Here is a 113,176-nt window from a genome sequence, read left to right on the forward strand (position 1 = left end):
AAAATCCTCGCCACCGGCTACCGCGGACGACTCGCCGAACTACCCAACCTCATCCGCATCATCACCACCCTCGAGTACTACCGCCTCGGCTGGTGACCCCACTTCTGAATAACGCTCGGAGACTCGCGGGTTCCGAACGGGAGACTCGCGGGTCCGGAGAGGGGGACTCGCGGGTTCTGGGAGGGAGACTCGCGGGGTCACGGGCCTGCTGGGCCCAGGGGGTCTGGTTCTGATGGGGGGCGTGGGTCCGGGCCCGGGGGGACCGGGGGCTGGGGTGGGTCGGTGGGGGTGGGGGTTGGGGTGGGGTCGCTGGGGTGTGGGAGGGGGCTCGGGTCGGGTGGGATGGGCTCGGTCATGGCGCTTCCTTTCCCTCGGTCGGGATGTTGCGCAGGGGGCGGACGGCGGGGCCCTGGACGACCTGGCCGTCCACGTCGAAACGGGAGCCGTGGCACGGGCAGTCCCACGTGCGTTCCGCGTTGTTGAACGCCACCAGGCAGCCCAGGTGCGTGCAGTGCGCGCCCACGGTGTGCAGCTCGCCGCCGTCGTCGCGGTACGCGGCGACCATCGACGTGCCGTGGCGGGTCACGACCGCCTCGCCCGGCGCCAGGTTCGACAGGCCCGGTTTCGTCAGCGCGCGCACGTGGTCGCCCGCCAGGAACTTCGCCACCGTCGCGTTGGCCGACACCAGCGAGCCCGCGGCACGCAGTGAGAACCGGTTCGGGTCGTACAGCTGCTCGTACTCGTTGCGGGTGCCCGCGACCAGGTCGCGCAACAGCAGGCCGGCCGCGGTGCCGCCGGTCATGCCCCACTGGCCGAACCCGGTCGCCACCCACAGGTGGGCCGCCCTCGGGTGGTACCTGCCCACGTACGGCACGCTGTCCAGAGTGGACATGTCATGCGCCGACCAGCGGTAGCGCACCTCCGCCAGGCCGACGTGCTCCCGCGCCCACGCCTCGAGCCGCGCGAACCGGGCCTCGACGTCGACGTGGTCACCGACCCGGTAGTGCTCGCCGCCCACGATCACCTGCGGACCGGACGGCGTCGGCACCGAACGCACGGAGTGGTGGGTCTGCTCGTCGAGGTACGTGCCGGTGACCTCGCGGTCCGCGGGACCGGCGACGACCAGGTCGCGTGTCGGCTCCAGCCGGGCGAAGAACAGGCCCCGGTCGAACACCGGGTAGTGGGTGGCCACCACGACGTCCTTCGCGCGCACGGCGCCGGCCGTGGTCCGCACGATCGACGGGTCGCCCTCGCGCAGGCCGGTGGCACGCACGCCCTCGATGATCCGGCCGCCCGCCGCCTCGGTCAGCTCGGCGAGCCCCAGCAGCCACTTGCGCGGGTGGAACTGCGCCTGCTCGCGGAACCGCACGGCGCCGACGGCGTCCAGCGGCGGGTCGATCTTCTCCACGAAGTCGGCGGGCAGCCTGGCGTCGACGGCGGCCGCGACCTCCTCGTGCAGGACGGGCAGGCGCGCCGGGTCGGTCGTGTGGACGTGGCTGTCGACCCGTTCGAGGTCGCACTCGATGCCGGTGCGCGCGGCCGTCGCGACCACCCAGTCGAGTGCCGCCAGCTGGCTGCGGCCGTACGCCGCGGCGGCGGACCCGATGCGGTGGTAGATCAGCTCGTGCTGCGCGGTGAGCTTGGCGGTCGTGTTGCCGGTGACCCCGCTCCCGATCTCCCGCGCCTCCAGCACCAGCACCGACCGGCCGGTCTCGGCGAGCAGGTACGCGGTCGTCATGCCGGCGATCCCGGCACCGAGCACCACGACGTCGGCGGTCGACGGCAGCGGGGCCTCCCTGCGAGCCGTGCCTTGCGTGGTGTCGAGCCACAGCGAGCGCGTCATGTCAGCGGAATAACCGGGCCGTCGGATGGCTAAACGGACACCCGGTGGGGTAGCCCGTCCGGGTACAGGGACACTGGGGCACCGACCGATCTCACCACGCGGGAGAACCTTGTCACCGGGAAAAGGTCCGGACGCGACGCCGCCGACGGACGAGAACCGAGCCGTGGCGCCGACCCGGGTGGTGCTCGTCGAGGACCACGACATGGTCGCCGAGGCGATGGCCCTCGCGATGGCACGCGCGGACGACATCGAGATCGTCGACCGTGCGCACTCGATCGCGACCGCCGTCGACGCCGTCCGCAGGCACGAGCCGGACGTCGTCCTGCTGGACCGCAGGCTGCCCGACGGCGACGCGATCGACTCGATCGGCACGCTGAGCAGGTTCGGCGCCCGCGTGCTGGTGCTGACCGGCGAGGCGACCGCCACGGTGGCGGCCAGGGTCGCCGAGGCGGGCGGGTCCGGCCTGGTGCTGAAGTCGGCCGGGCTCGACGAGCTGGAGGACGCCGTCCGGCGGGTGGCCGACGGCGAGGCGGTGTTCGGCGCCGAGTTCCTCGCCGGCGTGCTGAACCGGCTGACCGGCCGCACCCCGAGCGCGACGCTCACCACCCGGGAGCGGCAGGCCCTGCACCTGCTCGCGGACGGCGCCAGCACGGCGGAGGTCGCCGCCAGCATGGGCGTCGCCCTCAACACGGCACGCAACCACGTCCAGCGCGTGCTGGAGAAGCTGGGCGCCCGCTCCAAGCTGGAGGCGGTCGCCATCGCGCGCCGGGAAGGCATGCTCGACTGACCGGGCGGCCCGGTGCGCACGCCGACGGCTGGTGCATCTGCACCAGATCGTCCTCGGCATCCGCATCTCGTCCCGGACGGGGTGGCTGACGGAGGGTGGTTGGGTGGAGACACGTGCACCGGCGGTGGCAGAGCTCAGGCTCGCGGAGCGGGATACCAGCGCGGCGCTCGCGCGCCAGTTCACCCGGTCGACGCTGGCCGCGTGGCGCAGCCGCTGCTCGCACGACGACTTCGTGCTGGTGGTCTCCGAGCTGGTGACCAACGCGCTCCTGCACGGGCACGGCACGCCCGTGGTCCGGCTCGTCGACGGCGGTGACCGGGTCCGGGCCGAGGTGTGCGACGACAGTCCCCTCCTCCCCGTGTCGCACCGGGTCACGCCGACCACCGGGCTCGGGTTGCGGGTGGTCGAGCAGATCTCCTCCGCCTGGGGGGCGTCCCGTCGCGGCCGCGGGAAGGTGGTGTGGTGTGAGCTGGCCACACCCCCGGACGGCGACCTGGCCTGACGAGCGGGACCGCGAGCGCGTAGGGCACAGTTGGACCATGCATCCCGATGACGGGTATCGGCTGCTCGTGCACAACATCCGGGACTACGCGATCTTCATGCTCGACCCGGACGGTCACATCGTCACCTGGAACCTGGGCGCTGAGCGGATCAAGGGCTACCGGGAAGCGGAGATCCTCGGCAAGCACTTCTCCGTCCTCTACCCGCATGCGGACGTCGCCGCGGACAAACCCGGCCAGGAGCTCCGCGACGCCGTGCGAGCGGGCCGTCTCGAGGACGAGGGGTGGCGGCGCCGCAAGGACGGCACCCTCTTCTGGGCCAACGTCATCATCACGCCGCTGTTCGACGACACCGGGGAGCTGCGCGGCTTCGGCAAGGTCACCCGCGACATGACCGAGCGCCGCAACACCGAGCAGGCGTTGCGGGAGAGCGAGGAACGGTTCCGCCTGCTGGTGCAGGGCGTCCGCGACTACGGCATCTTCATGCTCGACCCGGCGGGCCACATCATCAGCTGGAACGTGGGCGCGGAGCGGATCAACGGGTACGCCGAACAGGAGATCCTCGGCAAGCACTTCTCCGTGTTCTACCCGCCGGAGGACATCGCGGACGGCAAGCCCGAGCGCGAGCTCCGCGACGCCATCGCCGACGGCAGGCTGGAGGACGAGGGCTGGCGGCTCCGCAAGGACGGCAGCCGCTTCTGGGCGAACGTCATCATCACGCCGCTGTTCGACGAGACCGGGAAACTGCGCGGCTTCGGCAAGGTCACCCGCGACATGACCGAGCGCCGCACCAGCGAGCAGGCGCTCGCGGAACGCAGGCGGCTGCTCGGCCACCTCGTCGAGGCGCAGGAGCTGGAACGGCGCCGCATCGCGTGGGACGTGCACGACGACTCGATCCAGGCGATGGTGGCCGTCGGCATGCGGTTGCAGCTGCTCGCGGGCCGCCTGCCCGACGAGGAGCGTGCCACGGTCGCGCAGCTGGAGGAGTCGGTGCGGGCGTCGATCAGCAGGCTGCGCAACCTGGTGGTGCACCTGCGGCCGACGGCCATCGACGAGCACGGCCTGCTGCCCGCGCTGTCGGGTTACCTGCGCGACGTGGTCGCCACCTGGGGGATCACCGCCGAGCTGACGGGTGACCTGGACGAGGAGCCGCCGACGCCGACCGCGGTCACGATCTTCCGCATCTGCCAGGAGGCGCTCGCGAACGTGCGCAAGCACGCGGGCGCCACCCGGGTCGACATCCGGCTGACCAGCACGGACGGCGGCACGCTGGCGGAGGTCCACGACAACGGCAACGGCTTCCCCGAGCAGGTCAACGCCAACCGGAAGCGGAACTTCGGGCTGATCGAGATGCGGGAGCGCGCCGAGACCGCCGGTGGCTGGTGGTCGGTGACGAGTTCACCCGAAGAGGGGACGACGGTCCGGTTCTGGCTGCCCGGCCCACCCAGGGGAGGCGGCTCGTGACGCACCGCGACCAGGAACCGGTGCGGGTCCTCGTCGCGGACGACGACCCGATGATCCGCCTCGCGTTGTCCGAGGTGCTGGCGGCGGAGGCAGGCCTGCAGGTGGTGGCGGTCGCCGAGGACGCGGTCCAGGCCATCGCACTCGCCGAGGTGCACGACCCGGACGTCGCGGTGCTGGACGTGCGGATGCCCGGTGGCGGTGGCGCCCACGCCGCGCGGGAGATCCGCGCCCGCTCACCGCGCACGCAGCTGCTCGCGTTCTCCGCCTACGACGATTCCGGCACGGTCGACGAGTTGCTGCGGCTCGGCGTGCGGGAATACCTCATCAAGGGCGTCACGAACGCCGAGATCGTGGCGGCCGTGCGCCGCGCGGGGGCCGCTGTCCAGGCATGACGGGGGCCCGGTGGACACGTCGGCGGCCTCGTGCGATGCTGGGCTGAGGTTGAGCAAACAGCCAGGTATTCGAGAGACGCTGTACAGCGGGACCTCTGCCATGGCGGCAGGCGGCACGCCAGCCGCACCACCAGCGGATACGCGGTGGTGGTGGGCTCTACTTCAGGCGCTCACGGTCAACCGATCCGGGGAGATCCGATGAGCAACAACGCAACTCCGCCGGCCACGAGCCGGGAAACCGTCCACCAGCACCTCACGGTGCGGCAGATCCGCGAGCGGGACGACCTCGAGCGGGTCCGCCCGATCGGCGAGGTCGACCTGTGCACGGCCGCCGTCCTGCGGGAGGCGCTCGCCGACACCGAACGACGCCAGGTGCAGAACGTGCTGGTGGACCTCTCGGACGTGCGGTTCCTCGCCCTGGTGGGCGTGCAGGTCCTGCGGGCCGCGGGCGACCGCAGCGCCGCCCAGCACCGCAGGCTGGTGCTGGCCGCGCCGACGCAGCCCGTCCAGCGGGTGCTCAGCCTCACCGACGTCACCGGTGAACTGGAGATCTACGTGTCACTGCCGAGCGCGCGGTCCGCGCTCTCCTGAGCCACGAACGTCGAAGCCGGGGCCCCGCGCGCGGGGCCCCGGTTCCGTGCGCGGTCAGCGCCGGCCGTCCTCGAGGTCGATCTGTTCCTTGCGGACGGTCCCGGACACCGTCTCGGTGCCGGTGACCTCGTCCTTGGCGAGCCGGACCCGTTCCACCGGCACGGTTTCCTTGTCCACCACCGGTTTCTCGGCGTGCAGCGTCACCTCGTGCTCCGCTTCGGTGATGTCCTCGCCACGCATCGCGTCGCCGCGGTTCGCCGCCGTGATCGGCTCGCGTTCCAGCCGGACCTCCTCGTGCGTCACCGGGACCCGCACCTGCTGCTCCTCGGTGACGACGTGCTTGACCAGCCGGACCTTCCCGGTCTCCACCCGTTCGGTGCCGACCTTCATGCGTTCCTCCGAACGCGTCATCGCGTCGTCGCGGGTGGAACGCGGCGCGCCGCGGTTGTCGCGGCCCCGGCCGGGGTACTCGCCCGGTTGCATGCTCGACCCCGGGCGCCGCTGCGACGACTGCCCGGGCTTGCCGCCCTGCGGTCCGAACCCGTAGTGGCGGTACAGCGCGGCCTGCTCCTCGTCGGTCATGTGGTCGTGCGTCGCCTCGATCCTCGGCGAGTCCTTCACCTGCTCCTTGTCCACGGGGACCCGCAGCTGGTCGTCGCGCAGTTCCGCGCGCTGCAGCGGAACGAACGACTCCTTCAGCCCGAAGAGCCCGGTGTGCACGGACGCCCACACCGGGTCACCCGTGCTCCCGTCCAGCCAGACCCGTTTGACGGCGCCGATCTTCTCCCCCCTCGGGTCGACGACCTGGCAGTCGTACAGCCGGTTGACCATGTCCTGACCGATCACTGTGCTCACCCTCCATTCTCGACGGTCGAAACCTGTGGGTCGGGCTTTGCCCGGCGCGGTAACGGGTATGCGTGGGTGATCGCCTTGTCACCCGGACGAGCGACAGGGTTTGACCGGGTCAGGGGGAGGCATCCTGACGCATGTCACTGACTCGCCTACCCGGGGTGTACCGACCCCAGCACGACACGTGGCTGCTCGCCGACGCGCTGGCCGAGGCCGGGATCCCCCCGGGCGCCTCGGTGCTGGACGTCGGCTGCGGCACCGGCGCGCTGTCGATCGCGGCGGCACGCACACGACCACGCTCGATCACAGCCGTGGACGTGTCACGAAGAGCCGTGTTGGCCGCCCGCGTCAACACCGCGCTGCACGGCGTCCGCGCCCACGTGACGCGTGGTGACGCGTTCGAGCGGGTCGCAGGCCGCACGTTCGACCTGGTCCTCGCCAACCCGCCGTACGTGCCGGGCAAGTGCGAGCCGCCCCGCGGCAGGCACCGCGCGTGGGACGCCGGAGTGGACGGTCGCGAGGTGCTGGACCGCCTGTGCGCCAACGCTCCCCTGCTCCTCGCCCCCGGCGGCACCCTGCTGGTGGTCCACTCCGGACTGTGCGACGAGGAGCGGACGCTGCACCAGCTGCGCGGCGGCGGGCTGAAGGCACAGGTGGTCGTCCGCGCGGACGTCCCGTTCGGCCCCGTCATGCGCGGGCGGCAACGGGAACTGCTGGCGCTCGGGCTCATCGAACCCGGCCAGCGCAGCGAGGAACTGGTGGTGATCCGCGGTGACCAGCCCGCGAACGCCTAGGGTCCGGGTCGTGCCGGACGGCCCGCTGCTGGTCGACGGCCCGGTCGAACTGGTCACCGACGACGGCGAGACCGTCACCTCGGACCGGTTCGTGGTGGCGGTGTGCACGTGCCGCCGCAGCAAGCGCTACCCGCTGTGCGACACGAGCCACCGCAAACGCGTGCGCGTTGACCAGGGTCAGGGCCTGGTCGCGGGCGGCTGACCTGACCGACGCGCAGCGGGCGGTGCTGGCGCCGCTGTTGCTTGTGGGGCGTATGCCGGGTCGTCCGCCGAAGTGGACCGACATCCGGCTACGCCACACACGGCCTAGTGTCCTGAGTCGTTAATTCGTTGGCAGTAGGCGGCGAGTGACTCGAGGATCTGATCGGCGGTGCGGGTCCAGACGTAGGGCTTGGGGTTGGTGTTCCACTGCTCGATCCAGCCGCGGATGTCTTTCTCGAGTGCGGTGACCGAGCGGTGGACTCCTCTGCGCAGCAGTTCGCGGGCGGACCCAGGTAGAGACCGACCACGTCGCGGACCTTGTCCACGAACATCGGGTCTTTGCTGATCTTGAACGTGTCCACCCGATGCGGTTTGAGCCCGAACGCTCGCCAGATCCGCGATACCGCCGACTGCGACATGCCGATCTGGGACGCCAGCGACCTGGTCGACCAGTGCGTCGCGTTCGCGGGCTTGGTCTCCAAGGGGGTCACCACGACCTGCTCGACCTGAGCATCGCTGATCGTGCGCGGCCGCCCCGGCCGGGGCTCGTCAGACAACCCATCCAGCCGATCACGCAGAAACCGCGCCCGCCACGTACCCACCGTATGACGAGACAGGTTCAACCGCTGCGCCACAACGGTGTTCGACTCATCGGACTCGGCACACGCCAGCACGATCCGCGCTCGAAGCGCCAGCCGCCTGCGCGGTCGTCCGGCGACGCGTCCACCCTTCCAGGACCCGGCGCTCTTCCTCGGACAACACCAGCGGCACCAGCTTCGGATTCGGCACCAGCACAATCTAGTGCTGGTGCCGAATTAACGACTCAGGACACTACAGGGGCTTCGCCAGTGAGGTGCGGCCCGCGCGCCACGCGCCGAGCACGTGGTCGCCGAAGCGGGACTCGAGGAACTCCGTGGCCTGGACGCCGAACACCACGTCGGCGGCCAGGCCCGGTTCGCGGTCCAGGAGGTCGCCGACGACGTCGTGGCGCAGCACCTGCTCGTGCACCGCGTCGGCTTCCACGTGCTCGGCGAAGAAGTGGGTGACGTCCGTGCCGCCGCCGAGGCGTTCGATGGCCTTCACCATGCGTGCCGCGCTGGGGGCGGTGGTGATCTCGGCGGCCGCGAAGTGGCCGACCATCGCGGCGCGCAGCCGCCGGTGCAGGCCGAACAGCGACATCATGTTGACCACGGCGATGACCGGCGCGGGCACGTCGTCGAAGTAGTGCAGGTAGCCCGCGTCCAGGTCGGTCGCGGTCATCAGGTCCCGGTACAGCTGGGCGTGCACGCGCTCGGCCCGGCCGCCGCCGAACTCGTCGAACTCGACCGCCACCAGCGCGGCCTTCGCCCGGCCGGACAGGCGCGGGATCACCAGCGCGTGCGGGTCGGCCTCCTTGTGGTGGTAGATCGACCGGTGCACGACGTACTCGCGGAACTGCCACCACTCGCCATCGTCGCGCAGGAAGTGCGACACGCCCGCGCCCGGGACCGGTTCGACCAGCAGCTCGTCCAGCACGGCCCCGACGTCGTCGCCACCGGGAACCGCCGCGCGCAGGGCCGACTCGAACACCCGCTCCAGCTCACGGCGGAACGCGAGCAGCGACGGCGACCACTCCCAGTCCGGGTCCACGTCGCGGAACCCCTGGTAGTGCAGCTCGTAGCAGGTGTGCAGCGCGACCGCGAGGTCCGCGCCGAACGGGTCGGCCCCGGACACGTCCACGGACGGCAGGTCGCGCGGCGCCGACGCCAGCGCCGACACCACCGCCGCGGACAGCGGTCCGCGCGGTTCGGGCAGCACCGGGGAAAGCACCGGGCGCACCTCAGTCCTCATAGGACACTCCAATCGCCAGCAGCCGCACCACGTCGAATGGCTCCCCGACCGCGCGCTGGCGCTCCGCGCCGGTGCCCCGCCGCAGCACGCCCGCGAACAGCTCCCGCGCCGCGGCCAGGTCGCCGACCTCGGCGAGCGCTGGTGCGACCCGGACGATCAGCTCGTCGAGCAGCTCGGTGGCGGGTACCCGGCAGGCCCGCACGGGATGCACGCCCGGGCCACCCAATCCGTACCGTGCGGCGGACCACACACCCGCGGCCAGCACCTGGTCGTCGAGCGGCGGCGCCTCCCGGCCGAGCGAGAGGTCGTTGAGCGCGGTCTCCACCAGCGCGCGTGACAGCGTCGCCTGCAGCAACGCACCCGACACGTCCACGGCGGTGTCGGCGACCCGCAGCTCGACCGTCGGCCACGTCGGGGACGGGCGGACCAGCCAGAACGACTGGGACTCGTCCACGAGCACCCCGCTGTCGACCAGCCGGGCCACCCGCTCGTCGTACTCGTGCGCGTCGCGGAACCACGGCGGCACGCCCGCGCCGGGGAACCGGGACTGCTGGACGATCCGCCAGCTCGCGTACCCGGTGTCCCGGCCGTCGTGGTACGGCGAGTTCACCGCCAGCGCCAGCAGCGTGGGCAGCCACGGCCGCAGGTGATTGCCCACCGCGACCGCGGTCTCCCGGTCGAGCACACCGACGTGCACGTGGCAGCCGCATGCCTGGTAATCCCGCACGACCTCGGCGTACCGGCCCGCGATCTCGGCGAACCGGGGCGCGTCCACCGGCTCGGCGGACCCGCCGAGCGGGGACGTGCCGCTCGGCAGGAGCCACACCCCGCAGCTGCTGGCCGCCGCGGCGAGCCGTGCCCGGCCCGCCATCAGCTCGTGCTCCAGCTCGTCGAGCGTGGCGCACGGCACCGTCGCGGCCTCCACCTGCGTCTGCGACAGCTCCGGGTGCACGGCCCCGGGCGCGGGTTCCTCCCACGCGGCCTTCAGCACTTCCGTGGCAGCAGGAACCGGCCGGCCCGTCTCCGGGTCGGCCAGCAGGAACTCCTCCTCGACACCGAACGTGCTCACAGCCGCGGGGCTACCTCCTCGCGCCAGAACCGGAAGAACTCGTCCTGCCCCGGCCCTATCTGGGCCACGTACACCTCGTCGAAACCGGCGTCCGCGAACGACCTGACCTGCTCCAGGTACAGCTCGGGATCCGGTCCCGTCGGCAGCGACAGCATGTCACGCGTGACAAGCGTGCTGGCCTGTTCGAAGTGCTTCGGTTGCGGAAGCACCTGCGCCAGCTCGCCAGGCAGCCCCTCGTTGGGCCAGATGCGGTACGCCGTGTCGAGCCCTTCCTCGACGGTCGGGGCGTGGCAGACCTTGAACCCGCCCTGCGCGGGGCCCTTGCCACCGGCCTCGCGGTAGGCCTTCACCAGGTCGGCGTCCGGCATGACGCACACGAAGCCGTCCCCGATCCGGCCTGCGAGCTCGACCGCCTTCGGTCCGAAGGCGGAGACGTAGATCGGCACCGGTTCGTCCGGCAGCGTGTAGATCCGGGCGTTCTCGACCGTGTAGTACTCGCCGCGGTGGCTGCGGCTGCCGCCCTCGTGCAGTAGCCGGATCACCTCGACGGCCTCCTCCAGCATCGCCAGCCGCACGTCCGCGCTCGGCCACGGGTCGCCGAGGATGTGCTCGTTGAGCGCCTCGCCGGACCCCACGCCGAGCACGAACCGGCCGTCCAGCTGCACCGCCGCCGTCGCCGCGGCCTGCGCGAGCACCGCGGGGTGGATGCGGCCGGACGGGCAGGTCACGGCGGTGGTCACGGGCAGGTCGACGGCCTCGGACAGCGCCCCGATGACCGACCAGACGAACGCGCTCTGGCCCTGCTCGTCGTTCCACGGGTGGTAGTGGTCGGAGATCCACAACCGCTCGAACCCGGAGTCGGCCGCCAGCTTCGCCTGCCGCACGAGTTCCTTGGGCCCGAACTCCTCGCAGGACAGGAAGTACCCCATGCTCACCATGCGGCGCGGGTACCCGCCGACGTGCCTGGTCAACCCGAGTGCGTCGACCGGCCGGCGTCGAGCTGCTCCTCGTAGTGCCTGCGCGCGGCCGCGAGCAGCTCGTCGGACAGCCAGGCGATGGGGTGGACGTCGGTGAGCAGCGGCTCGTTGTCCGGGCCGAAGTCGATCACCCGGCCGGTCAGCACCCAGGGCCGCGCGCCCTCGTCGAGCTCGCGCAGGTACTGGCAGACGCGGCGGGCCACCCAGTCCACCGCAGGCCGGGTCCACCACTTCGGCGGCAGCAGCGGGTTCGCCGAGACACCCGACATGAGCAGCCCGCTCTCGTGGTCCTTGCTGGGGTGGGCGGCGTCGGACTCCGGCCCCGGCGAGTACCGCAGGTAGACGGCCTCGCCGTGGTCGATCAGCAAGGTCAGCTCGTCGAGCCGGTCGAGGGTGGGCATGTCGGTCATGCCCGGGAGTGCCCGGTTCCGGACGGGGTTATGCGGGCCCGCCCCGGCCGGGCACCAGACGCACGGGCAGGGTCCGCAGCCCCCACGTGAAGTTCGACGAGTTGTACCTCGGCTCGCCGGTCAGCTCGATGCGGTCGACCTGGGCGACCAGCTCGGTGAGGAACGTCGCCAGCTCGAGGCGCGCCACGCGGGCGCCGACGCAGAAGTGCCTGCCCGCGCCGAACGTCACGTGCTTGTTGGCGCCGCGGTCGGGCCGGAAGCGGTCCGGGTCGAAGAACACCGTCTCGTCCCGGTTGGCCGAGCAGTTCCAGATCGTCACCCGGTCACCGGCCCCGATCGGGACGCCGCCGATCTCGGTCGGCCGGGTGACGGTGCGCAGCGCGTGCACGCCGGGGCACGTCCACCGCAGCACCTCCTCGACCGCCGACGCGATGCCCGACGGGCCCGCGGTGCGCAGCCAGTGCCAGTGCACGGGGTCGCGGACCAGCTCCAGCACCGCCCCCGCCATGGCGTACCGGGTCGTCTCGTTCGCACCGGCGAGGACGCCGTTGCAGTTGACGATGACCTCCTCGTCGGTCAGCTCCCGGCCCTCCGCGCCACCGCGTTCCTTCTGCCGCGCCTGCGCGATCATGCTGATGAAGTCGTCGCCGGGGTTCTCGCGCCGTTCCATCAGCAGCTCGGTGAACAGCAGGAACAGTTCGCCGTACGCGGCGACGCGGTCGAAGTCGGCCGGTGCGTCGAAGGCCTCGGTGGTGGTGTCGCCGACCCATTCCCAGTGCTCGCGCGGCAACCCCATCAGCTCGCACACCACGTGGTTGGGGATCTTCTTGGCCACCGCGAGGAAGTCCACCTCGCCCTGCGCGACGGCGTCGGCCACGACGGTCCGCACCACCCGCGCCACGACCGCCTCGATGCGCGGCATGGCCGACCGGCCGAACGCGCGCCCGACCACCTGCCGCAGCCGGGTGTGGTCGGGCGGGTCGGTGACGATCAGCATCCGCCCGGCGACCGCGTCGACCGCCTCCGGGTCGCTGTCGAGCCGCATCCCCCGCTGCGAGCTGAACAGGTCGTCGTCGCCGTACACGTGCACGACGTCGACGTGCCGCGTCAGCACCCAGAAGCCGGGGCCGTCCGGTTCTTCGTGCCAGTACACGGGTTCGTTGGCGCGCAGCCACGCGAACACCTCGCCGAACTCGTTCCGCTCGAACAGCCCCGGATCCGTCAGGTCGATCCGCACCCTCACACCCCTTGCCGCGCCGTGGCCAGCACCGCGCGGGCCGCGGCGGCGACCTCCGGTGCCGTCAGGCAGAAGTCGTGCCCGCCGGTGAACTGTCGCGTGTGGAACGTCCGGCCCGCGTACGCCGCCCACCCGCCGACGTGCTCGGCGGTGACGACCTCGTCGGCCGTGCCACCCCACGCGTGCAGCGGGCACGGCACCGGCGCGCCCGCCGGGTCGGTGTAGGTCGCGGACAGCTCGGCGTCCTGCCGCAGGATCTCCAGTACCAGCTCACGCAGGTCGTCGTCGAGTTCCTTGTCCGCCACCAGGTCCGCGGCGGTCGCGAACCCGTCGGCCGCGCCGAGGCTGCCCGCCGCGCGCCCGCTCAGGTGGGGTGGCTTGCACGCCGCGACCACGAGCGCGTCCGGCGGGCGTGGCAGCGCCCTGGCCACCTCGTAGCCGAGCAGCCCGCCGAGGCTGTGCCCGAACAGGACCACCGGCAGCGCCGGCGGCACGGTGGCGCTGAGCGCGGCGACGATCTCCGCGACCGCCTCGGCGAAGGTCGCCGGGAACTCGTCGGCGAACCGGTTCTCCCGGCCGGGCAGCTGCACGCCGACCACGGACACGTCGTCGCGGCCCTCCTGCCACGACCGGAACGCCCCGCACCCGGAACCGGCCTGCGGCAGGCACACGAGCACCGGCCGCTCCCCCACCGGCGCGAACGGCACCAGCCAACTCACGACCGCTCCTCGCAGGCTCCGAGCGGCCGCTCGCGGTCGCCCTGCGTTGTCTGGTTCGCTCCGCAAGCTCCGCTCACGACTCGGCCATCTGGTCGAGCTTCTTCGCCAGCTCGGCGGGCGTCGGATGCGCGAGGAGGTCCTTGATGGACAGCCGCAGCCCGGTCGCCTTGCGCAGCGCCACGACCGCCCTTGACGCCAGCAGCGAGTGCCCGCCGGAGGTGAAGAAGTTCGCGTCCACGTCGTACACCGGGCGGGGCAGCACGCTGCTCCACACCTCGCAGACCTGGCGTTCCCGTTCGGTGGCCGGCGGCCTGCCGCCCGACACCGCCTGTTCCTCGGCGGCCCGTTCGGCGAGCGCGGCCCGGTCGGCCTTGCCGTGCGCGGTGACCGGCAGTTCGGCCGCGGCCGTCACCACGGACGGCACCATGTAGTCCGGCAGCAGGTGCCTGCAGCGCCCGCTCGCCGCCGCCACCGCGGCCGCCGCGTCGACGTCCTGTTCCGGCACCACGGCGAGCCCGAGCGCGTCGCCGGTGGTCAGCACGAACGCGGCGGCGGCACGGACCTCGTCGGCGGCGACGGCGGTGCGCTCCACCTCGCCCAGCTCCACGCGGAACCCGCGGACCTTGACCTGGTCGTCGAACCGGCCGAGGAACTCCAGCTGCCCGTCGGCACGCAGCCGCACCCGGTCACCCGTGCGGTACATCCGCCCGTCGCCGGACGGGTCGGGCACGAACCGCTCCCGGGTGAGGTCCGGCAGGTTGCGGTAGCCGTTGGCGACCGCGGGGCCGCCGACGCACAGTTCGCCGTCCCCGCCGGGCGGCACGGGCGCGCCGTCGGCGTCGAGCACGTGGACCCGGTAGCCGGGCATGGCGCGGCCGATCGTGAGCACGTCGTCGCCGTCGGCGCTGTCGGCCCACGTCGCCGCGATCGTGGTCTCGGTGGGGCCGTACACGTTCAGCACGCGCCTGCCCCGGAGCCTGCGCACCAGCGACGGGGTCGCGGCCTCGCCCGACACGACGAACACGTCCACGGACGGCATGTCACCGGGGCACGCGGCGTAGAGCGACGGGCTCATGCAGACGGTCCTCGGCGCGACCGCGTCGAGAGCGCTCGCGAGGTCGGTGTGCTCGGTGTCCACGACGGCCACGCCCTGACCGTGCAGCAGGTAGAGCAGCGTGCACCAGAACCAGCCGTCGAACGCGGGCGACAGCGGGTTGAACCCGACCCCGCCGGGGGTGAGGCCGAGCGTGGCGATCGCGGCGAGGAACACCCCGAGCGCCTCGTAGCCGACCTCGACGCCCTTCGGCCTGCCGGTGGTGCCGGACGTGTAGACGAGGTAGGCGAGGTCGCCGGGCGCCGGGGTGTGCGCGGGCGGCGGCGCCGTCGTGGCGGTCGTGTCGACGACGGGAACCGTGGTGGCGAAGGGAAGTCCGCCCAGCAGCAGCTCGACCCCGGCGTCCGCCAGGATGAACGCGAGCCGGTCGGCGGGGTGGCGGTCGTCGAGGGGCACCGCGGTGGCGCCGGTGTGCCACACGGCGAGCAACGCGGGCACGGTCATCTTCGACCGTCCGAAGCCGAGTCCGACCGGGACACCGGGTCCGGCGCCCGCCGCGTGCAGGGCGGCGGCGAGGTCGCCGACCGCCGCCCGGAGTTCCGCGAAGGTCAGCACCCCGTCCGGTGCGGTGACCGCGGTCGCCGTCGGCAGCTGCGCCGCCCACCGGTCCACGGCGTCGAGAACGAGTCCGGCGCCGGTTCTTGCGGCCACGCCAGGTCGCGCGGTGATCGTCATCGGCTCTCCATCCCAGATCGGATCCGGCGGGATTGTAGGCGGAGATCCACGGCAAAAAGTCAACCAGAGCGTGACGAAACCTCGGTGCGAGCCCGGCGCGATGCCGGGACCAGCGACGACGAGGGACGCGGGAAATTTTTATCACAGTACGGAAACGCCGGTAAATGATCACCCGGATCCCGCGACGGTCCGCGACCGGCGAGCTACGACGTGTGCGACAAATGGCCTATTTACAGGGGAGTTATCATCACAGGGTCGCATCTCGACTACCCGCGGCGAGAAGCCGGAGTGACGGCCGTGCGGGTGCCCCGGGATACCGCGAGCGGCGCCACGCCCCCGCCGGCACGCTTTCCGGCCGCCCCGCGCCGGACTCCCCGCCTGTGACGTTTGCGCGGCTCAGGAGAACTTCTCGATGAGCCACGCGCACATCTGCGGCTCGTCCATCTCCGGGAACTCCGCCATGAAGTTGACGAGCGCCCGCTCGGCCTCCTCCCGGTCCAGCCCCCGCGCGGCCGCCGCCCGCAGGTAGTCCTGCTTGGCGGCGGTCGGGCGGCCGCCACCCGCACCACGGCCGGGCAGCCCGTCCCGCCACCGCGCGATGGCCGCCACCTGGTCGGTCCGCCAGCCAGGCGCGCCGTCGACCTCCACGTCCGGCGCCGGGAAGGGGTGCTGCGATCCGTCGGGGTAGCGGGCACGCCACTTGTGCACCGCGTGCCTGCTCACGCCGAGGGCGTCGGCCACACCGACCACCCCGAGGTAGTGCCTCGTCATGCCGGGGACCGTACAACATCGTCCACGCAAGAGACAACGTTGGGCCACGGAGCGGTGCGCAGCTCGTGGGTCCCGTCCCCGATGCGGCCCTCCCAGTAGGCGCGGTGGCTGCCGTCGGCGAGCGCGAGGACCTCGAGGTAGCGGAGGTCGAGCGGCTCGCCGTCCAGGGGGGTGAACGTGGTCGCGTCGGCGAAGCCCGTGCGCTCGAACCAGTTCTCGGCGGCCGTTGCGCGGCCGTCGTAGGACACCATGCCGTTCGGGAGGAACCCGGTGAGCCGGGCGCCGCGGGCGTCCCAGCGGCCCGCTCGTCCACTCAGGACGGTACGCGGCGGCGACCACGTCACGCCGTCCACACTCGTCGTGTACGCCGTGGACATGCGGTCCTCCGCGCCCGGCACGTCCAGCGGGTGGCAGCAGATCCAGACGTGCCAACGGTTTCCGTCGAACCGGACCACCGGGTCCTTCACGCCGGTGCGCTCGTCGCCGCCGAGCACCGGACGGTGCCGCGCACTCGCCAATCCCTCCACTGTGGACGCTTCGAGCAGGCCGATCCACCAGTGCTTCGTGCCCGGCGTCGAGCAGCTCGTGTACATGCGCCAGCCGGCCGGGGTGCGCACCAGCGCCGGGCGTTCCACCATGCCGTCGGTCTCGAAGGTCGCCACGGTCTCGAAGTGCTCGCCGTCGGCGGAGCGGGCCAGCACGTTGCGGTCGCGGTCGCCGCGGACCCGGTAGGCCAGCACGATCGAGCCGTCGTCGTCCAGGGCCGCGCTCGGCGCGCCCGCCCACCGCTGCGGTCCTCGCCCCGGGGCCGCCACCGCCACCGCCGCGTTCGGGATGTCCATGCTCCCAGCGTCGCGGGGGCGGGACGGCACCGACAGTGGCAGGACTGACCGGGTGTCGGAAGTTTCTGCCATCATGGCCGTGTGGACGTCGTGGCCGTGGTCGGCGAGCAGGTCGCCGCGTTCGAGCTGGGCATCGTGTGCCAGGTGTTCGGGCTCGACCGGTCCGACGACGGCCTCCCCCGGCACGACTTCGCGGTCGTGGCCGCGCGACCGGGCCACGTGCCCACGACGTCGGGGTTCGCGGTCGAGGTCACGCACGGCCTGGGCCGCGTCGCGTCCGCCGACCTGGTGACCGTGCCCGCGTGGCCGACGCTGGACGCCCCCGCCGACCCGGCGGTCCTGGCCGCGCTCGCGGCGGCCGCGGACCGGGGCGCGACCGTGCTCTCGGTGTGCTCCGGCGCGTTCGCGCTGGCCGCGGCGGGCCTGCTCGACGGGCGCCGGGCCACCACGCACTGGCAGTTCGCGGACCTGCTCGCGCGCCGCCACCCGGCCGTCACGGTGGACCGGGACGTGCTCTACGTGGCCGACGGGCCGGTGCTGACCAGCGCGGGCGCGGCCGCCGGCATCGACGCGTGCCTGCACGTGGTGCGCGAGCGGTACGGCGCCGCGGTCGCCAACGCACTCGCGCGGCGGATGGTGGTGCCCGCGTACCGGGACGGCGGGCAGGCGCAGTACGTCGAGACGCCCGTGCCCGCGACCGGCGACCACTCGCTCGCGGAACTGCTCGACTGGATGCGCGCGCACCTCGCGGAGCCGCTCACCGTCGACGCGCTCGCCGCCCGCGCGCACCTGTCACCGAGGACGTTCGCCCGCCGCTTCAAGGAGACCACCGGCGCCACGCCGCACCGGTGGCTGCTCGACCAGCGGCTGCAGCACGCCGAGCACCTGCTCGAGACCACCGCGCTGCCCGTCGACGTGGTGGCCGCCCGCGCGGGTTTCGGCAGCGGCGACACGTTGCGGCACCACTTCGCGGCGCGCCGGGGCGTGAGCCCAAATCGGTACCGGCGCGTGTTCGCGGCCGGTACAACACCACCATGACCCACGTGCGCCCGATGCGTGCCGACGAACGGGACGAGGTGCGGGCACTGCTCGCGGACGCCTACCGCCCGTACGCGAACGACCTGGCCCCCGCCATGTACGAGTACTACCTGGCGGGTGTGCTGGACCTCGACGACGGCGGCGACGCGCTCGTCGCCGTCGCGGGCGACAAGGTGGCCGGCACGGCACGGCTGTTCCCGGCCGACCGCGTGCCGATCCCGCTGGCGCCGGGCTGGGCGTGGGTGCGGGCGGTCGGCGTGCACCCGTCCGCGCGCGGCACCGGGGTGGGCCGGGCGCTGATGGCGCACTGCGCCACCCTCGCGGCGGACGCGCGGGCACTCGCACTGCACACGATGGACTTCATGCCGTCGGCGATCCGGCTGTACGAGCGGCTGGGGTACGTCCGCGTGCCGGAGTGGGACATCCAGGTCGGCGGCGAGCGCGGGTTCGCACCGGAGGAACAGTTCCTGGCGATCGCGTACGCGCTGGTCAGGTAGCCCGATCGGCGTTGGCGACGATCGCGTCGTGGATGTACCGGGACAGGCCGGGCGCCATGTCGTCGTAGTTGCGGCCGGAGCGCAGGTTCGCCCGGTAGGCGCGGGCGAGTTCGCGGTGCGTGGCGTGGTCGCAGTCGTGCAGCCAGCGGTCCAGGTGCAGCCGGTGTTCCTCGGCCAGGTCCATCACCTCGGGTGAGTCCGCCGGGACGCCGGCGTTCATGGCCGCGGCGAGGCGCTGGTGGATGCCGGCCTGCTCGGCCCGCAACGCGAGCCAGTCCTCCCGCCGGTACGCGGCGACCCGCTCCCGCCGCTGCCGGAACAGTTCCGTGCCACCCCACCGCTCGAGGATCCGCGGCGCGTCGTCCTCCAGCCGCGTGCTGCCGAACACCTCGAGCCGTTCCTCCGGGGTGATCGTCATGCCCAGCTCGCGGGCCGTGAGCTCCTTGTCGATCACCGCGACCATCGCCTCGTGCCGTGCGATGCGCTCGGTCAGCAGCCTGCGCTGGTCGGTCAGGTGGTCGGTCGCCGGGTCGTCGAGGATCTCCGCGACCAGACCGAGGTCGAAGTCCAGTTCGCGGTAGAAGAGGATGCGCTGCAACCTGCGCAGGTCGGCGGGCGAGTAGAGGCGGTAGCCCGCGGCGCTGCGCTCGCTGGGTTCGAGGAGCCCGATCTCGTCGTAGTGGTGCAACGTGCGCACCGAGACACCGGCCATCTCGGCGACGGCGCCCACCGTGTATTCGTCCATGGCGACCACTGTGCGCCCCCACGCGACGTGAGGGTCAAGCCTGCGCTCTCCTTCTGACAGGTTCGCGACTTCCACCACGCCCGCCCCACACCCCAGCCCGCGCCGCCCTGCTCCTGGTCACCCGCCCGTGGCCATGCGGCCCCAGCTCCCGCGGCCGACCCTCTGGTCCCCGGCTTCGCCTCGCCGCCGCGGGCCGCATCCCGGGCCCCGCCTCCCAGCTGTGCCGCCCTGCCCACCACTCGCCCTTGGCCCCGGGACGCCAGCTCCAGGCTTGGCTGCTTGCAGTTTTGGCCCCGCATTCAGGCATCGCGCCGCCCGACCTCGCCCTCGGTCCCGCCCCGGGCCCGGGCCGACCCAGCCCAGCCAGCCGACCCGGCCTAACCCAACCCGGCTCAGCCCAACAACCCAGCCCGGCCCAGCCCAAACCGGCCCAGCCGAACCCGGCCCGGCCCAACCCAACCCAGCCCGGTCCAACCCGGGCTCGGTCCGGCCCAACCCGACCCAACCCAGCCCAGCCCGGTCCAACCCGACCCAGCCCGGTCCAACCCAACCCAACCCGACCCGACCCGACCCGGCCCGACCCGGCCCGGCCCGAGAGCCTCAACCACCGGCATCCCGGGCCTCCCTCGAACTTCCTATTGGAATGAAGCATTCCGTTCTGCTACTGTTGCACGGAACCAAGCATTCCGTTCCAAAGGAGTCCACGTGACCGCCACCCTCGACGCGCCCCTCCGGGTCGCACCCGCCGCGCACCCGCGGCGCTGGCTGGGCCTGTTCGCGATCCTCGGCGCCGACCTGCTCAACCTGCTCGACTCCACGGTCGGCACCATCGCGGCGCCCGCCATCCAGGCGGACCTCGGCGGCTCGACCGCGACCCTGCAGTGGATCGCCGCGGGGTACACGCTCGCCATGGCCGTCGGGCTGCTCGTGGGCGGGCGGCTGGGCGACATGTACGGCCGGAAGCGGATGATGATCGTCGGCGTGGTCGGGTTCCTCGCCGCCTCGTTGTTGTGCGCGGTGGCGTTCTCGCCGGAGACGTTGCTGGTCGCCCGCGTGCTGCAGGGCGGGTTCGGCGCGGTGATGGTGCCGCAGTCGTTCGGGCTCATCCGCGAGTTGTTCGGCGCCGAGGTCGGCAAGGCGTTCGCGCTGCTGGGGCCGGTGATCGGGCTCGCGACCGTGCTCGGGCCGGTGATCGCGGGGCTGCTGGTGGACGCGGACCTGTTCGGCACCGGCTGGCGGATGGTCTTCGCGATCAACCTCCCGCTCGGGGCGTTCGCGCTGGTCGTCGGGGCCCGGGTGCTGCCGGACAGCGCGCCGGCCGCGCGGGGGCAGCGGCTCGACGTGCGTGGTGCGCTGCTGGCGGCGGCCGGGATGTTCCTGCTGGTCTACCCGCTGACGCAGGGCCACGAGCTGGGCTGGCCGGTCTGGTCGTTCGGCATGCTGGCCGCCTCGGTGCTGGTGCTCGCGGTGTTCGCGGCGACGCAGCGCGGTGACGGCCCGGTGCTCGTGCGGCTGTCCGTGTTCGCCAAGCGGTCCTACAGCTCGGGGGTGGCGTTCGTCGTCTCGTTCTTCGGTGTGATCACCGGCTTCTCGCTCGCCGTCGGTCTCTTTCTGCAACTGGGTCTTGGCTACTCGCCGCTGAAGGCCAGCCTGACCATGGCGCCGTGGGCGGTCGGCGCGTTCGTCGGCTCCGCGGTCGGCGCGAGCGTGCTGGCCGGGCTCGGCAGGCGCGTGCTGCACCTCGGGCTCGGGCTCATGACCGCGGGCCTGACGTGGCTGTACTTCGCGCTGTCGGTCGACGGCCCGCCGATCGCGCCGCTCGCGGTGTTCGGCGCCGGCATGGGCATGATCTTCGTGCCGCTGTTCGACATCATCGTCGGCGACCTGGCCGACGACGAGGTCGGCTCGGCCTCGGGGATCCTGACCTCGGTGCAGCAGCTCGGCGCGTCGCTGGGGATCGCGGTGCTGGGCACCGTGTTCTTCTCGAACGTCGACGTGCCCGCGGCCCCGGCGTTCGTGGACGCCGCCAAGGTCGTCACGCTCGTCGCGATCGGGCTGACCGTCGTCACCTTCGGCCTCGGGTTCCTGCTGCCGCGCAAGGCCAAGGCCGCCGCGCACTAACCTGACCGCACGTCACGAGGAGGATTCCGATGCCGGCTCCGCTCAGCGGCCGCAAGGCGCAGGCCGCCCGCAACGACGGGCTGATCGTCGAGGCCGCGCGCGAGGTGTTCGTCGCCGACCCGACGGCGCCGATCGCCGCGGTCGCCGAGCGGGCCGGCGTCGGGATCAGCGCCCTGTACCGGCGCTACCCCAGCAAGGAGGACCTGCTCCGCAAGCTGTGCGCGGACGGCCTCGCGCTCTACACCTCGATCGTGGCGAAGGCGGTCGCCGACGACGGTGACCCGTGGGAGGCGTTCGCGACCTTCATGCGGGAGATCGTCGCCGCCGACACCCACTCGATCACCAACGCGCTCGCCGGCACGTTCACCCCGTCGCCGGAGCTGTACGAGATGGCCCGCCGGTCCGGGGAGCTGAACGAGCAGCTCGTCGACCGGACGCGGAAGGCCGGCGTGCTCCGCGCCGACCTGGACGTCGGCGACCTCGGCGCGTTGTTCGGCCAGCTGGCCGCGGTCAGCGTCGGCGACCCCGCCCGCGACCGCGAACTCCGCCAGCGCTACCTGACGATCATCCTCGACGGCCTGCGCGTCCCCCCGGTCACCACCGCCCTGCCGGGCCACGCACCCACCCTCGACGAGCGGGCCCGGCAATGGGACCCGGCATGACCACCGGGGTGCCGGGTCAGCCGATCAGGTCGGTGAGCGCGCCGACGACGGCGTCCGGGGCCTCCTCCGGGACGAAGTGGCCGGACGTCGGGACGTCCACCACCCGCACGTCGCTGCCCCGCGCGGTCAGCGCCTGCGCCAGGTACGGGCTCGCCAGCGACGCGATCCCCAGCATCGGCGCGGTGATCGTGCCGTAGGCCTTCTGGTCCTCGATGTCCTGGTGGAAGCCCTGGTACCAGGCGTTCCCGGCACGGATCGCGGACGGGGTGTCGTACGCCGCCGCGTAGATCGCGCGGTCCCGGTCGCCGATGGCGGTCCGGTCGACGAGCAGCAGCGAACACAGGTGGTCGACGAGGTACCGGGCCCGGCCCGCCAGCAACTGCTCCGGCAGCTCCCGCACCTGGTTGAACGCGAACCACCACGGGTAGACGGTGCCGGGCGGCATGAGCAGCGGGATCTGGTACAGGCTCTCGTCCGGGTGCGGCACGTCGATGATCGTGACCGTCTTCGTGGCGGCGCGGTGGTTCGCGGCGTACGCGAACGCGACCATCGCGCCGATGTCGTGGCCCGCCACGTGCACCGACGACAGGCCGAGCGCCGTGACGAGCCCGTGCACGGCCGCCGCCATCGACTTCTTGTCCCCGGCGGTGTCGCGGGGCAGGTCGACGGCGATCACCCGGTACCGCCGGGCCAGCGCCGGGAGGATCTTGTGGAACTCCCACCAGGTCTGCGGCCAGCCGGGCAGCAGCACCAGCGGCTCGCCGCGGCCGCCCGTGACGTAGTGCAGCCCGGCCGCGTGCCCGCTGCGCAACCCCAGCGACGCGGCGAGCCGGGCGTCGGACGGACGGGGCGCCGCCGCGGCGGTCCCGGTGGTGCCGATCGCCGCCAGTGCCGCGGTCGACGCGCCGATGCCGAACAGAGCCCTGCGGGACGGACGGAAATCGCTCATGCCCGGAGCCTGGCGCGGCACGCGCGCCGGGGGTGAGCGGCGATCGCGCCAACCTACGTCGGATTTCGGCCGAACGTCTCCCGGTACGCGGCGGGCGCGACGCCGACGACGCGCCGGAAGTGCGGGCGCAGCGCCGCGGCCGACGAGAACCCGCACTGCCTGGCCACGACGTCCACCGGCAGGCCGGTCGACTCGAGCAGCCGCTGCGCGTGGATCACCCGCTGGTGGGTGAGCCAGGTGGCCGGGGCCGCGCCGGTGATCTCGCGGAAGCGGCGGTCGAAGTTGCGCCTGCTCATGTTCGCCCGCCGCGCCAGCTCGTCGACCGGCAGCACCTGGTCGAGCCTGCCCAGCGCCCAGTCCATGGCCGACCCGACCGGGTCCGACACGTCCGGGTCCGGCACCGGCGACTCGATGTACTGCGCCTGCCCGCCGGACCGGTGCGGCGGCACCACCATGGCGCGGGCCAGCCGGTTCGCCACCTCGGCGCCGCGCAGCACGCGGATCAGGTGCAGGCCGAGGTCCATGCCCGCCGCGCCGCCGCCCGCGGTGAGGATGTCGCCGTCGTCGACGAACAGCACGGACTCCCGCACCTTGACCTTCGGGAACCGTTCGGCGAGCAGCGGGGCCATCGCCCAGTGCGTGGTGGCGGGCCGGTCGTCGAGCAGCCCGGCCTCGGCGAGCACGAACGCGCCGCTGCACAGGCCGGCGATCCGGCCGCCCCGTGCGTGGGCGTGCCGCAGCGCCTCCAGCACCGGTTCCGGCGGCCGCCGGTCCGGCGACCGCCAGTTCGGCACGATGACCAGGTCCGCGGCCGCGACCGCGGCGAGGTCGTACGGCAGCGGGGTGGCGAGCCCGCCGCCGCCCATCACCGCGCCCGGCTCGCCCGCCACCACCCGCACGTCCAGCTCCGGCATGGCGCCGTAGTGCACGGCCAGGTCGAACACGCCGAACGCGAAGGACATGATGCCGAGCGACGCCCCGTCGAACAGGATGACGACGAGGCGGGTCCGGTCAGCCGCCGAGTGCCGCATCGAGATCCGCCCACAGGTCCTCGACGTGCTCGCAGCCGACGGACAGCCGCAGCAGCGACGGCGGCACGTGCTCCTGGCCTGCGAGCTTCGCGCGCCGCTCGACGGTCGACTCCACGCCGCCGAGACTGGTCGCCGCGTTGACCACCCGCAGGGCCGCGCACACCGCGTCGGCCCCGGCCGCACCGCCCGCGACCTCGAACGACAGCATGGCGCCGAACCCGGACATCTGCGCGGCCGCCCGCTTGTGCCCGGGGTCGGACGGCAGGCCCGGGTACCGGACGCGGGTCACGGCCGGGTGCTGCGCCAGCCGTTCCGCCAGCACCCCGGCCGACTCCTGCGCGTGCCGCACCCGCAGGGCCATGGTCCGCACGCCGCGCACGGCGAGGAACGCCTCCATCCCGCCCGGCGTGGCGCCCGCCAGCACGCGGTTGGCGCGCAGCCGTGCGGCCAGGTCGGGGTCGGCGGCGACGGTCAGGCCGATCAGCAGGTCGGCGTGGCCGCCGATGTACTTGGAGCCGCTGTGCATCACGATGTCCGCGCCCAGCGCGAGGGGGTTCTGCAGCAGCGGGGTGGCGAAGGTGTTGTCGACCGCGACCGGGACGCCCGCCGCCCGCGCGCCCGCGCACAGCGCGGGCAGGTCGGCCACGTCCATCAGCGGGTTGGTCGGCGACTCCAGCCACAGCAGCGCCGCGCCCTCGACGGCGGCGAGCGTGGCGTCGGTGTCGGTGATGTCCCGCAGGTCGACGGTGTGGCCGCGGGCCGCGACGAGGTGGCGGACCGCGGTGTAGGAGTCGGCGGGCACGACCACGCGGGACCGGGGCGGCAGCAGGTCCACGATGGCCGCCGCGGCGCCCATGCCCGACGCGTACGCGGTCGCCGCGCCGCCCTCCAGCTGCCCGACGACCTGCTCGAGGGCCTCCCAGGTCGGGGTGCCCTCGTTGCGCGCGTACTCGTGCTCGCCGCCGCTGCGGAAGCTCGACGCGAACACCGGCGGCACGTTCAGCGGCGTGCCCGGCCGGTCGGGCCCGCGCCCGGCGCCGACGCAGACGGTCTCCATTCGTGGTGTGCTCACGGGTGCCAATCTAGAACCGGAAACTCGGTCGCGGCCGCTGATTTCCGCGAGGACACTTCCCTGCCGTGGGGAAATCCGTCACAGCCGTGGTCACGTCCGGCGGCGCGCCCGTCGGCGTGACCGGACCGTTCACTGTGGACGCGCCGTGGTGGGCCGAGGTGGCGGCGGTGACCGCGCACCTGACCGAGGCGCTGGGGGCGCCCGCGTACGTGGTGCGGCTCATGCGGGTCGAGGGCGGCGAGGTGCCGCGCGGCGGGCACGTGACCTACCACGTGGAGGCGGCGGGCACGACCCGGTCACTCCCCCCGGCGGACCTGGACGGGGACGACCCGCTGCGTGCGCACTTCGCGACCGTCGACGGGCTGCGGGACCTGCTCGCGTGGGCCCACGACGCGCTCGCCGGGCTCGGGATCGCGGTGACCGGCCCCGTGACCCAGCGCAAGACGTGGAACCTCGCGGCGCTGTTCCGGCTGCCGACCGACCACGGCCCGGTCTGGCTGAAGGCGCTGCCTGCGTTCGCCGCCGACGAGGCGCGGGTGATGGGCGCGTTCGCGACCGTCGACCCGGCGCTGGTGCCTGCGGTGCTGGCGGCGGGCGAGGGGAAGCTGCTGCTCACGCACCTGCCTGGCGAGGACTGCTGGCACGCGCCGGAGGACGTGCTCGCGGCGGGCATCCACCGGTACGTCGCAGCGCAGGCCGCGCTGGCACCGCCTGCCTGGCTGCCGCGCCGCGACTACCCCGGCGACGTCGACGCCCTGCTCGACCGCGACCTCGGCCTGACCGCCGGCGAGGTCGCCGCCGCCCGCGCGCTGCTGCCGGGCTGGGCGGAGCTGGCCGAGTGCGGCCTGCCGACGACCGTCGTGCACGGCGACTTCCACTCCGGGAACTGGCGCACCGACGGCGGCCCGCCCACGGTGCTCGACTTCGCCGACGCGCACGTGGGCACGCCGGTGCTGGACGGGCTCCGGGTCACCGAGTTCAGCGACCGGTCACGGACCCCGGCCGCGCACGCGGCCTGGGTGTCGGCGTGGCGTGCCGCGTGCCCGGGCAGCGACCCGGCACGTGCGCTGGTGGTCGGGGCGCCGCTCGCCCGGCTGTACTTCGCGGTCCGGTACCAGGAGTTCCTCGACGGGATCGAGGCGTCGGAGCGGATCTACCACGAAGGTGACCCGGCGGCGTGCGTCAGGGCCGCGCTGCGGTGTCACGCAGCCGCACGGACAGGCACGTGACGCAGCCCTCGAGCTTCTCGAACTCGCTGATGTCGACGATCACCGGCGCCAGGCCCATGCCGCGGAACAGCTCGGCCGACTCCGGTGCGCTCGCCGCCATCAGCACCCGGTTGCCGCCGAGCAGCACGACGTGCGAACCGCCCTCCTCCGGCACGGGCAGGAACCGGGGGAACACGGACGGGTCGTCGACCAGCGGCGGGTAGCCGATCACGGTGCCGTCGGGCAGCGCGGTCACGGCGGACTTCAGGTGCAGGACCTTGGTGACGGGCACCGGCACGACGGTCGCGCCGGGCAGGTGCGCGGCGAGCTGCCGGATGCCCTCGGCGTTGGTCCGGTCGCTGTGCCCCACGTAGACGGTCGACCCGATCTTGAGCACGTCCCCGCCGTCGAGCGTGCCGGGCGCCTCGATCCGCCGGATGTCGTACCCGTCGAGCGCCGCGGCGAGCCCCTCGGTCTCCGGCTGCCGCTCGGGCGCCCCGGACCGCGCGAGGACGGCCGTCTTCCCGTACACCACAACGGGGTCCTCGACGAACACCGCGTCCGGGCAGTCGTCGGCCGGCGCGACCTCGACCACCCGCCAGCCCGCCGCGACCAGCGCCTCCACATAGGACTCCCACTGCCGCAGCGCGAGCGCGGTGTCGACGGGCTGCCGCTCGATGTGGGAGATCAGCCCGTCCGCGAGGCGGGGGCCGGGGCGTCGTACCAGGACCGTGATGGACATGCGCCTCAGGCTACGCGTGCGACCTTCCGCGCCACCGCCGCGAGTGTCTGCTCGATCGAGTAGGCGTTGAAACCGGGCCGGTCGGCCTTGCCGGTCACGATCGGGCCGAGGTAGCGCTGGACGAACTTGTTGCCGACGCGGTACCAGTGCTCGGTCAGCACGCAGCCGTCCGCGGTCGGCGTGATCTCGTACGCCCACCGGGACACCCGGATCCCGATGGGCGAGCGGACGTCGAAGAGGAACCAGCGCGGCGGCTCGCATGCCACGATCCGCACGTTGGTCCGCCACTCCCTGCCCGGGCCGCGGTTCACGCCGCGGAACCGGGCGCCGACCGACGGCCCGGTCGCGCCGCCGACCCACTGCCCGCCCACGTTCTCCGGGCTCAGTTCACCCATGTTGGGCAGGTCCGTGACGATCGCCCACACGACCTCGGGGTCGGCGGCCAGAACGGTGCTCCGCGAGATGGTGGGCTCCACGACCTCACGGTCGCACGCGGTTCGCGGCCCCGGCAAGCCACTGCGCACGCCGTGAGAAGTCCGGTTTGTCCCGCTGTATTGGTCCAGACCTTGCCGTGGCATGGTGGTCTAGACCAAACTGGGGTCCGGGAGATCCACGGGGTGCTCTTCGTTCCTGCGCGAAGGAGTCCACGATGCGAAGATGGCTCACGGGTGTGGCCGCGGCCACCCTGCTGCTCGGCCTGGTCACGGCGGCGCCCGCGGCCGCGGCGCCCGGGCTGACGGCCACGTTCACCAAGGTGTCCGACTGGGGCACCGGTTTCGAAGGGAAGGTCACCGTCAAGAACTCGTCCAGCGCCGCGATCAACGGCTGGACCATCGAGTTCGACGTCCCGAGCGGCTACTCGATCCCGAGCGTCTGGGACGCGGTGCACACCGCGAGCGGGCAGCACCACGTGTTCCGCAACCCGTCCTGGGCACCGACCCTCGCCGCGGGCGCGACCACCAGCTTCGGCTTCAACGGCAGCCCCGGCAACTTCCCGGGCATCTCGAACTGCCGGTTCAACGGCGACCCGTGCGACGGCGGCGGTGGCAACCCCGGCACCCCGTCGACCCCGGGCACGCCGTCGGTCACCGGGACCACCAACTCCTCGATCTCGCTGTCGTGGGGTGGCTCGACCGGCACCGTGACCGGCTACCGCGTCTACGAGGGCACGACCGTGCGCGCCACGGTGACCGGCACGTCGGCCACCATCAGCGGCCTCGGCACCTGCACCTCGCACACCTACACGGTCGCCGCCTACAACAGCGTGGGCGAGTCGGCGAAGAGCGGTCCCGTCTCCGCGACGACCACCGGCTGCACGCAGCCGACGGGTGGCCGCGGCGCGCCCTACCTGTACATGGGCTGGGGCGACCCGCCCGCACCCGCCACGGTCATGTCGGCGACCGGCGTCAAGTGGTTCACGATGGCGTTCGTGCTCTCCGGCGGCGGTTGTACGCCGGCGTGGGACGGCAACCGGCCGCTGACCGGCGGCGTCGACCAGCAGGCGATCAACGCGATCCGCGCCGCGGGCGGGGACATCGTGCCGTCGTTCGGCGGGTGGAGCGGCAACAAGCTCGGCCCGAACTGCTCGTCCGCGTCGGCGCTCGCCGGCGCCTACCAGCAGGTGATCAACGCCTACGGGCTCAAGGCGATCGACATCGACATCGAGAACACCGACGAGTTCGAGAACGACACCGTCCGCAACCGCATCCTCGACGCGCTGAAGATCGTCAAGCAGAACAACCCCGGCATCCAGACGATCGTCACCTTCGGCACGACGACCACCGGTCCGAACTACTACGGCAACCAGCTGATCGAGCGCGCGGCGGCCATCAACGCCGGCATCGACATCTTCACGATCATGCCGTTCGACTTCGGCTCGGCGAACATCGGCACCGACACCATCAACGCGGCGGAGGGCTTGAAGAACAAGCTCAAGTCCGCGTTCGGCTGGACGGACGCCCAGGCGTACAGCCACATGGGCATCTCCGGCATGAACGGCCTGTCCGACCAGCAGGAGATGACGTCGGTCGCCACCTGGACCTCGATCCGTGACTGGGCGAAGGCGCGGGGCTTGGGGAGGCTCGCGTTCTGGTCCGTCAACCGCGACCGGCCATGTCCCGGTGGCGGCGTGGTGAGCAACTGCAGTGGGATCTCCCAGAACAACTGGGACTTCACGCGGATCACCGCGGGGTTCTGAGGAACTCGGCCCCCTCCTCCGGCGTCACAACCTGGCGTCCGGAGGAGGGGTCCGATGGTGTCGTTCGTCGCGGAAGTGCCTGGTCACGCCCCGGTGGTGGTGCGCACCAAGCGCGGCACGACCGCCCTGTACGCCCTGGTGCTGACGTCGGCGGTGCTGCTGGTCGCGCTGGTCGGCGCCCTGATCGCGGTGTCCGTGTTCCTCGGGACGCCGCTGTTCCTCGTGGTCGTGCCGCTGCTCGCGCTCCAGCTGTACTTCACCGTGCTCATCGTGCGCGAGTACCGGGGCCTGCTCGGTCCGCAGCTCGCCGCCGACCACACCGGCGTGTGGATCCGCACCGGTCTCGGCCGCCGTCCGGAGAGCGTGTTCCTGCCGTGGCACGCGGTCGACGGCGTCGACACGGCCACGGGCCCGGTCGTGCGGATCATGAGCAGGCAGGGCGAGGCGCTCTTCCCCGCCCGCCCGCACTGGCGCGTCCGGTCGCTGCGCCGCCGATACGGCACGGCGTTCGTCGTCGACGGCAAGCGGTCCGCCGAGCCGGTGGACGTGCTCGCGCACCGGCTGATGTCGACGGCTGGGGCGCGCCCACCGGCGCAACGCGCCGACGGTGGTCTCCGGTGAGGTGGTCACCCGCTGACGAGGCCCGACCTGTGTACAAGTCGGCCGTCGGTCGCCGGAACTGCCGGTGGTCGCCGGTAGGCTGGATCTCGGGGGGCCGGAGGCCACTGTCGATCTTGCTGGACGCTCGCGCGAGCGTGCCCGTGCCGCACAGACGCTGGGCACGTTCAGCCCAGAACGCGCAGCGCCCGGACAGTGCCGTGCACGGCGCGTTCAGGACAACCGGCCACGTCGTCCGGGCCCAAGGCACCAGGGTCAGACCGACGCCAGCTCACCTCGCAGCGCGGCGATCGCCTTCGGGACGTTGTTGACGCACAGCGCGTCCACCCCGGCGTACAGGAGCTGCTGCGCGAACCGCACCGTCGGACACCACGCGAGGAACTCCCGGCCGCTGGTGTGCACCACGTCGACCACGTACTCGAGCGGCCGCTGCAGCTCCATCGGCTCCCGGTCGTTCGGGCGCAGCGAGCCCCAGTGCGGCGCCAGGACCTGCACGTCCAGGTGCCCGGCCATGGCCACGGCCTGGCCGATCGGGAACTCGACCCACGTCAGCAGCGCGCGCGGCACCCCGGGCGCCACCTCCTTGGCGATGTCGAGCGCACCCGCGTCGAACGAGCTGATCAGCGTCGGCCGCCGCCGGGCCTCGCGCCGGGCCACGCGCGCGAGCTGCGCCATGGTCGTCCCGGCGCGGTCGCGGGTGGCGTCCTCCATCGACGTCTTCACGTCGAAGTCGATGCCGACCCCGCCCGGCAGTGCCGCCAGCAGTTCGTGCAGGTCCAGGGCGCCGTCGTCGGTGGCTTCGCTGCCCGTGATGTCGGCGTAGAACACCCCGTCGGCGTTCGCCGGGTTGTGTGCCACGACCAGGCGGTCGTCCGACGTGCGCCGGACGTCCACCTCCACCCAGTCGATGCCGAGTGCCGCGGCCGCGAGGAACGACTCGAGCGTGTTCTCGCGTATGCCGTCGACCGTGCCCCGGCCCAAACCGCGATGTCCCAGGAGCACCGGCCCGGGACCGAAGAGTCTGCCGTCCATAGCGCGCCGTCATCGGCGCGCCTGACTCCCGCCTCAGGCCGCCGAGGTGACGGTCTTGCCCACCTCCACGTTGGCACGTTCGAGGTCCCCGGCGAAGTCCACCTCCACCACGAAGAACTCGGAGATGTCCAACGCCAGCACCGGCATGCCGGCCGTCTCGATCGCGGACTCGATGCCGCGTTCGAAGTAGTCGGTGTCGGTGCAGCCCTCCAGGTGCTCGACCAGCGTCGCCCGGTCGGCCGACGCGATGTAGTTGATGCCGACGGCCTCACCGAAGCCGCCGACTACCGATTTTGACAGCTCCTGGATGAGTCCGTCGACCGAAGCGGTGTACTTCACCTCTTCTTCACCGCATGCTTCCGTGTTGACACACACGAAGCTGCGGTCCGCCTCGATCGCCGCCGCGACCGGCGCGAGCAGCTTCGGGTCGAACACGACGTCGCCGTTGAGCCACAGCACGCCGCCCGGTGGGCACAGCCGCAGCGCCCTGAGCAGGCTCTTCGACGTGTTGGTGTGCTCGTAGCGGTCGTTGTAGACGAACCGGGCGTCCGGCGCGGCCCGCATGATCTCCTCGGCGTGGAACCCGACGACGATCGTCACCTGCGGGTCGGTGAGCCCGGCGGACAGGTTGTCCAACTGCTGGCGCAGGATGCTGCGGCCGTCCGCGAGCGGTGTCAGCGGCTTCGGGTGGGGCATGCCGAGCCGGGTGCCCATGCCAGCGGCCAGGATCACGACGTTCATGCGGGCACCTCCATGCTGGTCATCGCGGAAAGGTTGGCGTCGCGGGTGCGGACCGCGTCGTCGATGGCGGCGAGGAACCGGGTCGTGCTCTCCCCCGGCGCGAGGTCGCCGAAGTACAGCTCGCGCACGGCGGCGCGGGCCTCGCGGTACTCGTCGTGCTCCAGGCGCCGCGCCACGGTCTCGGTGAGGTTGCCGATGGTGGCCGAGTCGACCACGTCGGCGCAGCGGCTGATGGGCGCGTCGGTGTGCAGCTTCTCCCGGTCGTCGTACCGGTCGGCGATGAACATCGGCTGGTGCTGGCGCAGGTAGAGGAAGTCCAGCCCGACCGACGACACGTCGGTGATCATCAGGTCGCAGCCGGGGAACACGGCGAGGATGTCGCCCTGCTCCTGCACGAGGTGCTCGCCGCCGGCCCGCGAGACGCGGCGGACGATCTCCCGGTGCGCGGCCGCGACGTCCGGGATGGGGCTGACCGCGACCCTCGGGTGCGGCTTGTAGACCAGCCGGACCCCCGGCACGGCGAGCACCTTCTCGACGATCGCCGGGCCGAACACGTCGACGGACGTGTAGTTGTTGGAGGCGTTCTCGCCCTCCCAGGTCGGCGCGTAGAGCACCGTCCTCTGTGTACTGGGCGGCAGCACGGGCGCAGGGCGCAGGTCGAGCTGGGGGCGGCCGACGGGCACGAGCTTCGACTCGTCGAACTCCATGAGCGCCGCGCGGTGCCGCCGCCGGGCCGCCTCACCGGCGATGAAGACGCGGTCGTAGGCCTTGACCTGGTTGGAGACCATGCAGACCTTGTCGCTCTCGCCGTGGTTCACGTGCACGTGCAGCATGTGCCGCTGCATGAGCGAGTGGAAGTTGTGCACGGAGTTGTTCACGTAGACGGCGACCTTGAAGTCGCTGGTCTCGTAGAGCTGCACGAGGTCGGGGAACGCGGGCGCGAGGACCGTGCGCAGCGGGGTGTCCAGCTCCTCGTAAGTCTTCCGGTTGCGCGTGATGATCGTGACCGGGTGCTCGCGGTCGAGCCGTTCGAACACCGGCAGCCACTGTTTCAGCTGGTAGACCTTCCGCGGATCGTCAGCGAAGTAGACGGCGACGGTCCCCGGGACGGCCGTGCCCGGCGTGTAGCCCGCGGGCAGGGGGCCGGAGGGGTCGTCGAGGATGCGGCGGACGTCACCGGCCTTTTTGCGGTTGCCGAACAAGCCCACGGACAGGACTCCAAGAGGGTGCGAAGCGATGGGGGTGGCCGGGACTCGTCCGGCCGCCTACATCATGGGGGCTACGACACCCGATATCCAAGTCCTGTACCTGGGGACGAAACCCAACGTTCACGAATCGTTGCGTGCCGGTACCGCCGGATGATCAACTCGGCGACCGCCGGGTGCGCGCCGAGCGGCGCCGCGGTCACCGCCGCGCCCGCGGCGACGGCCCGCCGGTGGAACAGCCCGGGCGCGAGGAACCAGCTGGCGACGGCCGCGCCGGGCTCGAGGACGTCGGCGAGCGAGGGTGTCGAGGTCGCGACGAACCCGGCCCGCGCCCCGAGTCGCCACGCGGCGTCGTACACCTCGGCCCGGGACCGCGGGTCGGACGACCCGGACGCGGCGAGCACCACCGGCTGCCCGGGTACCCACCCGGCCGCGCGGAGCCGCTGCCGCGCGACGGACACGAGGTCGAGCCCGAGGTGCGGGGTGATCACGGCGGGGGCGCCCGCGGCGGCGACCTGCTCCGGGATGTCGACCCGCACGTGGTACCCGGCGGAGAGGAACGCGGGCACGACGACCGCCGGACCGGGACACCCGCGGAGGACGGTGGTGACGTCGGGCTGCCGAACGTCGGCGAACGCGACCCGCACGTCGGGCACGTGCCGGCGGACCAGGTCGGCCAGCTCGTGGACGACGGTGGCCCCGGCGGGGTCACGCGTCCCGTGCGCGACGAGCACGCAGGTGACGCCGCCGGCCCCCGATTGCCGGCCTAGCCCGGAGGACCGACAATCCCGGTGCCCCGTCATGGGGTTGTCCACAGGGGAGCCACCTGTCCACAGGCGCGGCGCCGAGGGCCGGGAACTGTCGGCCCCCTGCCGTACGCTGGCAACCGGGGGCCGGAGGCCAACCCCGTCGCGTCCGCGCGCAGACCGGACCCCGGCCCGTCCGCGCCCACCCGCTGTCCCGGGACCGCCGGGGAGCCCACCACCGGGCCACGTGAAGAGCCGCGCGTGCTGACCACGCCACCGGTGAGGAAGGGGCCCTTCACCACCGCCACCGCGAGCAATGGACCGACCACCACAGCGAAGGACCCCTTCCTCACGTCCATCCGCTCGCCGGCCGTCACGCCGGGTCCACCGCCAGCCGGTACCCGCGCTTCACGACCGTCGTCACCAGGTTCGGCGCGCCCAGGGCGGCGCGCAGCCTGCCGACCGCGGTCTCCACCGCGTGAACGTCCACAGTGTCCTCCCGCCCCGAGTGTTTCCGCAGCACCCCGGCCAGCACCCGCCGCGACAACACCCTCCCCGGGTCCTCCGCCAGCGCCCGCAGCACCGCCATCGGCGCGGGCGGCACCGGCCGCAGCTCGTCGTCCACCAGCACCGCCTGCCCCCGCACCTCCAGCTGGCAGCGCCCCACCTTCACGCGCGTCGCGCGCGCGGGCAGCGCCACCTCCAGCTCCCGCACCAGCGCCCCGATCCGCGCCCGCGACGGCTGGATCACCGGCACCCCGACCCTGGCGAGCGGGCTCGCCGTGATCGGCCCCACGCACACCACCAGCACCCGGTACCGCAGCGCGTCCAGCACCCGCTCCAGCCGGTCCTCCTCCGCCGCCGTCCGCAGCACGCTCGCCGCCGCCGGGGCGCTCGTGAACGTCAGCGCGTCCACCTGCCCCGCGACCAGCGCGTCCAGCAGCCGCGACAGCGGCGCCGGGTCGGCGGGGCCGGTCCACCGGTACACCGGCACCTCGAGCACCGACGCACCCGCGGCCGTCAACGCGTCGATGAAGTCCCGCAGCGGTTCGCCGTGCAGCTGCACCGCGATCCGCTTCCCCGACACCCCCTGGGCCAGCAGGTAGTCCAGCAACTCGGCACTGCCCTCCGACGCGGGCGCCCACGCCTCGACCAGACCCGCCGCCCGCACGGCGCCCTTGGCCTTGGGACCCCGCGTCAGCACCGTCGCCTTGCCCAGCGCGGCGAGCAGCGCGTCGCCGAGTCCCCAGCCCTCGGCGGCCTCCACCCACCCGCGGAACCCGATCCCGGTGGTCGCGACCACGACGTCCGGGGCCGCGTCGATCACGGCCTGTGTCTGCCGCAGCAGGTCCTCGTCGTCGGCCAGCGGGATGATCCGGATCGCCGGTCCGAACTGGACGGTGGCACCGCGCCGTGCCAGCAGCGCACCGAGCTCGTCGGCGCGGCGGGCGGCGGTGACGCCCACCGTGTAGCCGGCCAGCGGGGCGGTCACGGCAGGCCGACCAGGATGTCGTCGTCCTCGACCCGCACCGGGTACACCGCGACCGACACGGCCGGGTCGTCCACGCACGCGCCGGTGCGCAGGTCGAAGTGCTGCTTGTGCATCGGCGACGCCACCACCGGCACGCCGCCGAGGTCGCCGACGAGCCCGCGCGACAGCACCGCCGCCCCGCTGAACGGGTCCACGTTGGACAGCGCGTGCACCGCGCCCTCCGACGTCAGGAAGATCGCCACCTGCTCGCCACCGTCCAGCAGGGCCGCCACCCCGCGGTCGGGGATGAGGTCGGCCAGCCCGCAGACCTTCGTCCACGCCTGTGTCGTCGTCATCGCGCCACCACCGGCAGGCCGAGCGGCACCGGCTGGCCGCGTTCCTCCCGGAACGAGATCGTCGGGTCCGGGGTGCCCGGCGCGTTCACGAACGACGTGAACCGCGCGAGCTTCGCCGGGTCGTCCAGCACCCCCGCCCATTCGTCCGCGTAGGACTCGACGTGCTTGGCCATCGCCGCGTCCAGGTCCTCGCAGATGCCGAGTTTGTCGTCCACGATCACCTCCCGCAGGTGCTCGATCCCGCCGTCCATGGCCTCGATCCACGCGGCCGTGCGCTGCAGCCGGTCGGCCGTGCGCACGTAGAACATCAGGAACCGGTCGACGTAGCGGTACAGCTCCTCGGTGGACACGTCGGAGACGAACAGCTCCGCGTGCCGGGGCGTGAAACCGCCGTTGCCGCCGACGTAGAGGTTCCAGCCGTGCTCGGTGGCGATCACGCCGAAGTCCTTCGACCGCGCCTCCGCGCACTCGCGGGCGCAACCGGACACCGCCGCCTTGATCTTGTGCGGTGCCCGCAGGCCGCGGTACCGCAGCTCCAGGTCGATCGCGAGCCGCACCGAGTCCTGGACGCCGTAGCGGCACCAGGTGTCGCCGACGCACGACTTCACCGTGCGCAGCGCCTTGCCGTACGCGTGCCCGGACTCGAACCCGGCGTCGACGAGCCGCCGCCAGATCGCGGGCAGCTGGTCGACGGTCGCGCCGAACAGATCGATCCGCTGCCCGCCGGTGATCTTGGTGTAGAGCCCGAAGTCCTGCGCCACCTGCGCGATCACCATCAGCTTCTCCGGGGTGATCTCGCCGCCGGGGATGCGCGGCACGACCGAGTAGGTGCCGTTGCGCTGCATGTTCGCGAGGAAGTGGTCGTTGGTGTCCTGCAGCGCGGCCTGCTCGCCGTCGAGCACGTGCCCGTTGCCCAGCGAGGCGAGCATGGACGCGACCGCCGGCTTGCAGACGTCGCAGCCGCGCCCGGTGCCGTAGCGGGAGATCAGCTCGGTGAACGAGTGGATGCCGGTGGACCGCAGGATCTCGAACAGGTCGGCGCGCTTCTGCGGGAAGTGCTCGCACAGCGCGTTGGACTGCTCGACACCGGCCGCGGCCAGCAGCTGCTTGAGCATCGGCACGCACGACCCGCACGTCGTGCCCGCCTTGGTGCACGACTTGAGCCCCGGCACGTCGGCGCAGCCGCCGGCGATCGCGCCGTTGATCGCGCCCTTCGTCACCGCGTTGCACGAACAGACCTGCGCCTCGTCCGGCAGCGCGCCGATCCCGACGGCCGCCCCGCCCGCGGGCGCGATCATGGCGGCGGGGTCGCCCGGCAGGTCGCGGCCGACGAGCGGGCGCAGCAGCGGGTACTGCGCCGCGTCGCCGACGAGCACGCCGCCGAGCAGCGTCTTCGCGTCGTCGGAGACCACGAGCTTCTTGTAGGTGCCCGCGACCGCGTCGTTGAACACGACCTCCAGGGCGCCCTCGGTGCGGGCGTGCGCGTCGCCGAAGCTCGCGACGTCCACGCCCATCAGCTTCAGCTTGGTCGACGTGTCGCCGCTCTCGAACACGGCGTCGCCGCCGAGGAGCCGGTCGGCCACCACGTCCGCCATCGCGTTGCCCGGCGCGACGAGCCCGTACACGGTGCCGTCGACGCACGCGCACTCGCCGACGGCGTAGATGTCCGGGTCGCTGGTGACGCAGTCGCGGCCGACGGCGACACCACCCCGCTCACCGACGGCGAGCCCGGCCGTGCGCGCCAGCTCGTCGCGGGGCCGGACCCCGGCGGAGAACACGACGAGGTCCACGTCCAGTTCGGTGCCGTTGCCGAGCTTCGCGAGCAGGCGGCCCCGGTCCTCCTCGATGGACTGGGTGCCGGTGCCGGGGTGCACGGTCACGTCGAGCCGCTCGATCAGCATGCGCAGCAGCCCGCCGCCGCCGTCGTCGACCTGGAGTGGCATCAGCCGCGGCGCCAGCTCCACGACGTGCGGGGAGAGTCCCATGTCCCGCAACGCCTTCGCGGCCTCCAGGCCGAGCAGCCCGCCGCCGACCACGAGCGCGGCACGACGCCCACGCGCGGGCTTCTCGGCGGCGGCACGGACGGAGGAGCGGATCGCGTCCAGGTCCTCGATCGTCCGGTACACGTGGCAGCCGGGCAGGTCGTGCCCGGGCACCGGCGGCACGAACGGGTAGGACCCGGTGGCGAGCACGAGCGCGTCGTAGCCCACCACCGCACCGCCGCGGGTCGTGACCTTCTTCCCGGCCCGGTCGATCGCCGTCACCGGATCGCCGAGGTGCAGGTCCACCAGGTCGTCGCCGTCGAACGTGGCGCCGTCGAGCTGCAGGTCGAGCGGGTTCCAGGTGTCCACGTAGGACGTCAGGGCCACGCGGTCGTACGCGGGCCGGGCCTCCTCGGCGAACACCACCACCCGCCACTGCCCGGTCACGTCCTTCTCGCGCAGCGCCTGCACGAGCCGGTGCCCGACGGGCCCGTTGCCCGCCACCACCAGTGTTCTCATGTGCTACACCCCCGCGTGCGCGAGGCTCGGGACGCGGGCGACCGCGAAGCTCCTGCGCAGGTAGTAGAACCAGGTCATGAACGCGAAGACGACGTACGCGGCGAGGAAGACGTACAGCGCCGAGGTCGACCAGTCGTCGTTGGCCGCCGCCACCGCCTGCTTCGCGGCGAGCGTGTCCGCGGCGGCCACCTTCGCGGTGACGCCGAGGCTCGCCTGCCGGAAGATCAGCTGGATGAGGAAGCCGCCGAACGCGCCGATCGCACCGGCGATGCCGATCACCGCGGCGGCCTCCCGCTTGAACTTCAGCGCGGTCCGGCCCGCGTCGAGGCCCTTCTCCGCGGCCTCCTTGCGGCCCAGCTCACCGAAGATCACCGGGATCATCCGGTACGTGGACCCGTTGCCCGCACCGGAGAGCATGAAGATCACCATGTAGGAGGAGAAGAACAACGCGAAGCTGTGCGCGTTCACCCCGACGATCGCGAGCATGGTGAACAGGCCCATGCCGACGAAGCAGAACAGCGTCACCCGCGCGCCGCCGATCCGGTCGGACAGCCACCCGCCGAACGGTCGGGCCACCGACCCGATCAGCGCGCCCACGAACCCGAGGCCCGCCAGGTAGGTGGCGATGAACGGGTGCTGCGCGAGGAACTCCGGGAAGGTGTTCTTGATGACGAGCGGCAGCGCGAACGAGTACCCGATGAACGAGCCGAACGTGCCGATGTAGAGGATCGACATGATCCAGGTCTGCCCGTGCCGCAACGAGGACACGTAGGACTTCGCGTCGGAGCGCGCGTGGGTGATGCTGTCCATGAAGAACCACGCGCACAGCGCCGCGATCACCACGAACGGCATCCAGATCAGCCCGGCGTAGGCGAGGTGCACCTCGTGCTGCGGCAGCCGCGCCGCGGCCGTCGGCACCCCGATGATCACCACGAGCGGCACGACCAGCTGCACGACGGCCACGCCCAGGTTGCCGCCCGCGGCGTTGAGACCGAGCGCGAGGCCCTTCTTGCGCTCCGGGTAGAAGAACGAGATGTTGGCCATCGACGAGGAGAAGTTGCCGCCGCCGACACCCGCGGTCGCCGCGCAGGCCAGCAGCACCCAGAACTGCGTGTCGTGCGACTGGCTCGCGAGCCACCCGCTGGGCACCACGACCGCCAGCGCGGTCGCCGGGATCAGCAGCAGGCTCGCGCTGATCACCGTCCACAGGCGACCGCCGAAGCGCGGCACCGCGAACGTGTACGGGATGCGCAGCGCCGACCCGATGAGGTTCGGCATCGCGGTCAGCCAGAACGTCTCCGACAGCGTCATGGGCAGCCCGGCGTTCGCCAGGTTGATCACGACCACCGACCACAGCACCCAGATGGCGAAGCCGAGGTGCTCGGCGAAGATCGAGAACACGAGGTTCTTGCGGGCGATCCGCTTGCCGGTGGTCTCCCAGAACGTCTCGTCGTCGGGGTTCCAGTCGTCGATCCAGCGGCCGTTGCGGCGGGTGGGTGCGGGCGTCGATTCGATCGTGGCGGTCACGTCGCGGTCTCCTCGGGAGGGTTCAGGCCGTGCCTTCATCGGCGGTGGCGAGCCAGCCGGCGATGGCGGTGACGGTGTCGCGGCAGCCGCCGCACCCCGTGGTCGCGCGGGTCGCCTGGGCGAGGCCCGCGACGCCGCGGGCACCGCCGCGCCACGCCTTCACCAGCTGGCTCTTGCTGACGGTGTTGCAGCGGCACACCGTTGTCGCCGCCGGTAGGTCTGCCGGGCTGTGCGCGGCCGAGGCACCCGGTGGGAGTGCGCGGCCGAGCAGCAGCGCCAGCCGGTCGGACGGAGCGGGGATCCCCCGGTCGTACAGCTGTGTGATCGCGGCGGCCGCGTCGGGCGCGCCGAGCACGATGGCGCCGGACACCCGGTCGTCGCGCAGGACGAGCTTGGCGTACCGGCCACCCGCCGGGTCGGACAGGCAGAGGACCTCGGCGTCCGTGCTGTCCACGGCCGCGTGGACGTCGCCGAGCGCGGCGAGGTCCACGTCCTTGGCCTTCAACCGGGTCACGACCGGGGTGCCGCGGTAGCGGGCGGCCGGCCGGGCGCCGGTGAGCAGGTCCGCGAGCACGGCGGCCTGCTCCCACGCGGGTTGCACGAGCCCCGAGACCGTGCCGGGGTGCTGGGCGCAGTCGCCGATGGCGTGCACGCGGGGGTCGTCGGTGCGCAACAGGTCGTCGACGACGATGCCGCGTTCGACGGTCAGGCCCGCGTCCTGCGCGAGGCCGGTTTCGGGGATGACCCCCGCGGACACGACGACGAGGTCGGCGGGCACGTGGGTGCCGTCGTCGAGCTTCAGCCCGTCGCCGGGCACGAACCGGGCGGCCTTCACGTTCAGCCGCACCTCGATGCCGAGCGTGGCGAGCCGGGCCGCGAGCACCGCGCCCGCGCCGGGGTCGAGCTGGCGTTCCATCAGGTGGCCCACCGGGTGCACGACCGTGACGAGGTTGCCGCGGCTCGCCAGTCCCCTGGCGGCTTCGAGGCCGAGCAGCCCGCCGCCGACCACCGCGACCGGCGCACCGGGCCGCGACGCGGCGACGATCTTCTCGCAGTCGTCGAGGGTGCGGAACGCGACCGCACCCGGCGCGACGGCGCCGTCCACGACGAGGCCCTCGGTCGGCGGCAGCCACGGGCGGCTGCCGGTGGCGAGCACGAGCGCGTCGTAGTCCACGCTCGTGCCGTCGTCGAGGGCCACCTTCCGCGCCCCGCGGTCGATGCCGGTGACGGTCGTACCGAGCCGCAGGTCGACGTCGTGCCGGTGCGCCCAGTCCTCGTCGTGCAGCCGGACCATCGCCGGGGTCATCCCGCCACCGACCACACTGGACAGCAGGATCCGGTTGTAGGCGGGGTGCTGTTCCGCGCCCACGACGGTGACGGCGACGTTCTCCGTGTCGCGCCTGCGGATCTCCTCCGCGAGCCGGGACCCGGCCATGCCGTACCCGGCGATGACGATCCTTCTCACGGCGTTGCCTCCAGTCGCACGGCGCACACCTTGAACTCGGGCATGCGGCTGGCCGGGTCCAGCGCGGGGTTGGTGAGCAGGTTCGCCCGCGCGTCGCCGGGGAAGTGGAACGGCAGGAACACCAGGTCGACGCGGATCGTCGGCACGCACCGCACCCGCGCGCGGACCGTGCCGCGCCGGGACACGACGTCGGCCACGTCCCCGTCGGCGAGCCCGGCCCTGGCCGCGGTGTCCGGGTGGACCTCCACGTACATCTCGGGCACGGCCGCGTTCAGCTCGGGCACGAGCCGGGTCTGGGCGCCGGACTGGTAGTGCTGCAGCACGCGGCCCGTGGTGGCCTGCAAGGGGAACTCGTCGTCGGGTGGCTCCGCGGGTCCACTGTGGTCGACCGCGACGAACCGGGCGCGGCCGTCGGGGTGGGCGAACCGGTCGAGGAACGCGCGGGGCGTGCCGGGGTGGTCGGTGGACGGCACCGGCCAGTGCAGCGCCTCCCCGGCGCGCAACCGGTCGTACGACACGCCCGCGTAGTCGGCGATCCCGCCCGCCGACGCCCGCCGCAGCTCGTCGAACACGGTCTCCGCGTCGGCGGGGAACCGGTCCGCCGGCTGCCCGAGCCGGGTGGCGAGCCCGCGCAGGACCTCCAGGTCGCTGCGCACGCCGACCGGTGCGCTGACCGCCTTGCGGCGCAACAGGACGCGGCCCTCGAGGTTGGTCATGGTGCCGTCCTCCTCGGCCCACTGCGTGACCGGGAGGACGACGTCGGCCATGGCGGCGGTCTCGGACATCACCACGTCGGCGACGACGAGGAGGTCGGCGCCCCGGAGCCGCTCGGTGATGCGTCCGGCGTGCGGCGCGGACACGACCACGTTGCTGCCGAAGACGAGCAGCCCTTTCGGCGCGGCGTCGAGCAGTTCGTAAGCGGACCGGCCGGGCCCGGGCAGATCGTCCGGGTCGACGCCCCAGACGGCGGCGACGTGCGCGCGGGCGGCCGGGTCGTCGAGCTTGCGGTAGCCGGGGAGCTGGTCGGCCTTCTGGCCGTGCTCGCGGCCGCCCTGCCCGTTGCCCTGACCGGTGAGGCAGCCGAACCCGGAGCCCGACCTGCCGGGCAGGCCGAGTGCCAGCGCGAGGTTGATCCAGGCGCTGACCGTGTCGGCGCCGCGGGCGTGCTGCTCGGTCCCCCGCGCGGTCAGCACGTAGGCGTTGCCGGCGGCGGCGAGCATGGCGGCGGCGGCCCGCTGGTCGGCGGCGGCGACACCGGTGACCCGCTCGACCCGCTCGGGCCACCAGGCGGCGGCGATCCGCCATACGTCGTCGAAGCCGGTGGTGCGCGCGGCGAGGTAGTCGTGGCGCAGGTGACCGTCGGCGACCACCGCGTGCAGGATGCCGAGCGCGAGCGCCAGGTCGGTGCCGGGCGCGGGCTGCAGGTGCAGGGTGGCCAGCTCCGCGGTGGCCGACCGCCGCGGGTCGACCACGATCAGCTCCGCACCCCGCAGGTGCTGCACGAACGGCGGCATGGTTTCGGCGGGGTTACCCCCGACCAGGAGGATCGTGCCGGCGCCCTGGAGGTCCTCGACGGGAAACGGCAGCCCACGATCCATGCCGAACGCCCTGGTCCCGGCCGCGGCGGCCGAGGACATGCAGAACCGTCCGTTGTAGTCGATCTGCGAGGTGCCGAGCGCGACCCGGGCGAACTTGCCGAGGAGGTACGCCTTCTCGTTGGTCAGCCCACCCCCACCGAACACGGCGACCGCGTCCCGCCCGTGGCCGGCCTGCAACTCGATGATCCGGTCGGCGACCAGGTCGAGGGCCCGGTCCCAGCTCGTCGGCCGCAGCTCGCCGTCCACTCTGACCAGTGGCGTCGTCAGCCGGCCTGGCGACCCGAGCAACGTCGCGGCGGTCCACCCCTTCTGACAGAGACCACCCCGGTTGGCAGGAAAGTCACGCGGTTCGATCTCGGTACCCGTGAGCCGCATTCCACATTGAAGGGCGCAGTATGGGCAGTGTGTGTCGACGGTGCCGGTGCTCAGTGGTAACGGGCTGGCCGCAATCGTCACGCGCTGTCCTCCTCGATTCGGCTGATGAGGACGCTAAGGAGCGCGTGTTACTGCCACGTTCGCGAATGTTTCAGGCATGCGACATTGCCCGCGCCTGAACACGCGGCGGCTGGTGAGGACGGCGGCCGCGGACCAGCCATTCCGCCAGGTCGCGGGACACAACGCGACTCAACGGGCACGCCAGGCAAGCGGCGAAAGGGTGACCGCCGCCGCAGCGATCCGCCTGCCGGTCCGCGTCGTCAGTCCACTGCGAGCCGACTCGATCCATTCGCCGACGCGGCGGACACCGACCTCGCGGTACTCGACCGCCTGCAGGAGCATCTCCAACTTGTCGGCGTCCTTGGCACACAACGCCTCGGCCGTCATCCGTGACTCGTACTCGTCGACGGCGCCGCGGACCAGCTCGCGGGACCGCCCGGGCAGTTCGGCGGTCCTCGGCCGCGATGATCGCGGCCGGCTGGGCGACCCGCACGGTGTGCTCGGCGACCGACTCCGGGTCCCGCACGCCCGCATGCCACCAGCCGGAACGCCGCACCCGCTTCAGCACCCCGAGTTCGTAACCGAATGCGGCCAGCGCCGCGGCCTCGTCTGGCATGTCGTGTCCTCTCCGACGAATGGGCGATGCGTGCCGGTGCCCGAAAGCTCCAACCAGGCCAACCCATCACAGCCGGTTCCGTTTCGCACACTCCGCGCATACGATCTCAGTCGGTGGTGACGGTCCTGTTCCGCGTGCTCGGGCCTCTCGAAGCCGAAGTCGAGGGGCGTCTCGTCGCGCTCGGCGGACCCAAGCCGCGTCTCCTGCTGGCCACGCTCCTCATGCGACCGAACAGCGCGGTCAGCACGGACGTGCTGGTGGACGTGCTGTGGCCGGAGTCCCCGCCGCGCTCCGCCGCCGCCAACGTGCGGACCTATGTGCACGGTCTGCGCCGCCTCCTCGACAACCGCATCGAGCACCGGCCCGGTGGGTACCTGCTGCGCGCCGAGCCCGGGGAGATCGACCTCTGCCGGTTCGAGGAGACCCGCGACCCCGACCTGTGGCGCGGCCCGTTCCTCGCGGACCTGCCGGGGAGCCACGTGTTCGACGCGACCGCCGCCCGCGCCACCGAGATGTGGCTGTCGGCGCGCGAGGACCGGCTGCGGGCGCGGATCGAACGCGGTGACCACGACGCGGCGGCCGCCGAGCTGCGTGGCATGCTCCGCGACCACCCGCTCCGCGAGGAGCTGTGGCAGCTGCTCATCCACGCGCTGACCGCGGCCGGCCGCCGCGCCGACGCCATCCAGGCCTACACCGAGGCCGAGCGCATCCTCCGCGACGAGCTGGGCGCCGCACCCGGCGCCGCGCTGCTCGCCGCGCTCTCCCCCGTCTGCCAGCTGCCGCTCGACCTGCCCGACTTCACCGGCCGCGACGACGTGGTCCACGACCTCGTACAGCAGGTCCGCAACCGTGCCCGGCCCACGGTGGTGGTGCTGTCCGGGCCGCCCGGGGTGGGCAAGTCGGCGGTGGCCGTGCGCGTCGCCCACCTGGTGCGCGCGTCGTTCCCCGACGGTCAGCTGCACGTCGACCTGGCCGGCACCTCGGCGTCCCCGCGCCGGCCCGCCGACGTGCTCCCCGAGCTGCTGCGCGCGCTCGGCCACACCGAGTTGCCGCACGGCCTCGCCGAGCGCACCGCGCTGCTGCGGTCCGCGCTCGCCGCCCGCCGCGTGCTGCTCGTGCTCGACGACGCCGCGAACGCCGCCCAGGTCGCCCCGCTGCTGCCCGGCGCGGGCGGGTCGGCGGTGCTGGTGACGAGCCGGGTCATGCTGCCCGACCTGGTCGGCGCGCGGCCGGTCGAGCTGGACGTCCTCCCGGACGCCGAGGCCGCCCGGCTGCTCGACGGCATCGTCGGCGCCGCCCGCACCCGCGCCGAGCCGGACAGCGCGGCCGCGATCCTGCAGTTCTGCGGGCACCTGCCGCTCGCGATCCGGGTGGCGGGCACCCGTCTCGCGCACCGCCGCGGCTGGGCGTTGCGCACGCTCGCCGACCGGCTGCGCGACGAGCGCCGCCGCCTCGACGAGCTGGCCGTCGGCGACCTCGCCGTCCGCGCGAGCGTCGGCCTGACCTACGCGTCCCTGCCACCCGAGGCGGCGCGGGCGTTCCGGCTGCTCGGCCTGCTCGGGCCGGTGCGGTGGCCGGGGTGGGTGGTCGGCGCGCTGCTGGGGCGGGAGTCCGCCGATCACGTGCTGGACCTGCTGGTCGACAACCACCTCGTCGAGCTGGTCGGCTCCGACGACACCGGCGCGCCCCGCTACCGGCTGCACGACCTGCTGCGCTGCTACGCCGCCGAGCTGTCCGAGAAGGACCGCGCCGCGGTGCTGCGGGTGCTGGACGGCTACCTCGCGCGGGCGTCGGCGGCGGCGGCCGGGATGCCGTACTTCGGTGTGCTGCCGGTGGCCGCCGCACCGATGGCGGCGCCGGCGGCGTGGTTCGAGGCCGAGCACCGCGCGTGCGTCGCGATGGTGTCGCTGGCCGAGGCGTGGGGCGCCGACGACCACGCGTGGCGGCTCGCGACCACGCTCGCGCCGTACTTCGACCTGCGCGGCAACCAGGACGACTGGCAGCGCACGCACGCGGTGGCGCTCGCCGCGGCCCGCCGGGCGGGGGACCAGCGCGGCGAGGCGATCGTGCTGCGCAACCTCGGCCAGGTCGCGCTGTACCGCGACGCGTACGCCGACGCCGAGTCCGCGTTCACCGACGCCTGCGTCCTGTTCACCGGCATCGGCGACGCGCAGGGCGCCGCGGTCGCGCGTGCCGGGCTCGGCACGGTGCTGCGGCTGCTCGGCGAGCACGAACGGGCGCTGGACCACTGCCACGCCGCGCTCGAGCTGTTCGCGCGGGTCGGCGACCGGCACGGCGAGGCGGTGGCCCGGCTCGCGGCCGGTTCGGTGTGGCTCGCGCTCGGCTGCCTCGCGCCGGCGGGCCGCTGGTTCACCGACGCGTACGAACTGTGCGCCGCCATCGGCGACCGGCACCGCGAGGCGCACGCGCTGAAGCGGATCGCCGCGCTCCACCAGCAGCGCGGCGACCTGGTGGCGGCACGCGAGCACGTCGCGCGGGCGCTCGTGATCTTCCGCGAACTCGACGACGAGCACTGCGTCGGCTACACCAACCAGAGCCTCGGCGAGCTGTGCCTGGCGGACGGCGACCTTGCCGACGCGGACCGGCTCCTCGCCACCGCACTCGACCTGCACCACCGCAACGGCGACCGCCGCTCGGAAGCGGACGTGGCCGAACTCCTGGCCCGCCTGTACGAGACGAGAGGCGACCCGGCAACAGCCCGCCGCCACGCAGACCGAGCCCAGGCAATCCGAGCATCCCTACTGATCGCAACCCCGTAACCCCGCGAGTCCCCCGCCCAGACCCCGCGAGTCTCCCGTCCAGAACCCGCGAGTCTCCCGTTCGCGACCGGTGAGTCTCCCGTTCGCGACCTCCGAGCCGGAAGCCATGTCGCGAACCGCCAACTCGGACGTCCCGAACGGGGGACTCGCGGGTTCCGAGAGGGCGACTCGCGGGTTCTGGGAGGGCGACTCGCGGGTTCTGGGAGGGCGACTCGCGGGTTCTGGGAGGGCGACTCGCGGGTTCTGGGAGGGCGACTCGCGGGTTCTGGGAGGGCGACTCGCGGGTTTGTGCGCATATCGCCACACGTTTGCGGGATATGGCGTGGTCGCGACCCGCCGTACCATTTTGTGCGCAGAGAGTTCCCAGGCAGGAGGTCGGCATGCTGGTGGACGGGTGTAGCTGCGGGTGCGGTGGTTGCGGTAGCAGCGACTGCTGCGGAGGCAAGTGCGGTTGCTGATTCGACCGTGACCGTCGGGCTCCGGGGACCGGCCCGGAGTCCGGCGCTCTGGTTCCACAGCCGATCTTCACAGCGTCCTCAGCGATCTCACAGCTCGCGCCCGGATCCTCGGTCGTAGAGGGAGTGAGGAGGCCGCGATGCAACCACAACCGGTATGGCGCACGGCCGGCCGGCGGGGACCCCGGTCGGTGAACGCGGACGCCGTGGCCGCGGCGGATGGCGTGGTGGCGCTGGCCGACGGCGTCGGGGACAGCGTGGCCGCCGCCCGGGCGGCCATGGCCGCGGTGCACGCGGCGGTCCGCGTGCCTGCCACGGCGGGGCCGAGCGCCGCTCTGTCCGCCGCCCGCAGGGCCGTCGTCGACGGCGACTGCGTGCTCGTGGTGGCCCAGCCGTACGCGGGTGGCTACCACATCGGGTGGGTGGGCGACGTGCGCGCGTACGCGTGGGACGGCGTGGACCTGTGGCAGCTGACCAGCGACCACACGCTCGCGCAGTACGTCCGCGACCGCGGCGGCCGTGTCGAGCCCCGCATGGAGCACCTCGTGACCACGAGCGTCCGCACGGCGGCGCCCGACGAGTACGGCCTGAGCTCGACCGGCACCGCGAACCTGCTGCTCACCACCGACGGCGTGCACAAGACCCTCACCCACGACGCCATGACCGCCGTCCTGCGCACCGCGGCCGACCCGGCGGAGGCACTGGTCGCGGCCGCCATGGCGGCGGGGGCGCGGGACAACACGACCGCGGTCATGCTCTCCCGCGCCCCCGCCCCGGCCCTGCCGACTACACCCCTGCCCGCAGCGGCCTGAGCGCGTCCCCCAGCACCCGCCACTGCGGCAGCGCCGACTGCCCTTTCTCCACCCCGATCACCTGGACGGCCACGTGGTCGGCGCCCGCGTCGAGGTGCGCCCGCAACCGCTCCGCGATCGAGTCCGGTTCACCCCAGAACACGAGGTCGTCGACGATGCGGTCGCTGCCGCCGCCCCCGATCTCGTCGTCGCCGTACCCGAGCCTGCGGAACTTCGCCACGTTGAACGGGGTGGTCAGGTAGGGGTGCAGGTGCTCACGCGCGATCGCCCGCGCCCGCGCCGGCTCGGTCTCGAAGAGCACCGCGTGCTCGACGGCGAGGAAGCTGTCCGGCCCGAGGATCTCGCGTGCCTGCACGGTGTGCGCGACGGTGACGTGGTAGGTGTGCGCCCCCAGCGCCCGATCCCTGGCCAGCGCGAGCATCTTGGGCCCGTAGGCGGCGAGCACCCGCGGCACCGGGGTCTCGAACGCGTCCAGCTCGTCGAGGTAGCCGTTCATCAGGGTGAGCGGCGTGACGCCCGGTCGCCCGGCACTGACGCCGAGCCCGAGCAGGTACCGGTCCGGGTAGGCGTCGGCCAGGAGTGCCGCGCCGCCGTGCGCCGCCCACGCCTCCCGAGCGGTGACCTTCGCGATGCCGTTGACGACGCGGACCCGTTCCGACGCGGCGAGCAGCAACCCGGCCAGCGAGAACGCCTCCCTGCCGCCGACCTCGGGGAACCAGAGCCCCCGCCACCCCAGCTCGTCGAGCTCCTGGACCTCGTCCCGCACCAGCGAGGCGGGCTGGTGCTCGAAGTCGAACGTGTAGATCCCGAACGTCCCCATGTCATGTCTCACATATCGAAGTATCGCAGATTCTCGATATGAAGGACAAGTCGCGTCCCGCACACCGGTTCCCGTCAGATGCTCTGCCCGAGCACCTCGACGAGGTCGGCGATCCGCTGCTCGTCGCGCTTGTAGTGGGTCCACTTCCCGACCCGGGTCGACCGCACGAGGCCGGCCCGCTCCAGCTCGGCCAGGTACGCGGACACCGTCGACTGCGCCAGCCCCGCCTTGGCCTGGATGTGGCTCACGCACACCCCGACGTCGACCACGTTCTCCGGTGCGAAGTGCCGCTCCGGCTCACGCAACCACCGCAGCAGCTGCAGCCGCACCGGGTTCGACAGTGCCCGCAGCGCGCGGACCAGGTCGGGGTCCGCCACGTCCATGCGGCCAGCCTACTTCGCCGCGCGGTCGAGGATCCTGCGCGCCCGCAGCAGCACCGGCCGGTCCACCATCTGCCCGCCGACCGCGGCGACGCCGTCGCCCGCCGTGAGCACCGACCGCGCCCACGCGATCTCCGCCGCCGACGGCCGGAACGCCTCGTGCACCACGGGCACCTGCCTCGGGTGCACGCACAGCTTGCCGGTGAACCCCAGCTCCACCGCGTGCCGGGTGTCGGCGCGCACGGCGTCCACATCGGACAGCGCCGTGGTGACGCCGTCGACCGGCGGCGCGCACCCGGCCACCGCCGCGGCGAGCACCAGTGTGGACCGCGCGTGCAGCAACGCCGTGCGGGACAAGGGGTCCACGCCGATGTCCGCCGCGAAGTCGATGCTGCCGAACACCGGCCGCACCACGCCCGCCACCGCGCACAGCTCGGCGGCGGCCGCGATCCCGCGGGCGGTCTCGACCAACGGCAGCACGGACGGCAGCCCGTCGAGGTCCTCCGGCTGTTCGGCCTTCGGCACCATCACCGCCGCCGCGTTCCGCACCGCGGCCAGGTCGCCTGCGTGCCACGGCGTCCCCGCCGCGTTGATCCGCACCACCGCCGTGTGCCCGCCCCCGAGCCACGCCGCCACGTGCTCGCGGGCCGCGTCCTTCGCGGCGGGGGCCACGGCGTCCTCCAGGTCCAGCACCACGACGTCGGCGCCCGCGGCGTCCGCCTTCGCGAACCGGTCCGGCCGGTCGCCCGGCACGAACAGGAACGACCGCGCGTCCGCGATCACGCCAGCACCGCCGTGAACCGCCAGTCCAGCACGCCGTCCACCACGGACCGCAGCGTCACGAGGTGACCGGCCACCGCGAGCACCTCGATCTCGCTGGTCAGCGTGTCACCCTCGTGCACGGGCCCGAGGTGGTCGCAGCTCTCCCACGCCACGACCGTCACGATGTTCGGGATCGCCCGGCACACCTGCGCCAGCGCGACACCGATCGTGTGCCCGCCGTAGACGAGGCGCGGGTCGCCCGCGTGGTGCGTGGTCGCGATGTTGACGGTCAGCCGAGCCAGCTCGGGCGCGTTCGAGACGACGTCGCCGCCCGGCACCCGCCACCGCCGCCCGACGGCCATCGCACCGGCGTGCTCGCCCGGCACGCGGGCGCGGAACGCGCCGAGGTCCCAGTCGGGCACCTCCGGCGTGCCGGACCGGCCGACCGTCGACAGGTCGTCGGCGTGCCCGGTCGGCTCGGCCGACCGCAGCGGCAGCATCGCGCACCGCCAGAAGTCCAGCACCGGCCGGTCGTGCTGGTCGACGGTCGTGATCCGCAGTGCCGCGAGCCCGGTCGGCGGCCGGTCCGGCTTGCGCGCGTTCTCCTTCAGCCCGACCACCTCGGTGACGGTCCGCAACGTGTCGCCGATCAGCGGGAACCGGTGGAACGCGAGCCCGCGGTAGAAGAGGTTCGCCCGCACCTGCCTGGTGACCACCGTCGACTGCCCGATCGCGACGTCCCACACCAGCGCGGGGTGCGCGAGCGGCGCCGCCCCGGTGACCGCGCGCGCCAGGTCGTCGTCGAGCGGCAGCCGCAGCCGGTCGCCCAGCACGGCCTGGTGCACCGCGGCGTGCCCGCTGGTGAGCGTCACCGACGGCGCCCCGTCGAACCGGTCGCCGACCGACAGCTCGTCGAACCACGGGCCGTCCACGATCTCCACGTGTCCTCCAAACATCCGGCCAAACTCACGGTAGGCCCAGTTGACACCCTGCACAACGCGATGTGAAATTGGCCGTACATTTGGCCGGAAGGAGTGCCATGGCCACCACGGCCGAGCTGCTGGCGCGCTGGGCGCACGAGTACGAGCCCACGGACGCGGACCTGGACCTGGCCCACCGCGCGCTGACCGACACGGTCGCGGTCACCGTCGCCGCCCGCGACAGCCACATGCGCGCGCTCACGAAGGACCTCCCGCACGCGGCACGCTGGGCGGCGGTCGGGCACGTCCTCGACTTCGACGACCTGCACCTGCCGTCGACCGCGCACATCAGCGTCGTGTGCGTCCCCGCGACGCTGGCCGCGGGCGGCGACGCGTCGGCGTACCTCGCGGGCGCGGGCGTCATGGCGCGGCTCGGCACGGCCCTGGGCTGGGCGCACTACACGCGCGGCTGGCACGTCACGTGCACCGCCGGCGCCCCGGCCGCCGCCGTCGCGGCGTCGGTGGCACTGGGCCTGTCCCCCGCACAGACAGCGAACGCACTCGCCCTCGCCGTGCCGCAAGCGGGTGGCGTGCAACGCGCCTTCGGCAGGGACGGGAAGGCGCTGCAGGTCGGGCTGGCGGCCGACGCCGGTGTCCGGGCGGCCCGGCTGGCCGCGGCGGGCGCGACCGCGGACGTCACCGCGCTCGACCAGTGGCTGACGCTGCTGGGCGGCGACCCGGCCGCGGTCGACCTCGACGGCCCGGCCGTCCCGGGTGGACTCGCGATCAAGCTCCACCCCTGCTGCTACGCACTGCAGCGCCCGATCAGCGCCCTGCGCGGCGTCACCGGCGACGTGCGGAGCATCCACGTCCGCACCCCGGCCGCAAGCACGCAGCCGCTGATCCACCACCGCCCGACGACGGGCCTGCAGGGCAAGTTCAGCATGGAGTACGCGATCGCCGCCGCCCTGCTGGACGGCAGGCCAGGGTTCGCGAGCTTCACCGACGCGGCCGTCCGGCGGCCGGCGGCGCAGCGGCTGATCTCGTTGGTGGAGCTGGAAACCACCGAGGGCGGCGAGGGCCTGCTGACCGGCGAGGTGACGATCACGCTCGACGGCACGCGCACGTTCGTCGAGGAACTGCCGCCCGGCGCACCGGACCGCCCGCCGACGGACGCGGAACTGGCGGAGAAGCTCGCGGACTGCGGCCTGGACGGCGAATGGGACTGGACGACCGCCCGTGCCCTGCTGACCGAGGAGGTCCAGTGACCCTGCCCCTGTCCGGCATCACCGTCGTCAGCGTCGAGCAGGCGGTCGCCGCCCCGTACGCGACGCGCCAGCTCGCGGACCTCGGCGCCCGCGTGATCAAAGTGGAACGGCCGGGCGGCGGGGACTTCGCGCGCCGCTACGACGAGTCGGTCCTCGGCCAGTCGAGCTACTTCGTGTGGCTCAACCGGTCGAAGGAGTCCGTGACGCTCGACGTGAAGCACCCGGCGTCCCGCGAGATCCTCGACGAGCTGATCGCGGACGCGGACGTGTTCGTGCACAACCTCGCCCCCGGCGCCGCGGGACGGCTCGGCCTGCACGCGGAACCGTTGCGGGCGCTGAACCCCCGGCTCGTGCACTGCACGATCTCCGGCTACGGCACCGACGGCCCGTGGGCGCACCGCAAGGCGTACGACCTGCTCGTCCAGTGCGAGACCGGCGTCGTGTCGCTCACCGGCACCGAGGGGCACATGGCGAAGGTCGGCATCTCGATCGCCGACATCGCGGCGGGCATGTACGCGTACTCGGGCATCCTGACGGCGTTGCTGCGGCGGGCGAACACGGGCGAGGGCACGACCGTCGAGGTGTCGCTGTTCGAGGCGCTGGCCGAGTGGATGGGCTCCCCCGCTTACTACACGCGCTACGGGCCGCACCAGCCGAGGCGCGTCGGCGCGGAACACGCGACGATCGCCCCGTACGGCCCGTTCACCAGCAAGGACGGCGATCCCGTCGTGCTCGCCGTGCAGAACGAACGCGAATGGGAGGCCCTGTGCGACCGGCTGCTGGGCGACCCGGCGGTCGCCCGTGACGAACGGTTCGCCACCAACTCGGCCCGCGTCACCCACCGGGAGGCGCTGAACGCGTTGCTGCAGCGGCGTTTCGACGCGCTGAGCACCGCGGACGCCGTGGCGCTGCTGGACGAGGCCGGCGTGGCGAACGGGCGCGTCAACTCGGTCGCCGAGTTCCTGGACCACCCCGTCCTGGCCGGACGCGGGCGCTGGCGCGAGGTGGGCAGCCCGGGCGGGGTGATCGAGGCGCTGCGCCCGCCCGCGGACCTGGGTGGTGTGGAACCGGTGATGAACCCGGTCCCGGCGCCCGGTGAGCACACCGAGCGGGTCCTGCGCGCGCTGGGCCGCACCGACGACGACATCGCGGCACTGCGCGCCGCACGAGCGATCTGAGGACACCATGCTGACCGAGGAAGAGCAGGCGATCGTCGACACCGTGCGGGAGTTCGTGGACCGCGAGGTGCGCCCGGTCGTGCGCGAGCTGGAGCACGCGAACACCTACCCCGAGCGGCTGATCGAGCAGATGAAGGAGCTCGGCGTCTTCGGCCTCGCGATCCCCGAGCCGTACGGGGAGGTCGCGGTGTCGATGCCGTGCTACGTGCAGGTGACCGAGCAGCTGGCGCGCGGGTGGATGAGCCTGGCGGGCGCGATGGGCGGCCACACGGTGGTCGCGAAGCTGATCGCCAGGTTCGGCACGGCGGAACAGAAACAGCGGTACCTGCCCCGCATGGCGACGGGCGAGGTGCGCGCGACGATGGCCCTCACCGAGCCGGGCGGCGGTTCGGACCTGCAGGCGATGACGACCGTGGCCCGCCGCACCGGCGACGGGTACGTCGTGCACGGCACCAAGACGTGGATCACGAACTCCCGCCGGTCGGGCCTGATCGCGTTGCTGTGCAAGACGGATCCCCACGCGACGCCCAGGCACGCCGGCATCAGCATCCTGCTCGTCGAGCACGGGGAGGGCCTGACGGTGTCCCGTGACCTGCCGAAGCTGGGTTACAAGGGCGTGGAGAGCTGCGAGCTGTCGTTCGCCGGCTACCGCGCGCCGGCGTCGGCGCTGCTGGGCGGCACGGAGGGCGAGGGCTTCCCGCAGATGATGACCGGGCTGGAGACGGGCCGGATCCAGGTGGCGTCGCGCGCACTGGGGGTGGCGCGGGCGGCGCTCGACGACGCCCTGCGGTACGCGCAGGAACGGGAGGCGTTCGGCAAGCCCATCTGGAAGCACCAGTCGATCGGCAACTACCTTGCCGACATGGCGACGAAGTACACGGCGGCCCGCCAGCTGGTGCTGCTGGCGGCGGCCCGCGTCGACGCGGGCGAACGCGCCGACATGGAGGCGGGCATGGCCAAGCTGTTCGCCTCGGAGGCGGCGATGGAGATCGCGCTGAACGCGGTCCGCATCCACGGCGGCTACGGTTACTCGACGGAGTTCGACGTGGAACGCTACTTCCGCGACGCCCCGCTGATGATCGTCGGCGAGGGCACGAACGAGATCCAGCGCAACGTCATCGCCGCCCAGCTGGTCGCCCGGGGCCTTCCGGCCTGATGAACCGCGAACCCGCCTACCAGGCCCTGGCGCGGGCCCTGCGCGACGCACTGGTGCGGGGCAGGTACCCGGACGGCGTGCGCCTGCCGACGGAAGCCGAACTGGCGGCGGAGCACCACGTGAGCCGCCAGACCGTGCGGCGGGCCTTCCACGACCTGGTGGCGGACGGCCTGGTCCACCGCGTGCCGGGCAGGGGCACCTTCGCCGCGCCCCGGGACGGCCGCTACCTGCGCCAGTTCGGCACGATCGACGACCTCATGGGCCTGTCCATCGACACCAGGCTGGAGATCATCACCCCTCTCCGGCGCCGGGTGGACGTCGACGCCGCGAGCCGCCTGCGCCTGACCGGGGACGTGGTCCACACGGTCGTGTTCCGCAGGCTGCACAACGACGTCCCGTTCTGCGTGACCACGGTCCACCTCCCACCCCGGGTCGCCGAGTCCCTCGCGACGGAACCCACGCTGACGTCCCCGGGCGCCACCAGCGCGACCACGGTCATCGCGATGGTCGACACCCGCTTCCCCATCGCGGAGGCGGAACAGAGCATCACGGCGGTGCCGGCCGCACCCCCGGCGACCACCCACCTGCCCTGCGCCACCGGCGAGCCCCTGCTCCGCGTGGACCGCACGTACCACTCCACCAGGGGCGAACCGGTGGAACTGGCGATCTCGTACTTCCTGCCGGAGCACTACTCGTACCGGGTCCACCTCCGCAGAGCCGCGACGTGACGGTCAGCCCGCGATCGCGGCGCCTGCCACCACTCCCAGCACGAGGAGGAACAGGCAGAACCGGACCATGGCGCCGAACGAGCAGTTGATGTGCATGGCGTTCTCCCATCGGCGTTCCGATGAGAACCTTGGTATGGCAACCGGTGCGCCGCGCGACACGGCCGTGCCGGACGGTCCTGTCGGGACCTCCCAGCGGGGAGGTCCGGAGGGGGAGGCAGCGATGTCCTACCGCAGCCTGGACGACGACCTGACCGACGTCGTGCTGAACGTGCACCGGCGCAACGCCGCGGCCACGCGACGGCTGGCGAACCACCCGCTCACCCGCGCCTACCTGGAGGCGGGCTTCCGGATCCTGGAGCGCGAGTTCGGCGCGCACCCGGCCGGTGACGAGGACCGGCTGCGCCGGCCGCTGGCCACGCTGACCAGGGAGACGGTGATCGCCGAGGTCGCGAACGGCCCGGAGCCACTGCCGAGACAGGGCACCGTCGGGTCCTTCCGGGACCGCTGGGCGTACTTCCCGGACTACGTCTCCGACCTGACCCGGTACGTGTTGCGCGCGCAGCGGATGCCGTGGGACGCGGTGCTCGCCGAGCAGGCCGGGAGCGCGTTCGCCGACGGCGAGTTCTCCTCGGTCGTGCACGAGGTCGCGTTCCGCAGGACGATGCTGTCGGCCCGCTCGACCTCGATGCGCTTCCGGTACTCGGCGGTCGTGCTCGCGATGCGGGACCACCGGCTGTACGAGTCGCTGTCGTCGCTGTACGAGCACGTGATCGAGGCGTGGGAGCGGCTGATCGACTCGGTCCTGTCCAGCCGCGGCCTGGCACTGCGCCCGGGGCTGACACCACGCGACCTGGCGATGATGCTGACCGCGCTCAACGAGGGCCTCGCGCTCCGGGTGGCGAGCGACCCGAACCACCACGTGTTCGACGAGGCCGGCAGGCGCAGCACGCTGGGCACAGCGGCGTTGGCGCTGTTCGCCGGTGCCGTGGACACCGGGGACGGGGCAACGCTCGAGGCCGTGGTCGACGAGCTGACCCGCGAACCGTCCTAGGCTCTTTAATGATTTGCCTAAACCTCATAGGCGACCTACCGTCGGATCCATGAGACCGGTCACCGAACGTGAGATCCGCACGTCCTTCGTCAACTGCAGCAAGGGCGAGGCGAAGCGGCTGGCCGTCCCGAAGGACCTGGCCACCCACCCCTGGGACGACCTCGACTTCCTGGGCTGGCGGGACCCGAGCGCCCCCGACCGCGCCTACCTCGTCGTCGAGGACGGCGACGGCCTGCTCGGCGTGGCACTGCGCCGCGCGACGCCACCGGCGGGCAGCCGCCGCTCGATGTGCGCGCTGTGCCTGACCACGCACAGCGGCGACGGCGTGTCCCTCATGACCGCGCGCAAGGCGGGCAAAGCGGGCCAGCAGGGCAACTCGGTCGGCTCCTACCTGTGCGCCGACCTGGCGTGCTCGCTGTACGTGCGCGGCAAGAAGGAGACCGAACCCGGCGCCCGCGCCCACGACTCGCTGCCGCTGGACCAGCAGATCACGCGGACCATGGCGAACCTGCGGGCGTTCCTGGACCGCGTCACTCGCGGATAGTCATCCGCGACACGAGGTCACCGGCCACGCGGAACGAGAAGTGGCTCGGCCCGTTGAAGCCGTTGCCGCCGACCTGCGCGGTCACCACGGTCTCGCCGGACTTCCGCGCCACCTCGGTGACGTCGAGGCTGACCTGCTTGCCGATGAACTCGTTGTCGCTCCACCCCCGGATCGCGCCCGCGCCCCGGAACTCGCGGCCCCAGTCGTCGACCACGCCGTCCTCGGTGAACCCGGCGAGGAAGGCGTCGATGTCGCCGCCGTTGGCGGCGTCGAGCAGCCGCTGGACCGGGGCCGGCACGTCGGTCATCGCACTGCCTCCAGGTACTCGAGGGTCTCGGCGCGATCGTCCCAGACGGACGGGTCCGCCGCAGCCGGGAACCACCGCGCCTTGCGGGCGAAGTAGCGCTCGACGTCGTCGTCGGCCGGGAGGTTCTGCTCGAACCGGGCGAGCAGGGCGTCCCGCTCCTCGTGGCCGCTGGACCGCACGTAGGCCAGTGTCGCCGCGGGCCCGGCCGCGCAGACGGCCTCGATGTCGTAGGCGAACGACGTGTCGAAGTTCGCCATCTTGAGCGACCACTGGCGCCACACGTCGTCGACCAGGCGGTGCCGGGCCAGGAGGTACCTGGCGAGCTCGTGCTCGTCGCTCGTGCCCTGGAACGGCGCCGAGCCCCGGCACAGCGCCTCCTGCTCGGCGAGGAACCGGTGCAGTGCCAGGTCAGCGGGTTGCCAGTCGAACTGGGCCGCCCACAGGACGAGCGCGCGGCGTCCCGCGTTGCCGTCGGTGTCGTGGCCGTCGCCGTCCTTCGCGCGGACGTAGGCCAGGCCGGACCGGTCCGCGGTCTCCCTGGCCGCGGCGAGGGCGGCGCGTGCGCGTTCCATCACGTGGGCAACCATGCCCGCACTCTGCCAGCATGGACGGTATGGACGACAAGGAGATTTCGCAGCGCATCAGCTCGCTCATCGACGAGGAGCACAAGCTGGAGCGCGCAGGCGAGGAACCCGACCACGAGCGGCTGCGTGCCATCGAGGTCGAACTGGACACCTGCTGGGACCTGCTGCGCCAGCGCCGCGCCCGCCGCTCGGCCGGGGAGAACCCCGACGACGCGGCCGCCCGCCCCGGCAACGTCGTGGAGGGCTACCTGCAGTAAGAGTTGCGCCGCCGGTCCGCCGGGGTGGCGAGCACGTCGTCGTGCTCATGCGGCGACCGAGGACGGGTAGGACGGCAAGCCGCTCGGCCTCGGTCCGCGAAGGAACCCTCGAACTGGTGAACTACGGCCGGACCACCGTGACGCTCCGCGTCCACGCGCTGCGCCACCACGGTCCACCTGCGTGCCGGGCACCGCCGTTCACTCGACTGGGCAACCGATCGTGGTTGATATGACCTGGAAGTGACCGGCCCGGACTTCCGGAGGCGCCTCACGGGCCGCGCCGAGAACGGCAGCACCGGAGCGACGGCCTGAATTGTCGGTGCGCCGGTCTACCGTGTCGGCCATGGACATCCAGGCAATCAACCGCAAGGTCATCGAACAGTTCCGCGCGGGCGGCGAGATCGAGGGCATGCGCCGCGAACGCTTGCTGCTGCTGACCACGAGAGGTGCGAAGACGGGCGCGGACCGCACCACGCCGATGATGTTCCACCCGGACGGTGACCGGGTGGTGGTCATGGCGTCCAACGCGGGCGCGCCCAAGGCGCCGGACTGGTACGCGAACCTGCGCGCCAACCCGTCGGTGCAGGTCGAGATAGGCGACGAAACCTACCAGGCCACCGCGACCGTCGCCGAGGGCGACGAGCGTGCCCGCTTATGGGCGGAGATCACGAAGCTGTACCCGTTCTTCCTCGACCACGAGAAGAAGGCGAACCGTGAGATCCCGCTGGTGGTGCTGACACGCGCGTGATGCTGATCTGGCTGAACGGCCCCTTCGGCGGCGGCAAGACGCAGACCGCGCACGAGCTGGCGCGCCGCCTGCCCACGAGCGTGGTCTGCGACCCGGAACGCGCGGGCTTCGGCCTGCGCGGAATGCTCCCCCACCACCTGCGCACCGACTTCCAGGAGCTGAAGTCCTGGCGCGCGGGCGTGGTGGAGGTGCTGGACCTGGTGCTGCGCAAGCACAACGGCCCGGTGATCGCCCCCATGACAGTCATCGACCCGACCTACTTCGAGGAGACAGTTGGCCGATTACGCGACATGGACCACGAGGTCCACCACTTCTCACTGCTGGCACGCAGGGAAACCGTGCTGAAACGCCTACAGGGCCGCGGCCTGCGACTGCGCAGGGACACGTGGGCGGAATCCAAAGTAGACGAGTGCCTGTCCCGACTGCGGAACCCCGAGTTCGCACACCACGTGCAGACCGACGACCGCACCATCCCCGAGGTGGCGGACCACATCGCCACCACGGCAGGCGTGACCCTCACCCCGAACACGGACACCCGCCTGCAGGCCTACGCCCGCCGCACGTGGACAACCCTGAAACACCTCCGCTTCGACTGACGTTCTCCGTCGCGGAGTTGGCTCGACTGCTCGATCTCGAGCTTGACGACACCCTCGTCGAGATCGACGTGTCGGCCGCCGCCAGTTCCAGCGGCAGCTGTCCCGTGGACACAGCGTGCGAAACCCGCCACGCAATGGCATCCGCGAGCGCCTCGGGCGTGTGCCTCTCCGTCGCTCGGCGTCGAACACCGCCGCTCGCATAGGCTGACCGGGTGGCGCAGACCATCTGGGACGATCCGACCGACGAGCAGTCGGTGCTGCTGCAGGCGATCCTGGCCACCCGAGGCGACGACGGCTCCTGGCCGGCACTGTCCCGGCTGGCCGAGCACGTGCGGCACCGGTTCGACGTCCGCGCCGTCCTGGACTCGTTCCCGGCCGCGGAAACCGGATCGGGCATCCCTTACCGGGCCGTGTGGGAGAGCGAGGACGAGGTCGGCCTGACGCTGGCAGCGGGCCTGCTGACCGTGGACTACGAGATCGCGCCGTACCTGGCGATCGTCCGGACGTGTGCGGCCCGGGTCGCGAAAGCGGGACCGGTCACCGTCACGAGCGGGCGGTTCTACCGGCAGTTCGGCGAGGACCACACGTTCCACGTCCGGACGTTTCCCTCGGTCCTGCAACGGGAACCGCTGGGTGCGACCGCCGAGATCCGGGCTGACGGGGACGACTGGTCGATCACGTTCGGCGAGGAGTTCGCGGCGTTCCGGAGCGTGCGGCACCTGCGGGACTACGTCCGCACGTCGCTGGGCAAGCCCGCCGCGCCGGAAACTCGCGCGGAGTACGTCGACCCCGCGCTGTTGCGGGCCCTGGCGGCGACCGACCACCCCGCCCGGGACCGGCTGCTCGCCGTCCTGCGCGAGCTGAACAGCAACTACGCGGCCCGCAACCCGTACGCGACGCTCCTGCTCCACCGGGCCGTCACGGCGGGCAACACCGAGGTCGTCGACATGGCCGACGTGCCACCGCCCGGTTCGCTGGACGCGCTGATCCGGGCGATCGTGGACCGGAGCTGATCAGGGGCGCGGGGTGTTGCGCAGGTTGCTGCGCGCCATCTCGATCATCTTGCCGACGCCGCCGTTCAGCACCGTCTTGCTCGCGGCCAGCGCGAAGCCGCGGACCATGTCGCCGGTGATCTTCGGTGGGATGGACAGCGCGTTCGGGTCGGTCACCAGCTCCACCACGGCGGGACCGGGATGGGCGAACGCCTTCTCCAGCGCGCCGCGGATGGCGGCCGGGTCGGTCACCTGCTCCGCGTACAGCCCGCAGGCGGACGCGATCGCGGCGAAGTCCACCCGTGGGTGGTCGGTGCCGTAGTCGGGCAGCCCGTCGACCAGCATCTCCAGCTTCACCATGCCGAGCGACGCGTTGTTGAACACCACGACCTTCACCGGCACGTCGTACGTCGACAACGTCAGCAGCTCACCCATCAGCATCGACAGCCCGCCGTCGCCGGACAGCGACACCACCTGCCTGCCCGGCTGGGCGAGCGCGACGCCGATGGCCTGCGGCAGCGCGTTCGCCATGCTGCCGTGCCGGAACGAGCCGATCACGCGGCGCTTGCCGTTCGGCGTCAGGTAGCGCGACGCCCACACGTTGCCCATGCCGGTGTCCACGGTGAACACCGCGTCGTCGGCGGCCACCTCGTCCACGAGCGACGCCGCGTACTCCGGGTGGATCGGCGTCCGCTGCGCGACCCCGGAGGTGTACGCCTCGACGACCCGCTCGAGCTTCCGCGCGTGCCGCAGCAGCATGCGGTCCAGGAACGAGCGGTCTGTCCGGGTACGCAGCAGCGGCAACAACGCCTCCACCGTCTCCCGGACCGAACCGTGCACACCCAGTTCCAGCGGGGTCCGCCTGCCGAGGTGCGCGGGTTCGACGTCGACCTGCACGGTGCGTGCCTGCGGCAGGAAGTTGTCGTACGGGAAGTCGGTCCCCAGCAGCACCACCAGGTCGGCCTCGTGCATGGCCTCGTAGCACGCGCCGTAGCCGAGCAGCCCGCTCATGCCCACGTCGTAGGGGTTGTCGTACTGGATGACCTCCTTGCCGCCGAGCGAGTGCCCGACCGGCGCGGCCAGCGCGGTCGCCAGCGACATCACCTCGTCGTGCGCGCCCGCGGCACCCGCGCCGACGAACAGCATGACCTTCTCGGCCGCGTTCATCAGCGCCGCCAGCTCCGTGACGTCCTCGGCCGACGGGGCCACCGGCGACGGCGGCACCAGCGTCACCGGCACCGACACGGGCCCGGCCGCACGCCGGTCGGCCACGTCACCGGGGATCGACAGCACCGACACGCCACGCTTGCCGACGGCCGCCTGCACGGCGATCCGCAGCAGGCGCGGGAGCTGCTCGGCCTCCGAGACCAGCTCGCTGTAGTGGCTGCACTCGCGGAACAGCTCGGCCGGGTGCGTCTCCTGGAAGAACCCGGTCCCGATCTGCGTGGACGGGATGTGCGACGCGATCGCCAGCACCGGCGCGCCGCTGCGGTGCGCGTCGTAGAGCCCGTTGATCAGGTGCAGGTTGCCGGGGCCGCAGCTGCCCGCGCACACCGTCAGCTTGCCGGTGACCTGCGCTTCCGCCGCGGCGGCGAACGCGGCCGCCTCCTCGTGGCGGACGTGCACCCACTCGATCCCGTCGGTGCGGCGCACCGCGTCCACGACCGGGTTGAGGCTGTCGCCGACGATCCCGTAGATCCGTTCCACCCCGGCGTCCCGCAGCGTCCGCACCAGCTGCTCCGCGACCGTGGCCATCCCGCGCTCCCTCCGACACCTGACGTCCTACCGCCAGCATCCGCCCACCGAACTCATGCGTCCAATGCCGCTTTCTCACCGAATCCATAAACTGAGGTCATGGATCTTGCGGTACTGCGTCTCTTCCAGCAGGTCGCGAGCGGCGCGACGGTCACCGACACCGCCGCCCGCGCCCGGCTCACCCAGCCTGCGCTGTCGCGGGCACTCCGGCGAGTCGAGCACGAGGTCGGCACCGCGCTGTTCCAGCGGGCGGGCCGCACCCTGCGGCTCACCCCGGCCGGGCACGCGTTCAAGACGCACGCCGAGGCCGTGCTCGACCGCTACGACCAGGGCGTGCGCGAGGTGCGGGAGCTGGTCGACCCGGACGCGGGCACGATCCCGCTCGCGTTCCTGCACACGCTCGGCACGTGGCTGGTCCCGCGCGTGATCCGCGGTTTCCGCGAGCAGCACCCGCGCGCCCGGTTCGTGCTGCGCCAGCACGGCGAGGAGGGCCTGACCGCCGAACTGCTCGACGGCACCGCGGACCTGGTGCTGACCAGCGACGACCCGGGCCTGCCGACGATCGAGTGGCGCAGGCTGCTCGTGGAGCCGCTGCACCTGGCCGTGCCGCCGGACCACCCCCTGGCCACCCGCGACGAGGTCCGGCTGGCCGACGCGGCGGAGGAGACGTTCATCCTGCTCCGCCCCGGCTACGGACTACGCGCCACGACCGAGGCACTGTGCGCGGCGGCCGGGTTCGCGCCACGCGTGGGTTTCGAGGGCGAGGAGGTCGACACGCTGCGCGGCCTGGTCACCGCCGGCCTGGGGGTGGCGCTCCTGCCACCCCCGCAGACGACGTCCTCAGCACCACACCTGCGGGTGACAGATGTCCCATCCGAACGCGACATCGGCCTCGCGTGGTCCGCGGGCCGCGAACTGCCACCACTCTCGGCCGCGTTCCGCACGCACGTCCTCGACCACCACTAGACGCCCCCCGAACGCCGCGAGCCGGTCGTACGACGGCGCGCCCGTTCTACCGTTTCGCCGGGACGTGCGGCAGTTCCGGGGTGTCGGTGTCGAGCGGCACGTGCGGCGCGCGCACCAGCCCCAGCTGCACCGACTGCCGTCCGATCACCGCGTCGAGCAGCCAGTCGACGGCCGTGCGGATGCGGTTGCCGGGCATGGCGGCCAGGTGGTAGCCGCGGGTGACGACCTTCGCCGGGAACCCGGCGAGCGGGATCTTCAGCGGGTTGGCCGCGGCCTGCACACCGCCGAGGTCGACGACGAACCCCAGGTCGTGGTGCTTGTAGACGCCGAGCTTGCCGCCGGTGAGCGACGCGGCGACGTTGCGCCCGGCGAGCTTGCCCTGCCGCGACGCGTGCTGCGCGGTCATCGCGGTGATCTGGCCGGGCCGGGTCAGGTCGGGCACGGCGGCGGCGTCGCCGCAGGCGAACACCTCGGGGTGCCCGGGCACGACCAGGTTCGGTTCGACGACGACGCGCCCCTTCTGCGTCTCCAGCCCGGCCGACTCGACGACCGGGTCCGGCCGCACGCCGACGCACCACACGAGCGTGCGGGTGCACACGACGTCGCCGCTCTTGAGCTTCACGCCGTCGCCGGTGGCCTCCTCGACGGTGTCACCCATGCGGACCTCGACGCCGCGGGAGCGCAGCACCTTGTCCGCGGTCTTCGACAGCCGGGGGTTCAGCTCGGGCAGCACCTTCGGCGCGATGTCGAGCAGGAGCCAGCGGATCTTCTGGTCCCGCAGCTCGGGGTGCCGCTCGGCGATGGCCCTGGTGAACAGCGGCCCCTGGGCGGCGACCTCGGTCCCGGTGTAGCCGGCGCCGACGACGACGAACGTGCAGCGGGCGTCGCGCTCGGCCTGGTCGTCGGTGGCGGCGGCCAGTTCGATCTGGCGGATGATGTGGTCGCGCAGGTAGAGCGCCTCGGGCACGCCGCGGAAGCCGTGCGCGTGTTCGGCGACGCCCGGGATGGGCAAGAGCTTGTTGACGCTGCCCGCGGCGAGGACGAGCCGGTCGTAGGTCAGCGTGTGGTCAGCGCCCTCGGCGTCGGTGTAGGTGACCGCCCGGCCCTCGAGGTCGATCTTGTGGACGGTGCCGAGCGCCAGCCGGACGCCGGGCAGCGCGGCGGGCAGCGAGACGGTCACCCGCCGGGGGTCGATGACCGCTGCCGCGACCTCGGGCAGCAGCGGCAGGTAGAGGAAGTAGTCGGTCGGGTTGACCAGGACGATCTCGGTGTCATCGCCCTCGGGCAGGGCCTTGAGCAGCGACCGGGCCGTCTCGAACCCGGCGAACCCGCCTCCGACGATCACGACGCGCTTGGGTGCCATGCCCCCATCGTTCCCCGGATCCCCCCGCACCAAAACTCGACTTGATAGGCAAGTGAACACTTGCCTATGCTGTCGGCGTGGCGGAGGACGACCTCTTCAAGGCACTCGCCGACCCGACCCGCAGGCGCATCCTCGACGGCCTCGCGGAACGGGACGGCCAGACCCTGTTCGAGATCTGTGCGCGGCTGGCCACCGACCACGGACTCGGGTTGACCCGGCAGGCGGTCAGCCAGCACCTCGCCGTGCTGGAGGCCGCTGACCTGGTCCGTTCGCGGCGCGAGGGCCGCTACAAGTTCCACGACCTGAACACCGACCCGCTGCGGCACATCGTCACGCGATGGCTGCGCACCAACCCGCAGGAGAAGAGCCCATGAGGATCCACCTGACCAGCGTCTTCGTCGACGACCAGGAGAAGGCCGCCCGCTTCTACACCGAGGTGCTCGGCTTCCAGAAGAAGCACGACCTGCCGCTGGGCGCCGACCGGTGGCTGACCGTCGTGTCGCCGGAGGAGCCCGGCGGCACGGAACTGCTGCTGGAGCCCGGCAGCCACCCCGCGGTCCGGCCCTACAAGGACGCGCTCGTCGCGGACGGCATCCCGGCCGTGGCGTTCGCCGTGGACGACGTCCGTGCCGAGTTCGAACGGCTGTCCGGTCTCGGCGTGAAGTTCACCCAGGAGCCGCTGGAGATGGACACGGTCGTCACGGCGGTGTTCGACGACACCTGTGGCAACCTGGTCCAGCTCCAGCAGCTCAAGCCCTAGTACGTCTGCCAGGTCCCGCGGGGGTCGCGCTCGCCGACGCCCGTGCGGGACCAGTCGCAGACACCGGTCGGGAAGGCCTTGCGCAGCAACGCCTTCTCCGCCGCGGTGAACGTGACCGGGTAGTCGTCGAAGTCCAGCGGCGTCAGCCTGCACTTGGCCGTGGTCATCGACAGGTCCGCGCCCGCGACCAGGCGCGGGTTCGCGCCGATCGGGTACAGCTGCCCGCACCGGCCGCCCGACGGGTAGGTCAGCGGCTCGCTGATGCGCTCGGTCGCCGACACGTAACACCCGTCGGTCAGGTCGGCCGGCTTGTTCGCGATGACCTTCCGCGCCTTGTCGCGGTGCGAGTCGTCCTCGCCGATCGCGGTCAGCCAGCGGTCCATGGCGTCCAGCTGGTACCGCGCCGCCGCGGCCGTCTGCGCCGGGTCCGGGGCGGACTCGATGATCACCTGGTTCGCGTGCGTGCCGTTCTGGGTCCGCAGGCGGTCGCGGATGACGTAGGACATCTCGGCCGTGTGGATGTCGGCGAGCGGCGTGACCCGGTCCAGGTACGTGCGCTGGTCGATGATCGGCGTGTACCGCAGGCCCAGCCCCGCGCTGTTGACGAGGTCCGCCGCGTACGCGGCGGACAGACCGCGCGGGTCGGCCGTGGTGCGCGCCGCGATCGGGCGGCCCGCGTAGTCGTAGCCGCCGACGCCCGCGTTCAGCGCGGCGAACTGCGCGGGCGTGATCGCGCCGTCCTCCAGCGCCCGCAGGCCGTACTGCACGCCGACGTTGTCGAGCACCGCGCGGACGAACCCGGTGCGCGGGTCGCGGCCCAGCTGGTTCACCCACTGCTCGGCGGCGCCGCACCGCAGGCCGTCGGGGTTGGTCGTCTCGTTCCAGCGGATCTCGACGGGGATGATCGGGTCGCAGCTGCCGGTCGCGGTCGCGCGGCTGAGGAACGTGGCCTGCCAGGACAGGCACGTGTTGTAGGAGATGTATCCGGACACCGCGCGCTGCTGCTCGGGGGTGAAGCCGCCCTTGGCGAAGTACGCGTTGAGCAGGCCGCAGTCGGTGACCGGGCCCATCGTGGTCAGCGGGTCCGGGTAGGAGATGCCGGGGATGATGCCGTCGAGGATGCCCGGGTAGGCGTCGGCGATGTCGTACTGCTGGATGCCGCCGCCGGAGCCGCCCCAGCCGATCGTGTGCACCGCCGGGCCGTAGGTCTCCTGGAAGTGCTCCTTCACCATCATCGCGGCCTCGGCCGAGATGATCGGGCTGCAGTTGTTGTCCAGCACGTTCAACGAGGACGACGCGACGGCGTAGCCCTGCGACAGGAACAGGTGGTCCAGCACGCCCGCCGTGCCGCCGCCCTGCCGGTAGCCGCTGTTGCAGCCACCGCCGAAGTTGTAGACGAGCCTGCCGTTCCAGCCCTGTTCCGGCGCGACCGGCGACGGGGCGGTGCCGTCGTACAGCGCGGCGAGCTGGTAGACGGCACGGTCGATCACGCCGGTCTCGACCCGCACCACGTACGGCACGGTCCCGCCGCCGACGGACGCGTGCGCGAGGTCGGCGGGCCGGTCCGCCGGGTTGGCGAGCGGCTTGAACTGGCCACCGGTGGTCCGGTACGCGTAGGTGACCTTGGTCGGCGCCTCGCACAGCGGCTGCTGCGCGGGCGCGAGCCCGAACGCCTCGGTCTGGCAGAAGAACGGCACCTGCTGGCGACCCGAGAACACCGGGCCGGAGCGCGGGTGGTTCACCACGCGCAGCGTCGCGTGGCCGCCGCGGCTCGCGGTGGCCGTGATCGTGTTGCGGCCGTCGCGGAGGCCGTCGACCACGCCGAGCAGCGACCCGTCCGGCTGGCGGACGAACGCGCCGGTGACGTCGCGGCCGTTGCTGTGCACGCGGACGCGGTCGCCGCGGTCGACGCGGACCAGCACGTCACCGCCGCTCACGAACTCGGGCTTGGTGTTGGACTCGACCGTGAGGGTGAGCCTGGGATGGGCGGCAGCGGAGGCCGTCACGCCTGTCACGCCCAGCGCGGCGGTGAGCAGGACAGTGGCGACGCGAACGGGGATCCGGGTCACCCACCGATCCTAGTGCCCGGTCAACCCCCGCGAGTCCCGCTCTCGAACACCGCGAGTCCCGCTCTCGAACACCGCGAGTCGCGCCGGCAGGCATACCGAGTTGTCGGTTTCGTGCACATCGACCTGCACGAAACACGCAACTCGGTATGCGCGAGAGCGCGACTCGCGGTGTTCGGGGGCGCGACTCGCGGGGGTGGCGTGCGATGTTTCCGGGGTGGACGTCGTGATCGGGTGGCCGTTGGCCGGGGTGCTCGTGCTGCTCACGGTCGTTGCCGGGGTGGCCGTCGGGGTGGGGCGGCTGGGGCCGTGGTGGCCGGTCGCCACGGCCGCCGCGCGGGCCGTCGGGCAGCTGGGGGCCGTCAGCCTCGTCATCGTGCTGGTGCTGCGCAACGGCTGGCTCACCGCCGCGTTCGTGGTCCTCATGTTCGGCATCGCGACGATCACTTCCGCCCGCCGCATCACGAGGGCACGCCACGGTCGCTGGGCGGCGGCCGCGATCGCGGCCGGGGTGGCGCCGGTCCTCGGGCTCCTGCTGGCCACGCGCCTGGTGCCGGCCGAGCCGGTGGCGGTCGTCCCGATCGCGGGCATCCTCATCGGCGGCGCCATGACCGCCACGTCGCTGGCCGGCCGCCGCGCACTGGACGAGCTGACCGCCCGCCACGGCGAGTACGAGGCGGCCCTCGCGCTCGGCTTCACCAACGCCGACGCCGCCCGGCTGGTCGTGCGGCAGACCGCCGGTCAGGCGCTGGTGCCCGCGCTGGACCAGACCCGCACGGTCGGGCTCGTGACCCTGCCCGGCACGTTCGTCGGCATCCTCCTCGGCGGCGGCACGCCGGTGCAGGCGGGTGCGACGCAGCTGCTGGTGCTGATCGCGCTGCTGGCCATCGAGGGCATCGCCGTCCTCGTGACCGTGGAGCTGGTGGCCGCGGAGCTGCTCAGCCGCGACCCGACATGAGCGTGTCGAAGTCGGGGAAGGTGTCGGCGAGGCGGGCGCCGGTGAAGTTGCCGACCCAGCCGTCCTCGTCGTGGAAGAACCGGATGGCCACGTAGTCCGGGCGGGTGCCCATGTCGAACCAGTGCGTGGTGTTCGCGGGCACGCTCAGCAGGTCGCCCGCCTCGCACAGGACGGCGTACACCTTGCCGTGCACGTGCAGGTAGAACACGCCCGCGCCACGCGCGAAGAAGCGGTCCTCGTCGTCGTCGTGGGTGTGCTCGTTGAGGAACTTCCGGCGCGCCTCGGCGGCCTTCGCGCGCCACTCCTCGGTGTCCTCCGGCGTCATGTGCAACGCGTCCACCAGGATGTAGCCCTCGTTCTCCACGACGCGGGAGACATACGGCTCGTAGGCGGCGAGCACCTCGTCGGACGTCGGCCTGGCAGGCAGGTCCTCGACCACCGGCCAGCGTTCGAACCGCACGCCCAGCTGCTTGAGCTCTTCGGCGATCGTCGCGCCGTCCTCGGTCCTGAGCAGGACGGTGTCCGGGTCGTCGTCGGCCCACACGGTCAGCAGTGTCATCGCTCTTCCCTTCCCGCTTCGAGTATGAACCGCAGCAGCCATTCGAGGCACTCGAGCCGGTGCCGGGCCTGGCGCAGATCCTCGCCCCAGACGTACACGCCGTGGCGGGCGACGATCAGAGCCGGTGTGTCTGCGCGGTAACCACGTTCGAACGCGTCCCCCAGCACCCGCATGTCCTGCCCGTTGGGGATCACGGGGATGGTGACGAGGTCGTCGTGCGCGGCGCGGCCGAACCCCTTGAGCATCTCCAGGTCCCGCAGTTCCACCCCGCCCGGCCAGCGTTCCGCCGCGAGCACCGGGGCCATCGCGTGGACGTGCACGACCGCGCCGGCGCCGGAGACCGCCGCGATGCGTGCGTGCAGCCCGGCCTCCGCCGACGGCACGCCACCGCTGACCGGCAGGCCGTCCGCGTCGACCGCCACGTGGTCGGCCTCGGTCAGCTCGCCCTTGTCCAGGCCGCTGGCCGTCACCGCGAGCCGCAGCGGGTCGCGGTCGAGCACCACCGACAGGTTGCCCGACGTGCCACGCATCCAGCCCATCGACGCGTAGCGGGCGGCCTCCTCGGCGAGCTGCCGCCCGACGCTCACCGGGACACCTCGATCTCGGCGAGCGACCGGATCACGCGGTGCGGCGTGAAGTCGGCGTCGCCGAACGGTTCGCCGTCGCGGGCCACGCCCACGGTCTGCCAGCCCGCGGCACGCGCGGCGTGCAGTTCCGCGGGCACGTCGGAGACGAACACGGTCCGCGCCGGGTCCGCGTCCAGTGCGGCGGCGATCGCCCGGTACGACGGCTCCTCGCGCTTCGGGCCCGCGTTGACGGTGTCGAAGTGCTGCTCGAACAGGCCGGTCAGGTCGCCGTCGGTGGTGCGGGAGAAGAACGCGACCTGCCCGGCGACCGAGCCGGACGAGAACACCGCGAGCTTCAGCCCGTCCTCGTGCCACTGCCGCAACCTGGGCGCCACGTCGGGGAAGAACTCCGCGGTGAGGTCGCCGTCGGCGTAGCCCTTCTGCCAGATCAGGCCCTGCAACGTCTTGAGCGGCGCGATCTTCTGGTCGGCGTCCATCCAGCCGTGCAGGACCGCGACGACCTCGTCCGTGGACGCGTGCCCGGGCAGACCACCGAGCTCGCGCGTCTCCGCGACGGCGTCCGCGACCACCGGGTCGTCGCCGTGCGCGTCGATCCACGGGCCCAGCCGCGGCCGCGCGTAGTCGTACAGCACGACGTGCACCTGGCTGGTCGCGGTGAGCGTGCCCTCGATGTCGAGGACCACCCAGTCGGCGTTCACGGAACCTCCTCGTAGTAGGTGGCGAGTCGCAGCGGGTCGAAGGGGCCGCGGTCGGTGACGACGGTCGTGACGAACCGCGGCGGGGTGATGTCGAAGGCCGGGTAGAGGCCGCGGATGCCGGGCCGGTCGGTGATCTCCGTGCCGTCGCGGTACTCGATGGGGACGTCGGCCGCGGTCGGCGCGAGCCGGTCCGGCGCCTGCACCATCGCGTGGAACGGCACGCCGAACGCGGACGCGGCGACCGCGAGGCCGAGCGTGCCGATCTTGTTGATCACGTGGCCGTCCATGGTCACCCGGTCGGCGGCGGTGACCAGCGCGTCCACCGTGCCGCCCGCCAGGACGGCGGCGCCCATGCCGTCGGTGATCAGGGTGGTGTCGGCGCCCATCTCCGCCAGCGTCTCGGCGGTGAGCCGGGCGCCCTGCCGGTACGGCCGGGTTTCGGTACAGATGTATGAGATGTTCTTGTCCGCCGCGGCGCGCACCAGCTCGACCAGGTAGAGGTCGGCCCAGCAGTGCGTGAGCACGGTCGCGCCGGCCGGCAGCAAGTCGGCTGTATGGCGACCCAGCGCGGCGCTGCGGGAGCGGTAGCGCTCGTCACCCGCCCGCGCGCCCGCGAGCACGGCCGCGACCAGCTCCTCGCCGCTCTGGCCGTCCACTTCGGACAACGCAGCGGCGACGGCCTTGCGCAGGTGGTTGTTGGTGCGGCGGGTGGCGACCAGCCGTTCCCCGGCGGCGTCGAGGTGGGCGCGGGCCGCCTCCGGGCCGAGTCCGGCGGCCTCGCGTGCCGCGAGCACCATGGCCCACAGCGCGGCGAAGTACGGGCCGGACGACTGGGTGACCATGTCCTCGATGGCCGTCGCCACATCCGCCACGCTGCCGCAGTGCACCCACACGCGCTGTTCGGGGAACACGCGGCGGTCGAGGATCGCGACGCCGTCGTCGGTGAGCCGGACGCTGTCGGCGAGGACCGGGGTGGTCATCACGTGTACCCCGTGAACGGCGGGAACTCGCCGGTGAGGAAGTGCTCGCCGACCTCGCGTGCCTTGTAGACCACGGGGTCGTGCAGGGTGAGCGTGCGGGCGTTGCGCCAGAAGCGGTCGAACGCGTACCTGCTGGCCGTGCCCCGGGCGCCGACGAACTCGAACACCTTCGACGTGGTCTCGTTGACCACCCGCGTCGCGACGACCTTGGCGGCGGAGATGGTCACGGCCGCCTCGCCGCGTTCCTCCTCGGTCAGGCCGGGCCCGCGGTCGAACGCCCCGCCGAGCGCGCGGGCGGCGTCGTCGGTCAGCGCGCCGGCGGCCCGCACCTGGGCGACCAGTTCGCCGTACCCGGCGAGGACGTGCGGGTCCGCGGCCGCGCTGTCCACTCCGGACAGGAACCACGGCCGGCCGCGGTGCCGCGTGTAGTCGGCGGCCTCGATCAGCGCGCCCTCGGCGATGCCCACGTAGATCTGGGTGAGGAACAGCTGGAAGCCGAGCGCGGCGAGCGACAGGCGCGGCGACTGGTTCTCCGGCTGCGGCCCGAGCACGTCGTCGGCAGGCAGGAACACGTCGGTGAACTCGACGCCGCCGCTCGCGGTGAGGCGCTGGCCGATGTTGTCCCAGTCGCCGAGGTAGCGGATGCCGTCGGCGCGCGCGTCGAGCACGAACGTGAGCTTCTCGCCGTCGTCGGTGCGGGTCGCGCTGACGACGAGCCGGTCGGCGACGGCGGCGCCGGTCGCGAACGTCTTGCGGCCGTTGACCACGAACCCGCCGTCGACGGGCGTCAGCTCGAGCGCGGCGTCGAGCGGGTTGCTCACCCCGGCCCAGAAGTGGTTGCCGGTCACGGTTTCCCGCTGCAGCCGGGTCACGAGGTCCGGCCGCTCGAACAGCTCCCCGCGCCACAACTGCAGGTAGTGGTAACCGAGCAGATGCCCCACGTTCGGGTCAGCGGCCGACACCATGCGGGTGACAGCGTTCGCGGTGAGCCAGCTCTCCCCCGCGCCGCCGAGGTCGGCGGGGATGAGGAGGGTGAGGAGCCCGGACTCCTTGAGGAGGGTCACCTCGCGGGTGGGTTCCGCGCCCGCGAGGTCGCGCTGCGCCGCGTCGGCGCGGAGCGTGTCGACCAGCTTGTCCGCTGCTTCCCGCCACTTCATGCCAGTGCCACCAATGCGTCCAGTGCGACCGCGCTGCCCCGCGCCACGCCGTCGACGACGACCTGGCGGTGCGGGTCGTACGAGGTCGGGTCCGTGTTGTCGACGGTAGCGTTGCCGTCGATGACGAGCACCCCGCCTGCGCGCAGCCCCTTGAGCGCGGCGAAGACGAGCAGGGTGGCCAGCTCCATCTCGATGGCGATCACGCCCGCGGCGAGGTAGTCGCGCATCGGCAGCTCGCGCACCAGCGGGCTGAACGCGGCCCGGGTCCAGACGACGCCGCGGTGCGCCCGCGCGTCGTGGGCGCGTGCGGCGGCGGTCAGCGCGAGGACGGCCTCGGCGGTGGCGAACGCCGGGTACTCGGGGTGCACGAGCTGCTGGGTGACCCCGTCGTCGCGGACGGCGGCCTCGGCGATCACCAGGTCACCGTCGGCGATGTCGGCGCGCAGCGCGCCCGCGGTGCCGAAGCGGACGAACGTGTGCACGCCGGCTTCCGCCAGCTCCTGGAACTGGCAGAGCGCGCCCGGCCCGCCGACGCCGTGCGAGGACACGACGACCGGGGTGTCGTGCCAGCGGCCCTGGTAGCTGCGGTACTCCCGGTTCTCGCCGATCAGGGCGGGGTCGGTGAGCAGTCCCGCGACGGCGGTGGCGCGGTCGGGGTCGCCGACGACCAGCGCGTGCCCGGGCAGGCCGGTGCGCGGGATCTTCGTGATGGGCAGGGTCATGTGGTGCTCTCCCTGGTTCTGCGGAGCCGGGCGCTGGAGACGAACAGCGCCAGGAGGGTGACGACGTACGGGGCGGCGTCGGTGGCTTGCTGGGGCAGCCCGATGCCCTGGAGCCGGAACCCGAAGGCCTCGGCGAGTCCGAAGAGGACGGCGGCGGCGAGCACCCCGTAGGGCAGCGCGCGCCCGAGCATGACGGCGACGACGGCGATCCAGCCGCGGCCGGCGGTCATGTTCTCGGAGAAGAGGGTGACGTTGCCGAGCGCCAGTTGCGCGCCTGCGAGACCGCAGAGCGCGCCACCGGCGAGGATCACGCCGTACCGGTAGCGGGTGACGCCGACCCCGAGACTGGCGGCGGCGTCCTGCCGCTCACCGATGCCGCGCAGCCGCAACCCCCACGGGTGGCGATACAGCAGTACCGCCAACCCGACGACCGCGAGCCACGACAGGTAGACCAGGACGGAATGCCCGGAGAGGACCCGCCCGACGAACGGAATGTCCTGGAGCAGCGGGATATGCATGGCGTCGAGCCCTTGCAGCGCCGGGTCGCTGAACGTGCCGCGCGTCCCGAACACGGTGCGGATCAGGAACGACGTGAGCCCGACGGCGAGCAGGTTGATCGCGACCCCGAGGACGATCGCGTCCCCACCGAGGGTGACGTGCCCGACAGCCAGGATCAACGAGTAGGCGGTCCCGGCGAGAACGGCGAGCAGCACACCGAGCCACACGCTGCCGGTGTACCAACTGCCCGCGACGCCGGCGAACGCCCCGACGAGCATGGTGCCTTCGAGGGAGATGTTGAAGACCCCGGCCCGCTGGCAGAGCGCCCCCGCGAGGGCGGCGAACAAGATCGGCGTGAGCGCCCCGAGCGCGGAGGAAAAGAGAGCCGCGTCAACCACGACGAGCCCCCCACTCCGAACGAGAGTCCCATCCACGCGCCCGGGGGCCCCCTGCTTTCCACGCTACCGGCGAGCACCGACATCCCCGGCGGCCAGGCACGACGTTGTCCACACCCACACGAGCGAACCCAGAACGAAAGTCCCACTCACGCGCCAGGGGGTCCCCCGACTTCCACGCTACCGGCAAGCACCGACATTCCCGACCGCCGGGCAGGGCCTTGTCCACATCCACACGAGTGGAGCCCGAACGAGAGTCCCACTCACGCGCCCCGGGGGCCCCCGATACCCACGCTACCGGCCACGGCCGACAGTTCCCGGACGTGCGCGCGTCGTTGTCCACAGTCATGCCGGGTTCCTCCTCTTGCGCAGCAGGCCCGTCGCCGCGGCCAGGAAGATGATCAGGACCGCCTGGAGCACGGCGGTCAGTTCTCTCGGTACCTGCGTCGCCCGTTCCATCGCGAAGCCGCCGCTGGTCAGTGCCGCGAAGAAGACCGCCGCCACCAGCGTGCCCAGCGGGTTCGCCGCCGCCAGCAGCGCCGCCAGCAACCCGATCCACGTGTACTGCGGCGTGATCAACGCCCCGTCGATGAACCGGTACGGGAAGCCCAGCACCACCACCGCGCCCACCAACCCCGCCAGCCCGCCCGAGCACGCCAGCAACCGCACCGTCAGCGCAGGGCGGTCGATGCCCGCGTACTGCGCGAACCGCGGCCCCCACCCCGTCACCCGGGTCTCGAACCCCGCCGGGGTCCGCGCGTCGACCACCGCGTACACCGCGACCGCCGCGACGATCAGGGCCAGGCCCGGCGCCAGCGCCGTGAACCGCACGTCCGGCGGCAGCTGGTCGCTCTGCGGCAGGCTCGACCCCTCGTCCCGCATCGGGAAGCGCACGAGGTACGCCGCGAACGACATCGCCGGGTAGCTGAGCAGCAGCGTCGTCACCAGAAGGGGGACACCCAGGCGGGTCTCGCACACCGCCGCGATCGACGCGTACAGCGCCCCCGCCAGCGCGCCCGCGGCCAGCGCCGCCACCAACCCGAGCGGGCCGGGCACGTGCAGGCCCACCGTGATCGCGCTGATCGCGCCGAGCACCAGCTGACCCTCGCCGCCGAGGTTCACCATCCCGGCACGCAGCGGGATCGCGAGCGCCGTCGCCATGCCGACGACCGGCACCGCGTATGCGAGCGTGTCCGCGAGACCGTCCGGGCCGAACGCGCCGGTGACGATCGCCTGGTACGCCTCCAGCGGGTTCGCGCCGGTCGCCGCGAGTAACACCGCGCCCAGCACTAGCGCACCCAACAGGGTGATGCCGACCGTCTTCACGACGCGCCCCCGGCCATCGCGAGGCCCAGCGCCTCGTACGTCGCCTCGTCCTTGGTCAGCTCGGCGACCACCCGGCCCTCGTACATCACGAGCACGCGGTCGGCGAGCGCGCGGATCTCCGACAGCTCGGCCGACACCAGCAGCAGCGCGTGCCCGGCGTCGCGGTAGGCGATCAGCTCCCGGTGGATGTTCACGACCGCGCCGATGTCCACGCCCCGCGTCGGCTGCTCGACCAGCAGCACCGGCGCGTCGTGCGTCAGCTCGCGACCCAGGATCGCCTTCTGCTGGTTGCCGCCCGACAGGGTCCGCATCGGCACGTCCTGGTTCGCGGCCCGCACCCCGAACCGCTCGACGATTCCCCGCGCGTGGTCCCGGATCCGCGCGGGCCGGAGCCAGCCGCGCCGCGCGAGCCGTCGCTGGAACCCGGTCGCGAGGTTGTCGCCGAGCGTCGCGGCAGGCGCGCTGCCGGTGTGCGCGCGGTCCTCCGGGATGTGCGCGAGCCCGGCCGCGCGCCGCGCCCGCACCGGCAGTCTGCTGACGTCCGCGCCCCGCACGGTGACCGTGCCCGCGTCGAGGTCGCGCAGTCCGGCGATCGCGGCGATCAGCTCGGTCTGCCCGTTGCCCGCGACCCCCGCGATGCCGACCACCTCGCCGGCCCGGACCTCGAGCGACACGTCGTCGAGCGCGGGCTTGCCGTGGCCCGCGACGGTGAGGCCCCGCGCCGACAGCACGACCTCGCCGGGTGACCCGGACGGGTAGACCTTGTCCAGTTCCACGTCCCGGCCGGTCATGGCGGCGGCCAGGGCGGCACGGTCCGTGTCCACGGTCCTCGCTCGAAGGGTGACGCGCCCGTCTCGCAGCACGGTGACGTTGTCACTGAGCGCGAGGACCTCGTGCAGCTTGTGGGACACGAACAGGATCGTGTGCCCGTCGGCGGCGAGCCCGCGCAGCACGTCGAACAGCCGGTCCGTCTCCGCGGGCGTCAGCACGGCGGTCGGCTCGTCGAGGATCAGCACCCGCGCCCTGCGGTACAGCAGCTTCAGGATCTCGACCTGCTGCTTGACGCCGACCGGCAGGTCGCCGACCTTGTCGCCGGGGCGCAGTCGCAACCCGTGCCGCTCGACCAGCTCGGCGACCGCGGCACGCGCGGTGCGCCGGTCGAGCAGTCCGAACCGGGTCGGCTCGGCGCCGAACACCACGTTGTCGGTCACGGTCAGCGTGTCGAACAGGGCGAACCCCTGCTGCACCATGCCGACCCCGGCGTCGATCGCCTGCGCGGCGGACGAGAACGACACCGGCCGCCCGTCCAGCTCGATCTCCCCATCGTCCGGCTGGGACAGTCCATACAGGATGGACATGAGCGTCGACTTGCCCGCGCCGTTCTCGCCCATGAGCGCGTGGATCTCGCCGGGCGCGACGGTGAGGTCGACGTGGTCGTTGGCGAGGACGCCGGGGAAGCGCTTGACGATCCCCCGCAGGGTGACCGCCGGGGCCTCAGGCCGCCGCGGGGTCATCGATCGTGAGGGTGCCCGCGGTGATCTCGTCACGCAGCTTGCCGACCTGGGTGAGCACGTCCGGGTGATCCGCGATGACGCACTGCGACTGGGCAACGTCCGGTTGCAGACCGGTGAGCGATATGCCCTCTTCCTTGACGCCGTACGAGCGGGTCTCGCCACGCTTGCCGTCGAGGATGGCGCTCACCCCATCGGTGATCACCACATCGGTGCGCTTGATCACGTTGTCGACCACGACGCCGGGCTCCGCCGGGCACTGGTTGGCGTCCACGCCGAACGCGAAGATCCCCGCCTCCTTGGCGGCCTCGAACACGCCGAGGTTGCCGGACGCCGACGCCGCGCCCATCACGTGGTCCACGCCCTGCCCGGCGAGCGTCGCGGTCAGCTGCTTGGCGCGGCCCGGGTCGTTGAACGGGTTGGCGCCACCGATGAACAGCGGCGACAGCGCAGCGCCCGGCTTGGTCCTCCGCGCGCCGAGCCCGAACGGCTCCGAGTAGCGGTGGAACTGGGGCGCGTCGACGGCCACGACCGCGCCGACCTTGCCGGACTTGGTGAGCAGCCCGGCCTCGGCACCGGCGAGGAAGACGCCCTCGTACTCGCGGAACACCGCGCAGGTGACGTTCGGGTACTGCTTCTCGGTGCACGAGTCGACGAACAGGAACTGCTGGTCGGGGTGCTGCTCGGCCTGCTGGGCGAGCACGTCGGCGAAGTTGAACCCGACGGCGACGATCACGTCGGGCTTGTCGCGGACCGCGGCCGCCACGTTCTGCTGGATCGAGGCCGGGTCGGTGCTCTGGTAGACCTTCCGGCTGCCCTTGTGCTCGCTCGCGGCGTCCTCGATGCCCTGGACCGCGAGCTTGAGGAAGTCGTTCACGCCCACCGGGTTGGGGGTCACCAGGACGAGCGACGGCCCGTCACCCTCCGCCGCACCCGGCGAGTTCGCCGCCGCGTTGCACCCGGTTGCCAGCGCTCCGGCGGCCAGTAGCAAGATCCCCAATCGCGCCTTCATGCGCACGTCCCTTTCCGCGTGTCACCCGACCGGAGCAACCGTATGCATCGTGCCCACCATCCGACCACGACGTCCACCCAATGAGACGCCGCACATGACGATCACCACGCGATCGGTCGCGTTCCACTCGCGGACAGCGACGCACGAGGGTGTTCACCCGTTGGAATGTCTTCAGGTTTCGCCCAGAACTGCCGAGGGAATCGGTGGGCAAACCTCAACGACGAGGAGGACCGCATGGCCACCGAGGCCGTAACCATCACCGCCACGAGGCCGATCCCCGGTCCGCGGGTGGCCCCCGCCACCCCGGACATCCGGCCACGCGCCGGGTTCGATCTGCTCTCCGGCGTGGACAAGGTGCTCGGCAGGCTCGCGGAGCCGGGCGACACCAACGGCCTCGCCGACGACCTCCGGACCGCTCTCGCCCGCACCGCGGCCCTGGGCGACAGCTGCCGCATCCGCCCGCAGTGCGACGGCGTCCGCCTGGCCGCCGACCTGCTGCTGGCGGGCGAGGTGGTCGACGCGCACGCCATCCTGGTGCGCATGCAGGCCGAACTGGCGGACCGTCAGCGCGGCTGACCCCGCGCAGGAACGCGACGAAGAACGGGCGCCCGGCCCGCCGCCACCGCGGACCGGGCAAGCCCACCGGCGTACTCACGCTGTGCGCTGAACCGCTGTCCCGGTCAGCAGACTGAGGTTCATGGGCCGGGGGCGAGGTGGCCGACTTCTCCCACCGGGCCCGGACGGGCCGGGGAGCGCCCACCCGAGGGGTAGGCAGGCACTCCCCGGGGCCTATTCCTCCGCGAGCGGCTCCGCGCGCACCCGCTTCAGCGCGGGCGAGCACACCGACGCCGCCAGCAGGGCGACCAGCGCGCCGAGCACGATCGGGGCCGCGAGCCACGGGCTGAACACCGGCACGCTCTCCGACACCAGCCCGAACAACCCGACCCCGACGGCCGTCCCCAGCGCACCCGCGCCGACCGTCGCCACGAGCGCGGGCAACGCCGCCTCCGCACGCAGCGCCCGCGCGAGCGTGTGCACCGGTGTGCCCGCCGCCATCAGCGCGCCGAACGTGCGCCTGCGGTCCATCACCGAGCCGGCGGTCGCGATCGCGGCGCTCAGGCCGCCCAGCACCGACGCCGTGACCAGGCCGATCACCGTCACGCGGCGCAGGTCGGCCAGCTCCTGGTTCTGCTCGCCGAGCTTCATCTCCTTGCTGATCACCTGCGCGCCGCCCGACGCCGCCAGCAGCGCGGTCCGCGCCGCCTCCCGGGACTTGTCGTCGGCGGGCACGGCGACGTCGACGCCGGTCAGCTCCGTGCCCGCGGGCAGCAGCGCCGGGTCGATCAGCACGACGTCCGTGGCCGCCGCGACCGGGGCGACGTCCAGCGGCGTGCGCTCCTCGGCCGACGAGCTGTCCGACCACGACACCGCGTCGAGCGCGGCGTCCGACGGCGCGTACACGGCGGGCTCCGCCCGGCAGTCGACCGACACGTGCGGCAGCAGCACCTGGGCCTCGGTGCACGACAGCACGTACGCCTGCAGGTAGTCCGCGCCCTGCCGCACCTGGAGCTGGCCGACCGCCGCCGCGCGGGCCGCCAGGCCGTACCGTTCGAGGCCCTTGTCGGCCGCCTCGACGACAGCGGGCGCGTGGTCGGCGTCCGTGCTGAGGTACAGGACGGAATCCCGGTACGGGCTGTAGTACCCGGCCTCCGACTCCAGGCTCGGCATCAGCGTCAACGCCATCGACCCGGCGAACACGGCGAGCACCACCCCGGCCGACGCGCGGTACGCCGCCTTCGGGTCGTCCCGCAGCCGCCGCCCGGCCAGCAGCGCCGACGGCCTGCGCCACACCTTCGTGAACAACCCGCCGAGCGCCGAGGTCACCCACGGTCCGACCACGGTCGGCGACCACATGAGGAGCCCGAGCGTCAGCAGGATCGGCAGCAGCGCACCCGATCCGGCCTCTTCCGCCATCGACAGCGACAGGACGAACAGCAGCCCGGCGACCGGCACCACCAGCAGGCGGGTCTTGCTGAGGGGCTTGCGGGTGTGCCCGCCGGTCGCCATGAGCGGCGTGTTCACCACGCGCCGCAGACCCGCGACGGCCGCACCGACGACCAGCACCGGCACGGCGACCGCCACCAGCACCACGATCGGCCACGGCAACATGAAGTCGCTCGCGAACCAGGTGCCGCCGCCCCACGGCACCCACGTCGCCAGCGAGTGCAGCACCGGGCTGATCGCCACCCCGATGACCGCACCGGCCACCGCGGCGAGGCCCGTCTCGGCCGCGACCATCGCCGTGACCTGCGCGGGCGTGGCGCCCGCCAGCCGCAGCGCGGCAAGACGACGTTCCCGCCGCGCGGCCGTGAGCCGGGACGCGGACGCCACCAGCACCAGGCTCGGCACCAGCAGCACCACCACACCGACACCGGCGAGCAGCGACAGCAGCCCGTCCGGCCGGGCCTCGCCCGAGGCGAGCGCGGTCACCTCGTATGCGGTCGCCGGCATCGTCTCCGGTGTGTGCCCGACGAGCAGCACCAGCTGCTCGGGGAACATCAGCGCGTCCTCGCCGAGCAGGCCCGCGGGTGTCGCGCCGAACCGGTCTGACAGCTCGGCCGCGGGCTTGGCCGCCGCGAGCGCGGCCAGCTCCGGCGACTGCAGCATCTCGCCGGGTGCGGGCAGCCGGTCGATGCCCGGCGGCAGCGCGATGTCCGCCTCGTCGACGAGCGGCGCGACGTCCACCCGCGTGATGACCTGGCCGTCGACCTGGTCCTCGCTGGAGGAGTAGGCGAGCACGCCGCGCCCGGTGTCGGCGAAGCCGGTGGGGTGCTGCCACAGCGTCCGTTCTGCCCGCGCCTGCGTCGCGAACGGGAGGCTGGTCAGCAGCAGCACCAGCCCGGTGGCCACCGCGACCCCCAGTGCGGTCAGCACGGTGGACACCTGGGTGCGCCGGTCGACGCGCAGCACCCGCCAGGCGAGCTGGACCGGGTTCATCGGGCCGCCACCGGCTGCTCGATCCTCCCGTCGCGGATGGCGACGGTGCGCGGCATCATCGCGGCGATCTCGCGGTCGTGGGTCACGACGATCACCGCGGCGCCGGTCTCCTGCGCGGCGTCCACGAGCGCGCTGATCGTGGCGTGCCCGGTCTTGGTGTCCAGCGCGCCGGTCGGCTCGTCGGCGAAGATCACCTTGGGCCGGTGCGCGAGTGCCCGCGCGATCGCGACCCGCTGCGCCTCGCCGCCGGACAGCTCACCGGGGCGGCGGGTCTCCTTGCCCGCCAGCCCGAGCCGCTCCAGCCACGTGCGGGCGGTGGAGATCGCCATGCCGCGGTCGCGGCCGCCGAGCAGCAGCGGCAGCGCCACGTTCTCCTCGGCGGTCAGTTCGGCGACCAGCATCCCGGACTGGAACACGAAGCCGAACTCGGTGCGCCGCAGCTCGCTGCGCCTGGTCTCCGACAGCTGGTCGATCCGCTGTCCGCCCAGGGTGATCGCACCCTCGTCCGCCTTGAGGATGCCCGCCAGCACGTGCAGCAGCGAGGTCTTGCCCGACCCCGACGGCCCCACGATCGCGATGGCCTCCCCCGCGGCGATGTCGATGTCCACCCCGGCGAGCGCGTACGCGGACCCGTACCGCTTCACCAACCCCCGCCCGGACAACAGCGATGTCATGTCGACCCCTTCTCGTCGGTTTCCTGCGGGGAGAACCCTCTCGGAGGAGGGCGGTCGCGCACGTCGGGCAGATGGCCATGACGGGGAAACCGGCACCGGCCGATCGGCCGACCCCGCCCTGGCCGATCGGCCAAGCGGCCTGCCCGCGGTTACGTTGGGGGGCATGACGCGATCAAGGCAGGCCGTCGCGGGCGGGGTCGCCGTGGTCGTCCTGGCCGTCGTCGCGATCGTGCTCACCGAGGCCGTGGTCCACCACAAGGCGCTCGGCGAGCTGGACGGCCCGTTCCGGGACTGGGTGATCGACCACCGCACCGGGTTCCTGACCGAGGTGATGGTCAACGCCAGCCGGTTCGGCAGCACGCCGTCGCTCATCGTCATCGCGCTGCTCGCGGCCGCGTGGCTGGCGTGGCGGGGCAGGAAGCCCGACTCGCTGCTGGTCGTGGCCGGGTCGGCGGGCGCGCTGGCGCTCGGCCCGGTGCTCAAGGCGATCGTCGAGCGGCCGCGCCCCGCGCTGTCGGACCACGTGGTGTTCGTCAACAGCTGGTCCTACCCGTCCGGGCACAGCCTCAACTCGATGGCGGTCCTGGGGTTGCTCACCGTGCTGGCCATGCGGGAACGACCCGGCGCGGTGTGGCGGACGCTGCTGGCCCTGCTCGGCGCGTTCCTCGTGGTCACGGTCGGGTTCAGCCGGGTCTACCTGGGCGTGCACTGGCCGTCGGACGTGCTGGCCGGCTGGCTGATCGGTGTTCTCTGGCTCACGATCTGCTTCACCGTCGCCCACCTCGCGCGCGGGAATACCCGCACGTCGAGTACGGTTCAGGGGAGTAGTTGAACACGCAACTACCAGAGAGGTGAGCGTGATGCAGTTCGGGATCTTCTCCGTCGGGGACGTCACCACCGACCCGACCACCGGCGTGACGCCGAGTGAGCACGAGCGGATCAAGGCCATGGTCACGATCGCGCTCAAGGCCGAAGAGGTCGGGCTGGACGTGTTCGCGACCGGCGAGCACCACAACCCGCCGTTCGTGCCGTCCTCGCCGACCACCATGCTCGGCTACATCGCGGCGCGGACCGAGAAGCTGATCCTGTCCACGTCGACGACGCTGATCACCACGAACGACCCGGTGAAGATCGCCGAGGACTTCGCGATGCTGCAGCACCTTGCGAACGGCCGCGTCGACGTGATGATGGGCCGCGGCAACACCGGCCCGGTGTACCCGTGGTTCGGGCAGGACATCCGCCAGGGCATCCCGCGCGCCATCGAGAACTACGCGCTGCTGCACGAGCTGTGGCGCAAGGACGTCGTCGACTGGGAGGGCCGGTTCCGCACCCCGCTGCAGGGCTTCACCTCGACGCCGCGGCCGCTCGACGGGGTGCCCCCGTTCGTGTGGCACGGCTCCATCCGCAGCCCGGAGATCGCGGAACAGGCCGCCTACTACGGCGACGGGTTCTTCGCCAACCACATCTTCTGGCCGACCTACCACTTCCAGCGGCTGATCAGCCTCTACCGGGAGCGGTTCGCGCACTACGGCCACGGCACGCCCGAGCAGGCGATCGTCGGCCTCGGCGGGCAGGTGTTCATGCGGAAGAACTCGCAGGACGCGGTCAACGAGTTCCGGCCGTACTTCGACAACGCGCCGGTGTACGGGCACGGGCCGTCGCTGGAGGACTTCATGGCGCAGACGCCGCTGACCGTCGGGTCGCCGCAGCAGGTGATCGACCGGACGCTGACGTTCCGCGAGCACTTCGGCGACTACCAGCGCCAGCTGTTCCTCATGGACCACGCAGGCCTGCCGTTGAAGACCGTGCTGGAGCAGCTCGACCACCTGGGTGAGATCGTTCCGGTGCTGCGCAAGGAGTTCGCGTCGCGCCGTGCCCCGGGTGTCGCCGAGGCGCCGACGCACGAGTCGCTGGTGGCCGCTGCCAAGGACGTGGAGAACGACCCGGAGAAGGTGGAAGCATGAAGCTCGTAGTGGTTTCGGCGGGCCTGACCCAGCCGTCGTCGACGAGGCTGCTCGCCGACCGGCTGGCGACGGCCGTCGCCGCGCACGCGGACGTCGACACGCGGGTGGTCGAGCTGCGGGACTTCGCGGTGGACATCGCGAACCACCTGGTCACCGGGTTCCCCGCACCGAAGCTCGCCGACGCGCTGAAGGCGGTCGAGGAGGCGGACGGCCTCGTCGTCGCGACGCCGATCTTCACCGCCTCCTACAGCGGGCTGTTCAAGTCGTTCTTCGACCTGGTCGACAACGAGGCGCTGACCGGCAAGCCGGTGCTGATCGCGGCGACCGGCGGCACGGCGCGGCACTCGCTCGCACTGGAGCACGCCGTGCGCCCGATGTTCGCCTACCTGCACGCGGTGGTCGTCCCGACGGCCGTGTACGCCGCGTCGGAGGACTGGGCCGGCCACGACCTGGCCAAGCGGATCGACCGCGCGGCCGAGGAACTGGCCGAGCTGATGGTGCGCGCACCCGCGCCCGTCAAGGAGACGTTCGTGCCGTTCGCCGAGCAGCTGGCGGCACTGCGCGAGAAGGACTAGTGCCGGTCCTTGTCCGGTGACGACGGCGCGGGCGCCTGCCGCTCGTAGGCCTGCTGGATCTCGATCTGCGGCTCGTGGGCGGCCGGGTGCCAGATCTCGTCGAACACGCTCATGCTCGCGCTCAACGCGGCGCTGCCGACACGGCGGCGCCGCATCCGCGCGGCGCCGCGGAACAGCCCCCAGCACACGAGGGTGGTCGCGCCCGCGACGAGCAGGAACGGCAGCAGGACGTCCATGCCGTCCACGTTACCCGGGCTCGTTCTCCTCGGCGGCCTTCTCCGCCGCCCGCTTGCGGCGTTTGCCCTCGTGCATCGCGACGACGCGGGCCACCGGGATCTCGTGGCCCTCGGCGACCAGGTCGGCGGGCAGGTCCTGCGGGGCGGGCAGCGCGTCCGCCCACGGGTTCCCGTCGCCCAGCAGCGCGGCCGCGTTGCGGATCGTGAAGTCGCGCGGCGACACGTTCTCGATCTCGTCCCACGGCACCGGGAACGACACCGTCGCGCCCGGCCGGATCCGGGGGCTGAACGCGGCCACGACCGTCGCGCCGCCCGCACGGGTGGAGTCCACGAACACCTTCCCGCCGCGGTCGGCCTTGATGTACGCGGTCGTCGCCAGGTCCGGGTCGATGCGTTCGGCACGTGCCGCGATGGCGCGGGTGGCGGCGGCCGCGTCGGGCATCTCGATGTCGGTCGAGATGGGCACGAACACGTGCACGCCCTTGGCGCCGCTCGTCTTCACCGCACCGTCGAGCCCGAGGTCGCGCAGCGCCTGCCGGACCAGCAGCGCCGCCTGCACGGCGACACCGAACGTGTCGTCACCCTCCGGCGGGTCGAGGTCCAGCACCAGGTGCGTCGCGTGGTCGAGCGCGGGCACCCGGCCCAGCGTCGGGTGGTACTCGACGGCGCGCTGGTTCGCGAACCAGACGAGCGTCCTGCGGTCGTCGCACAGCGCGTACCGCACCTGCCGCTGCGACGACTCCGCCCAGTACGACGTGGTCTTCACCCACTCGGGTGTGTACTTGGGGACGTTCTTCTGCATGAACGGGTCCTGACCGGGCCGCACCCGCACCACGGACAGCGGGCGTTGCTCGAGTTCCGGCAGCAGTCGCGTGTGGACGGCGTCCAGGTAGGTGACCAGATCGCGCTTGGTGGCGTCCGCGCCCTCGAACAGCGGCTGGTCGAGGTTGGTGAGCGGGACGTCGGCCAGCGACTCCGTGCTCTTCGCGGCTGCCATGCGGCTCCTCTTGTCATCCGGTGATCTGCGGGTACGGTGCCCGCATGTCCCGACCAGGAGGACCTTACCCAGACGAGCAGTACCCGCGCGGGTACCAGCGGCAGCCGCAGGGCCACCCGCAGGACGACTACCAGCGCGGATACCCGCCGGGGCCCGGCTACGACCAGGGCTACGGCCAGGGTTACGACCAGGGCTACGGCCAGCCCTACGGCGGCGGTTACGACCGGGGCCACCCCGGTGGCGGCTACCCGGACCAGGGTGGTCACGGCGGCGGCTACCCCGAACCGCAGCGCGGCTACGGCGACGCGCCGGTGTCCCGGCAGGCGCCGCGACGCCCCGCCCCCGAACGTTCGGCGCCGCCGCCGGAGCCGGAGGGCGGCGGCTTCCGGCTGCCCGGGCTCGGCCTGCTGCTGAGCATCGTCGGGCTGGTCGTGCAGATCGTCTGCTTCACCGTGCTGCCGTGGGTGAACGCGCCGGGCAACAAGGACAGCCAGGCGCTGCCCGCCATCTGGGACCTCGCCACGAACTTCGAGGCGCACGGCTTCGCGGGCGCGTACGTCGTGCTGTTCAGCTACCCGCTCGCCGTGCTCGGCATCCTGCTGTCGCTGGTCGCGGTGCTCGAGTCGGTCGCGATGAAGGTGATCTGGGCGGTGCTCGCGATCATCGGCATCGCGGTGCTCGGGCTGCGGTTCGGGCCACTGGGCGACCTGTTCTCCGGCGGGTCGGTCGAGTTCTCCCGCAAGGAGATCACGTTCGCGGTGATCGCCCTCGGCGCCCTGGTCGTGGTGATCTTCATGCTGAAGATGGCGATGTCCACGTTCCGCCGCCTTGCCGGGCTGGTGCTGCTGGTGATCGGCGGCGTGCACGTGTACGCGGTGTCCGACCTGACCGACGGGTTCGGGTTCGAGGACGTGCAGCTCGGCGCGTACGGTCCGGCGCTCGGCTACGTGCTGGCGGCGGCCGCGGCGTTCGTCGGCCCGCGGCGGGTCGCGTGAGGATCGCGGTCGTCACCGGCGGTGGTTCCGGCCTCGGCCGGGCCATCGCCCTGCGGCTCGCGGACGCGGACTACCACGTCGTGGTCGCGGGCCGCACCGAGGAGACGCTGCGGGAGACCGCGCGCGAGATCGACGGCACCGCGATCGTCACCGACGTGTCGTCGTACGCGTCGGTGACCGCGCTGTTCGAGGCAGTCGAGGACCGCTGGGGCCGCCTCGACCTGCTGGTCAACAACGCGGGCACGTTCGGCCGCGGCGGCCCGGTCGCGGACGTGGACCCGGCCGACTGGCAGGCCGTCGTCGACACCAACCTGACCGGCTCGTTCCACTGCGCGCAGGCCGCGTTCCGCCTGATGTCCACACAGGACCCGCGCGGCGGCCGCATCATCAACAACGGCTCGATCTCCGCCCACAGCCCCCGCCCGCACGCGGTGGCCTACACGGCGACCAAGCACGCGATCACGGGCCTGACCAAGCAGCTGTCCCTGGAGGGCCGCGCCCACGACATCGCGTGCGGCCAGATCGACATCGGCAACGCGGCGTCGCCCATGACCGCGGCCATGGGCAAGGGCACCCTGCAGGCGGACGGCTCGATCCGTCCGGAACCGACGATGGACCCGTCCCACGTGGCCGACATGGTGCTCCACATGGCCGAACTCCCCCTGTCGGCCAACGTCCAGTTCATGACGGTGATGGCAACGAACATGCCATATATAGGCCGAGGCTGACCCACGCCCGAACACCGCGAGTCGCGCTCTCCCGCACACCGAGTTGTACGTTTCGTGCACATGCCCGGCCCCGGGACCTGCACGAAACTGACAACTCGGTATGCCTGAGAGCGCGACTCGCGGTGTCTGGGCGCGGGGGTCAGCCGAAGGCTTTTGTGCGCCAGGTTGGGATTTCCGCTGCTGACAGGGCGTCCGCGAGGATGGCTGCCCGGTCCACGGCGCCCGTCAGGCGCTGGCCGCCGCCCTGGTCGGCGGCGAAGCGGAGCTGGCGGGTGGCGCAGCCGTTGATGCCGTCGTCCGGGACCTGGCCGCCGCCGATGCGGGTGCCGTCCGCGTAGACGGTCAGCGCACCGCTGTCGGCCATCACCACCACCAGGTCCACGTATCGACCGGTCGGCACCACCGCGTTCGTCGTCACGTTCTGGCCGGAGCCGATGAACCGCACCTGGTTCGACGGGGTCAGGTCGATCAGCACCCCGTCCGTGCCGGGGTCGCCGCTGGGCTGGAAGTCGAACAGCCGCCGGTAGGAACCCGACCCGTCGACCTTCACCTCGGCCGCGAACGTCGCCTCCTTCATGTACCCGAGCGACGTGTCCGCCGTGCGCAGGAACGTCGACCCGCCCAGCACCAGGCCGGACCCGGACGGCGCCGCCGCGTCGTAGGCCGCGGCACCGTCGACGGTCGCGTCCCGGTTGTTCGGCGACACGTCGTCCACCACCGACCCCGCGCTCGGGTCCCACGCCACCACGGTGCCGGTCGCCGGCGTGCACGGCGGCAGCGGTTCGATCCGCACCCCCGTCAGCCCGGTGTTCCGCCACCCGTTCCCGGCGAGCACGGCCGTCAGCCGCGCCTGGTCGGCGTCCCCGGCCACCGGTGTCACCTGGAACGTGTAGCCGCGTGACTGTCCACTCGGGAGCGTCGCAAACGCTTGCGACGCCGGCGAGACGCTCCAGCCCTGCGGCACCCGCAGCGACAGCGTCCCCGCGGGCACCTCGGGGCCACGTGACGTCACGGTCACCCGCGCGTCGAACGGCGTCCGGTCCACCACCTGCTCGGGCGCCGCGACCGTGACCGACACCGCCGACGTGGCGACGTAGGTCCGCCCGGCGACCGCGGCGAACGACACCTCGGCGCCGGCCCGCTGGTGCCGCACCGGCCTGCGGGTCTGCTGGTCCACGATCTGGTACCGGCCGTCGAACATCGTGCTGGACACCCGCAGCGTGCCGGTCCTGCCCGCGTGGAACGCGATCCGCGTCGGCACGCCACCGGCCCAGTCGGTGTCGACGGTGACGTCGCCGCGTGCCCGCAGCCCCGTCACCGACCCGGTCTCCCAGAAGTCCGGCAGCGCGGGCAGCACGTCCACGACGCCGCGCTGGCTCTGCACCAGCATCTCCGCGACACCCGCCGTGGCGCCGAAGTTGCCGTCGATCTGGAACGGCGGGTGCGTGTCCCACAGGTTGTCGAGCGTGCTGGTCTTCAGCAACTCCGACAGCATCGTGTGCGCGTGGTTGCCGTCCAGCAGCCGTGCCCAGAAGTTGATCTTCCAGGCCTTGCTCCAGCCGGTGCCGCCGTCACCGCGCGCCGTCAGGGACGTGCGCGCGGCCTCGATCAGCGCCGGGTCGTCCTGCGGCGTGATCTGACGGCCCGGGTGCAGCGCGAACAGGTGCGACACGTGCCGGTGGTCGTTGTTCGGGTCGTCCCAGTCGGACTTCCACTCCTGCAGCTGCCCCCAGCGGCCGACCCGCAACCCCGGGTCCAGCCTGCCGAGGTACCCGCGCACCTCGTTCGCGAACCCGTTGTCGCCCAACGTGGTCGCCGCCTCCGCCGTGTTGGTGAACAGGTCCCACACGATCTGCTGCGACATCGACGCGCCCGCCGAGAACGGTCCCTGCTCCGGCGAGAAGCTCGGGCTCACGACCAGCTTGCCGTCGCGGGGATCGGCCACCAGCTCGTCGAACCAGAACTGCGACAGCGACTTCAGGATCGGGTACGCGCGCTCCCGCAGGAACGTCACGTCACGCGTGAACAGGTAGTGCTCGTAGTAGTGCTGCGCGAGCCACGCACCGGCCTCGGGGAACCAGAACGAGGTCGCCCAGTTGTGCACACCGGTGAACCCGAACGGGGTGGTCTCGTTGTGCACGACCCAGCCGCGGTTGCCGAACATCTCCCGCGCGGTCTTCGTGCCGGGCGGCACCATCGAGTCGACGTAGTCGAAGAACGGCTCCGTCGTCTCGGACAGGTTCGTGGTCTCCGCCGGCCAGTAGTTCATCTGCAGGTTGATGTTCACGTGGTAGTCCGCGCTCCACGGCGGTGACGTGGAGTTGTTCCACACACCCTGCAGGTTCGCGGGCAGCGACCCGTCCCGCGACGAGGAGATCAGCAGGTAGCGGCCGTACTGGAAGTACAGGACCTCCAGGGCCTTCCTCGTCGCGGCGGGCGTGCTCGCGTCGCGGTAGGCACGCAGCAGGTCGTCGGTCGGGATGTCCGGCATCCGCTGGCCGACGTCGAGGGTGACCCGGTCGAACAGGCCGCGGTAGTCGGCGACGTGCGCGGCACGCAGCGCGGTGAACGACTTCCGCGCGGCGGCGTCGACCCGGGCGGTGACCGCGTTGTGCGGGTCGGACGTGCGGTACGCCGGGTAGGCCATCGAGTAGTTCGTGCCGGCGGCGAGGACCAGCGTGACCGCGTTCGCCCCCGACACGGTGACGGTGCCGTTGCTGTTGTCGGTGCGCGAGCCACCCTCGTTGAGCACCCGGACCTGCGACTCGAACCGCATGCCGTTGTCGTTGAGGTTGCCGGAGAACGTGATCCGGCCGCCCTGCGCGGTGAACTGCCGCGACCGGTTGTCCGGCGCGGTGATCCCCGCGGTGAAGCTGATCCGGCCCGGCCGGCCGGCGGTCAGCCTGGCGACGATCACGTCGTCGGCGGCGGAGGCGAAGTACTCGCGGTGGTACGTCACGCCGCCGGACGCGTAGGTGACCCCGGCGACCGCCTCGGCGATGTCCAGGCCGCGCCGGTAGTTCGTGACCGGCGCCGGGTCCTGCGGTTGCGTGAGCCGCAGGTCGCCGAACGTCTGGTACGCGCCGAAACCGGTCTTCGGCTGCCCGAGCACGCTCGCCACGTAGTTCGGGTCGACCTGCCCCTCGGCGTTGATCCGGTTCTGCACGTCGGCGATCGCGGTGGGCCGCGGCTCGCGCCAGTTGCCGAAGTCGTAGCCGGGCGAGCCGGGGCCGCCCGTCCACAGCGACTTCTCGTTGAACTGCAACAACTCGTCACGCACGCCGCCGAACACGCTCATGCCGAGCGCGCCGTTGCCGATGGGCAGCGACGTGGACTCCCAGTCGGTGGCGGGTTCGTCGTACCAGAGGGTCATGGCCGCGTTGCGCGGTTTCGGCGCCGGTGGCGCGCCCTGCGCCGGGACCGGTGTCACCACCACCGCCAGCGACAGGACGGTCGCGGCGGCGGCCGCGACCGCAAGGACCCGGGACGCTCTTCGTTGAACGCGCATCTTCGCTCATCCCTCGCTGTCACCCGATCGACTCTCGCAGGTTAGAGATCGGATGTATTTCACGTCAAGAACGCAAAACCACGCAAGCCTTGCATGATCTTGCACGATAGGTCCTATCTCTGCTGGTGACCCAGGTTCGGCGCCCAGTCACGACCGTGGTACTCATCGCGATAACCGGACGAGCGAAGTGACACACATCGGGGGGACACATGGCGATCGACGTCTCGGCGATCTCGAAGCTGACCGACGCGGTGGAGGCGCTGCGGGGCTTCGTGACGAAGGCGGCGGGCGCCGACGAGAAGGAGGAGGCGGCCCGCAGCGCCGTGCCGGAGAACTCCGCTGCCGCGCAGATGGCCCGCAACGCCCGGCAGAGCTACCAGAAGACCGCGCGCTGGATGCTCGCCGCGTTCGCCGCCGTCGGCGTGCTGATCTTCGGGTCGCTCCCGTTCGCCGCGATCGCCGACGTGGAACTGCGGTGGCCGTCGGCCCTCTGGCTGGTCGGCGGGCTCGTGCTCGCGGTCGCCGGCATCGTCAGCGCGGTCGTCGCCGTGTCCATGGTGAGCGAACCGGAGGACGCGAGCCTCGGCGAGCTGGACTGCGACCTGCGCGCGATCCAGAAGACCGACGAGAAGGGCTTCGTGTTCGTCAAGGGCAAGCCGGTGATCACCGTCAGCAAGCTGCGGGCATGGTGGAACCCGCGGCTCGCCTGCCGCATCGAGCTGGCGAACATCCTGCACGGCCCCGAGTCCTCCGCACACCTCGGCCCGAACCTGGCGAGCGACGAGCGGCAGGCGTCGGTGACGAGCCTGATCAGGCGGCTCGGCGACCTGGAGTCGGAGCACGCGAAGCTGGCGCCGGTGGTCGCGAACCTGTCCGTGTCGGTCGCGTCGTACGAGAAGCGGATCGAGGACCTCACCACGCTGCTCACCGAGCTGCGTGCCCGCCGCGCGGAGGATCCCTCCGTCGACACGGAGATCGGCACGACGTCCGCCATGTACACGGCCGCGGCGACGAAGCTCGACTCGGAACGCGCCGCGCTGACCACCAAGCAGAAGGAGCTCGCCGAGGTCGACGACCAGCTGAAGCTCTACCAGGACCACCGCATGCTGGTGCTGGCCGAGTCCGGCGTCATGCAGCTGCGCGGCCGGTTCCGCCTCGCCCGGCGGATCATGGCGATCGCCGCGGTGCTCACGCTGTTCGGCGGCACCGGCTACGCGCTGGCCCTGCCCGGCGCGACGGCGTCGAAGGACGAGAAGCCCCCGGCGGCCGCGCCGGCCCCCACACCCGCACCGGCCCCGGCCTTCGCCACCGGGCTCGCCGCGACGGTGACCATCCACGAAGGCACCGCCGCGGCGGCGGAACTGCCACGCGCGTGCGTCGACCGTCCGCTGACCGCCGTGTGGGTCGGCGACACCCGCGTGCCGCCGACCGCAGGCCCGTTCACCGCCCTGATCACCGACCCCGCGTGCACCGGCGAGGTGCGGGTGGCACGCGGGGAGGGGACGTTCAGCCTCGTTCGATGAGGTGACCGATCACGTCCGGCCCCGGGTGCGCGGTACCCGAACCGTCGCGGCGCTTGTCCACCTCCGGCAGCTCCACCGACGACCCGTTGTTCGACGCACCCGCGGGCCGCGGCCCGATCCACGCCAGGATCAGCCGCGTCTCGCCCTTCAGGAACCGGTGCGTCCGGACCCCGCCGGTCGCGCGGCCCTTCGCCGGGTACAGCTCGAACGGCGTCACCTTCACGCTCTGCCCGGTGCACGTCACGACCATCGGCTCGCCGTGCTCGTCGTCGTCGGTGCGGATCGCCCCGAAGAACACCGCCTCCGCGTCCACGGCGAGGTTGATGCCCGCCATGCCGCCGCTCTTCAACCCCTGCGGCCGCACCAGCGACGCGCTGTACCGCAGCAGTGACGAGTCGGACGACACGAACACCAGCGTCTCCGCGCCGTCGGTCAGCCAGGTCGCGCCGATGATCTCGTCGCCGTCCTTCAACGAGATGACCTCGAACTCGTCGGACCGGACCGGCCACTCCGGCGCGCACACCTTCACCACGCCGTGCTTCGTGCCGAGCGCCAGCCCCGGCGAACCCTCGGCCCGCTCCCCGAGCGGGGCGATGCCGACGACCTTCTCACCCTTCTCCAGGGGAACCAGCTCGCTCGCCGCCATACCGCCGCGCAAGGACACCGTGCCCGCGGCCTCCGGCAACACCGGCAGCGGCAGCACGTCCGTCTTGAACGCACGGCCCCGGCTCGTCACCAGCAGCACCTGACCACGCGCGGTCGTGTGCACCACCGCCGACACCGTGTCGTGCCGGGCACGGCCGCTGCGCCTGCGTGCCTCGGTCGCCTCCTCCGACTCCGCGGCGGTCCGCGCGACCAGCCCGGTCGCGGACAGGATCACCTGGCACGGGTCGTCGGCGACCTCGAGCGGCCCGGCCGGCTTCGACGCGGCCAGCACCTCCTTGAGGTCACCGTCGATCAACGCCGTCCGGCGCTCCTGCCCCAGGTCCTTCGCGACCTTGGCCAGCTCGGCGGACACGAGCTTCTTGAGCACCGACTCGTTCTCGAGGATGTTCGTCAGCTCCGCGATCTCGTTGCGGAGCCGCTCCTGCTCCTCCTCCAGCTCGAGCTTGTCGTACTTGGTGAGGCGGCGCAGCGGCGTGTCCAGGATGTAGGTGGCCTGGATGTCGGAGAGCTTGAAGCGCTTCATCAAGCCCTCCTTCGCCGCGGCCGCGTCGTCGCTCTGCCGGATCAGCCGGATCACCTTGTCGATGTCCAGCAACGCGATGAGCAGGCCCTCGACGAGGTGCAGCCGGTCCTCACGCTTGCGGCGGCGGAACTTCGTGCGGCGCGTGACGACGTCGTAGCGGTGCTTGAGGAACACCTCGAGCAGCGCCTTCAGGCCCAGCGTCCGCGGCTGCCCGTCGACGAGCACGAGGTTGTTGATGCCGAACGACTGCTCCATCGGCGTCAGCCGGTACAGGTCCGCGAGCAGCGCCTGCGGGTTCACGCCGACCTTGCACTCGATCACCACCCGGGTGCCGTTCTCCCGGTCGGTGAGGTCCTTGACATCGGCGATCCCGGTGAGCCGCTTGGACTTCGTCACCTCGTCGGTGATCTTCTCGATGATCTTCTCCGGCCCGACCGCGTACGGCAGCTCGACGATCGTGATCGCCTGCCGCCCCCGGCTGCCCTCCAGCGGCCCGATCTCGACCTTCGCGCGCATCCGCACCACACCGCGCCCGGTCTCGTAAGCGCGGCGGACCTCGTCCAGGCCCAGCAGCATCCCGCCGGTCGGCAGGTCGGGGCCCGGCACGTACTCCATCAGCTTGTCGAGCGAGGCGTCCGGGTGGTGGATCAACCACCGCGCCGCCCCGATCACCTCGGCCAGGTTGTGCGGGATCATGTTGGTCGCCATCCCGACCGCGATGCCCGACGTGCCGTTGACCAGCAGGTTCGGGAACGCGGCGGGCAGCACCGACGGCTCGTCGAGCGACCCGTCGTAGTTGGGCCGGAAGTCGACCGTGTCCTCGCCCAGCTCCCCCACCAGGAGCATGGCCTCATTGGACAGTCGCGATTCGGTGTACCTGCTCGCGGCCGGTCCATCGTCCGGGGACCCGAAATTTCCATGCCCGTCGACCAGCGGCGCGTTCATCGAGAAGTCCTGCGCCAGCCGCACCATCGCGTCGTAGATGGCGGCGTCGCCGTGCGGGTGGTACTTGCCCATCACGTCGCCGACCACGCGGGACGACTTCACGTAGGCGTGCGTCGGCCGGTAGCCGTTCTCGTTCATCGAGTACAGGATCCGCCGGTGCACCGGCTTCAACCCGTCCCGCGCGTCCGGCAACGCGCGGGAGTGGATGACCGAGTACGCGTACTCCAGGTACGAGTCCTCGATCTCCGTCTTCAGCGAGTTGTCGAAGACCTGCGCGCCCGCCTGGTCGAACGCGGTCGGGTCGACCTTGGTCGTCGACGGGCCCTTGCGGCGTGCCATTTACCTGTTGCTCTCTCTGTCAGATGTCGATCGCCGACTGGTCCACGCGGACCGAGGACTCCACCAGCCACGCGCGCCGCGGCTCGACCTTCTCCCCCATCAGCAGCTCCAGCGCCGCCTCGGCCGCCTCCGCGTCGTCAAGGGTGATGCGCCGCACCGAGCGCGTGGCCGGGTTCATCGTGGTTTCCCAGAGCTCGTCGGCGTCCATCTCGCCGAGACCCTTGAACCGCGGCACCGGGGTGACGACCTGCTTGCCCGCCTTCTCCAGCTGCGCGACCTTCTGCTCCATCTCGCGCTGCGTGAAGGTGAAGTGCGTCTCCGGGTTCCGCCCCTTGGTGGTGATCTTGTGCAACGGCGGCATGGCGGCGAACAGCCTGCCGTCCTCGATCACGGGCCGCATGTAGCGCGCGAACAGCGTGATCAGCAGCGTGCGGATGTGCGAGCCGTCGACGTCCGCGTCCGCCATCAGGATCACCCGGCCGTACCGCATGGCCGCGAGGTCGAACGTCCGCCCCGACCCGGCGCCGAGCACCTGCACGATCGACGCGATCTCCGCGTTGCGCAGCGTGTCGGCGAGGCTCGCCTTCTGCACGTTGAGGATCTTGCCACGCAAGGGAAGCAGCGCCTGGTACTCGGACACGCGCGCCATCCGCGCTGAGCCGAGGGCGCTGTCGCCCTCCACGAGGAACAGCTCACTGCGCGCGATGCCGGTCGACCGGCAGTCGACGAGTTTCGGGGGCATGGCCGCGCCTTCGAGGGCGGTCTTGCGGCGGGCCGCGTCCTTCTGCTGCTTCTGGGTGAGCCGAACGCGCGAGGCGTCGACCACCTTCTGCAGTACGGTCTTCGCCTCGGTCTTGGTCTTGCGGTTCTCCGTCCAGGCGCGGACCTCGCGCTCCACGATGGACTGGAGCACCTTGGTGATGCCCGCGGTGGACAGCTCGTCCTTGGTCTGGGAGGTGAACTGCGGCTCGGGGAGCCGGACGTGCACGACCGCGGTCATGCCCTCCTCGACGTCCTCGAGCGTCGGCGGGTCCTCCTTGGGCTTGAGGAGCCCCCTGGTCTTGGCGATCGCTTCGTTGACGGCCTTGACCACGGCACGGTCGAAGCCGCGGCGGTGGGTGCCGCCGTGCATGTTCCTGATGGTGTTGGTGAAGCACTCGATCGTGCGCTCGTAGCCGGTGCCCCAGCGGATCGCGACCTCGACCTCGGCGGTGCGTTCCACTTTGGACTGCATGACGCCGTTCTCGTCGGCGGCGTTCTCCCGGTACGTGCCGGTGCCGTTGATCATGATGACGCCGGACACCGGCTTGTCGGAGGTCGGCGTGAGGAACTCCACCATGTCGGCGAGGCCGTTGGGGTAGTGGAAGGTCTCCTCGTCGATCGCGCCTTCGGTGGCGTTGCGCAGGGTGTAGGTGACGCCGGGCACGAGGAACGCGGTGTTGCGCAGCTTGGCGCGCACCGCCTCGATGTCCAGCGCGGCGCCGTTCTCGAAGTACCGCTGGTCGTACCAGTAGCGGATGGACGTGCCGGTCTTCTCGCCGCGCTTCATCCGCCGGACCACGTTGAGGCCGGACTTCTTGGTGAACTTGGCCTTCGGGCCGGCCCCGTCGAACTCGCCGGGCACGCCGTGCGCGAACGACATCTGGTGGACTTTGCCGTTCTGCTTGACGGTGATGTCGAAGCGGTGGGACAGCGCGTTGACCGCGGAGGCGCCGACGCCGTGGAGGCCGCCGGAGGTCTTGTAGCCGGAGCCGCCGAACTTGCCGCCGGCGTGCAGGCGGGTGAGCACCAGCTCGACACCGGACAATCCGGACTTGGTGTGGACGCCGGTCGGGATGCCGCGCCCGTCGTCGTCGACCTGGACGCTGCCGTCCGCGTGCAGGGTGACCACGATGTGACCCGCGTAACCGGCGATGCCCTCGTCGGTCGAGTTGTCCACGATCTCGTTGAAGAGGTGGTTGATGCCCCGGCTGTCGGTCGAGCCGATGTACATCCCCGGCCGCTTCCGCACCGCCTCGAGGCCCTCGAGGTGGGTCAGATCGTCGGCACCGTAAAAGGTTTCCGCAGTCACTTCTGGTCGTCTCCCGATTCATGGCGCGCCCGTGCACCACCCGCCTCAGGCGTCCACCACCGTCGGAGAGCCTATCCGCTACCCCCGACAACCCTCGGCATTTGGCAGCTCAGTCGTCCCTGGCGAGGTCCGACCAGCTGCCCGCGAGGAGTGCGGTGAGATGCTGACGCGGGGCGTCCGCGAACTCCCGTGCCTGGTCATGGCCCTGCATGCGCAGTGCGCGTGCCCAGACGAGTGTTCGTGCGACTTTCCCCACCCAGCATGCCAGCTCCAGCTCGGCCATGAGCTCCCGGCGTGGTGCGAGGTCGCTCCACACCTCCAGGTAGGCGTCCCGGATACGCCGGACGGCGGGGTCGCCGGGACCCGCGCCCAGGTGCCCGCGGACGACCGCCGCGGGCACCAGCAGGCTCGCGAACGGGTGCGCGACGACCGCGTCGCCCCAGTCGTAGAACCGGATGTGATCGCCGTCGGCGAACACGTTCCCCGGGTGGAGATCGTTGTGGTCGATGCTCGCGGGCACCGGTGACGCCGCGAGCCTGGCGCACCACTCGACGTAGGCCGGCCGCATGGCGCGGACGTCGTCGAGCGGATCACCGGTCTGCGCCGTGACCTCGGCCACCGCCTCGTCGAACCGGTCCGGCATGGCGTGCGGGCGCATGTCGGCGACCCCGGACGCCAGCAGCTCGTCCGCGTGCGGGGCGAGGTCGCGCTGCAGCTGGGCGTACCGGGGCAGGACCGCGACCAGCCCGTCCACGACGTCCGCGCCCGACTCGCGGAGCGTGGTGCCGCCGTCCGGCAGGAGCACCCAGCCCCGGTCGAGGTCGACGGCGATCGGGCGCAGGACCGCGTCCGGGGTGACGGCGGCGAGCAGGTCGTACAGCGCCACCTCGAACACCGTGCCCGGTCCGGGCGCCTTCAGCCAGACGGGACCGCCCGTGGTCGGTGCGGTGTGCACCGTGCTCCACGGGCGGTCGTGCGGGCACGTGATCTCGCCGGTCCTGCGCAGTCCGGCGGCCGCGAGCCGCTCGTCCAGCCACTCCGCGCGATCGGTCATGCGCGCAACCTCATCACGAGCGCGGCGGCCACGAGCACCACACCGGCACAGACGGCCGCCGACGCGTTCAGTGCGCCCACCAGCCCGGCGCCGCCGCGGGCGACGGCCATGCCGATCATGCCGAGGACGGCGACGCCCGTCGCCAGGCCCAGTTCGCCGGCGGTTTCGGTGAGGGCGGCGGCGGAACCGGCCTCCTCCGTCCGCACCGCCTGCATGGCCATGATCGCGCACAGCCCGCCCATCGGACCGATCCCGACGCTCTGCACGACCATGCCGGTGATCATCAGCGGCAGCCCGCCGTCGACCTGGGTGAGCAGCACGAACCCGGCGGCGGCGACCACGAGCCCGCCCGCGATCACGACCGGCGTGCGGACGACCCTCGTGAGCAGCGGGGACACCTGGATGACCACGAGCATCGCGAGTGTGCCCGGGAGCAGCCACAGCGCGGTCTGCAAGGTCGAGAGACCCGCGACCCGTTGCAGGTACAGGGAAACGAACAACGTGTTGCCCGCGGTCAGCCCGGCGACCACGGTGAGCAGCAGCCCGGCGCGGAACACGCGGTTGCCGAACAGGGCGAGGTCGAGCAGCGGGGTGGCGAGCCGGCGCTGCCGCCGGACGAACAGGTGCCCCGCGCCGAGGCCGATCACGACCGCGACCAGGGGGAGCACGCCGAAACCGTTGCGGGACAGCTCTTTCAGGCCGTACACGACGGGCAGGACGGCGGCCAGCGACAGCGCGACGCTCGGCAGGTCCAGCCGGGCGGGCTCGGGGTTGCGGTGCTCGGGCAGCCACAGCGGGCCGAGCACGAGCAGCGCCGCCATGACGGGCACGCCGATCAGGAACGCGGCGCCCCACCAGAAGTGTTCGAGGACCGCGCCGCCGATCACCGGGCCGAGCGCGGAACCGCCCATGAAGCAGCCCATCCAGATCGCCATGGCCGTCGCGTGCTGCTTGCGGTCGGTGAACATGGTGTGGATGAGCGACATCGTCGACGGCATGATCGTCGCGCCCGCCACGCCGAGCAGCGCCCTGGTGGCGATGAGCATCCCGGGCGAGGTGGCGTACGCGGCGAGGACGGAGGCGGCGGCGAACGCGGCGCCCCCGGCCAGCAGCAACCGTTTGCGCCCCACGCGGTCGCCGACGTTGCCCATGGTCACGAGCAGTCCGGCGAGGACGAACCCGTAGATGTCGGTGATCCAGAGCTGTTCGAGGTCGCCCGCGCCGAGGCTGGTCGCCAGGTGGGGCAGCGCGAGGTAGAGCACGCTCATGTCGAGCGCGACGAGGACCGTGGGCAGTGCGAGCACCGCGAGGCCGAGCCATTCGCGTCGGCCCGCCCTGGGTGCCGCGAGCGTGGTCACCGCAGTTCCCCGGCGAGCGCGCCGTCGGCCATGCCGGGCCATTCGACGGACAGCCAGATGGGCCGGAAGCCGGGCAGTTCGTGGTAGCGGCGCAGCGCGGCCATGCCGGAGAGCCACCCGGTCCAGTCGGCGTAGGGCGGGTTGCCGCTGTCGAAACCGCTGTTCACGAAGGTCAACCGGGTCCTGCCCCGCGAGCCCTCGAGCTCCCAGGTGGACACCATGTCGCCCCAGTCGAGCCGGACGCGCCTGCCCGGTTCGAGGTCAGTGATGCGGGCGGTGGCGTCCTCGTCGCCGAACTCCGCACCCATGGCCCAGCGGCCGCCGACGTGGGGTTCCACGGAGATGTCGGCCTGGAACCACTGGCGGAAGCGTGCTGGCTCCATGAGGGAGGCGTAGACGTCGTCGGGGGCGGCGCCGACGGTGATCTCGGCGCGGAGGGCGTCCCGCTGCGAGAAGTCGCACTTCGGGGTGGTCGCGCGGCCTTCGACGTGGTCGACGAGGTTGGCGATGGCGAGCGACCAGAACGTGCCGAGGATCGCGAGCGGCGTGGTGTTGGCGACGGCGTCGGCGTGCGACGGCGGATCACTCTGGGACAGGGCGACGACCGTGTCACCGTCCTGTTCGGACAGGGCGAGCTCGACGGTCGTGTCCACGCCGTGGACCCGCCACGCGAAGCGCAGCGTGTGGTCGTCGACGTGCAGGAGGCGCTGGCTCGGCGCGTCCCCGTCGGGCGTGTGGCGGCCCCAGAAGGCGAAGGTGTGCGGCAGGTCCACCTCGGCGTGCTCGGCGAGCCAGACCTCCAGCGCGGTGGCGTCGGTGAGCGCGGCGCGGACGACGGCGAGCGGGGCGGTCGTCCTGGCACGCAGCTTCAGCGGGTTCGTCATACGAGAAGTCTTGTACGTAAAACACATCTTTGTCAATAGGACGTGCGCCGACCAGGGGGAACCACACGATCCGGTGACCTACCTGGCTCCCGCTACCCGCCCGGCATAGAGTGGACACATGTTCGAATCACGCACCCCAGAAGTCCGCCAGCAGCTCGCTCATCTCCTCGGCCCGCTCGACCTGGGGCATGTGGCCGGTGTTCCGGAAGAGGTGGAAACGCGCGTGCGGCAACAAGGTCCGCGCCGCCTCGAGATGCGCGGCGGGCAGGATCAGGTCCCGGTCGCCCCACACGACCAGGGTCGGCACCTTCGCCGCGGCGACGGCGGTGAGCAACTCGTCCCGCCACGCCTGCCGCACCCCGCGGAGAGACCCGAGACTGCGAGCCAGTTCGGTCATGACCCGCGCGGCGTGCGGCCGCGTGGCGATCCGGTACCCGTACTCGACGCGCTCGGCGGTCACGTGCGCCTGGTCCACGTACAGCGACCGCACGACCTGCCGCGCCCCGTACCGCGATGGCCGCAGCAACAACGCGGCCAACCCCCGCACGGCCAGCAGCCGCAGGGCAATCGTGACTTCCTTGCCGAAGCCGGCACTGTTGACGAGCGCCAACGACCGCACCCGCTCGGGTGACTGCACGGACACCCGCATGGCGACCGCCCCACCGAGCGAGTTGCCCACGAGGTGCATCGGCTCGGCGACGCCCACGGCGTCGAGGAACCGCTCGACGAAGTCGGCGAGCGCCTGGAGGCTGTAGCGCCCCGGCAGGGGATCGGACCCACCGAACCCCGCGAGATCCACGCTGTAGACCCGGAAGCGGTCGGAAAGGAGTGCATGCTGCTCGGTCCAGTCGGCGTGCGTACGCGCGATCCCGTGCAGCAACAGGACGGGATCCCCGTCACCGTCGACCCGGTAGCGGGTACGCAGTCCGTCGACTGTCACTTCGGTCATCGTGGCCGCCTCTGACTCCCGCCGGGCCTCTCCCCGGTCCTCCGTTCCCACCGACATGACGAGGATCTACCGGAGACCTCGGTGGCGAGCCTATCGAGTCGCGGACACGATCCGGCCGATGCGCGGTGACGCGTACTGCGGCACGCAGTCGAACCTGCTCAACAACAACGAGGAGCCGCCATCCGACACGACAATCTCTTTGGCTGGGCGCCGCCACGCGGGTATGCGGATGGGGTGCCTGATCGGCTGGCCGTCGATCAACTGCGCCGTGCTCTGGCAGCTGGCCGTTGCCGCGGGCGGTGGACGATCTCTGATGCTGGTATTCCCGGCGACGCGAAGATCCTGCTGGTAGCCGACGCGCGCGGCGACAATCCCGTGTGGCGTTCCTTCTCCGGGATCTACCGGTCGCGGTGCTGGTCCGGATGCGCTCGGACCGAGGGCTTCTCCGCACCATGCCCGCGCACCTGCCTGGCACTCTCGGGCGGCCCCGCGGTCACGGCGACGAGTTCGTTCCGGCGACCCGGCCATCCGGGGAGAACCGGACCTGACCACTCGCGCGGACACTCGGCTTTACGGCCCGGCTCTGCCCGACAGCCCGGGCGTTGACCTTCCCCGGCAAGCGTTCCCGCGCTCTCACCGCCGACATGCACCGTCCCTGGGGGAAACAGCCCGCCCTGGCTGACTGGTCCGCCGCGGTTTCGGCACCCATGACCCAGCCGAACTAGACCGGAGCCGCGGTCCGCACCCGCTCGAATCGCACGTCGTCGGTCAGTGGGCCGTGGCGCATCAGGAGCACGTCCATCGGGTAGTTCTGGTACAGGCGCCACGGCGCGGCGGGGCCCTGCTTCGGCAGCTTGTCCAGGCTGCGCAGCACGTAGCCCGACTTGAGGTCGATCAACGGCACCGTGTCGACCTCCGGGTCCGCGAGCACCGGAGTGACCATCTGGTAGCGGTGCTCCCGCATGTGGTTCAGCAGGCGGCACACGTAGCCGGCGACGAGGTCCGCCTTCAGGGTCCACGACGCGTTCGTGTATCCGATGGTCAGCGCGAAGTTCGGCACGCCGGACAGCATCATGCCCTTGTACGCGACGGTGTCGCCGAGATCGACCGGCTCGCCGTCGACGGTCAGGGACATGCCGCCCATGGCCAGCACGTTCAGCCCGGTGGCGGTGACGATGATGTCGGCTGCCAGCTCCGCACCGGACGCCATGCGCAGGCCGCGCGGGGTGAACCTGTCGATGGCGCCGGTGACGATCGAGGCGCGGCCCGAGCTGAGGGACTTGAACAGGTCACCGTCGGGGACGAAGCACATGCGCTGGTCCCACGGGTCGTACCTGGGTGCGAAGTGGGTGTCCACGTCGTAGCCGGCCGGCACCTGGGTCAGGACTCCCTTGCGCAGCAACGCCTTCACCACCTTGGGGGCGCGGCGTGACAGCTGGAACAGGAGCATCGCCGTCAGCACGTTCTTCCAGCGCAGCGCCGGGAACAGCACCCGGGGCGGCACCTTGCCGATGAGCTTGTCGGCGATGACGTCCTTGCCCGGCAACGTGAGCACGTAACTGGGTGACCGCTGGACCATCGTCACGTGCTCGGCGCTGCGGGACATGGCCGGGACCAACGTGATCGCGGTGGCGCCGCTGCCGATCACGACCACGCGCTTGCCCGCGTAGTCGAGGTCCTCCGGCCAGTGCTGCGGGTGCACGACCGGCCCCTCGAAGTCCTCGACACCCTCGAAGGGAGGGGTGAACCCCTTGTCGTAGCGGTAATAACCGGAGCACACGTACAGGAAGGAGCAGGTCAGGGTCACCGTCTCGACGGCGTCCCCCTCGGTGCGTTCCGCGGTGACGGTCCACCGGGCGTCGGCGCGCGACCACGCCGCCGCGATCACCTTGTGGTGGAAGCGAATGGCCTCGTCCACGCCGTACTCGCGGGCCGTGCGCCGCACGTACTCGCGGATGGAGTCACCGTCGGCGATCGCCTTCGCCTCCCGCCAGGGGCTGAAGGAGTAGCCGAGGGTGAACATGTCGGAGTCCGAGCGGACGCCGGGGTAGCGGAACAGGTCCCAGGTGCCGCCGATGGCGCCACGGGCCTCGAGGATCGCGAAGGTGCGGTCCGGGCAGCGCTGCCGCAGGTGACAGGCGGCGCCGATGCCGGAAAGACCGGCGCCCACGACCAGGACGTCGACGTGCTCCGTTGCCATGCCGAGCACGCTACACCGGCGACACCCCGGAACCGCCGTTCGTGATCCACGCGCGACACGTCACCGCCGCGGGTGGTTTGGCCTGCGCCGGACGAGGGCAGCCAACCCCCATGCTGCACATCACGCCGGAAGCGGGACTGGCGATCCGCAAGCTCGTCGAGTCACAGGGCGTGGGCGCGAACGGCGGCCTGCGCGTGGAGGCCCGCGCCGAGGAGCCGCGCTTCGAGATGTCAGTCGCCGCCCTCCCGGACGAAACGGACCTCGTGGTCACCGAGGAGACGACGGGCGCCCGGGTCATGCTGGACACGCTGACCGCGGACTACGTCGACGACAAGTCCCTCGACGTCGCCGACACGGTGGAGAGCACGGCCCGCTTCACGCTGACCGAGCAGGGCACCACCGACTGAGCCCACCCGTCCACCGGATGTCGTGACAGGCGCGGAACCTGCCACCCCACGCGGGCGGCAGGTTCCGCGCGGCCTTTCCCCGACGATCAACGGTGCTTGACAGCCAAAGCTACGGACATTAGCTTTTGCGCTATGCAAGGTAGCCAGCATGCCTAGGGTCGGGCTCTCGACGGCGGCGGTCGTGGACGCGGCGCTCGCCGTGGTCGACGAGCACGGGATCGACGCGCTCACGCTCGCCGCTGTCGCGCAGCGGACCGGGGTGGCCACGCCCTCGCTGTACAAGCACGTCGCCGGGCTCGCGGAGCTGCGGACGTTGATCGGCGCGCGGGTCATCGACGACATGGCCGACGACTTCACGAAAGCGGTCCTCGGGCGCAGCGGGGACGACGCCGTCGTCGCGCTGCTGCACGCCTACCGGGACTACGTGCGCCGCCACCCCGCTCGCTACGCGGCCATGCCGCTCGACCCGCTGCACGACCCCGCCCTGGCGGCGGCAGGCGGCAAGCTCCTCGACGTGGTGCTGGCCGCTCTGCGCGCGTACGGCCTCACCGGCTCCGACGCCATCCACGCCACCCGCTGCCTCCGTGCCGTGGCGCACGGGTTCAGCTCGTTGGAGGCCGGCGGCGGGTTCGGGCTGCCAGAAGACCTCGACCAGACCTACGACCGGCTGGTCACCACCGTCATCTCGACCCTGAAACCGGAGTGATCCCGATGCTGCTGCCCAGACTCTCGCTCGCCGCCGCGGGCGTGCTGTTCCTGCTCTACCCCGTCGTGCGGCCGTGGGAGGACGAGACCACCGCCGCCGGCGCGCACGCCGCGATGTCGTCGTGGGACTGGGTGGCCTCGCACTTCTTCGCCATGATCGGGTTCATCCTCGTCGGGCTGGCGCTGCTCGGTCTGCGCGAGCGGGTCGGGACCGCCGCGGTGGCCGTGTTCTGGGGTGGGGCCGGGCTCACGCTGACCTACTACGGCGCCGAGGACTTCGGGTTGCACGCCGCCGCGGGCACCGCGGGCACCGACCTGCTGGCGGTCGCGGAGGCCACGCGCTACAACCCGGTCGCCGTCACGGTGTTCGGGGCCGGGCTGGTCGCGCTCGCCGTCGGGGCGGTGCTCGTCGCGCTGACACTCAAGCGGCCGAGCGCGTGGGTGTTCGCCGCCGGGTTCGTGCTGTTCCTGCCGCAGTTCTTCACGCCCGCGCCGGTGCGGATCGCGCACGGGGTGCTGATGCTCGCCGGGCTGGTGTGGCTCGCGGCCGACCTGCGGGCCGACCGGGACGACCGCGAGCAGGCGGAAGCCCTAAGTGTCCAGGGCGCCGCGTAGCGAGCGGTACAGCAGCGCGGCATCGCCGAGGCGGTGCCGCAGCTGTCGTTCGAGCCCACCGATCGGCACCAGGTTCTGCGGCGCCCGCGGATCCTTGTGCGGCGTGCTCGCGAGCGGCGGCAACACGGTCGCCGTCATGTCGGCCAGCGCGATCGCGTCCTCGCGCGGCAGGTCGGCCGAGCACTCCAACCGCACGATCGCCGACCACGGCACCCTGGTGGCACCGGTCAGGCGCAGGTACCACGACATCCGCTCCCACGAGGTGCCCATCCGGAACACCGGGCTGCGCTGCCCCGGCCCCAGCGCCGCGACCACTTTCACCTGCTCGGGCTGCAGGTACGACTTCTGGTGCGTCTTGACGTACCCGACGGTCCTGGCCAGGTGGGTGCGACCGCGCAGCGGCCCGTCGACCACCAGCAGGTCGTCCTCCACACCCGAGTGCTCGCGCCACGCGCTCGCCAGCTCCACCTCGAGCTCGGACATCCGCTTGTTCACGCCGAGCGTCAGCTTGTCCAGCCCGCCGGGCGTGCGGTGGAAGGTGTACGTGGCGTGCGCGGTCTTGATGTCCTCGCCCTCGGCGGCGAACACGCCGCGGTCGACCCGCACGTCGACGACCTGCGCGGCGCCGTCACACCGGACGAGGCCCGCGGCCACGGACGCGACCACGCCGGGCAGCGGCTCGGGGCCGTCGCCGTGCTTCCAGATCCGGGCGTCGACCCGCTGCACCCCGTCGAGGAACAGCACCGATCCCGGCAGCGGCCCGTCGCCGGGCGTCAGCGGCCGCCACTCCGCCGCGGGCAGCTCGACGTCGACGTCCAGCCGCGCGGACGACTCGCGGCCGTCCAGCTCGTCGCCGCGCGCGACCCCGTAGCCGGGGTCCCACGGGTCGACGGTGTACGAAGTCGGCGACAGCAGACCGGTCATGGACGCACCTTCACCCCTCGACCCGCCGCAGTCGCGACGACGCGCCGTCGCGGGTCACCGCGAACTGCACCGGCACCCGCTCGGCCAGCGCGGGCACGTGCGTGACGATGCCGACCATCCGCTCGGTCTCCGACGCGAGCCGCTCCAGCGTGGCCGCCACCGTGTCGAGCGTGGCCTCGTCGAGCGTGCCGAACCCCTCGTCGAGGAACATCGAGCTGAGGTCCCGCTTGCCGCCGGACAGGCCGACGACCTGGTGCGACAGGGCCAGCGCCAGCGCCAGCGACGCCTGGAACGTCTCCCCGCCGGACAGCGTGTTCACCGGCCGGGTGGTGCCGGCGTCGTTGTGGTCGAGCACGACGAGGTCGTTGCGGGCGTCGCGGTGCAGCTCGTACTGCCCGCCCGACAGCTGCATCAGGATCTCCGACGCCTCCGTCACCAGCGAGTCCAGCGCCTCGGCGCACAGCCACGCCTCGAACCCGTTGGACTTCAGCAGGTTGCCGAGCATGCGGGCGACCTGCTCCTCCTCCCGGCAGTGCGCGACCTCCTCGGCGAGCGCCGACGACCGGGACCGCTTCTCCGCGAGCGACGCCAGGTCCCGCCGCGCGCCCTCCACGGCACGGCCCAGGGCGACGTCGGGCTTCTCCTTGGGCGGCACCGGCACGCCGTGCTGCTCCAGCAGGCGCGTCACGTCGGCGAGTGCCGTGGTGCCCTCGGTGGCCAGGGCACGTTCGGTCTGTTCCAGGTCCGCCAGGCGGTCGGCGAGGGTGGTCTTCTGCTCGTCCGCCCAGGCGAGGAGGGCTTTCCAGGCCGCGGCCAGGTCGGTGCCCTCCACCGGGGGCGCGCCGAGCGCCACGTACCGGTCGCGGCTGGCGCGCAGTGCCTGCCAGGCCCGCTGTTCCTCGTCGCCGAGCGCGGCACGCTCCTTCTGGGCGTCCTCCACCGCGCGGCGGGCGGCACGCGCCCGCGTGCGCGCTCGTTCCGCGGCGGCGTCGGCCGCCTCCCGCTTCTCCAGCGCGGCCTCGACCTCGGCGAGCGGCGGCGCGGCGCGCAGCTCGGCGGTCAGCTCGGCCGACTGCCGTTCGACGGCCTCGACCTCTGCCCTGGCCCCGGCCGCTGCCTTGCTGGCCTCGCCGTGCGCCTTGCGCGACGCCGTGACCCGGGACTTCGCCGCCTTGACCGCGGCACGCGCGTCGTCGAGGTCGGCGGGGACGGCGTGGTGCGGCAGGTCGTGCACCTGCTGGCGGCACACCGGGCACGGCTCGCCCTCGACCAGGTCCGCCGCGAGCGCGACCGCGCGGTGCGCCCGGTCGGCGAGGGTCTGCGCCTCCTCGGCCGTCGCGACGGCCTGTTCGGCCGCCGCGACGTCGGCGGCCGCCGCCTGCTCGGCCGCCTCCGCCGCGTCGGCGGCGGACCGCAGCCGTTCGAGGCGGGTGGTGAGGGCGGCGAACCTGGTGTGCGCGTCCCGCCAGCGGGACAGCTCGGCGTGTTCCGGCAGGTCCGCGCGGGCGGTCTCCGCGTCGGCCTCCGCCTGCTCTGCCTCGGTGCGTTCCACCGTGCGCCGGGCGACCTGCTCCTCGGCGTCCGCCAGGCGGGTGGCGAGATCGACGACGTCACCCGGGCGCCGCAGCCCGCCGAGGTCGCTGTGCGCCTGCCGCGCGGTCTCCGTGGCGGCGTGGGCGTCCTTCCACTTCTCCCGCACCTCGGCCATCTTCTCGACGGCCTCGTCGACCGCCGGCACGAGCGCGTCCAGGTCCGCCACGCGCTTCTCGGCGGCGGCGACCACCTCGTCGGTGACCGTGCCGATCTGGTTGAGCTGCTTCTCGGTCATGTCGAGCTTGCTCTTGGCGACCTTCGCGCGTTCCCGCGCGCGCTGCCCCACGTCCTCGTAGACGGCGTAGGCCAGCAGCTGGATCAGCAGGTCCTGCCGGTCACTGGGCTTGGCCTGCAGGAACTCCGCGAACCGGCCCTGGGGCAGCACGACGCACTGGGTGAACTGCTCGTACCCGATGCCGAGCAGCTCGGACACCGCGCCGGTCATCTTGTCGCCTTCGGCGAGCGAGGCGACCGGGTTCTCCAGGAGCTTCGTCAGGTCGGCGTCCAGCGGCACGTCGGCGTCGAGCTGGTCGAGCCGCGCCTCCTTGGTCTGCACGTTGCCCTGCGCGGTCCGCCGCAGCAGCCGCACCGCCGCGTACCGGCCGCCCGCGGCCTCGAACACGAGGCACACCTTGCCCTCGTTGACCGACGGGGCGAGCGCGTTGCGGATGACGTTCCCCTTGCCCCACCGGGGAACCGTGCCGTACAGGGCGAAGCACAACGCGTCGATCACCGTCGACTTGCCGGCCCCGGTCGGGCCGGTGAGCACGAAGAAGTCGACGTCGTGCAGGTGGATGTCGGTTTCCTCGCGGTAGCTGCCGAAGCCCTCGAACACCAGGCGCAGCGGGCGCATGTCAGCGGCCTCCCGTGGACTCTTCGAGCAGCTCGGCGAACATCGCGGCGAGCCGTGGGTCCTCGACTTCCTTCTCCGACAGGAAGTCCGCGAACAGGTCGGTCGGCGAGCGGCCGATCCGCGACCGGACGACCCCGGTCTGCGCCTTCGCGCGGAACTTCTCGTCGATCTGCACGTCGAGGGTGTTCGGCAGCTTCTCGCGGACCAGGTCGGCGAGGCCCGCGCTGGCCTTCTGCGTGAGGATCACCCGCAGGAACGCGTCCCCGGCCTCCGCGCCGGCTGCGACGACCTCGTCGAGCGTGCCGCGCAGCGTCGCGAGCCGGCGGCCGCCGGTCAGCGGCACCGGCCGGATCGTGGCGCGGGTGTCCGGGGTGACGGTGACGATCAACGCGACCGGGGTGTTGTCCTCCTCGCCGAAGTCCAGCGCGATCGGCGACCCCGAGTACGCGATGGGGCACGGCCCGCCGATCTCCTGGTACCGGTGCAGGTGGCCGAGCGCGGCGTAGTGCGTGCTCACGGGGAACGTGTCCGGCGGCACCTCGTAGCCGAGCAGCGTCTGCACAGCCCGCTCACCGCCGCCCCACCGCCCGCCGAGCAACGTGGCGTGCGTGGTGACGAGGTTGACGGTGTCGCCCGTGAACCCCGCGCACAGCGTGTCGACGATCGCGCGCACGCGGTTGGCGTAGTCCTGGTTGTGCTGGGAAGGGTTGTGCAGCAACACTTCCGCGGCCCGCACCGCGTGCCGGTGCGACAGGAACGGCAGCGCCGCCACCACCGCCTGCTCACCGGAGCGGGCCTCGATCGTCACGGTGCCACCGCGGTCGGGCCGCTGCGGGGTGCCGACGACGTGCATGCCCAGCTCGCCGAGCACCGGCCGGTACACGTCCTGCACGAGCCGGGCGTTGTCGTGGTTGCCCGCGAGGACGACCACGTGCCGCCCGTCGCCGCGCAACGCCATGAGCGTCTGCATGACCAGGCCCTGCGCCTGCGGGGTGGGCGCGGCGGTCTCGAACAGGTCGCCCGCGACGAGGACGAGGTCGACGTCCTCCTCGTTCGCGATCCGCACCAGGTCGCGGAGCACGAGGCGCTGCTCGTCGATGCGCGGCTGGTTCTTCAGCACCTTGCCGACGTGCCAGTCGGCCGTGTGCAGGATCTTCATGGCACCCCTCAGTGCTGTCGGTTCGCTCCGCAAGCTCCGCTCAGAAGGGCGGCGGGTCGTCGTCCAGTCCGGCGAACGGGTCCGCGGGCGGTGCGGGACCGTCGTCGACGCCCGTCCACGCCCCCTTCTCGGCCGGCCGGGTCGCCCACGCCGGGAACGGGAACTCGATCGCCAGCGGCACCGGGATGTCGGGCTGCGAGACGAACATCGTCCCCGGCTTCGCGATCGTTGCGCGCTGCCGCTGAGCGGGCGGCAGGTAGCCGTACTCTGGCCGCGACGCCTCCGCCGGGTCGAGCCTGCCCGCGACGCGGATCGAGCAGTTCGCGACGATGCGCCGCTCCACCTCGGACGCGGTCTGCTGCGCGCCGATGAGGATCACGCCCAGCGACCGGCCGCGCTCGGCGACGTCGAGCAGGATCTGCTTGATCGGGCTGTCCCCGTCCTTCGGCGCGTACTTGTTCAGCTCGTCCAGCACGATGAACATCAACGGCCGCGCGGTGCCCTGTTCTTCCTTGCGGCGGAACTCCTGCCGCAGCGACACGCCGACCACGAAGCGCTGCGCCCGGTCCGGCAGGTTGTGCAGGTCGATGACCGTGACCTGCGCCTTCGACGTGGTGAGCGACCGGTCGCCGCGGTCCTTGAGGTCGGCGCGGATCAGCCGTTCGAGTGGCTTCACCGCCGACCGCAGGCGCCGCAGGAACGCGTTGACGCTGCCCGTCGAGGTGGACCCCGCCACCCAGTCCCGGCGCAGCTCCTCGTCCAGCAGCTCGTCCTCGATCAGCCCGACGAGCTGCTCGAACGTGCGGATCGGGCCGCGGTTGACCGCCTCCACCCCGGTGATCGAGATGGCGCCGTCCGCGCCCACCTTCTGGTAGTCGCGCTTCAACCGGGCCGCGACCTGGCCGATCAGCATCGTGTACTGGGCGCGTTCGTCCTCGCCGTCGGCGAACACGAACGGCATCAGCTCCTGCTCGCAGAACTCGGCGAGCGTCCAGTAGAAGGGCGACACGGCGCGGTCGCGGGCCCGCACGTCCGGGGTGCCGTTCGGGTCACCCGGCCGGGGCGGCGCGAACACCTGCACGTTGCGGAACGACGAGGACGGCAGGCCGAGCAGGCCGTACCTGGCCCGGATCTCGTCGGTGAGGCGGGCGTTCTCGTAGTCGAGGAACAGCAGGTCCTCGCCCTTGACGGAGAAGATCAGCGCCTTGGTGTTGTGCGCCTCGCCGCGCAGCACGCCCGAGTTGAAGATCGAGTGCAGCATGAACGTGGCGAACGACGTCTTCGTCGCGATGCCGGAGACCCCGGAGATCGAGACGTGGCCGCCGCGGGTGCCGTCGACGAACTCGAAGTTGAGGAACACGGGCTGCCCGTCGCGCCCGATGCCGACGGGCACCTTCGCGTCGGCCATCGTGTCGAAGTAGAGCGCCGAGTCCCGGGCGTCGCCCTCGGCGCGCATCACCTCGGCGCCCGGCCGCGGCGGCACGTACACCTCGGGCTCGACGCGGGTGACGGTGACCTCGGCGACCTCGGACACCTCGGCGGGCAGCGCGCCGTCGCGGATGAGGAACACGTCGGACGCGAAGCGGGCGCCCTCGTGCCCCGCCTCGATCTGGGTGACGACCCCGGCGATCTGCACCTCGCTGCCGTCCGGCAGCTTCCTCCTGGTCACGACGACGTCGTCGAGCTGCAGGTACTGGTCGGCGGCGACGCCGACGGAGAACTCGAGCGGGCTGGCGGCGACGGTCCCGACCACGAGGCCCACCGGCCGCGACCCCACCGCCAGGTCCGTCACACCGTTCGGCGAACCGTTCGGCTCTGCCACACGCGCTCCTTCATCGTCCGGGGAGGTCCGCAGTCTATGTCCGTGCGCGGGCACAGACTGGGACCCCCGGACGTGGGCGTTGCGCGTTACGGGAAACAGGCGGTGCTGTAGAAGCCCCACTGCCCGGCGTGCATGGCCCGCACCCCGCGTGGCCCGTACCGGCGGTAGGGCTCGTCGCGGATGTCACCCTGCTCGCCCCGCACGAGCGGGGTGCCGTACTCCCAGGAGAAGTGGTCCGCCGTGGGGTCGTAGTTGCGGTAGAACCGGCCCGCCTCGCACCGGTTGGTCTCGCAGTGCGTGTAGGTGCCGTTGCACGCCTCGAACGGCTGCACGGTGGGCGCGGCGGGGATGTCGTAGGCGTCGCACAGGATGTAGCCGGTGCGTGCGATCTGCCACGAGTAGCCGTAGCACCAGTACGGCTCGTAGGGGTCGGCGTAGTAGACGATGAACGTCGACCCGGCTCGCAGCGCGCCGATGTACGGCCCGTGCGGCGAGCAGACCGGCGGGTCGGACATCTCGTGCATGTTGGTGTCGCGGATGATGGTCCGCTGTCTCGGGTTCGGGTCCTTGAAGTGGCTGGAACATTGCGGTGGCCGCGTGTCCTGGACGGAGACGTCGGCGCTTGCGGGGACGGCGGCGGGGATCAGCACGACCACGGCCGCCAGGAGCGCCTTCAGCATGTCTTCCGACGCTACGAGCGGCGGTCACCGAATGCGATCGACCGTGCACGCAGGGAACACAAGTGTGCACTCACGGTAAAGCCGGCTGGTGGAGCCACTGGTCGAAGAACGCGGTCAGCGACCGGCCCGCGTGCCGTTCCGCCATGGCCACGAAGTCGGCCGTGACGACCGTGCCGTGCCGGTGGGTGGTGGTCCACTCGCGGAGCAGGGCGAAGAACACGTCGTCGCCGACCAGGGTGCGCAGGGTGTGCAGGGTGAGCGCGCCCCGCTGGTAGAGCCGGTCGTCGAACATGTCGCGGGCCGGGGGGTCACCGATCCGGAGGTTCTGGGGCCTGCTCGCCAGCACCGCGCGTGACCGCGCCGCGAGCACCTCGGCACGCGGGCCGCCCGACCGCTCCGACCACAGCCACTCCGCGTACGCGGCGAAGCCCTCGTTGAGCCAGATGTGCCGCCAGTCCCCCAGCCCGACGCTGTTGCCGAACCACTGGTGCGCCAGCTCGTGCGCGACCAGCCGTTCGTGGCCGCGCCTGCCGTCGACGTGGTTGGCGCCGAAGATCGACACGCCCTGCGCCTCGACCGGCACCTCCAGCTCGTCGTCGGTCACCACGACCGCGTACTCCGCGAACGGGTAGGGGCCGAACAGCTCGGTGAACACCCGCATCATCGTGGGCTGGCGGGCGAAGTCGTGCCGCGCCGCGCGGGACAGGCCGCCGGAGACCGCGAGCACCTGCCCCGGCGCCAGCAGCAGCCGCTCGTACGGTCCGATTTGGACAGTCGCGAGGTACGGGGCCATGGGCTCGTCCGCGACGTAGGTCCACACCGCGGTCGACCCGGCCGCGGTCCGCGACGCCAGCACCCCGTTCGCCACCACCGTGTACGCGGTCGGCACGGTCACCTCGATGCGGAACGTGGCCTTCGCGCCGACGAGGTCGTTGCACGGGAACCAGGACGGCGCGCCGACGGGCTGGCTCGCGACGATCACCCCGTCGGTCAGCTCGTCCCAGCCGACCTCGCCCCAGTACCGGGTGCGGACCGGCGCGGGCCGCCCCGCGTACCGGATCTCGACGGGGACCGGGGTGCCGACATGGAACCGGCCGCGGATGCGCAGCTTGCCGCCGCGGTGCGTCCACCGCACGGGTGTGCCGTCCACCAGCACGCGTTCGACCCGGAACGGGCCGAAGTCCAGCACGAGCGGGGTGTCCGCGGCCGACGCGACCACCGTCAGCCGCGCCTTCCCGGACAGCCTGCCGGTCGCCGGTTTGGTCGCCAGCGCGAGGTCGTAGTGCGCGACCCGGTAACCGGGGTTGCCGTGCCCGAGCAGGTCGGCGTCCCTCAGTGCCATCCGCTCACTGCCACGCCGCGACGGGGTTGCCCAACCACCGCGTGCCCGCGGGCACCTGCTCGCCCGCCATCACCAGCGACGCGGGCCCGACACACGTGTGCGCCCCGACGGTGGTGCCGGGCAGCACGATGCCGTGCGGTCCGAGTGTCGCGCCCTCGGCGAGCGTTACCTGGTCCATGCGCAGGATCCGATCATGGAACAGGTGCGTTTGTACAACACACCCCCGGTTCACGGTCGCCCCGTCACCCAGACGGACCAGGTCCGCCTCGGGCAGCCAGTACGACTCGCACCACACACCGCGGCCGACCCGCGCGCCCATCGCCCGCAGCCACCACGACGTCAGCGGCGTGCCGCCGACCGCGCCCACGAGCCACGGCACCGCGAGGACCTCGACGAACGTGTCCGCCAGCTCGCCCCGCCACACTCCCGACGACCACAGCGGGAGGTTGCGCGCGGCGAACCGGCCGACCAGCGCCCACTTCGCCGCCACGGCGATCGCGCACGCGACGAGCCCGCCACCGGCCAGCAGCACGCCGGAGAGGAGCACCCCGAACTCGGCGATGCCCGCCGCCACCAGCACGGCGAGCGCGACCGAGCACAT

At 72.3% G+C, this 113,176-nt stretch carries 106 protein-coding genes and 2 pseudogenes (1 of these 108 cut by a window edge); 41 read left to right on the top strand and 67 right to left on the bottom strand.

What is annotated here, in order from left to right; translation table 11 throughout:
- Positions 1-352: 352 nt before the first annotated feature.
- The gene (locus ACYQ77_RS38800; protein WP_459721206.1) at positions 353-1,843 is read right to left on the bottom strand and encodes an FAD-dependent oxidoreductase; all 1,491 of its coding nucleotides are present in this window, start codon (positions 1,841-1,843) and stop codon (positions 353-355) included.
- Positions 1,844-2,006: 163 nt separating this feature from the next.
- Between ACYQ77_RS38800 and ACYQ77_RS38805 the strand changes: the two genes are divergently transcribed.
- The 5 genes from ACYQ77_RS38805 (at position 2,007) to ACYQ77_RS38825 (ending at position 5,577) form a co-directional block, all read left to right on the top strand.
- A complete protein-coding gene (locus tag ACYQ77_RS38805) occupies positions 2,007-2,630 on the top strand; it encodes a response regulator transcription factor (RefSeq protein WP_459721209.1) in 624 nt (207 codons plus the stop codon).
- Positions 2,631-2,754: 124 nt separating this feature from the next.
- On the top strand, positions 2,755-3,132 hold the full coding sequence (locus ACYQ77_RS38810; protein ID WP_459721211.1) for an ATP-binding protein: 378 nt from the start codon (positions 2,755-2,757) through the stop codon (positions 3,130-3,132).
- Positions 3,133-3,169: 37 nt separating this feature from the next.
- Positions 3,170-4,594, top strand: a complete 1,425-nt coding sequence (locus ACYQ77_RS38815; protein WP_459721213.1) for a PAS domain-containing sensor histidine kinase — start codon at positions 3,170-3,172, stop codon at positions 4,592-4,594.
- Positions 4,591-4,986: a response regulator gene (locus ACYQ77_RS38820; RefSeq protein WP_459721216.1), complete on the top strand. Its 396-nt coding sequence runs from the start codon at positions 4,591-4,593 to the stop codon at positions 4,984-4,986. Before ACYQ77_RS38815 ends, ACYQ77_RS38820 begins: the two co-directional genes overlap by 4 nt.
- A gap of 198 nt (positions 4,987-5,184) precedes the next feature.
- A complete protein-coding gene (locus ACYQ77_RS38825) occupies positions 5,185-5,577 on the top strand; it encodes an STAS domain-containing protein (protein ID WP_459721218.1) in 393 nt (130 codons plus the stop codon).
- Positions 5,578-5,631: 54 nt separating this feature from the next.
- Here the strand turns inward: ACYQ77_RS38825 and ACYQ77_RS38830 are convergent, their stop codons facing one another.
- Positions 5,632-6,432, bottom strand: a complete 801-nt coding sequence (locus ACYQ77_RS38830; protein WP_459721219.1) for a DUF2382 domain-containing protein — start codon at positions 6,430-6,432, stop codon at positions 5,632-5,634.
- 131 nt (positions 6,433-6,563) lie between these two features.
- On the opposite strand from ACYQ77_RS38830, the gene ACYQ77_RS38835 reads away from it, so the two are divergent.
- Complete coding sequence (locus tag ACYQ77_RS38835) at positions 6,564-7,220, top strand: HemK2/MTQ2 family protein methyltransferase (RefSeq protein WP_459721220.1); 657 nt, start codon at positions 6,564-6,566, stop codon at positions 7,218-7,220.
- Positions 7,198-7,422 carry a CDGSH iron-sulfur domain-containing protein gene (locus tag ACYQ77_RS38840; RefSeq protein WP_459721222.1) on the top strand — a complete coding sequence of 75 codons (225 nt, stop codon included), beginning with the start codon at positions 7,198-7,200 and terminating at the stop codon, positions 7,420-7,422. Before ACYQ77_RS38835 ends, ACYQ77_RS38840 begins: the two co-directional genes overlap by 23 nt.
- A gap of 104 nt (positions 7,423-7,526) precedes the next feature.
- On the opposite strand, the pseudogene ACYQ77_RS38845 reads toward ACYQ77_RS38840, so the two are convergent.
- From ACYQ77_RS38845 to ACYQ77_RS38890, 10 genes and pseudogenes are all read right to left on the bottom strand, one after another.
- Positions 7,527-8,210 (bottom strand): annotated as a pseudogene (locus ACYQ77_RS38845) (IS630 family transposase).
- A 42-nt stretch (positions 8,211-8,252) separates the two neighbouring features.
- The gene (locus ACYQ77_RS38850; RefSeq protein ID WP_459721223.1) at positions 8,253-9,251 is read right to left on the bottom strand and encodes an iron-containing redox enzyme family protein; all 999 of its coding nucleotides are present in this window, start codon (positions 9,249-9,251) and stop codon (positions 8,253-8,255) included.
- Positions 9,241-10,320, bottom strand: a complete 1,080-nt coding sequence (locus tag ACYQ77_RS38855; RefSeq protein ID WP_459721225.1) for a carboxylate-amine ligase — start codon at positions 10,318-10,320, stop codon at positions 9,241-9,243. Before ACYQ77_RS38855 ends, ACYQ77_RS38850 begins: the two co-directional genes overlap by 11 nt.
- The gene (locus ACYQ77_RS38860; protein WP_459721226.1) at positions 10,317-11,291 is read right to left on the bottom strand and encodes a TIGR03557 family F420-dependent LLM class oxidoreductase; all 975 of its coding nucleotides are present in this window, start codon (positions 11,289-11,291) and stop codon (positions 10,317-10,319) included. The genes ACYQ77_RS38855 and ACYQ77_RS38860 overlap by 4 nt, the downstream gene beginning before the upstream one ends.
- A complete protein-coding gene (locus tag ACYQ77_RS38865; RefSeq protein ID WP_459721228.1) occupies positions 11,288-11,707 on the bottom strand; it encodes a DUF6098 family protein in 420 nt (139 codons plus the stop codon). Before ACYQ77_RS38865 ends, ACYQ77_RS38860 begins: the two co-directional genes overlap by 4 nt.
- 28 nt (positions 11,708-11,735) lie before the next feature.
- On the bottom strand, positions 11,736-12,944 hold the full coding sequence (locus ACYQ77_RS38870) for a cytochrome P450 (protein WP_459721231.1): 1,209 nt from the start codon (positions 12,942-12,944) through the stop codon (positions 11,736-11,738).
- Between the two features lie 2 nt (positions 12,945-12,946).
- Complete coding sequence (locus ACYQ77_RS38875; protein WP_459721234.1) at positions 12,947-13,663, bottom strand: thioesterase II family protein; 717 nt, start codon at positions 13,661-13,663, stop codon at positions 12,947-12,949.
- A gap of 73 nt (positions 13,664-13,736) precedes the next feature.
- On the bottom strand, positions 13,737-15,452 hold the full coding sequence (locus ACYQ77_RS38880) for a non-ribosomal peptide synthetase (RefSeq protein ID WP_459721237.1): 1,716 nt from the start codon (positions 15,450-15,452) through the stop codon (positions 13,737-13,739).
- A gap of 396 nt (positions 15,453-15,848) precedes the next feature.
- Positions 15,849-16,223, bottom strand: a complete 375-nt coding sequence (locus ACYQ77_RS38885; protein ID WP_459721240.1) for a hypothetical protein — start codon at positions 16,221-16,223, stop codon at positions 15,849-15,851.
- Positions 16,220-17,065: a hypothetical protein gene (locus ACYQ77_RS38890; RefSeq protein WP_459721243.1), complete on the bottom strand. Its 846-nt coding sequence runs from the start codon at positions 17,063-17,065 to the stop codon at positions 16,220-16,222. The genes ACYQ77_RS38885 and ACYQ77_RS38890 overlap by 4 nt, the downstream gene beginning before the upstream one ends.
- An 81-nt stretch (positions 17,066-17,146) precedes the next feature.
- On the opposite strand from ACYQ77_RS38890, the gene ACYQ77_RS38895 reads away from it, so the two are divergent.
- Together ACYQ77_RS38895 and ACYQ77_RS38900 are read left to right on the top strand one after the other, a co-directional pair.
- Positions 17,147-18,103: a helix-turn-helix domain-containing protein gene (locus ACYQ77_RS38895; RefSeq protein WP_459721246.1), complete on the top strand. Its 957-nt coding sequence runs from the start codon at positions 17,147-17,149 to the stop codon at positions 18,101-18,103.
- Positions 18,100-18,600: a GNAT family N-acetyltransferase gene (locus ACYQ77_RS38900; protein ID WP_459721249.1), complete on the top strand. Its 501-nt coding sequence runs from the start codon at positions 18,100-18,102 to the stop codon at positions 18,598-18,600. The genes ACYQ77_RS38895 and ACYQ77_RS38900 overlap by 4 nt, the downstream gene beginning before the upstream one ends.
- Here ACYQ77_RS38900 and ACYQ77_RS38905 read toward each other — a convergent pair.
- Positions 18,593-19,345, bottom strand: a complete 753-nt coding sequence (locus ACYQ77_RS38905; RefSeq protein ID WP_459721252.1) for a MerR family transcriptional regulator — start codon at positions 19,343-19,345, stop codon at positions 18,593-18,595. The genes ACYQ77_RS38900 and ACYQ77_RS38905 overlap by 8 nt on opposite strands.
- A gap of 705 nt (positions 19,346-20,050) precedes the next feature.
- Here ACYQ77_RS38905 and ACYQ77_RS38910 point away from each other — a divergent pair.
- Positions 20,051-21,466: an MFS transporter gene (locus ACYQ77_RS38910; RefSeq protein ID WP_459721254.1), complete on the top strand. Its 1,416-nt coding sequence runs from the start codon at positions 20,051-20,053 to the stop codon at positions 21,464-21,466.
- Positions 21,467-21,495: 29 nt separating this feature from the next.
- Entirely contained in the window at positions 21,496-22,128 is a 633-nt protein-coding gene (locus tag ACYQ77_RS38915) for a TetR/AcrR family transcriptional regulator (RefSeq protein ID WP_459721257.1), read from the top strand.
- A 16-nt stretch (positions 22,129-22,144) separates the two neighbouring features.
- On the opposite strand, the gene ACYQ77_RS38920 is transcribed toward ACYQ77_RS38915, so the two are convergent.
- Genes ACYQ77_RS38920 through ACYQ77_RS38930 form a run of 3 tightly spaced genes read right to left on the bottom strand, consistent with a single transcriptional unit; the run spans position 22,145 to position 25,165 of the window.
- Positions 22,145-23,077, bottom strand: coding sequence for an alpha/beta fold hydrolase (locus ACYQ77_RS38920; RefSeq protein WP_459721260.1), 933 nt, complete (start codon positions 23,075-23,077; stop codon positions 22,145-22,147).
- A gap of 53 nt (positions 23,078-23,130) precedes the next feature.
- Positions 23,131-24,108 carry a GlxA family transcriptional regulator gene (locus ACYQ77_RS38925; protein WP_459721263.1) on the bottom strand — a complete coding sequence of 326 codons (978 nt, stop codon included), beginning with the start codon at positions 24,106-24,108 and terminating at the stop codon, positions 23,131-23,133.
- On the bottom strand, positions 24,089-25,165 hold the full coding sequence (locus tag ACYQ77_RS38930; RefSeq protein WP_459721671.1) for a trans-sulfuration enzyme family protein: 1,077 nt from the start codon (positions 25,163-25,165) through the stop codon (positions 24,089-24,091). The genes ACYQ77_RS38925 and ACYQ77_RS38930 overlap by 20 nt, the downstream gene beginning before the upstream one ends.
- A gap of 80 nt (positions 25,166-25,245) precedes the next feature.
- On the opposite strand from ACYQ77_RS38930, the gene ACYQ77_RS38935 reads away from it, so the two are divergent.
- Positions 25,246-26,409 (top strand): aminoglycoside phosphotransferase family protein, encoded by a 1,164-nt coding sequence (locus ACYQ77_RS38935; RefSeq protein WP_459721266.1) that lies wholly within the window; start codon positions 25,246-25,248, stop codon positions 26,407-26,409.
- Here the strand turns inward: ACYQ77_RS38935 and ddaH are convergent.
- Both ddaH and ACYQ77_RS38945 read right to left on the bottom strand, forming a co-directional pair.
- Complete coding sequence (gene ddaH, locus ACYQ77_RS38940) at positions 26,363-27,130, bottom strand: dimethylargininase (RefSeq protein WP_459721268.1); 768 nt, start codon at positions 27,128-27,130, stop codon at positions 26,363-26,365. The genes ACYQ77_RS38935 and ddaH overlap by 47 nt on opposite strands.
- Before the next feature lie 5 nt (positions 27,131-27,135).
- Positions 27,136-27,606: an SRPBCC family protein gene (locus ACYQ77_RS38945; RefSeq protein ID WP_459721271.1), complete on the bottom strand. Its 471-nt coding sequence runs from the start codon at positions 27,604-27,606 to the stop codon at positions 27,136-27,138.
- 173 nt (positions 27,607-27,779) lie between these two features.
- Between ACYQ77_RS38945 and ACYQ77_RS38950 the strand changes: the two genes are divergently transcribed.
- Positions 27,780-29,327, top strand: coding sequence for a cellulose binding domain-containing protein (locus ACYQ77_RS38950; protein ID WP_459721274.1), 1,548 nt, complete (start codon positions 27,780-27,782; stop codon positions 29,325-29,327).
- Between the two features lie 54 nt (positions 29,328-29,381).
- The gene (locus ACYQ77_RS38955) at positions 29,382-29,948 is read left to right on the top strand and encodes a hypothetical protein (RefSeq protein ID WP_459721277.1); all 567 of its coding nucleotides are present in this window, start codon (positions 29,382-29,384) and stop codon (positions 29,946-29,948) included.
- Positions 29,949-30,200: 252 nt separating this feature from the next.
- Here ACYQ77_RS38955 and ACYQ77_RS38960 read toward each other — a convergent pair whose 3' ends face one another.
- The 11 genes and pseudogenes from ACYQ77_RS38960 to ACYQ77_RS39010 all read right to left on the bottom strand — a co-directional run bounded on the left by ACYQ77_RS38960 (position 30,201) and on the right by ACYQ77_RS39010 (position 43,638).
- Positions 30,201-30,977: a glycerophosphodiester phosphodiesterase gene (locus ACYQ77_RS38960; RefSeq protein WP_459721280.1), complete on the bottom strand. Its 777-nt coding sequence runs from the start codon at positions 30,975-30,977 to the stop codon at positions 30,201-30,203.
- A 33-nt stretch (positions 30,978-31,010) separates the two neighbouring features.
- Entirely contained in the window at positions 31,011-31,718 is a 708-nt protein-coding gene (locus ACYQ77_RS38965) for a phosphocholine cytidylyltransferase family protein (protein ID WP_459721283.1), read from the bottom strand.
- Positions 31,715-32,926: a CDP-glycerol glycerophosphotransferase family protein gene (locus tag ACYQ77_RS38970; RefSeq protein WP_459721285.1), complete on the bottom strand. Its 1,212-nt coding sequence runs from the start codon at positions 32,924-32,926 to the stop codon at positions 31,715-31,717. Before ACYQ77_RS38970 ends, ACYQ77_RS38965 begins: the two co-directional genes overlap by 4 nt.
- 71 nt (positions 32,927-32,997) lie before the next feature.
- Entirely contained in the window at positions 32,998-33,657 is a 660-nt protein-coding gene (locus tag ACYQ77_RS38975) for a sirohydrochlorin chelatase (RefSeq protein WP_459721288.1), read from the bottom strand.
- Between the two features lie 385 nt (positions 33,658-34,042).
- On the bottom strand, positions 34,043-35,161 hold the full coding sequence (locus ACYQ77_RS38980) for a uroporphyrinogen-III synthase (protein WP_459721291.1): 1,119 nt from the start codon (positions 35,159-35,161) through the stop codon (positions 34,043-34,045).
- A complete protein-coding gene (nirD, locus tag ACYQ77_RS38985) occupies positions 35,158-35,496 on the bottom strand; it encodes a nitrite reductase small subunit NirD (RefSeq protein ID WP_459721293.1) in 339 nt (112 codons plus the stop codon). The genes ACYQ77_RS38980 and nirD overlap by 4 nt, the downstream gene beginning before the upstream one ends.
- Complete coding sequence (gene nirB, locus ACYQ77_RS38990) at positions 35,493-37,997, bottom strand: nitrite reductase large subunit NirB (protein ID WP_459721296.1); 2,505 nt, start codon at positions 37,995-37,997, stop codon at positions 35,493-35,495. The genes nirD and nirB overlap by 4 nt, the downstream gene beginning before the upstream one ends.
- Before the next feature lie 3 nt (positions 37,998-38,000).
- Positions 38,001-39,524, bottom strand: coding sequence for an MFS transporter (locus tag ACYQ77_RS38995; protein WP_459721298.1), 1,524 nt, complete (start codon positions 39,522-39,524; stop codon positions 38,001-38,003).
- A gap of 22 nt (positions 39,525-39,546) precedes the next feature.
- A complete protein-coding gene (locus tag ACYQ77_RS39000) occupies positions 39,547-40,989 on the bottom strand; it encodes an FAD-dependent oxidoreductase (RefSeq protein ID WP_459721301.1) in 1,443 nt (480 codons plus the stop codon).
- Entirely contained in the window at positions 40,986-43,016 is a 2,031-nt protein-coding gene (locus tag ACYQ77_RS39005) for a molybdopterin oxidoreductase family protein (RefSeq protein WP_459721674.1), read from the bottom strand. Before ACYQ77_RS39005 ends, ACYQ77_RS39000 begins: the two co-directional genes overlap by 4 nt.
- Before the next feature lie 195 nt (positions 43,017-43,211).
- A pseudogene (locus ACYQ77_RS39010) lies at positions 43,212-43,638 on the bottom strand (HD domain-containing protein).
- Positions 43,639-43,751: 113 nt separating this feature from the next.
- On the opposite strand from ACYQ77_RS39010, the gene ACYQ77_RS39015 reads away from it, so the two are divergent.
- Both ACYQ77_RS39015 and ACYQ77_RS39020 read left to right on the top strand, forming a co-directional pair.
- A complete protein-coding gene (locus tag ACYQ77_RS39015; protein ID WP_459721304.1) occupies positions 43,752-46,418 on the top strand; it encodes an AfsR/SARP family transcriptional regulator in 2,667 nt (888 codons plus the stop codon).
- A 646-nt stretch (positions 46,419-47,064) separates the two neighbouring features.
- A complete protein-coding gene (locus tag ACYQ77_RS39020) occupies positions 47,065-47,685 on the top strand; it encodes a PP2C family protein-serine/threonine phosphatase (RefSeq protein WP_459721306.1) in 621 nt (206 codons plus the stop codon).
- Here the strand turns inward: ACYQ77_RS39020 and ACYQ77_RS39025 are convergent.
- The 4 genes from ACYQ77_RS39025 to ACYQ77_RS39040 all read right to left on the bottom strand — a co-directional run bounded on the left by ACYQ77_RS39025 (position 47,660) and on the right by ACYQ77_RS39040 (position 50,588).
- Positions 47,660-48,505 (bottom strand): TIGR03620 family F420-dependent LLM class oxidoreductase, encoded by an 846-nt coding sequence (locus tag ACYQ77_RS39025; protein WP_459721676.1) that lies wholly within the window; start codon positions 48,503-48,505, stop codon positions 47,660-47,662. The genes ACYQ77_RS39020 and ACYQ77_RS39025 overlap by 26 nt on opposite strands.
- A 74-nt stretch (positions 48,506-48,579) precedes the next feature.
- Positions 48,580-48,888 carry an ArsR/SmtB family transcription factor gene (locus ACYQ77_RS39030; RefSeq protein WP_459721309.1) on the bottom strand — a complete coding sequence of 103 codons (309 nt, stop codon included), beginning with the start codon at positions 48,886-48,888 and terminating at the stop codon, positions 48,580-48,582.
- Between the two features lie 9 nt (positions 48,889-48,897).
- Entirely contained in the window at positions 48,898-49,668 is a 771-nt protein-coding gene (locus ACYQ77_RS39035; RefSeq protein WP_459721312.1) for an HpcH/HpaI aldolase/citrate lyase family protein, read from the bottom strand.
- The gene (locus tag ACYQ77_RS39040; RefSeq protein WP_459721315.1) at positions 49,665-50,588 is read right to left on the bottom strand and encodes a MaoC family dehydratase; all 924 of its coding nucleotides are present in this window, start codon (positions 50,586-50,588) and stop codon (positions 49,665-49,667) included. Before ACYQ77_RS39040 ends, ACYQ77_RS39035 begins: the two co-directional genes overlap by 4 nt.
- Positions 50,589-50,686: 98 nt before the next feature.
- Here ACYQ77_RS39040 and ACYQ77_RS39045 point away from each other — a divergent pair, with 98 nt between their 5' ends.
- The 6 genes from ACYQ77_RS39045 to ACYQ77_RS39070 all read left to right on the top strand — a co-directional run bounded on the left by ACYQ77_RS39045 (position 50,687) and on the right by ACYQ77_RS39070 (position 56,492).
- Positions 50,687-51,835 (top strand): MmgE/PrpD family protein, encoded by a 1,149-nt coding sequence (locus ACYQ77_RS39045; RefSeq protein WP_459721318.1) that lies wholly within the window; start codon positions 50,687-50,689, stop codon positions 51,833-51,835.
- Complete coding sequence (locus tag ACYQ77_RS39050) at positions 51,832-53,013, top strand: CaiB/BaiF CoA transferase family protein (RefSeq protein WP_459721321.1); 1,182 nt, start codon at positions 51,832-51,834, stop codon at positions 53,011-53,013. The genes ACYQ77_RS39045 and ACYQ77_RS39050 overlap by 4 nt, the downstream gene beginning before the upstream one ends.
- A gap of 7 nt (positions 53,014-53,020) precedes the next feature.
- Positions 53,021-54,169 carry an acyl-CoA dehydrogenase family protein gene (locus ACYQ77_RS39055; RefSeq protein WP_459721324.1) on the top strand — a complete coding sequence of 383 codons (1,149 nt, stop codon included), beginning with the start codon at positions 53,021-53,023 and terminating at the stop codon, positions 54,167-54,169.
- Positions 54,169-54,897: a GntR family transcriptional regulator gene (locus tag ACYQ77_RS39060; protein ID WP_459721326.1), complete on the top strand. Its 729-nt coding sequence runs from the start codon at positions 54,169-54,171 to the stop codon at positions 54,895-54,897. Before ACYQ77_RS39055 ends, ACYQ77_RS39060 begins: the two co-directional genes overlap by 1 nt.
- 220 nt (positions 54,898-55,117) lie before the next feature.
- Positions 55,118-55,948 (top strand): TetR family transcriptional regulator C-terminal domain-containing protein, encoded by an 831-nt coding sequence (locus tag ACYQ77_RS39065; protein ID WP_459721329.1) that lies wholly within the window; start codon positions 55,118-55,120, stop codon positions 55,946-55,948.
- Positions 55,949-55,997: 49 nt separating this feature from the next.
- Positions 55,998-56,492, top strand: a complete 495-nt coding sequence (locus tag ACYQ77_RS39070; protein ID WP_459721332.1) for an FBP domain-containing protein — start codon at positions 55,998-56,000, stop codon at positions 56,490-56,492.
- Here ACYQ77_RS39070 and ACYQ77_RS39075 read toward each other — a convergent pair.
- Positions 56,479-56,799 carry a nuclear transport factor 2 family protein gene (locus tag ACYQ77_RS39075; protein ID WP_459721334.1) on the bottom strand — a complete coding sequence of 107 codons (321 nt, stop codon included), beginning with the start codon at positions 56,797-56,799 and terminating at the stop codon, positions 56,479-56,481. The two genes, ACYQ77_RS39070 and ACYQ77_RS39075, sit on opposite strands and share 14 nt — an antisense overlap.
- Positions 56,796-57,386, bottom strand: coding sequence for a hypothetical protein (locus ACYQ77_RS39080; protein ID WP_459721337.1), 591 nt, complete (start codon positions 57,384-57,386; stop codon positions 56,796-56,798). The genes ACYQ77_RS39075 and ACYQ77_RS39080 overlap by 4 nt, the downstream gene beginning before the upstream one ends.
- A 26-nt stretch (positions 57,387-57,412) precedes the next feature.
- Between ACYQ77_RS39080 and ACYQ77_RS39085 the strand changes: the two genes are divergently transcribed.
- The 4 genes from ACYQ77_RS39085 to ACYQ77_RS39100 all read left to right on the top strand — a co-directional run bounded on the left by ACYQ77_RS39085 (position 57,413) and on the right by ACYQ77_RS39100 (position 59,997).
- On the top strand, positions 57,413-57,640 hold the full coding sequence (locus ACYQ77_RS39085; RefSeq protein ID WP_459721678.1) for a DUF2630 family protein: 228 nt from the start codon (positions 57,413-57,415) through the stop codon (positions 57,638-57,640).
- Between the two features lie 343 nt (positions 57,641-57,983).
- Positions 57,984-58,388: a nitroreductase family deazaflavin-dependent oxidoreductase gene (locus tag ACYQ77_RS39090; protein WP_459721340.1), complete on the top strand. Its 405-nt coding sequence runs from the start codon at positions 57,984-57,986 to the stop codon at positions 58,386-58,388.
- Positions 58,388-58,984: an AAA family ATPase gene (locus tag ACYQ77_RS39095; protein ID WP_459721343.1), complete on the top strand. Its 597-nt coding sequence runs from the start codon at positions 58,388-58,390 to the stop codon at positions 58,982-58,984. The genes ACYQ77_RS39090 and ACYQ77_RS39095 overlap by 1 nt, the downstream gene beginning before the upstream one ends.
- A gap of 212 nt (positions 58,985-59,196) precedes the next feature.
- The gene (locus tag ACYQ77_RS39100; protein WP_459721346.1) at positions 59,197-59,997 is read left to right on the top strand and encodes an RNA-binding protein; all 801 of its coding nucleotides are present in this window, start codon (positions 59,197-59,199) and stop codon (positions 59,995-59,997) included.
- On the opposite strand, the gene ACYQ77_RS39105 is transcribed toward ACYQ77_RS39100, so the two are convergent.
- Positions 59,998-61,731, bottom strand: a complete 1,734-nt coding sequence (locus tag ACYQ77_RS39105) for a pyruvate dehydrogenase (RefSeq protein WP_459721348.1) — start codon at positions 61,729-61,731, stop codon at positions 59,998-60,000.
- Between the two features lie 99 nt (positions 61,732-61,830).
- On the opposite strand from ACYQ77_RS39105, the gene ACYQ77_RS39110 reads away from it, so the two are divergent.
- Positions 61,831-62,697 carry a LysR family transcriptional regulator gene (locus ACYQ77_RS39110; protein WP_459721351.1) on the top strand — a complete coding sequence of 289 codons (867 nt, stop codon included), beginning with the start codon at positions 61,831-61,833 and terminating at the stop codon, positions 62,695-62,697.
- 46 nt (positions 62,698-62,743) lie between these two features.
- Here the strand turns inward: ACYQ77_RS39110 and ACYQ77_RS39115 are convergent, their stop codons facing one another.
- Positions 62,744-64,060, bottom strand: coding sequence for an NAD(P)/FAD-dependent oxidoreductase (locus tag ACYQ77_RS39115; RefSeq protein ID WP_459721353.1), 1,317 nt, complete (start codon positions 64,058-64,060; stop codon positions 62,744-62,746).
- 77 nt (positions 64,061-64,137) lie between these two features.
- Here ACYQ77_RS39115 and ACYQ77_RS39120 point away from each other — a divergent pair, with 77 nt between their 5' ends.
- Both ACYQ77_RS39120 and ACYQ77_RS39125 read left to right on the top strand, forming a co-directional pair.
- Entirely contained in the window at positions 64,138-64,434 is a 297-nt protein-coding gene (locus ACYQ77_RS39120) for an ArsR/SmtB family transcription factor (RefSeq protein ID WP_459721356.1), read from the top strand.
- On the top strand, positions 64,431-64,820 hold the full coding sequence (locus ACYQ77_RS39125; protein ID WP_459721358.1) for a VOC family protein: 390 nt from the start codon (positions 64,431-64,433) through the stop codon (positions 64,818-64,820). The genes ACYQ77_RS39120 and ACYQ77_RS39125 overlap by 4 nt, the downstream gene beginning before the upstream one ends.
- Here ACYQ77_RS39125 and ACYQ77_RS39130 read toward each other — a convergent pair.
- The gene (locus tag ACYQ77_RS39130) at positions 64,817-66,889 is read right to left on the bottom strand and encodes a DUF6351 family protein (RefSeq protein ID WP_459721361.1); all 2,073 of its coding nucleotides are present in this window, start codon (positions 66,887-66,889) and stop codon (positions 64,817-64,819) included. The genes ACYQ77_RS39125 and ACYQ77_RS39130 overlap by 4 nt on opposite strands.
- Positions 66,890-67,103: 214 nt before the next feature.
- Between ACYQ77_RS39130 and ACYQ77_RS39135 the strand changes: the two genes are divergently transcribed.
- Positions 67,104-67,844, top strand: coding sequence for an ABC transporter permease (locus ACYQ77_RS39135; protein ID WP_459721363.1), 741 nt, complete (start codon positions 67,104-67,106; stop codon positions 67,842-67,844).
- On the opposite strand, the gene ACYQ77_RS39140 is transcribed toward ACYQ77_RS39135, so the two are convergent.
- The 10 genes from ACYQ77_RS39140 to ACYQ77_RS39185 all read right to left on the bottom strand — a co-directional run bounded on the left by ACYQ77_RS39140 (position 67,825) and on the right by ACYQ77_RS39185 (position 77,289).
- The gene (locus tag ACYQ77_RS39140) at positions 67,825-68,403 is read right to left on the bottom strand and encodes a 1,2-dihydroxy-3-keto-5-methylthiopentene dioxygenase (RefSeq protein ID WP_459721366.1); all 579 of its coding nucleotides are present in this window, start codon (positions 68,401-68,403) and stop codon (positions 67,825-67,827) included. The two genes, ACYQ77_RS39135 and ACYQ77_RS39140, sit on opposite strands and share 20 nt — an antisense overlap.
- The gene (gene mtnB, locus ACYQ77_RS39145; RefSeq protein WP_459721368.1) at positions 68,400-68,990 is read right to left on the bottom strand and encodes a methylthioribulose 1-phosphate dehydratase; all 591 of its coding nucleotides are present in this window, start codon (positions 68,988-68,990) and stop codon (positions 68,400-68,402) included. Before mtnB ends, ACYQ77_RS39140 begins: the two co-directional genes overlap by 4 nt.
- On the bottom strand, positions 68,987-69,688 hold the full coding sequence (gene mtnC, locus ACYQ77_RS39150) for an acireductone synthase (protein ID WP_459721371.1): 702 nt from the start codon (positions 69,686-69,688) through the stop codon (positions 68,987-68,989). Before mtnC ends, mtnB begins: the two co-directional genes overlap by 4 nt.
- Positions 69,685-70,668, bottom strand: coding sequence for a translation initiation factor eIF-2B alpha/beta/delta subunit family protein (locus ACYQ77_RS39155; protein ID WP_459721374.1), 984 nt, complete (start codon positions 70,666-70,668; stop codon positions 69,685-69,687). Before ACYQ77_RS39155 ends, mtnC begins: the two co-directional genes overlap by 4 nt.
- On the bottom strand, positions 70,668-71,825 hold the full coding sequence (locus ACYQ77_RS39160) for an acyl-CoA dehydrogenase family protein (protein WP_459721376.1): 1,158 nt from the start codon (positions 71,823-71,825) through the stop codon (positions 70,668-70,670). The genes ACYQ77_RS39155 and ACYQ77_RS39160 overlap by 1 nt, the downstream gene beginning before the upstream one ends.
- Positions 71,822-72,547, bottom strand: coding sequence for a phosphorylase family protein (locus ACYQ77_RS39165; RefSeq protein WP_459721379.1), 726 nt, complete (start codon positions 72,545-72,547; stop codon positions 71,822-71,824). The genes ACYQ77_RS39160 and ACYQ77_RS39165 overlap by 4 nt, the downstream gene beginning before the upstream one ends.
- Entirely contained in the window at positions 72,544-73,443 is a 900-nt protein-coding gene (locus ACYQ77_RS39170; RefSeq protein WP_459721381.1) for an ABC transporter permease, read from the bottom strand. Before ACYQ77_RS39170 ends, ACYQ77_RS39165 begins: the two co-directional genes overlap by 4 nt.
- A gap of 342 nt (positions 73,444-73,785) precedes the next feature.
- On the bottom strand, positions 73,786-74,766 hold the full coding sequence (locus ACYQ77_RS39175) for an ABC transporter permease (protein ID WP_459721383.1): 981 nt from the start codon (positions 74,764-74,766) through the stop codon (positions 73,786-73,788).
- Positions 74,763-76,280 (bottom strand): ABC transporter ATP-binding protein, encoded by a 1,518-nt coding sequence (locus ACYQ77_RS39180; protein ID WP_459721385.1) that lies wholly within the window; start codon positions 76,278-76,280, stop codon positions 74,763-74,765. The genes ACYQ77_RS39175 and ACYQ77_RS39180 overlap by 4 nt, the downstream gene beginning before the upstream one ends.
- Complete coding sequence (locus tag ACYQ77_RS39185) at positions 76,261-77,289, bottom strand: BMP family ABC transporter substrate-binding protein (protein WP_459721387.1); 1,029 nt, start codon at positions 77,287-77,289, stop codon at positions 76,261-76,263. The genes ACYQ77_RS39180 and ACYQ77_RS39185 overlap by 20 nt, the downstream gene beginning before the upstream one ends.
- A 234-nt stretch (positions 77,290-77,523) precedes the next feature.
- Here ACYQ77_RS39185 and ACYQ77_RS39190 point away from each other — a divergent pair, with 234 nt between their 5' ends.
- Entirely contained in the window at positions 77,524-77,865 is a 342-nt protein-coding gene (locus tag ACYQ77_RS39190) for a hypothetical protein (RefSeq protein WP_459721390.1), read from the top strand.
- A gap of 213 nt (positions 77,866-78,078) precedes the next feature.
- On the opposite strand, the gene ACYQ77_RS39195 is transcribed toward ACYQ77_RS39190, so the two are convergent.
- Both ACYQ77_RS39195 and ACYQ77_RS39200 read right to left on the bottom strand, forming a co-directional pair.
- On the bottom strand, positions 78,079-80,286 hold the full coding sequence (locus tag ACYQ77_RS39195; protein ID WP_459721393.1) for an FtsX-like permease family protein: 2,208 nt from the start codon (positions 80,284-80,286) through the stop codon (positions 78,079-78,081).
- Positions 80,283-80,960, bottom strand: coding sequence for an ABC transporter ATP-binding protein (locus ACYQ77_RS39200; protein ID WP_459721395.1), 678 nt, complete (start codon positions 80,958-80,960; stop codon positions 80,283-80,285). The genes ACYQ77_RS39195 and ACYQ77_RS39200 overlap by 4 nt, the downstream gene beginning before the upstream one ends.
- A 163-nt stretch (positions 80,961-81,123) precedes the next feature.
- Here ACYQ77_RS39200 and ACYQ77_RS39205 point away from each other — a divergent pair, with 163 nt between their 5' ends.
- Genes ACYQ77_RS39205 through ACYQ77_RS39215 form a run of 3 tightly spaced genes read left to right on the top strand, consistent with a single transcriptional unit; the run spans position 81,124 to position 83,499 of the window.
- Complete coding sequence (locus tag ACYQ77_RS39205) at positions 81,124-81,792, top strand: phosphatase PAP2 family protein (RefSeq protein WP_459721397.1); 669 nt, start codon at positions 81,124-81,126, stop codon at positions 81,790-81,792.
- A gap of 28 nt (positions 81,793-81,820) precedes the next feature.
- Complete coding sequence (locus tag ACYQ77_RS39210) at positions 81,821-82,924, top strand: LLM class flavin-dependent oxidoreductase (protein WP_459721400.1); 1,104 nt, start codon at positions 81,821-81,823, stop codon at positions 82,922-82,924.
- Complete coding sequence (locus ACYQ77_RS39215) at positions 82,921-83,499, top strand: FMN reductase (RefSeq protein WP_459721403.1); 579 nt, start codon at positions 82,921-82,923, stop codon at positions 83,497-83,499. The genes ACYQ77_RS39210 and ACYQ77_RS39215 overlap by 4 nt, the downstream gene beginning before the upstream one ends.
- On the opposite strand, the gene ACYQ77_RS39220 is transcribed toward ACYQ77_RS39215, so the two are convergent.
- Positions 83,496-83,735: a hypothetical protein gene (locus ACYQ77_RS39220; RefSeq protein WP_459721406.1), complete on the bottom strand. Its 240-nt coding sequence runs from the start codon at positions 83,733-83,735 to the stop codon at positions 83,496-83,498. The two genes, ACYQ77_RS39215 and ACYQ77_RS39220, sit on opposite strands and share 4 nt — an antisense overlap.
- A 10-nt stretch (positions 83,736-83,745) precedes the next feature.
- Positions 83,746-84,732 carry a non-homologous end-joining DNA ligase gene (gene ligD, locus ACYQ77_RS39225; RefSeq protein WP_459721409.1) on the bottom strand — a complete coding sequence of 329 codons (987 nt, stop codon included), beginning with the start codon at positions 84,730-84,732 and terminating at the stop codon, positions 83,746-83,748.
- 44 nt (positions 84,733-84,776) lie between these two features.
- Between ligD and ACYQ77_RS39230 the strand changes: the two genes are divergently transcribed.
- Positions 84,777-85,727, top strand: a complete 951-nt coding sequence (locus tag ACYQ77_RS39230; protein ID WP_459721412.1) for a hypothetical protein — start codon at positions 84,777-84,779, stop codon at positions 85,725-85,727.
- On the top strand, positions 85,724-86,455 hold the full coding sequence (locus ACYQ77_RS39235; protein ID WP_459721415.1) for an SDR family oxidoreductase: 732 nt from the start codon (positions 85,724-85,726) through the stop codon (positions 86,453-86,455). The genes ACYQ77_RS39230 and ACYQ77_RS39235 overlap by 4 nt, the downstream gene beginning before the upstream one ends.
- Positions 86,456-86,594: 139 nt before the next feature.
- Here ACYQ77_RS39235 and ACYQ77_RS39240 read toward each other — a convergent pair whose 3' ends face one another.
- Positions 86,595-89,963, bottom strand: coding sequence for a glycosyl hydrolase family 95 catalytic domain-containing protein (locus tag ACYQ77_RS39240; RefSeq protein ID WP_459721418.1), 3,369 nt, complete (start codon positions 89,961-89,963; stop codon positions 86,595-86,597).
- A gap of 209 nt (positions 89,964-90,172) precedes the next feature.
- Between ACYQ77_RS39240 and ACYQ77_RS39245 the strand changes: the two genes are divergently transcribed.
- On the top strand, positions 90,173-91,486 hold the full coding sequence (locus ACYQ77_RS39245; RefSeq protein WP_459721421.1) for a hypothetical protein: 1,314 nt from the start codon (positions 90,173-90,175) through the stop codon (positions 91,484-91,486).
- Here ACYQ77_RS39245 and ACYQ77_RS39250 read toward each other — a convergent pair.
- The 6 genes from ACYQ77_RS39250 to ACYQ77_RS39275 form a co-directional block, all read right to left on the bottom strand.
- Positions 91,470-93,959, bottom strand: a complete 2,490-nt coding sequence (locus tag ACYQ77_RS39250) for a DNA gyrase/topoisomerase IV subunit A (protein WP_459721423.1) — start codon at positions 93,957-93,959, stop codon at positions 91,470-91,472. The genes ACYQ77_RS39245 and ACYQ77_RS39250 overlap by 17 nt on opposite strands.
- 19 nt (positions 93,960-93,978) lie before the next feature.
- The gene (locus tag ACYQ77_RS39255) at positions 93,979-96,030 is read right to left on the bottom strand and encodes a DNA gyrase/topoisomerase IV subunit B (RefSeq protein WP_459721426.1); all 2,052 of its coding nucleotides are present in this window, start codon (positions 96,028-96,030) and stop codon (positions 93,979-93,981) included.
- A gap of 109 nt (positions 96,031-96,139) precedes the next feature.
- Positions 96,140-97,084, bottom strand: a complete 945-nt coding sequence (locus ACYQ77_RS39260; RefSeq protein WP_459721429.1) for a phosphotransferase family protein — start codon at positions 97,082-97,084, stop codon at positions 96,140-96,142.
- The gene (locus ACYQ77_RS39265) at positions 97,081-98,442 is read right to left on the bottom strand and encodes an MFS transporter (RefSeq protein WP_459721432.1); all 1,362 of its coding nucleotides are present in this window, start codon (positions 98,440-98,442) and stop codon (positions 97,081-97,083) included. The genes ACYQ77_RS39260 and ACYQ77_RS39265 overlap by 4 nt, the downstream gene beginning before the upstream one ends.
- Positions 98,439-99,326, bottom strand: coding sequence for an SRPBCC domain-containing protein (locus tag ACYQ77_RS39270; protein ID WP_459721435.1), 888 nt, complete (start codon positions 99,324-99,326; stop codon positions 98,439-98,441). The genes ACYQ77_RS39265 and ACYQ77_RS39270 overlap by 4 nt, the downstream gene beginning before the upstream one ends.
- A 127-nt stretch (positions 99,327-99,453) precedes the next feature.
- Positions 99,454-100,275: an alpha/beta fold hydrolase gene (locus ACYQ77_RS39275; RefSeq protein WP_459721438.1), complete on the bottom strand. Its 822-nt coding sequence runs from the start codon at positions 100,273-100,275 to the stop codon at positions 99,454-99,456.
- Positions 100,276-100,393: 118 nt separating this feature from the next.
- Between ACYQ77_RS39275 and ACYQ77_RS39280 the strand changes: the two genes are divergently transcribed.
- A complete protein-coding gene (locus tag ACYQ77_RS39280; RefSeq protein WP_459721441.1) occupies positions 100,394-100,627 on the top strand; it encodes a hypothetical protein in 234 nt (77 codons plus the stop codon).
- 369 nt (positions 100,628-100,996) lie between these two features.
- On the opposite strand, the gene ACYQ77_RS39285 is transcribed toward ACYQ77_RS39280, so the two are convergent.
- A complete protein-coding gene (locus tag ACYQ77_RS39285; RefSeq protein WP_459721444.1) occupies positions 100,997-102,475 on the bottom strand; it encodes a flavin-containing monooxygenase in 1,479 nt (492 codons plus the stop codon).
- 110 nt (positions 102,476-102,585) lie between these two features.
- Between ACYQ77_RS39285 and ACYQ77_RS39290 the strand changes: the two genes are divergently transcribed.
- The 3 genes from ACYQ77_RS39290 (at position 102,586) to ACYQ77_RS39300 (ending at position 104,202) form a co-directional block, all read left to right on the top strand.
- Positions 102,586-102,882, top strand: a complete 297-nt coding sequence (locus ACYQ77_RS39290) for a hypothetical protein (protein ID WP_459721447.1) — start codon at positions 102,586-102,588, stop codon at positions 102,880-102,882.
- A 148-nt stretch (positions 102,883-103,030) separates the two neighbouring features.
- On the top strand, positions 103,031-103,588 hold the full coding sequence (locus ACYQ77_RS39295; RefSeq protein WP_459721449.1) for a WHG domain-containing protein: 558 nt from the start codon (positions 103,031-103,033) through the stop codon (positions 103,586-103,588).
- A gap of 5 nt (positions 103,589-103,593) precedes the next feature.
- On the top strand, positions 103,594-104,202 hold the full coding sequence (locus ACYQ77_RS39300; RefSeq protein ID WP_459721451.1) for a hypothetical protein: 609 nt from the start codon (positions 103,594-103,596) through the stop codon (positions 104,200-104,202).
- Here the strand turns inward: ACYQ77_RS39300 and ACYQ77_RS39305 are convergent.
- The 7 genes from ACYQ77_RS39305 to ACYQ77_RS39335 form a co-directional block, all read right to left on the bottom strand.
- A complete protein-coding gene (locus tag ACYQ77_RS39305) occupies positions 104,179-105,126 on the bottom strand; it encodes a hypothetical protein (protein WP_459721454.1) in 948 nt (315 codons plus the stop codon). The two genes, ACYQ77_RS39300 and ACYQ77_RS39305, sit on opposite strands and share 24 nt — an antisense overlap.
- Before the next feature lie 10 nt (positions 105,127-105,136).
- Complete coding sequence (locus tag ACYQ77_RS39310) at positions 105,137-107,572, bottom strand: AAA family ATPase (RefSeq protein ID WP_459721457.1); 2,436 nt, start codon at positions 107,570-107,572, stop codon at positions 105,137-105,139.
- A gap of 1 nt (position 107,573) precedes the next feature.
- Positions 107,574-108,731 (bottom strand): exonuclease SbcCD subunit D, encoded by a 1,158-nt coding sequence (locus ACYQ77_RS39315; RefSeq protein WP_459721460.1) that lies wholly within the window; start codon positions 108,729-108,731, stop codon positions 107,574-107,576.
- Between the two features lie 40 nt (positions 108,732-108,771).
- A complete protein-coding gene (locus ACYQ77_RS39320) occupies positions 108,772-110,553 on the bottom strand; it encodes an ATP-binding protein (protein ID WP_459721464.1) in 1,782 nt (593 codons plus the stop codon).
- An 86-nt stretch (positions 110,554-110,639) separates the two neighbouring features.
- On the bottom strand, positions 110,640-111,233 hold the full coding sequence (locus ACYQ77_RS39325) for a hypothetical protein (RefSeq protein WP_459721467.1): 594 nt from the start codon (positions 111,231-111,233) through the stop codon (positions 110,640-110,642).
- Positions 111,234-111,303: 70 nt separating this feature from the next.
- The gene (locus ACYQ77_RS39330; RefSeq protein WP_459721470.1) at positions 111,304-112,575 is read right to left on the bottom strand and encodes a M1 family metallopeptidase; all 1,272 of its coding nucleotides are present in this window, start codon (positions 112,573-112,575) and stop codon (positions 111,304-111,306) included.
- Between the two features lie 4 nt (positions 112,576-112,579).
- Positions 112,580-113,176: the final stretch of a Pls/PosA family non-ribosomal peptide synthetase gene (locus ACYQ77_RS39335; protein ID WP_459721473.1), read on the bottom strand. Its footprint extends 3,204 nt past the window's final position; only the last 597 of its 3,801 coding nucleotides appear in the window; the start codon falls outside the window, past its right edge; its stop codon occupies positions 112,580-112,582.

This window comes from Actinophytocola sp. KF-1 (assembly GCF_054661535.1).

Bases quoted from the DNA above. Each gene is read 5' to 3' on its own strand.
- ACYQ77_RS38800 (WP_459721206.1), bottom strand. From the start codon at position 1,843: ATGACGCGCTCGCTGTGGCTCGACACCACGCAAGGCACGGCTCGCAGG.
- ACYQ77_RS38815 (WP_459721213.1), top strand. From the start codon at position 3,170: ATGCATCCCGATGACGGGTATCGGCTGCTCGTGCACAACATCCGGGAC.
- ACYQ77_RS38825 (WP_459721218.1), top strand. From the start codon at position 5,185: ATGAGCAACAACGCAACTCCGCCGGCCACGAGCCGGGAAACCGTCCAC.
- ACYQ77_RS38835 (WP_459721220.1), top strand. From the start codon at position 6,564: ATGTCACTGACTCGCCTACCCGGGGTGTACCGACCCCAGCACGACACG.
- ACYQ77_RS38850 (WP_459721223.1), bottom strand. From the start codon at position 9,251: ATGAGGACTGAGGTGCGCCCGGTGCTTTCCCCGGTGCTGCCCGAACCG.
- ACYQ77_RS38865 (WP_459721228.1), bottom strand. From the start codon at position 11,707: ATGACCGACATGCCCACCCTCGACCGGCTCGACGAGCTGACCTTGCTG.
- ACYQ77_RS38880 (WP_459721237.1), bottom strand. From the start codon at position 15,452: ATGACGATCACCGCGCGACCTGGCGTGGCCGCAAGAACCGGCGCCGGA.
- ACYQ77_RS38885 (WP_459721240.1), bottom strand. From the start codon at position 16,223: ATGACGAGGCACTACCTCGGGGTGGTCGGTGTGGCCGACGCCCTCGGC.
- ACYQ77_RS38890 (WP_459721243.1), bottom strand. From the start codon at position 17,065: ATGGACATCCCGAACGCGGCGGTGGCGGTGGCGGCCCCGGGGCGAGGA.
- ACYQ77_RS38900 (WP_459721249.1), top strand. From the start codon at position 18,100: ATGACCCACGTGCGCCCGATGCGTGCCGACGAACGGGACGAGGTGCGG.
- ACYQ77_RS38905 (WP_459721252.1), bottom strand. From the start codon at position 19,345: ATGGACGAATACACGGTGGGCGCCGTCGCCGAGATGGCCGGTGTCTCG.
- ACYQ77_RS38915 (WP_459721257.1), top strand. From the start codon at position 21,496: ATGCCGGCTCCGCTCAGCGGCCGCAAGGCGCAGGCCGCCCGCAACGAC.
- ACYQ77_RS38920 (WP_459721260.1), bottom strand. From the start codon at position 23,077: ATGAGCGATTTCCGTCCGTCCCGCAGGGCTCTGTTCGGCATCGGCGCG.
- ACYQ77_RS38925 (WP_459721263.1), bottom strand. From the start codon at position 24,108: ATGCGGCACTCGGCGGCTGACCGGACCCGCCTCGTCGTCATCCTGTTC.
- ACYQ77_RS38930 (WP_459721671.1), bottom strand. From the start codon at position 25,165: ATGGAGACCGTCTGCGTCGGCGCCGGGCGCGGGCCCGACCGGCCGGGC.
- ddaH (WP_459721268.1), bottom strand. From the start codon at position 27,130: ATGTCCATCACGGTCCTGGTACGACGCCCCGGCCCCCGCCTCGCGGAC.
- ACYQ77_RS38950 (WP_459721274.1), top strand. From the start codon at position 27,780: ATGCGAAGATGGCTCACGGGTGTGGCCGCGGCCACCCTGCTGCTCGGC.
- ACYQ77_RS38955 (WP_459721277.1), top strand. From the start codon at position 29,382: ATGGTGTCGTTCGTCGCGGAAGTGCCTGGTCACGCCCCGGTGGTGGTG.
- ACYQ77_RS38960 (WP_459721280.1), bottom strand. From the start codon at position 30,977: ATGGACGGCAGACTCTTCGGTCCCGGGCCGGTGCTCCTGGGACATCGC.
- ACYQ77_RS38965 (WP_459721283.1), bottom strand. From the start codon at position 31,718: ATGAACGTCGTGATCCTGGCCGCTGGCATGGGCACCCGGCTCGGCATG.
- nirD (WP_459721293.1), bottom strand. From the start codon at position 35,496: ATGACGACGACACAGGCGTGGACGAAGGTCTGCGGGCTGGCCGACCTC.
- nirB (WP_459721296.1), bottom strand. From the start codon at position 37,997: ATGAGAACACTGGTGGTGGCGGGCAACGGGCCCGTCGGGCACCGGCTC.
- ACYQ77_RS39025 (WP_459721676.1), bottom strand. From the start codon at position 48,505: ATGGGGACGTTCGGGATCTACACGTTCGACTTCGAGCACCAGCCCGCC.
- ACYQ77_RS39030 (WP_459721309.1), bottom strand. From the start codon at position 48,888: ATGGACGTGGCGGACCCCGACCTGGTCCGCGCGCTGCGGGCACTGTCG.
- ACYQ77_RS39045 (WP_459721318.1), top strand. From the start codon at position 50,687: ATGGCCACCACGGCCGAGCTGCTGGCGCGCTGGGCGCACGAGTACGAG.
- ACYQ77_RS39055 (WP_459721324.1), top strand. From the start codon at position 53,021: ATGCTGACCGAGGAAGAGCAGGCGATCGTCGACACCGTGCGGGAGTTC.
- ACYQ77_RS39060 (WP_459721326.1), top strand. From the start codon at position 54,169: ATGAACCGCGAACCCGCCTACCAGGCCCTGGCGCGGGCCCTGCGCGAC.
- ACYQ77_RS39065 (WP_459721329.1), top strand. From the start codon at position 55,118: ATGTCCTACCGCAGCCTGGACGACGACCTGACCGACGTCGTGCTGAAC.
- ACYQ77_RS39070 (WP_459721332.1), top strand. From the start codon at position 55,998: ATGAGACCGGTCACCGAACGTGAGATCCGCACGTCCTTCGTCAACTGC.
- ACYQ77_RS39075 (WP_459721334.1), bottom strand. From the start codon at position 56,799: ATGACCGACGTGCCGGCCCCGGTCCAGCGGCTGCTCGACGCCGCCAAC.
- ACYQ77_RS39080 (WP_459721337.1), bottom strand. From the start codon at position 57,386: ATGGTTGCCCACGTGATGGAACGCGCACGCGCCGCCCTCGCCGCGGCC.
- ACYQ77_RS39085 (WP_459721678.1), top strand. From the start codon at position 57,413: ATGGACGACAAGGAGATTTCGCAGCGCATCAGCTCGCTCATCGACGAG.
- ACYQ77_RS39090 (WP_459721340.1), top strand. From the start codon at position 57,984: ATGGACATCCAGGCAATCAACCGCAAGGTCATCGAACAGTTCCGCGCG.
- ACYQ77_RS39095 (WP_459721343.1), top strand. From the start codon at position 58,388: ATGCTGATCTGGCTGAACGGCCCCTTCGGCGGCGGCAAGACGCAGACC.
- ACYQ77_RS39105 (WP_459721348.1), bottom strand. From the start codon at position 61,731: ATGGCCACGGTCGCGGAGCAGCTGGTGCGGACGCTGCGGGACGCCGGG.
- ACYQ77_RS39110 (WP_459721351.1), top strand. From the start codon at position 61,831: ATGGATCTTGCGGTACTGCGTCTCTTCCAGCAGGTCGCGAGCGGCGCG.
- ACYQ77_RS39115 (WP_459721353.1), bottom strand. From the start codon at position 64,060: ATGGCACCCAAGCGCGTCGTGATCGTCGGAGGCGGGTTCGCCGGGTTC.
- ACYQ77_RS39125 (WP_459721358.1), top strand. From the start codon at position 64,431: ATGAGGATCCACCTGACCAGCGTCTTCGTCGACGACCAGGAGAAGGCC.
- ACYQ77_RS39140 (WP_459721366.1), bottom strand. From the start codon at position 68,403: ATGACACTGCTGACCGTGTGGGCCGACGACGACCCGGACACCGTCCTG.
- ACYQ77_RS39155 (WP_459721374.1), bottom strand. From the start codon at position 70,668: ATGACCACCCCGGTCCTCGCCGACAGCGTCCGGCTCACCGACGACGGC.
- ACYQ77_RS39160 (WP_459721376.1), bottom strand. From the start codon at position 71,825: ATGAAGTGGCGGGAAGCAGCGGACAAGCTGGTCGACACGCTCCGCGCC.
- ACYQ77_RS39165 (WP_459721379.1), bottom strand. From the start codon at position 72,547: ATGACCCTGCCCATCACGAAGATCCCGCGCACCGGCCTGCCCGGGCAC.
- ACYQ77_RS39180 (WP_459721385.1), bottom strand. From the start codon at position 76,280: ATGACCCCGCGGCGGCCTGAGGCCCCGGCGGTCACCCTGCGGGGGATC.
- ACYQ77_RS39185 (WP_459721387.1), bottom strand. From the start codon at position 77,289: ATGAAGGCGCGATTGGGGATCTTGCTACTGGCCGCCGGAGCGCTGGCA.
- ACYQ77_RS39190 (WP_459721390.1), top strand. From the start codon at position 77,524: ATGGCCACCGAGGCCGTAACCATCACCGCCACGAGGCCGATCCCCGGT.
- ACYQ77_RS39195 (WP_459721393.1), bottom strand. From the start codon at position 80,286: ATGAACCCGGTCCAGCTCGCCTGGCGGGTGCTGCGCGTCGACCGGCGC.
- ACYQ77_RS39200 (WP_459721395.1), bottom strand. From the start codon at position 80,960: ATGACATCGCTGTTGTCCGGGCGGGGGTTGGTGAAGCGGTACGGGTCC.
- ACYQ77_RS39205 (WP_459721397.1), top strand. From the start codon at position 81,124: ATGACGCGATCAAGGCAGGCCGTCGCGGGCGGGGTCGCCGTGGTCGTC.
- ACYQ77_RS39210 (WP_459721400.1), top strand. From the start codon at position 81,821: ATGCAGTTCGGGATCTTCTCCGTCGGGGACGTCACCACCGACCCGACC.
- ACYQ77_RS39215 (WP_459721403.1), top strand. From the start codon at position 82,921: ATGAAGCTCGTAGTGGTTTCGGCGGGCCTGACCCAGCCGTCGTCGACG.
- ACYQ77_RS39220 (WP_459721406.1), bottom strand. From the start codon at position 83,735: ATGGACGTCCTGCTGCCGTTCCTGCTCGTCGCGGGCGCGACCACCCTC.
- ligD (WP_459721409.1), bottom strand. From the start codon at position 84,732: ATGGCAGCCGCGAAGAGCACGGAGTCGCTGGCCGACGTCCCGCTCACC.
- ACYQ77_RS39230 (WP_459721412.1), top strand. From the start codon at position 84,777: ATGTCCCGACCAGGAGGACCTTACCCAGACGAGCAGTACCCGCGCGGG.
- ACYQ77_RS39240 (WP_459721418.1), bottom strand. From the start codon at position 89,963: ATGCGCGTTCAACGAAGAGCGTCCCGGGTCCTTGCGGTCGCGGCCGCC.
- ACYQ77_RS39245 (WP_459721421.1), top strand. From the start codon at position 90,173: ATGGCGATCGACGTCTCGGCGATCTCGAAGCTGACCGACGCGGTGGAG.
- ACYQ77_RS39250 (WP_459721423.1), bottom strand. From the start codon at position 93,959: ATGGCACGCCGCAAGGGCCCGTCGACGACCAAGGTCGACCCGACCGCG.
- ACYQ77_RS39260 (WP_459721429.1), bottom strand. From the start codon at position 97,084: ATGACCGATCGCGCGGAGTGGCTGGACGAGCGGCTCGCGGCCGCCGGA.
- ACYQ77_RS39270 (WP_459721435.1), bottom strand. From the start codon at position 99,326: ATGACGAACCCGCTGAAGCTGCGTGCCAGGACGACCGCCCCGCTCGCC.
- ACYQ77_RS39275 (WP_459721438.1), bottom strand. From the start codon at position 100,275: ATGACCGAAGTGACAGTCGACGGACTGCGTACCCGCTACCGGGTCGAC.
- ACYQ77_RS39280 (WP_459721441.1), top strand. From the start codon at position 100,394: ATGCGCGGTGACGCGTACTGCGGCACGCAGTCGAACCTGCTCAACAAC.
- ACYQ77_RS39285 (WP_459721444.1), bottom strand. From the start codon at position 102,475: ATGGCAACGGAGCACGTCGACGTCCTGGTCGTGGGCGCCGGTCTTTCC.
- ACYQ77_RS39290 (WP_459721447.1), top strand. From the start codon at position 102,586: ATGCTGCACATCACGCCGGAAGCGGGACTGGCGATCCGCAAGCTCGTC.
- ACYQ77_RS39295 (WP_459721449.1), top strand. From the start codon at position 103,031: ATGCCTAGGGTCGGGCTCTCGACGGCGGCGGTCGTGGACGCGGCGCTC.
- ACYQ77_RS39300 (WP_459721451.1), top strand. From the start codon at position 103,594: ATGCTGCTGCCCAGACTCTCGCTCGCCGCCGCGGGCGTGCTGTTCCTG.
- ACYQ77_RS39305 (WP_459721454.1), bottom strand. From the start codon at position 105,126: ATGACCGGTCTGCTGTCGCCGACTTCGTACACCGTCGACCCGTGGGAC.
- ACYQ77_RS39310 (WP_459721457.1), bottom strand. From the start codon at position 107,572: ATGCGCCCGCTGCGCCTGGTGTTCGAGGGCTTCGGCAGCTACCGCGAG.
- ACYQ77_RS39315 (WP_459721460.1), bottom strand. From the start codon at position 108,731: ATGAAGATCCTGCACACGGCCGACTGGCACGTCGGCAAGGTGCTGAAG.
- ACYQ77_RS39325 (WP_459721467.1), bottom strand. From the start codon at position 111,233: ATGCTGAAGGCGCTCCTGGCGGCCGTGGTCGTGCTGATCCCCGCCGCC.
- ACYQ77_RS39330 (WP_459721470.1), bottom strand. From the start codon at position 112,575: ATGGCACTGAGGGACGCCGACCTGCTCGGGCACGGCAACCCCGGTTAC.